The organism is Luteolibacter algae (assembly GCF_042683045.1).
Lineage (GTDB): Bacteria > Verrucomicrobiota > Verrucomicrobiia > Verrucomicrobiales > Akkermansiaceae > Luteolibacter > Luteolibacter algae.
In genome coordinates this window covers 56,309-171,651 of sequence record NZ_JBHUIT010000031.1, presented here as the reverse complement: position 1 = coordinate 171,651, position 115,343 = coordinate 56,309, and the positions used below count along the sequence as shown (strand labels likewise).

Genomic DNA, 115,343 nt, shown 5'->3' with positions numbered 1-115,343 from the left:
CATCTCTCAAGCGACACACGCGACCTCATCCTCGACTTCTTCTCCGGCTCTGCGACTACCGCCCACGCCGTCATGCAGATCAATGCGGAGGATGGCGGCAAGCGCCGCCATATCATGGTGCAGCTTCCGGAAGTTTGTGATGAGAAATCGGAGGCAGCGAAAGCCGGCTACAAGACCATCGCTGAGATTGGCCGGGAGCGTATTCGCCGGGCAGGGGAGAAGGTGAAGGAAGAGCTGCGGGTGAAGCATGCGGAATGGAAAAAGAACCTTGCCCTTGCCGAGAAGAAAGGAGAAGCCGCCCCGGAGGAAAGTAATCCTTACGTGCGCGATCCCGATTCCCTCGACATCGGCTTCAAAGCCTTCCGCATCGAGGACACGAAGATCAACTGGATACGTAAAGATCTGCGCGGGGAGGATATCACCTACGCCGCCATGACCAGTCAGGATGCCCTGGACTTCGTCCCCGGCTACACCGACGAGGACATCGTTTATGAGGTCATGCTGCGCCAGAGCAACATCCCTCTCACGCAGGCGATCACCAAACCCGTCCCCGGAGCCAACGGCAAACGCACCTACCTCTACGGTGAGAGCTACCTCATTTCCCTTGAGGAAACCGTCACCAAGGAACTCATCGAAACCCTCGCCGCCCTGGAGCCGACCCCGCTGAAATACTTCTTTCGCGACAGCGCCTTCGGCAAAGACATCGCCCTGAAAGACGAGACCTTCCGGCGCCTGAACGCCGAGATCGCCAAGAACCACGGAGACCAAGGCACCGCCTACACCGTGGAGTTCATTTAATATGGAGAAGGGGATTGCATCCCCTTTGCACAACCCAAGTCTTCTCCACAACCCAAGCGCACCACCAAACACTTCCCGACCCACCGCAAAGGGATTAAAAACCCCTTCTCCATATTCATCCCATGACCCATCAAACCATCCAGTCCCAGCTTGAGCAACTGCTCGCCCTGCCTGTGGAAACAGAGTGGGTTGAGTTCAAACAGAACAACACGAACCCGGAAGAGATCGGAGGCTATCTGTCCGCACTCTCGAACTCGGCAGTGCTGCACGACAAACAACGTGCCTGGCTAGTCTGGGGAGTGGACGATGCAACCCATAAGGTGGTTGGAACCACCTTCAAGCCAAGGACGGAAAAAAAGGGAAATCAGGAGTTGGAAGGCTGGTTGGCGACTCTGATATCCCCACATGTGGATTTCAAAATCCATGAATTCGAGTATCTACCGGGAGTGCCGGTGGTGATGTTCGAGATCTTTCCCTGCTGGCATACTCCTGTCCGTTTCGCCGGTAACACCTACGTCCGCATCGGCTCGACCAAGCGCGCTTTGAAAGACTACCCGGAGAAAGAAAGGGCGCTGTGGGCGAAGCTACGAAAAACAGCTTTTGAGAAGGCAGTGTGCCTGGAGAACCAGAGCGGGCAGCGTGTGCTAGAGCTTCTGGATTACCCGGCAATTTTCGAACTCCTAAACTTACCACTCCCGGAAGGCCGATCCGCAATCCTTGAGAAGTTGACCCAGGAGAAGTTCCTCGTCCCCACGTCTCCGGATCGCTTCAATATCACCAACCTCGGAGCGATTCTTTTTGCCAAGAAGCTGGGTGATTTTGAAGCGCTTTCCAGAAAGGCACTGCGCGTCATCTTCTACAAGGGGACGAACCGGGTGGAGGCATTGCGGGAACAGGGTGGCACCAAAGGCTACGCCAACGGATTTGATGGCCTTATCGGCTACATCAACGATCAGCTCCCCCAGAATGAGATTCTTGGTCAGGCGTTTCGCAAGGAAGTCCGTCAGTATCCGGAGGTAGCCATCCGCGAGCTTGTCGCGAACGCCATCATCCACCAGGACTTCAGTGTGACCGGAGATGGTCCGAAGATCGAGGTCTTCACGGATCGGGTCGAGATCACCAACCCGGGTGTCCCCCTGATCGATACCCTGCGTTTCGTGGACGAGCCCCCGCAATCGAGAAACGAGACGCTGGCTTCCTTCATGCGCCGTGTGAATATCTGCGAGGAAAGGGGGTCTGGGATCGATAAAACACTTTTCCACATCGAGCTTTACCAGCTCCCGGCACCGGACTTCCGCGTCACCGAGAACCACACGGTGGTGACACTTTTCGCGCCGATGGATCTCGCTAGGATGGACAAGCCGAACCGGATTCGCGCCTGCTACCTCCACGCCTGCCTAAAACAGGTCTCCAATGAGGAAATGACCAATGAGACCCTCAGGAAGAGGCTGAATATCGATGACAGCAACTACACGAAAGCTTCCCGGATCATCAAGGAAACCATGGAGGCGAAGCTCCTCAAGCCCTTCGACCCCACTTCGAAGAGCCGCAAACACGCCCGTTACCTCCCATTCTGGGCATAAAATTCTTATGTTACGCTTATGTGCACTTTTCGGCTTTTTTCAGAAAAAACCGGTTTTTTCCCGGGAAAAACCCTCATATTTCAAAGGTTCGGGACAAGTGCTCTATGTGCCCTTTATGTGCAGAAACGTGTTTTTATACGTTTCTGGTGCTCTTTTGAGCTGTTTCTTTTCCCATTTCCACCAATCCCCCGGTTCCGCACCCGGTCGCGGATAGGAGTCACAATTTCCTCCTGATTTCCCCATGAAAGTAGAATTCCGCTTCGAAGACCACCTCCCGCACCAGGCGAAAGCCATAGAGAGCACTGTCGCGCTCTTTTCCGGCATCCCTAAGCGCCACCAGGGCGTCTATGCCAAGGGCGGCAGCTACATGCTGGAGCCGCGCAATCCGCAGCTCACCATAGGCACCAAGTTCCTTGAGAACGTGCAGAAGACCCAGCTCGGAAACGGGATCTTCGTGGACGATACACTCTACGGTGGCCACTTCGGCATCGAGATGGAAACGGGCACCGGGAAGACCTACGTCTATATCCGCAGCATTCTCACCCTCTACGAGACCTACGGTTTCAAGAAATTCATGATCGTAGTCCCCAGCAAGGCGATCCTGCTGGGTGTGCAGAAAACCCTTGAACAGCTCCAAGGCCACCTGAAGGCGAAGCACAACGTGGACATCTCCAAGCACAGTTTCGTCTATGACTCCAAAGACCTCGGCCGGCTCCGCACTTTTGTGGAGAGCCATGATCTGGACATCTGCGTGATCAACTACCAGGGCTTCAACAGCGCGAAAAACCTGATCCAAAAGGAGCAGGAGCAGGGCGGGGAGATCCTTTGGGAACAGATCAAGGACATCCATCCCATCGTCATCATGGACGAACCGCAAAAGGTGGAGGGCAGCAAAAAGAAGCCGTCCAAGGCACGTCAGCAGCTCACGGAGCTTACCCCGCTCTTCGAGCTGAAATACTCGGCCACACACCGCAAGGAGTTCCCTTTCAACAGCATCTACTCACTGGACTCCTTCGCGGCCTACGAGCAGGAACTGGTGAAGCGGATACGTGTGCGCACGGTTTACGGCCAGGTGCCGAAAGATCAGCCATACCTGCGCTACGTGCAGTTTAACAGAGACCTGAGCGCCACGGTGGAGCTTTTCTGCCAACAGCAAGGTAGGCAGGCGGGCAAAATTTCACCGAAGAAGTTCCGGGTGGAAAACAACGCGGATCTTCACGAGCTATCCGGAAACCTCCCGCAATACAAAGGCTACCGTATCGCAGCCCAGCCACACGCCACGAAGCCGTTGATGGTCACCACCCCTGCGGGTGACATCGAGTTCGAGCAAGGGGAGGCCAAGCCCTCCATCTCCCAGGAAATGGCAAAACGCATCCAGATCCGTATCGCCATCGAGAGCCACTTCCAGAAGCAGTTCGAGCTGCTGGATGCCGGTCTCGACATCAAGACCCTGACTTTGTTTTTCATCGATGATGTATCCAAAGTCCGCGACGATAGCGTGGCGGATAATCGCGGTGAATATCTGCGGATCTTCGATGAGGAGTATGAAGCATTCACCGGGAAAGCGGAGACACAGTTCAAGCTCCAGGAATACTCCTATCTTTTCCCGAAAGGGATCGCCACCGAACAGGTGAGGGAAGGTTATTTCGCCCGGGACTCGAAGAATGGTGTGGCGGAGCTGAAATACAACAAGGCAGGCACCGAAGTGCTTTCCAAATCACAGGAAGATATCGACCGGGGCATCGAGCTGATCCTTAAAAAGAAAGACGAGCTGATCACCTTTAGTGAACCACTTGCCTTCATTTTCTCACACTCCGCCCTCCGCGAAGGCTGGGACAATCCGAACGTCTTCACCCTCTGCACGCTGCGGAAAAGCAACAGCGACATCGCCAAGAAGCAGGAGATAGGTCGCGGCCTGCGCCTACCGGTGGATATCCACGGAAACCGCATCAGCAGCAACGAGCACAATGTCCTCACCGTCATAGCAAACGACCACTACGACCATTTCGCAGACACCCTTCAAAAGGATTTCAACGAGGAGATGGGCTTCAACCGGGAAGAGGTGACACCCACGGTGCTCCAGAACGCTCTCGTTAACGCAGGGGTGCCTCTGGAGAAGATCACTCCGCTACTGGTGAACGCACTCCGCCACGAGCTGACACGGAAAAAGGTGATCTCAGACAAGAACGTGCTCACCAAGGATGCCACGGAGAAAATCGAGGAGATCTTTTTCGCCCATGAGACCCTTGCCGAGCATGCAATCCAGATTAAGAAGCACTTCATCATGCTGATGGACCAGAAGGGCAGCCGCAAAGTGAAGGTGGAGAACGGGGATGTGGAACCCATCCTCAATGCCGAGTGCAAATACGTTTCAGAAGGAGAGTTCAAGACCCTGCTCGACAGGCTCACCACCCACCTGAGCGCCCGCACCCTCTACAAGTTCCAGTTGGACTCCGATGCCTTCATCCAGCAGTGTATCCGGGAGACGAACAAGCACTTCGCAGGGCAGAAGCTCGTTTACACAACCGGCGTGACTTCCGGGGACGTTGGTTTCGATGCATCAGGGAAGCTGGTTGCCGAGCGGGACAACGTGGTTCGGGAGGAAGAGGTGGAATATCGGGCAACGCCGGAGGAATACCGGAAGACGGATCTGCAAATCGTGGATCACATCATGTATCACACACTCATGCCCCGGCAGGCGATTCTGGAGATCGTGCGCGGCTTCCACAACCGGGACTTGCTACACTCCCAGGAGAAGCTGGAGGATTTTACCCGTTTGATTTTCAATGCCCTGAAAACTGCCAAAGCCGAGGGAGTCCATGCCTACGAGGTGGTGAAGGGATACGAACTCGACAGGTCGAAAATCCTCGAAGCAGATGTCATCGACGAGGAAGCATTCGCCGCCCAGATCAAACGGGTTTACCAGACCAGTGCCGCCCGCAAGAAGGCCGTCCACGAATACTACAACATGGACAGCAAGGGGGAATACGACTTCGCCGAGCAGCTCGATGCGGATGACAACGTCGTCCTTTTCACCAAGCTCAAGAAGGGCGGGTTCGTGATCGATACCCCCTACAGCGACTACTCACCGGACTGGGCGATCATCTACCGCACCGAAGGCCACCTGAAGCTCTACTTCATCGTGGAGACCAAGGCGGGGAAAGACTGGGAGGATCTCACCGACGTGGAGAAATCCAAGATCAAGTGCGGAGAACTGCACTTCCAAGCCGTCTCCGACGAGATCAAGTTCGACTGGGTGAACAGCTACAAGGACTTCAGAAACAAGTTCGTGAAATGAGGAGTCGTGGGAAGCTCCGCTATCAATCTTTCACCATAAATCGTCATGAAGCCGTCTCCACCACTTGAAGATTGGAACCTTTCCCTGCCCAAGGTTCATCAGTCGCTCAACGATCCCGGGACTGAAGACCTCTTACCCAAGATCGGTGATTGCGAATCCTTGGACGACTATAAGACCTATTGGGAGAATCTCGAATACCTGCTGAAGATTGTCATCGGTTGGAAAAATATTGGTGCCGGTCTGGCATGGTGGGAATCCAAAGGCAGGGAACCGATGGGTGATCCACGGCTCGAACTTGTCAGGAGGGTCTGGGATGACGAGGGGCAACTGGATTTCTACATGGCTCACCATTGGCGGGAGCAGAATTGCTTTTCCGATCCGGAGGAAATGTCGCCCACCGAGATGTCCCGGAATTGCCGGTGGGGAAGCGAGGACTGGTGGAGGCAGCTAAAACGACAGGGAAGGCGTTACGCGCATGACCCCTTCTACGGAGGTAGTGACCCGCTGCATCTGGCCAGCATCGAGCATTGTTGCCAGATGGGTGGCAAGAAAGACCCGACAAGCTACCGGACAGAGGTCGCAGTTCATCATCCTGAGGCAGTGCTGATAGCCGATGACTTCGGGGCATGGAGAGGTGATCTCTGGAATTTTGCGAATACCCTGCCTCCACACCCATTCAGTTCCTGGCATGTGGAGGTCTTCGAGCGTCGAATTGGCTACCTCGGGCTCTACCGCCAAAGCCGGATTACCGGACACTGGTTTCAAGGAAAACACAGCATCCACATTGCGGGGAATCCACCGACATCCCCATTCTAACTTGAGTTGAGAATTCCCAGAGGTTTAGCTTCTTCCTGACTATGCCTACAGTCAAACAGCTCCTTACGGCCTGCGGGTTGGATACCGAACACGAACAGATCAAGCTCGTCCGCCACAGTGATCACGATGGACGCTCCATCCGGCAGATTGTTGATGATGGGGTGTTCGATATCTATCAGGCGGAGCAGGATCAAAGAAGGGAACCATTCCACAAATGCGATATCATCGTTTCATTCATTGGTATCTCCGGAAACCAAGCTGAATTCCACGGAGTTTATCGCGTCATCGGAAGCCGGGAATTTCAGAAGCAGGATTTCGTGGGGGTTCCGGATTTCATGCTGTTGGCGCATCAGGACAACAGGCCGCGCATCTGGTATGATCTCGTGGAGTTGCCGGAATTTTCAAATCTCCGTGGTCGGTTAATTGTCCAATGGAGGAGCACACGCGGTTGGGTTCAAACCAAGGATCTGGATGTTTATGAGCTGCTACCTCCGGGAAATGTAATTCCGTTTCCTGGTTACCAGGATGCCGTTCTCACCTGGGACGAGCTAAAAGCCGTCATCGCCAATCCGCGAGCACATCGTGACTGGAAGACCGCTCTTTCTGCTTCTTCTGGCATCTACCGGATCGTGGATCATGATAGCGGTAAAATCTACATAGGTTCAGCATACGGCTCGAAGAATCTGTGGGGGCGTTGGAGCGACTATGCGAAGACCGGCCACGGTGGTAATAAGCTGCTGAAGGATCTGGATCCAAACCAGTTCCAGTGGTCGATTATACGAACCTTATCTGGTTCGATGTCATCCAAAGAAGTCATTCACGTTGAAAGGACGGAAATGCGAAAACACGGAAGCGAAGCAATTGGGTTAAATTTTGCAATGAACAAGAGCGCTCGCGGAACCGGATAATCATGCTTGGATGAAGCCGTGGTCAAATCTGACCAATTTGCGTTATAAGGCGGGGTTTTTGGTGATCCGAGTCTCGAGAAGAGAGGTGGTCAGATTTGGCCACTTATTCTGGCCTGAAGCCGCCTGACGGCATTGGACGTAACTAAACGTTAGCACGGCGGTGTTTTTTAGTGGGGAAATCCCCCCCTAACTCCTTGAAAATCAAAGAAAATACGCAGACTGGGACTCGAACCCAGGACCAATTGGTTAAAAGCCAACTGCTCTACCAACTGAGCTATCTGCGCGGGGGCGCTTTGCTATCGGAGTTTTCCTCCGAGGTAAAGACTTCTTAGCTTTTTCTTTGCAAAAATAAATCGATACCGTCGACGAGCGCCAACCAGCTGGCCTCGATGATGTTATCAGAAACGCCGACGGTCCCCCAGGTTTCGCCGCCATGGGCGGAAACGATAAGAACCCGTGTCTTCGCAGCGGTGGCGTCATGTCCGTCGAGGATCCGCACTTTGTAATCCACCAATGCCACCTCGGCAATTTCCGGGTAGAACGGCAGCAGGGCTTTCCTCAAGGCAATATCCAACGCATTAACCACCCCGTTTCCTTCGGCAACGGTCAGCTCGATCTCGTTATTTACCGAGACCTTCACTGTCGCTTCACAGACCGGCTTGTGTCCGTCCCGGTATTGGCGGAAGCTCGTGTGGTATTCTGTGGATTCAAATGGCTTGGTGTAGTTACCCAGCTCCCGGCGAATCAATAATTCCAGAGAGCCACCTGCCGCTTCAAAAGAATAACCCTCGTTCTCAAGCTCTTTGACTTTGGTTAGGATTGCAGCCGCCTCCGGAGCACCTTTTGCAAGTGGCATTCCCATCTGTTCCGCCTTAAGCAGGATATTCGACTGTCCGCTAAGCTCGGAAACCAGAATGGTCTGCTCATTTCCCACACTGGCTGGAACGATATGCTCATAGCTGCGGGCCAGCTTCTGAACCGCATTCACGTGCATCCCACCCTTGTGGGCAAAAGCGGTGCGTCCAATGAACGCTGCCCGGGCAAAATGCGGGTTGTTCGAGATATCATCTACAAAATGGGAGAGAGCTCTTAATTCCTCCATTCGTGGAACCACCTCGATTCCCATTTTCAGTTGTAGAATCGGCATGACGGAAGTGAGGTTGCAATTACCTGTCCGCTCGCCGTATCCGTTGATCGTTCCCTGCACTTGAGTGGCTCCCGCACGCACCGCGGAAATGGCGTTGGCCACTGCCAGCTCGCAATCATTGTGCGTATGGATGCCCATTGGAGTATCCGGCAGGTGCCTTCGCACTGCCGCGCAAATTTCCTCTACCTCAGCCGGTAAGGTGCCGCCGTTGGTATCACACAGCACAAGGCAGGAAGCACCTCCCTCCGCAGCCGCCTTCAATGTTGCCAGCGCATGCCCGGCACCATCTTTATAACCGTCAAAAAAGTGCTCGGCATCATAGACAACCTCCCGACCGTTCTTTACGAGGTGAGCCACTGTCTCCCGGATCATTGCCTGGTTTTCCTCCACGGTGGTGCGGAGAATATCTGTCACATGAAGCTCCCAACTCTTTCCAAAAATCGTTACCACCGGTGTTTCAGCCTCAAGTAATAGCCGGACTTGTGGATCTTCTTCGACTTTTACGTTTGCACGACGCGTGGAGCCGAAGGCAGCCAGCTTGGCATGCTTGAGCTTGAGCTTCTTTGCCTCACGAAAAAACTCGACATCCTTCGGGTTGGATCCCGGCCAGCCACCTTCGATATAATCCACCCCAAACGCGTCCAGACGCTCCGCAATTCGCAGCTTGTCCAGACCGGAAAGTTGAAAGCCCTCACCCTGCGTTCCATCACGTAATGTCGTGTCGTAAATGTATACCGATTTCATATAGCTGCTGTGGAGCGCGAAGGCTAGGGAGCACCACCCAAAGGTGCAAGACGTAAGACACAGCTTGGGATCGGGCGATCGTCGAAGGCCATGAACCCATTTTTCTCCTTGGTTGCTTGGATTGACATAGTCATTTCAGCTACCTAAATTAATTCACCCCTAGCGGTGTCTCCGACATGTCAGATTTCTCCCAAACTCCACAACAGCGCGATTTCCACTGCCCTAGCTGCAATGGCCGTATTGTCATCCCGTTTTCTCTGCCATCGACTACCGGACCATGCCCGCACTGCCAAGCAACGATCACCTCTCCGCCACCGCCGGAAGCTGAACCACATACTCCGGCCGCTGCCGCAGTAGCTCCCGGGATACCGGTTCCGCCGCCCCCTTCGAATGAGTCCACCCCGGATTCTCCGCCGATTGCCTCCGAGCAAATGCCCGCTCCATCCCAGAATGCTCCTGCCATTCCGGAGCGTCGGGATGGCGCAGAGACCCAGATTACCCAGCCTGCTCCAGCTATCCCGAAGAAGAAAAAGGGTTCCAGCGGGATCATCCCCGCCATGCTAGGTCTCTTTGCCCTCATACTTGCTGGTGGTGGTGCGGTTTATTACCTCTCAAACCAAATGGGCAACAAGGTTGATCCGCCGAATCTTAATGGCAGCCCGGAAGACCAGGAGATCAAAGAAGCCAATTACATCCGCATCGGTTGGCAGAAGGATGCTTTCGAAGTGCTCGATAAATATCTCACAGGCACCTCAGTGGATAGCAAACTGCCCTACGTCCGTGATGGCGCGGCGCTCCGCCCGAAAATGGAAAGCTTTTACGGAGGCGTGGAGATCAACGATTCCGATACTCCTGCAGATTCTTTCTCGATACAGGAACTTTCCGAAGAAGACCGGAAGCGTGGGATTTTCATGCTCACCTATGACCAGCCTCCGCAGTTTGCCCTTAAGGAGTTTTTCAGACCGCTCGCTTCACTGGAAGTCCAATACGGTATCGATGAGGCGGATATTCTTCTAAGCACAATGGCCCGCGTCAGTAATTTCGCGATGGAACCGGTGCGTGTGCATGCGTTTTTCAAACGCGTGAATGGAGAGCTGAAACTTGATTGGGAAGTTTTCGCCCAGACCAAATACCGTATCTTCCGCAACTTTGTCGAACTACCGGATATCGGTCAGTCGGAGACATTCCGTGTGCTTATCGTCGAGGATGTGCCGGATAAGGGCCAAGGAGTGGTAGGCGCAAGAACCTACCGCCTTGCCGACCCGGCGAACATTACAGATTCCGCACGGGTGAATGTGAAACTGGACTCCGAGATTGGCCGTGCCCTCTCCATTATCAACTGGCGCGGCACAAAACAGACGACTCCGATCACCCGCACTGCCACCGTGGAGCTGGAATGGACAGGCTCACCCGATAGCCCGACACTCGATATCAAACGTTTTATCTGCTGGGAGTTCCTCGGTCTGGGCGGGAAAGAAATCCCCTCAAATGCCGCAAACTGATCGGCTTTTTCCCATCAACTCAACCTCGCATGGCTCCGGCTCACACTTCAACCATCGCCGCCGTCGCCAGCCCTATGGGTGTGGGAGCGATTTCTCTTATCCGCATTTCCGGTCCCCAGGCGCTGGCTGTAGCCGATCTTGCCTGCGGCGGGATCGCATCCACGAGCATGCCAAGACTCGTGCGGCGCTGCAAGATCAGAGATGAATCCGGTGCGGTAATTGATGACGGACTCATCACTGTTTTCCACGGGCCCAATTCGTTTACCGGTGAAGATACCGTCGAATTCGCCGGGCATGGAGGGATTCTCGTCACCAAGGAAGCCTTATCGCGTTTTCTGGAATGTGGTGCGGTCCATGCCTCGCCCGGCGAGTTTTCCCAAAGGGCTTTTACCAACGGAAAGCTGGATCTCACCCAAGCGGAAGGGATCATGGATCTCATCTCCGCCCAAACCCGCTTGGCCATCCGCGCCGCCCATTCACAGCTGGAGGGAACATTGGGTAAGCGCACAACCGCAGCGCGGGATGAATTATTGGAAATTCTCGCCCATCTGGAAGCCTGGATCGATTTCCCTGATGAGGATATCGACCCACAGACGGCCATTCAGCTACGTGCCCGGATTTTTGGAATTCTGGAAACGATTGATTCATTGCTTTCCACTGCCGATCAGGGACGGGTGCTCCGGGAAGGCGTGAGAACTGTCATCTTCGGGGAACCGAATGTGGGTAAATCCTCCTTGCTCAACCGCTTGCTGGGCTTCGATCGGGCCATCGTTTCCGACATCGCCGGCACCACGCGGGATACCATCGAGGAGGTGATCAATCTCCACGGTATTCCTCTTAGACTGGTGGATACCGCCGGCGTGAGGGAGTCTGACGATACAATCGAAACCCAGGGAATCCAGCGCACTGTCCGGCAGATCGAAGACGCGGATCTCCTCTTGGAAATTGCGGATTGTAGCCTGCCCCGTCCGGAGCGCGCCGTTTATCCTTCGAACCATGCCACCCATTTGTTGATTCTGAATAAATCGGATCTCGGGGAGCATCCTTCGTGGAATGATGTGGAGGCCATTCGCATTTCCTGCATAAGCGAGCAAGGTTTCAACACGCTATCGGACGCCATCAGAGAGGCGCTACATTTTACCGAGGCAGATTTCGGCGAGCATGCGGTAGCCATCAATGCACGTCACAAGGCATCGCTCGCTCTGGCCCGCACAAATCTTCATGCAGCCCTGGAGTTACTGACCGAAGAGAACTCGGATCCGGAGCTTGCGGCAATCGATTTGCGGGAAGCTCTCGATGCGCTCGGAGAAATCCCCGGAAAAGTGGATACCGAAGATCTCTTGGGAGTTATTTTTTCCCAGTTCTGTATCGGAAAGTAAGCCGACCCAGAGGAGTCGGCATTTTGGATCAGGCATTTCTCAAATACCGCAAAGTAGACGGAGCAACTCCAAAATCCATCGGCAGAGCAACCCCGAGAGTGCAGCACATTCCTTTCATCATCGCAAAATGGTGAATCGTATGACTTGTCAGGAACTGTAGCTCGCGACCAACCGACGACACTTGCCAATGCATCCCGGTCTCTCCGCCGCAATCCATTTTCACCCGGATTTCACGTCCCGCATCTATTGATGAAATCTCCCGCTCCAGCTCTTTGGCCAAAGACTCAAGCCTCTGCATTGCTTGATTTACAGAGGTTTCAATAACTCTATCTCTAGAACGGGAGTCATAGTCGATCGTCCCCTCTTTTACGCCGCGGACAAAGCCATCGTAGTGATCAATACAATGCCTGAGATGCCCTCCCAGGCTGGAACCATAAAAATTCATGACTGGCGTGCTATAAATCGCATCATCGATGATCCGGAGAAGATCCATACCTTGATGTAGAAAATATATATTGGAGGAGATCAATGAGGGCATGGCAGGCGTCGCAGAAAAGCTAGGTTTGAGAGCAATGGCGTTGACAGATATTCCAGAAAAAATATTACAAAACGGATATAGCTCCATGATCGGAATGATTCGGCTTAAGCGTGAGACTGGCACGGTAATGGGTAGGCTCCCCGCTCAGGTCTGGCATTTCCTCCCAGTAATCCCAGATCACCGATTTTTCTAAAAACGTGATTTCACTACGACTCCAGGTTTGTGCATCCGGCCGATTCATTCTCACTGTGTAAGCACTGGGAATGATATCAACTCCCGCATGCACTCTTCGGACGTCGCCGTTGGCGAGTGCTGCTTCGCGGAAGCATTTCACCTCGGGGAAAGCAAATGATGATGAGGTGATCGGGCTATGTAAATCCTCACGAACCAAGCGCTTACCATCCCAGGCAAAAATAGAAAAACTATGGTGATCCGATAAAACGATAGTGAATGCAAGGAAGCAGCCGAGGTCCCGGGAGTGAATCCGGACTTCCGCTTCTTCTACACTTTTACAATCGGCAAGACTCAAAACGATCTCACCACGGGATAACTTTCGCCCATGAAGTTTAACCTTCTCATGCCATCGGTTCAGCAGCGCAATCATCACGCCGCGCTCATTTACAGCCATCCAGGTGCCTCCTCCCGCTGGATCGATCGGTGCCAGATAAGCTACCTCGTTAGTGCTCGAAAACTTTTGCGGAGGAATTGCCACCGGACGGCTTTTTAATTCATCCCGATTGAAATAGACACGTCTGCTACCATTGGAATCGGTTTTCCACGAGATCGTGCACATAGGTTCTGAAAATCTAAGTCGGCTTCCGCCTTTAACTCAGAGCTTCTTTGCCACTTCAGCACCGGAATGCGAAGTTTTTTCCGTGGTTGTGTTTATAAAAGTCGTTTCCTGGGCCAGGGATCCTGATGCTCTTTTTGACTGGTAAGTATCGCAGGGCAGCCACTATCTAAGCCAAGTGACGAATAGCTGGCGCATAAGACGATTACTATATGGACGATGGCGCCGCCTCGTGCGTTGGGAATACTGGCCGAGTTTGCCATTATATCTGCCTATTACTCCGGTCTTTCTTTGGAATGCGGCAAGACATCGGTCATTTATGGTAGTTACCCTGGCCAACCCGGGAATGCCTTCCGGCGGCTTCGTCGAAGATTCAAAAAGTGCAATTCTGGAACAACTTCGGAGTTCCGGCCATGTCGCCGATTTCAAATTGATTTCATCGGACCTCTCCGCGGTGGAGAAGCTTCAAGCCTTTGATCAAGCGCATGCCGCACTTGGGGAAAGCTACCCGATCGTTTTAAAACCTGATACCGGAGAAAGAGGCCGCGGAGTTCTGATCGCCCAGTCCAGGCAGGAGGTCATCGCCTACTTGTTGGCATGCAAACTACCGGTGATCGTTCAGAAACATATCCCGGGGATCGAATATGGAGTTTTTTACGAGCGTTCTCCTCTCAATGAAAATGGATCAATCACGGGAATCACGCTAAAAGGAAATACTACCGTCACAGGAGATGGTATCAACAGGCTCGAAAGATTAATCCTCGCCGACTCCAGAGCCGTCTGCATGGCTCCGCTCTTTCTGAAAATGCATGCTGCACATCTGGACAAGATTCTTCCCGAGGGGGAAATCTTCCGGTTGAATAGCTTGGGCACGCATTCCCAGGGCTCGGTCTTTTTCGATCACAGTCATTTGATCACCCCTGAGCTCATACTGGCAATCGACGCGGCGACCAAGCATTTCGCCGGATTCCACATCGGGCGTTATGATATCCGCGTCCCAAGCGAGGAAGATCTGAAAGCAGGGAGAAACTGGCAGATTGTGGAGCTAAACGGCGTAACTTCCGAGCCCACCCACATGTATGATCCCCGTCATGGATTATGGTATGCTTGGCGCTGCCTCGCAGCCCAATGGACCCGGGCTTTCCAATACGGTGCGGAGAACAGAAATTTTGGTCATCGCCCAATTAGTTTTGCCAGGCTCCGCGAACGGCTCAATTCGCACAAAGCGAGAATTTAACGGAAGAAAGTCTCATGCTCCCGCATCCAAAGGAAGCTGGCTTGAGATCCGCCATGAATATCCGAAGCAGAAAAATACTCCCACGATCAATCCCGGCATCATGGTGCGCAGAATTTCCGGAGTGCCGGCAACGGCATGAGCAAGGGCCACCAGTGTGTAAATGAATACGTATCTGACAAAACCGGCACCAAAGATGCGTCGCCCACCTCCGCTTTTCCAGCGCATGACTACCCAACGGATAAATTCAGCCGAAAGTGCGGTCGAAACCATACTCACAACGCCTTGCGTCACCGCTACCTGGATTCTCGCAGCGACTCCATACTCCCAGTTTACCAGCAGCCCCCAGATGATAAAAAACACCATTGCGATCAAGCCCATCGATACGGAATCGCGCCCGCTTCGTGAGAGTCTTTCCTTTGGTGGTCCTTCCATGGCTGTATCCTAACGCGAAAAAGTTCATTGTTTTCCAGCTAATAAGACCATGCCGCTCCGTAACCTCATCGACCTTTCAAAATTCCTGCCAGATGGGACGATACGGAGAGTTTTATTCAAATCGTGCTTCCAGAAGACTGCGGAAAACCTACTCGGGGTGACCAAAGTGAACAAAATCTATCATGACTCAGAAGTAATAGACGCGGCAGGCGAAACGAAAAATCACTTTTCCAGCATACTACAATCCGCCCGGGTCACTTATGAAATCACCCATGGCAGCGTCGAATTCATTCCACGGACTGGTCCGGTTATTGTGGTCGCCAATCATCCTTTCGGCGGCATCGATGGAATCATTCTGGGAGATATTATCTCCCAGCGAAGGGAAGACTCGAAGCTAATGGGAAATTTCCTTCTCAAGCATATTCCGCTCCTTAACGGGGATATCATCGCCGTAAATCCTTTCGGCACAAAAGGCGCCATCAAGGAGAATGGCACAGGATTGAGAGAATCCTTCCGCTGGCTTGCACAAGGTCACTGCCTGGGAGCGTTTCCAGCCGGGACAGTCGCTCATTGGAATATCCGGAGCAGCAAGGTGGACGAAGTCGAATGGCACAGCAGCCTCGCGAGGCTTTCGGTGAAAACCGGCGCGACTGTGGTGCCAGTGCATTTCGAAGGTGTGAATAGCGCGATATTTCACCTTTCAGGTTTGATCCACCCACGGTTGAGAACTGCGATGCTTGTCCGTGAGTTCAACAACAGAGCTGGCACCACGGTTAGGCTTCGCATCGGTAAAGCCATTCGTCCTACAACCAGTGCGGAGCACGATACTCCGGAGAAGCTCATCCGCTTCTACCAAATGCGTAGCGAGATCCTTTCGCATCAAAGAAACAAATTTCAGTCCCCCGGGTCGGCGGAAAAACCTCCCGAAAAAAAGCAGGCGCCAATTTCCGAGCGAAAAGATGTTCCGGCATTTTTGGACGAGTTATCAAACCTTCCCGAGGATTGCCGGCTTATTCAGCGTGGGATTTTTCACGTCTACGTGGCCACGGCCCAACAGATCCCCAACCTCTTGCACGAAATCGGACGGACCCGAGAGCTCACCTTCCGGCTCGTTGGCGAAGGCACCGGAAAAGCGCTCGATCTGGATCAATACGATCAATTTTACGATCATCTCTTTCTATGGAACAATGAGACTTGTGAAATCGTGGGAGCTTACCGCATCGGTAAAGTTGATGAGATCATCGCTTCCCGTGGATTCGCCGGTCTTTATTCGAGCACGATATTCGAATACTCCCATGATGCGTTTGACTCTCTGGGAAAAACCCTTGAGCTGGGCCGCTCCTATATCGTTCCCGGCTATCAACGGAAAGGGACATCATTGTTTCTTCTTTGGAAGGGCATCATGAGCTATGTGCTGCGGAATCCCGGCTACTCAAAACTTTTCGGCGCGGTGAGCATCAGCGATGCCTACCATCCACTTTCAAAAGGGCTGATCCTCCAGTTCCTCAGAAGCCAGAAAATGCTCAAAGGATTCGAAACCAAGATCCGTGCCAGAAAACACCCGAAATTTTCCAAACTCCGCAGTCTGAAAAGCTTCGACTACCCGGAGGCATTACCGAAAATCGACCACGTCTCCAGCCTGGTGGAGGAATTGGAGCCAGATGCCAAAGGGGTCCCGACTCTTATCAAACATTACCTGCAGCTGAACGGAGTGATTCTCGGGTTCGGAGTCGATGAGAGTTTCAACGACGCACTGGACGGCTTCATCTTGGTCGATCTGGAACAGGTCAGCACCAGGATCCTGGCCAAATACACCGATCCGTGTGCAATGGTGAAATCCTAGCCTTACCCAGAAAAAATACCGCATGCTTCTCTGCGAAAAACGCATCTGGAAAGCAGCGCGGAGATTTCTTCAAACAGGCTCTTTGTCCAGACCGAAGGCGTCGTGAACGGCGCGGGCAGCATCCTCAATGTGGATTTCATCCACTGTGACTGCGATCTTGATTTCTGAAGTAGAGATCATGCCGATATTGATTCCCTTGTCGCCAAGTGCCTTGAACATTGTGGCAGCCACCCCGGAATGCGAGCGCATGCCGATTCCAACAGCTGAAAGCTTGGCAATGCCCGCTTCCGTCTCGATCTTCGCATCCTTTGAAAGCTCCGCGAGGACCGGTTTCAATGCAGCCTGTGCTTTACCCAAATCATTGGAATGCATGGTAAAGGAGTGCTTCGAGCGATCTTCGCTGGAAATGTTCGAAACGATCATATCGAGGTTGATTTCAGCTTCCGCAAGACAGCCAAGAATTTTTCCCGACATTCCCGGATGATCCGGAATTCCTGAGATAGTAACGCGCGCCTGGGAGCGCTCGATCGAAATGCCACGGATGACGACGTTTTCCATATTGGGATGTTCTTCTAACACGAGAGTTCCTGGGTTGTCATTGAGTGAGGAGCGAACCTCAAAAATCACGCCGAATTTTTTCGCGAATTCGACAGAACGCGATTGCATAACCTTCGAGCCGGAAGAAGCCATTTCCAACATTTCATCGTAGGAGATTTCCGGGAGCTTGCGCGCGTTTTTTACGATACGGGGATCACAGGTATAGACGCCGTCCACATCCGTAAGAATCTGGCAAACATCCGCCTTGAGTGCGGCAGCGACAGCGATAGCGGTGAGATCGGAGCCTCCACGGCCCAGCGTGTGCACCATTCCGTCCAAGGTCACTCCCTGGAAGCCGGCGACAACGAGTGTTTTGCCCTCGTCCAAAAATTTGCGCATAAGGGTGGGATCCATATTGGAAATCCGCCCCCGTGTGTGTGAACCGGTGGTGTAAATGCCCGCCTGCCTGCCGGTCACAGATGCCGCATCCACCCCCAATGAGTGCAATGCCATTGCCACGAGCGCGATGGATTGCTGCTCGCCTGTTGCAAGGAGGACATCGAGCTCGCGGTCTGCCGGTTCTTCGTTCAGCTCCTTCGCCATCTTAATAAGGCCGTCGGTCACGCCAGACATAGCGGAGACAACAGCCACCACTTGGTTTCCAGCATCGCGGGTGCGCGCCATCCTGCCCGCAACGTTTCGGATGCGGTCTATCGAGCCAACGGAAGTTCCGCCGTATTTTTGAACAATAAGTGCCATGAGGTTCGGAGCGGGCAGAGTCAAAAGGGTTCAGGAGGAAACATCAACCGGAAATAGTGACATATCCGCAGGGAATCCCTATTTTTGCCAACTCACCTCGATGGAGGCAGGCCCGGATACATCCGGACCAAGCACGAACAAGGCTGTGGCCCAGGCATCGGCCGTGGCACAATCCCGGGCAATCACACTTACCGAGCATGCCGGGCGAATGATCGGCTCCCGCGTCCTTGGATCGAGAATATGACTGGAAAGCCCTCCGGGAACCGGCTTGAACTGACGATAATTCCCGCTGGTTGCTAGTGCCTGATTTTTCAAGACCAATGTCCGGGCAATGCTTCGCGCAGCGGTATCCGGTTTTTCGATGCTGACCGTCCATTCTCCACCACGGCTCAGAACTTCCCCCCCCAGCTCAAAGGCGAAATCATTGATGCCAAGTTCCAGCAATACATCTCCGACGCGGTCCACGGCATAACCTTTCCCGATCCCGGATAGGTCGATTCCTCTCCCTCCCGGGCCGAAACCCGCCATCGAGCTTTCCTTCAACAATCTGAAGTCAAAGGCCCCGGCCGTGGCATCACCGATTGATTCCGCCAGTTCTATTACCGTCTGCAGCTCCTCCGTCGCCGGCTCACCGTTATTGTAACGGGAGAGATCGGATTCCGGTCGCCAGTGGCTCAGCACTTGTTCCCATTTTTCAAGAGTTCTGGAAACGGCAGACTCTATTCCGGGTGCGGAATCGCCACGCCATTCGAGCCGCCAGGTTGTCCCCATCGCCCCCCCCTGCAAGGTTCTCACCTCGTTTTTTTTGCTGCAGGAATTTCCAATCACACAGAGAAAGACAGCAACGGCAACGAAGGCGACGAAACGAGAGTTCATAAAAAACGTAGCACCCAGGCGGCACAGATCAGCACCGTAGCGACGCTATCACGGCGTGTCCACGAGGATGGTGAATGCGTTAGGAATTTCAGCATTGCCCCGGTCGGACAGCCGTAATGACAATAGGCTTGGGGAAGAAAGACCGAGGCGACAAGCCCGGTGACCAGGATAAATGCCGGGAGGAAGGAGTAAAAACCGCTGCTCCAGATCTCAAATGGCTCAACCATAGCGAACGCGAATTTCCAGCCAATAAAGGCAATACTCCAGATTGCCACGAGTGTGATCCATGGCAGCTTTTGTAGAAGCTTGTGAGCTCTCGCGGGCAGTGCAAAACGCTTCTTGGTGATCTTGCCCAGTATTGTCTGAGCCGCACCATGTGGACAGATCCTGCTACAGTAGACGTTCTTACCAAAAAATGCAGGAACTAGCATGGCGATCGCAGTCAGAACAATCAAAGGTAATGCGAGATGGGTGGAAAGCCCATGGCTACCCCATCCGATAAGCTGTGCCTGGCTAACCATCCAGCCCAGCCCCAGCCCGGCGATCACTGAGACAACCGCAAAACCGATCCGCCACCTTGCGCTATTTCCCCACTTGCCCAGTCCCAATATGACTCCGAATGACATCCAACCCAAAGCGAGCGCCGTCATCCACGGGAAAGGCGTTTTCGGGGGTGGCATTCGGAAGATTTGTAGCATTTCCTGCACTGTGAGAATGACCGCCTCCGCAGTGATGCTCGCCCCGCTGACGATGAAAGTTTCCGACTCCTTTTGGAGAATGGATGCCACGCTTCTATCTTTGAAATCATTGGCATAAACCAATTCCTCCTGAACATAACGGACATAAGGATCATTATCCCTGCTAGCCAGTAGAATTACGGCGAGAACCGTCCTGGAATCTGAGGAAAGAGCAGCAATCACATCCGAGGTGCTATTGAAGCCACGGACTTTTACCCCCATACGGCTGCTACGCAAAACCGTGCCTACGGACTTACCTTTGGAGCGAACCTCGATGATCCCCTCGCGATCCGTGGCCATCAGTTCATCGGCCTCTGGGTATAGCTTGGAGAGATCGGACAGTTTCACCGGATCCGGAAACCATTCGTCCAGCCCTTTTGCGCCAAATTTTGCGGCGACACCTCGTGCCATCGCTTCGCTGGTCAAGGTCGCTCCACTTACGATATGTGGCTCGGGATTCCCAGCAAGCCAGCTTTCTGACTTCCCTGTCCATTGCTCCCAGAACGAGGCACTCTGTTTGATTTTTTCCACATGCCCGGAGGTATCCGCAGATTTCAGAAATCTCACGGCGAGCACTTTCCTTTCCGCATCGAGAATGATGAAAAGCTCCGAAGGACCCGAGTATCCTTGGATATTCCGTGCCTCGGGGAATGTCGTCCCCGCCCAGCCAACCGTCTCTCCGGATTCATTCAAGATAGCAAAAAAGCCGTCTTCCGCCTCACCTATCGAGGTGGCCGAAGACAGCGTTTCGCTAGCTAAATCCAGGAGCTGATCCGGTGATGTGTTCCCACCATTTCTGCTCCCAAACCAGAGGCACCACATCGCCGCACCAATCAGCGCGACTCTGTAGGCCCCTATTACATAGCGCCGGAGACGGCGCCCGGCATCAGTTTTTGTCTGATGACTTTTTGATAAATCCGCGCAGCTCATCGAGTTTTTCGAAGCGTTTGTCGCCCGGTTGGCGCCAGAGGAGCTTAGCGTCGTCGAGATGTTTTTCATAAACATCACGTGGCAGGCAGTCTTCCAGAACACAGAGTGCGGCGACGCGTCCGACGCCGACACCCATCATTCCGATGGTCTTCATGACGCGGATAGTGCCGAGTGCATCCCGGGTAACGCTGATGTTACGCCCTGCGGTGAACAAGTTCGGCACGTTTCTCGAGTAGAGGCAACGGTAAGGAACCGGGTAGCCGACATTTCTGTCGATCAGGCGGCGGTGGATCGCCTTCGAGATAAACGGATGTTCCGGAAGCGCGTGGATGTATTTTTCTTCCGGCTCGTGGAGATCGATGCTCCATGTGGTGAGAACCAGCGCATCATCATAGATTTTTGCTTTTTCGATATCCTCGAAATTCAGCACCACATCACCGAGGATCTGCTGTGTTTCACGTGTGCCCCCAATGTAGGCCATCCAGCTGAGTTTCGCATTCGCATGGGAATTCGGGTCACGGCCGGCAAAGGCGCTGTAATTCTTGATCGCGTTCCAGGCACTGAAGTTTGCCAGTAGATTGTAGTCACGGGTGGTTTCCAGCTCGTCAATCGGGTGGCTGTCAAAACCGCTCTCCCAGAACCACTGAGCGTGGAATTCACGTGGATACGGGAAATCGTCTTCGCCGAACTTCAGCATCCAGTCCTGCTCCTTGAATGCCTGTGGGGAATCGGTATTTTCCCACATCCACATGTTGCTCATGCCCATGCGGCCGCCTTCTTCCATGACGATATCCGCACCCGCCCACTGGCCGATAAAGCCATGTCCCGTGCAATCGACAAACAATGTTCCAGGCACTTTGCGGAGCTTGCCGGTTTTTACTTCCAGGACATCGACGGAGGCAATTTTGTCCTCGTTCATATTCACGCCATAGGCATGATTTCCAAGAAACAGGGTGATGTTTTTCTCAGCACGAACGACCTGCTCCTTTTTATCGTCTACAAATTCCTCTGCAGGTGCGGGAGATTTGGAAGCTTCGTCTTGAATCTCTTCGATAATATCCGCCAGCTTATATTCGCTGGGAGGGAGGTTACCCATGGCCCAGACCCGGACTTCGGATGAACCGTTGCCGCCGAGAACGTCACGATTCTGAATCAGAGCGACTTTCAAGCCCATACGTGCCGCGGAGATCGATGCGCCAAGGCCACCGTAACCTCCACCGACGACGACGAGGTCAAATTTTTCCGTCTCTTCGATAGGTTGTGAGGATCCTGCAATATCCCATTTCAAACGCTCATGAATACCTGCGTTTTCCGGCGGTGTGAAATCCTTGTCGCTGGAGAAAAGAATGGTATCGACCCGGCCATCGTAGCCGGTGAGGTCATTGAGCGAGAGCTTTGCTTCGCCCTTTTTGAGCTGACTGCTGCCGACAAGCTGCCAATGCCATTCCGGCTTTTCATTTCCGAGGGCTTCTCCCAGCTTTTCACCATTGATGGAAAGGGTAAATGTCCCTGCTGATCCCGGTCTGCCAAGCCTTCTTGTCCAGTCCACGGTGCGGACCCATACTTTGTATTCTCCGTCTTCTGGCACTTGCACTGTCGTGCTGGCGGGCGCAACAGGCTCGCCGAGACCGTGGGCGATGAGATAGGGAGAGCCCATCGATTCGATGAACTCGGTATCAGCATTCCATCCTCCGTAATCAGAGAATTGCTCCGCCTCTACAAGAAAGGATGCGGCGTGAATGTGAGAGGCTGAGAGTAGCCCCAATAATGGGACTGCTGATAATTTCATGAGGGATTTCATAGCGGGTATCTTAAAGGTCGGAGTTAAACGCGGTAAATGTGACGCATATTTCAACTTTCTCCCCAATTTTGCAATTTTTTAATCTTCCGCGCCTCCCGAAAGAACGTTTGTAGCAATTCCAACGATTCTCCACCCAGAACTCCGGAAGTAATGTCGCAGCGATGATTCAAGGGCGGATTGGAGTCCAGAAGGTTGATCCAGCCACCTGCCGCACCCGCTTTGGGATCTCCGCAGCCGAAAACAACACGATCCGGACGGCAATGAACGATGGCACCCGCACACATCGGGCAGGGCTCTTTCGTGACATACAAGGTGCATTTCTCCAAGCGCCAGCCTCCGAGCGCTTGCTGAGCCGCTGTAAGAGCGAGCATTTCCGCATGAGCTGTTGCATCTTTCAGGCTTTCAACCTGGTTCCAGGCCCGGCCGATAATCTTCCCTTCATGAACCACGACTGCTCCAACCGGAACCTCGGATGCAGCATAGGCCTTGCGGGCTTCGCGAAGTGCCTGTTGCATAAAATAAGCGTCGCTTTGGAGATCGATTATCAATTCTTCGTTCATGATGGAGCGGGCATCTGTAACTTGTTTTTACTACTGCGACAACACTTCCCACGAGCGCGCCCCACAACCGCCGGTTTTTCCTTCCCATCCGCCGCTTCCATGCTTCGTTTGTGTTCGTGATTACGAAGACCTATCTTGACCGCGTCATTGCCCCTTCTTTGCTAGCCGCCGATTTTTCAAAAGTCGGTGAAGAAACTTCCCGTGCCATCCACGCAGGAGCCGACTGGCTTCACTTGGATGTGATGGATGGAAACTTTGTGGACAATATTTCCTTCGGTCCTGCCCTGGTCCAGGCCGTGCATGAGTCCAACGATATCTTTTTGGATGTTCATCTGATGATTTCCCGCCCGGATCACTACCTCCCACGCTTTATCGCGGCGGGCGCAGATTGTATCACAGTCCACGTGGAGGCGGATCATGATGTGGCGGATACCCTGAAGAGAATCCGTGAAGCAGGCTGTCTCGCAGGCTTGGCGCTAAATCCTGCGACTCCGTTCGCCGACGTGGTGCCTTATCTCGACCAGATTGATCTCTTGCTTTGCATGACCGTGGTGCCCGGCTTCGGCGGGCAGGCATTTATGCCTGAGGTAATGGAAAAAGTGCAGGCAGCGTCCGATTACCGGAAAGAAAAAGGACTTTCCTACCATATTGAAGTCGATGGCGGCATTAATGTTGAGACTGCGGCAACTTCCGCGAAAGCGGGAGCAAATGTAATGGTTGCCGGTTCAACAACTTTCGGGATGAAAGACATGACTGCTGCCATCACGGCCATCCGTGAAGCATAGCCATGCTGCCCAATCAATATTATGAAACCCATTCTCATCAGTTCCACCATCGCACTTGCCATCGGATTCGCAGGCGGATGGGCCTTCAAGCCATCCGGTGACAAATCGGAACTTCTCGACGCTCTTGCCGCAACTCCAGCACGTCCACTACCGAGAAATTCCCCAAGCGCGCCACCTATCGACAATCCGAATATTCCGGAAACAAGTAGATCGAGAGAGCTGACCGAAGCAAATGACAAGCCGCTCCTAAGCCAGCCGGACATCCCGGATACCACAGACGAGCGTGATCGGGCGAAATGGATGAGGCTCAGCGAAACCCTCAATCTGAGCGCGGATCAAGCTAAAGCCGTCCAGGCATCCATCGATGAAACCCAGCCGGAGCTTTCCTCTGAAAAACCCCACGACCAGGCCCTTTCAGAAAAGGGTGCGGAGCTGGAGGAAAAAATCCTTTCGATTCTCACGTCGGAGCAGCAGAAGGAGTTCAAAAATATGCAGGCTCGAGCAAAGGAAAACTCGATACTTTCCAATGCCCAGCAGTCGGTAGCGGAGAGTTTCCGCGAGCTTGACCTGAACGGCGAGCAGCGTGAGCAGGCTCTAAGCATTTTCCGCCAAACCGCAGAGGAGGATGCCGCGCTTATCAGCGATAGCACCCGCCTTCTTCTGGAAGGGTCCGTCCTACCCATCGGCAAGGAGAAACTAACTGAAGATGGCCTGAAGATGATGAAAAAAATCACCCGGGCAGGCTCGAGCGATCCCACCAGCGTCGAATCCATGGCCACCATCCAGCGGGCGGAAATACAGAAGAAAATGGAAATTTTCCAAGATGTTCTCACTCCCGCCCAGCTTGCGCAATATCGCTTGAAGCTCGAAAAGTCATTGGCGATCTGGGATGAAATGTCACCCCGCTGACGGGATCCGTTATTTCAGTTTGATCAGTTTGGAATATTTTCCTAATTTGCGCCCATGGCAAAAAAGAGTGATCTGGAACGGGTGGTTGTGAAGGTTTTCACCTACGGCATCCAGCCAAAGATATGGAGACAATTTTCCATCTCGACATCAGTGAATTTCCTCCAGCTCAGTGATGCCATTCAGGCTGCGATGGGATGGGAAAACAAGCATCCTCATGAGTTCCGCCATGGGAAAGGCAAACGCCTGGTTGATGTCATCGGTCCCGTCGGACTGGAGGATCAAACGCTCGGTGAATTCCAGGATGAATTGAAACTGACGGTAGCGGACTACCTCGGACGCAAGCGGCTGCCGCTTCGTATGCTTTACCGTTATGATTTCGCCGACGAATGGATTCATGAGATCGTCTTCGAAAAGCGGGTGGAAGGAGAGGGCGGCCCGCAAATGATCGCCGGAGAACGTGCCTGCCCTCCCGAGGATTTCGGCGGAGCCTTCCAGTTTATGCAGGCATTGGCGGGCGAGATTGAATGGGCAAACCCCGGTTACGAACCTGAAAAATTCGATATCTCTAGTGTCGATTTTGAGAAAAAGGTTACCAAGAAGCGGAAATGAATCTCCCGCCTCCATTGTGTATGGAGCACCGGGTAAGAGTCTCGGTTTTGGAGCCGGAGAAGACCTGGAAGATTGCCGGCAAGTCACTGATCATCGGGATTGATGGTTTCAGCGATACAGAAATCCCGCTCTCCGCAATCGGTGAAATCCGTCTGGAATTTGCTCCCAGCCGCGTGCAGACCAACCGCTTTCGTTGCAAAATCACCTGCCCGCCTGGAGGCACGTATTTGATACAAAACGAACACTTCAAAGGGGTGATGTCTTTTGAAGATCGGTCGGAAACCTATAATGATTTCATCCGTGCACTCATATCGCGGACTGACCAACTCAATCCCGCCTGCACCTTTAGAGCGGGTATTTCAGCGATCCGCTGGTGGCTCAACTTACTGTTCACCTGTGTCATCTTTCTCTTTCTGGCACTGACGCTTTTGTTCCTTTACACAGCAATTGGCGCTCTGGTCATCGTGAAACTATTGATCATCGCATTCTTTATTCCCGTTCTCGTTCGATGGTTTATTAGAAATAAGCCGAAAAATTTCTCTCCCGATTGCATTCCGGAAGCATTGCTTCCCAAAACCAATTAAAGGTGACGGAAATTTTCATTTGGCATTTAATTGCAAACTATCTGCAAATTGGACGTATCCCTGTAACTCGCTGGCTGTCTTCTCCCGTTACCGGTTCTTACATGGATGAAGTCCAGCTGAAAGCGAGCTTACCAAACTAACTTTTAGCATGAAAACAACTCTACTTATTCTAGCTTCCACCACCCTTGTTTCCCAGCTGGCCAGTGCGATCCCTCCACTTCCACCAGAGGGGAAGCGCTGGGTCCGCAATGAAAAATTCTCCGATGAATTCAATGGCACCGAGCTGGATTCCAGCAAATGGTTTGATCATCACCCGAACTGGACCGGCCGCCCCCCTGGGATCTTCCTGGCATCCCAGGTTTCTCTGGGAGATGGATTCATGAAGATCCAAAGCAAGAAGCTTGAAGAAAAAATGACAGTCCGTGGTGTGGATTATGATATCGCCGGCGGTGCGGTGGTTTCCAAAACGACAGATGCTCATTTTGGTTACTATGAGTGCCGTTTCAAAGCAGCCGCCACCACCATGTCCACCACTTTCTGGCTATCTACCCGCAAGCAATATCCAGTGCCGGGAAGTGAGGGAGACAAGTTCGGACAAGAGCTTGATATTCAGGAATGCATCGGCAGGGAAGGTGATTTCAAAGGCAAATACTTTGCCAGCGGCATGAACTCAAACGGTCATTTCTGGTATAATCCCAAAGGTGGCGAAACCCAGGATCTTAGAGCCACCGAGGCCAAGGTGAAAACCGAAAAACTTGCTTCGGAAGCCTTCAACACCTACGGCGGTTGGTGGAAAGATGCCCGCACCGCATCCTTCTATCTGAACGATGGGGAACCAAAAGACATGGTCTTCTATGATAAAATTCTGGATGAACCTTTCCCTCATCCCATGGGCCTGAACATGGTGTCCGAGACCTACCCTTTTCCATGGATCGAACTCCCTGGCAAAGAAGAGCTCAACGATCCGGAGCGGAATACCTGCTACTACGATTGGGTCCGTTCCTACATTCTCGTGGATGCCGATGCTCCGACCCCGGAAGGTGTCGAACTCGTTCCACTCTATGAGGAGGAAATCGATTTGAGCGATGCTTTCGACAGTCATGAACCCGTCAAAAACATCATTATTCCATTTTCGTACAAAGCGAACCAGGACAGGAACATCGAGCTTCAGATCCGTGACTCCGAAGGAAAAGTCATCGGTGAAAGTAATTTCAAAGCGCTGACAGGCTACGCAAACACTTCCAAAACGATCGAGCTCAAGGACGCTCCGAAATCCGGTAGCTATACGGTAACGGCCACACTCTCCGCCCTCGATTCCGATGATGCCAAGCCATTGGCTTCCGATGAGATCAAAACGCTGAAGCTCGGCAAATAGTTCTTTTGAGTTGGATGAACCAAGATCCAGAGAGGAGCATTGAATCAACTTGACACTTTGTCAACAATCCACAACATCCTCTAGATTTCGCAAAATCCATTACCAATTATGAAAATAAAATCCGTATTCATGGCGAGCTTGCTCGCTTTTCCCATCACCCAAATCGCGCTGGGAGCTGATCCAGTCCCAACCGACAAGCAAATCGATCACCTGGGAATCACCAACCCGGAAATGCTCAGTGCGGCTTCAAAGCGGGCTTTATTGTGGCCCGATATAGGCAATGAATGGTTTTTTGAAAATCAGGTCTACGATCTAAAAGGTGACCTTGCCTATGAGGAAGGTGTCGTAAGACGGGACCCAAGCGCCCTGATCAAGCATGACGGGAAATACTATGTGTGGTATTCACGGAGCACCGGACCAACCCAAGGCTTCGCTGGCGATATTGAGAAAGACAAGGTCTTTCCATGGGACCGTTGCGATATCTGGTATGCCACCTCGACCGATGGAGTGACATGGAAGGAAGAAGGCCTGGCTGTCCCGCGCGGAGAACCCGGTGCCTACGATGATCGTTCCGTTTTCACTGTGGAAATCATGCAGTGGGAAGGGAAATATTACCTCTGCTATCAGACGGTAAAATCCCCCTACACTGTCCGGGTGAAAAACCAGATCGGCCTCGCGTGGGCGGATTCGCCTGATGGTCCCTGGACAAAAAGCAAAGAGCCGATCCTAAGCCCTGCTGACAATGGCATCTGGAAAGGTGACGATCAAAACAACCGCTTCAGCGTCGTCAAGAAGGGCGATTTCGACAGTCACAAGGTTCACGATCCATGTATCCTTCCTTACAAGGGAAAATTCTATCTCTATTACAAAGGTGAACAGATGGGTGAGCAAATCACCTTTGGCGGGCGTCAGATTCGCCACGGTGTAGCCATCGCGGACAAGCCGGAAGGCCCGTATGTGAAATCCCCCTACAACCCGATCAGCAATAGCGGTCATGAGGTTTGCGTATGGAAATACGATGGCGGCATTGCCTCTCTCATCACTACGGATGGACCGGAGAAAAACACAGTCCAGTGGTCTCCGGATGGGATCAACTTCGAGATCAAAGCGGTGATCAAAGGCGCACCACATGCCATCGGCATCAACCGGGATCTGGACAATGAAAAGGAGCCAACGGAAGCACTTCGCTGGGGCCTGACCCATGAATATAAAACTTCCGATTACCAATATATCCGGGGTTTCCGCACCAATCGCGTTCTACATCACGTCGCCAAAGGCGAGGGCGGAAAAGATGTAAAGGGCAACGACTCCGCTCGGGGAAAAGAAGCAAAGTAAAAACCTCGTCCACCCCAGGCTAACATTAAAAAAGCCGTGACCTTCATCGGGTCACGGCTTTTTTGGATCGTAGAATAGAAAGTGTTCTATTTTTTGGGAGGTCCCTGGCGGCTCTCACGTTGTTTTTTATTGAGACCGTATCGGTAAAAATCCTCGGGCTTTTGATAGAGTGTGGACTGCTTCATTGCAGGATCATCGATATCTTGGCTCAGATCACAGTCGAAGCGGGTCAGGACCGAGTGATTCTCGCTCCAGTCCGTTGCATTTGTGAAATGGGAAAGTCCCCAAGTGATGCCCCGCCCGTCCTTGGTATCGGTAAATGCGTCCGGGATGAATGGACCTCCCGCATCCGGCATCATCTGGGTAATTGCTGCAATGTTGAAATTCACGCCATCCTCCGCATACTGAACGGTGAAATGCTCGTTCCCATCCCGAATCACAAGTGCAGCAATCCCTTGTTTGAAAGGAAACAGGGTCGTCTCATGCCCGGACGCAATCACAGGATTCAGCGGATGCTTGGTAAATGGACCTAGTGGATTATCTGCCGTGGCAAGTCCCTGCATACGCACCAAAGGCTTGCCGCCGCCGAAGTCGGATTTGTAGTAGAGGTAAATCTTCCCCTTGTAGACCAGCGGGTATGGATCGTGGATCGAATATTGATCCCACTCCCCTTCCGCACCGTTCGGAATGACAATCTCATTGTAGGGAGTCCACGGACCATCCGGGGAATCCGCGTAGGAAACTGCAACGGGGCAATCATCCCCGCGTTTGCCGCTGGCTTCCATGAAGCCCTGATAATAAATGTAGTATTTCCCTTTCCACTCCAAAATATCTGCAGTGGAAACCGAACGCCAGCCAACATTCGGTTTGGCCGGGCGCGGCACTGCCACCCCCTGTTCCTGCCAGGTGAACCCATCTTCACTAGTCGCATACCAGATTTCCGACAGATCCCAATCGCTGGAAGGAATGGTATCAGTGGATTTTTCCGCACCTTTCGGAGAGGTCTCAGTCTCTCGATGGGTATACCAGACATAATATTTGCCATTGGCAAAAATCACTTTGGATGGATCGCGCCGGGAAATTGTCCCGTCGTGATTATTATAATCGAAGCCCTTAAGCTCGGTGTATTTGAACTGTGAGTAGAGCTCGTTATCCTGTGGCTGGACACCCATATAGCGGTAGTTGCGCTCGACAGCGGCGCTAAGCGGCATATCCGGCTTTTCCTTTGGCAGGACGAAAGGGAAGGCCTTCTGCTCTGCACGGGCAGCGCCCATCGCAAGTAGAGTGAGAGCGGAAATGCTCAGAAACTGAGTGGGGAAATTCTGGTGATTCATTGGTTTTGTCGTTAGATGATAGGGTATTTTCGTTTATCCGAAAGTTCGCCGGAGAGACTGTCCCACCTATTTTGCGGAACGTTCGGCCTTCTGCTTCGCATTCAGCCCTTTTGAAAAATAGACCTCCGGATCAAGATAGAGATGCGTATTCTTCATCGCCCTGTCATCAACATCGAGGCTCAGATCACAATCGAACCTGGCTAGAATTGAATGCTGTTTCCCTTGTTTCCCCGCATTGGTGAAATGGGAAAGGCCCCATGTTATCCCTCTTCCGTTTCCATTACTGGTAAAAGCATCCGGAACATACGAACCAGCAGCTGTCGGCAACATCGTTGTGACCGAGGCAATATTGAAATTCACACCGTCTGGCGCATATTGAATGGTGTTGGCCTCGTTGCCGTTTGAAATGATCAGCGCCGCAATTCCCTCTTTAAAAGGGAACAAGGCCGTCTCGTGGCCGGAGTTGGTCAACGGATTGAGAGGATGCTTTTTGAAAGAACCCAAAGGATGATCTGCAATGGCCACTCCGTTCCCGACCAGATAATCCGGGCGATCTCCGTAGGCTGCCTTATAGTAGATATAGATCTTTCCTTTGTAGACCAACGGATACGGATCGTGGATTGAGTATTGATCCCAGGAACCCGGCTCGCCATTTGGAATAATGACCTTATTACAAGGAGTCCAGGGTCCATCCGGAGAGTCCGCATAGGAGGCGGCAACCGGACAGTGGTCACCTTTGGTTCCGCTGGCCTCTACAAAACTCTGATAATAGAGATAGTATTTTCCCTCCCATTCCAGAATGTCCGTTGTGGCCACAGAGCGCCAACCGACAAGAGGTTTCTCCGGACGAGGGATCGCCACTCCCTGCTCCGTCCAAGTAAAGCCATCCTCACTGGTCGCATACCAAATATCGCACAAATCCCAATCGGTGGATGGAATTGTGTCCGTGCTTTTCGCAGCGCCTTGCGGCGGCGTGGGTGTATCGCGTTTCGTATACCAGACGTAGTATTTGCCATCCACCTTGATCACTTTCGATGGATCCCTGCGGGAGATTGTCCCGTCGCCACCATTGTAATCGAACCCTTTGAGCTTCGTATAAGCGAATGTGGAGAAAAGCTCATTATCCTCCGGGCGCGGCGTGAGATAATTGTCATATAGACGCTCCATTGCCGCGCTCAAGGGGCGTTCTGGTTTTGATTGCGGGATATCCCACGGATAGGAAGGGGTCGCGCTATTATCGGGACTCTCTGCAGTGGTAATTCCCGACAGCATGCCGAACACTCCCATGCCGAGGGCCACTGCTTTTAGCCAAGCAGCCGAGCTTTTTTGTTGTTTATGATACATCATCGCAGGAGCATACGGTAAACAATTTACAAAAATTACACTACAGAAGTGGAAATCCCGAATTTAAATACGGTGCGGGATTCAAAGGTTTCACCCGGTCTGAGCATACTTCCCGGGGATCCTTCGATGTTGGGACCGTTCGCATACCTGGCGGTCTCACAGCAAAAACCTTTGAACTGCCCATAGACTTCCTGCTCATTGCGTTTCAATGAATCTGAAGTGTAGTAGCCCGTGTAGAAAAGCATACCTGGTTCCGAGCTGGAGACCTCCATGACACGGCCACTGTTTTCTTCCGAAAATTCCGCCACTTTTTCAAAAGTGCCCACCGATTTGCTAAATACATAGTAGTTCTCAAACCCTTTCGGCTCTTCCTCAAAAACATCCCCGATGGGTTTCGCCTTATTGAAATCCCAGACTGTGCTAGCAACATTCTTCTCAGCGCCCACCGGGACATTTGTGTCATCAGGCAGGAGAAATCGATCCGATATGATGCGGGCTTCGTGCCCCAGCACTTTTTCCCGGAATCCCGAAAGGTTGAAATACGTGTGGTTCGTAGGTGCGAACGGAGTCTCCTTATCACAAGTTGCCGAGTAATCGATACTTAGCTCATTGTCATTGGTAAGCGTATAAACCACGGTAACATCGAGGTTTCCCGGATAACCATTGTCTCCATCCGGGCTGGTGATGCTCAACTTCAGGCCCACACTTCCGGCGGATTGAAACTCCTCAGCCTCCCACAAACGTTTGTCCAACGCATTGATACCTCCGTGGAGATGATTGGGACCATCATTGGTATCAACCTGGTAATCTTTGCCGTTTGCGGAGAATTTTCCATTTTTGATCCGGCCTGCGTAACGACCTACCAAGCAACCGAAATAGGGAGAATTCGCCTTATACTCGTCACTGAAGTAACCTTCGAGCGAGTCAAAGCCACAGGCAATATTCTCAGAATTTCCATTCTTGTCGGGGACAGAGATCGCCGTGACGATTCCGCCGTAGTTGGTGATTTTAACGGTCATTCCGCCGTCATTTTCCAGTGTGTATAGATCGGCGGCGGTTCCGTTGAAGGAACCGAAATGGGATTTTGAAAGTTTCATCGTTCGTTGGGTTTGCGTTCTAAAAAGCTGTTATGCGTCGGGCAGAGCCGCTTCCGCGGGAGCCGCCGGTTCAACCTCGCCTTTCTTTGTGGAAAGGTATTGAGAGCCAGCGAGAATAACCACACCGAGAACCATCGCACTGAGACCGGTGTAGAGTGAGTTCCGCGCCTTGCTGGAAGCATTGATCCACTCCTTGGTATAAATCCCGCTGATTACCGCCACCACAACGCAAGTCGTATTGAAGATCGCATAGACAACCACGGGACCCAGCTCAAACAGACCCGCGCCATAACCGTAGCCGACAGATGCGGCGTAATGGAAAACGGCCATGACGAAAATTAGAACGAAATTCAGCCCGAAAGCTGGCGTCTTGAAGCTGCCCCATGCCTTCTTCGAAGTGATTTGCCAGCCGAAATAGCCCGCCATGATCACACCTCCGCTTAGGAAGACGACAAGCATCACCGCGAGGGATACCATCCAAGGAGGATTCCCCGCCGCTGCCACAGCTTCACCCAGCGGCTCCCCGCCCACCGTGAAAGCAACGTTGAAGCCCGTGGCAAGCAGACCACCGATCACAGCGATCGCGATCCCCGCGCCCATTGATTTTTTACCACTCTTCCCGGCGGCATCCTTGTTGCTGATTTTTTCTTCGGCTTCGCGCACCAGACCTGCTCTTCCGTTGAAAAGAATTCCAAGCAGAACGATCGCAATGCCGAGCAGGATGAGAGCCAATACCGGAGCCTCCGGCAATCCTTCCACCCCGGACTTTGCAATACCGATACCGATCGGAAGAACAGAGCCAACCAGAATTACCGTGCCGATGAAAATCGAGAAACCGAGGGATAAACCGATGTGGTGAATCGCCTTACCCCACATCATCACACCAATTCCCCAGAGCACTGCGGAAACGATCATGACGGGTAAAACTTCCTGAACCGCCGGTGTGGAATAGATATCCCCCACTCCTTTCATCAATGTAAGAGTAGCCAATATAGGCACCAGGAACATGGTTTGCATGAAGAACAGTCCCCAGGTATTTTCCTCTTGGAAACCTTTGGTGAACTTGGCGGGAAGGGCATATAGCCCGAGCATGAGGCCGGATATCACGGCCCAGATAATTCCTTCGATAATCATTTAATTATGGGTTTTGGGGGTTTGGAAATTAACGACCCATCCAGCCACCGTCTACGGTGAGAATGGTTCCGTTCATGTAATTTGAAGCCGGGGATGCAAGGAATACGATAGGTCCCTTGAAGTCCTCCGGTTCTCCCCAGCGACCTGCCGGGATACGGGACAGAATGGATTGGCTGCGCTCGGGATCGTTGCGAAGTGCTTCTGTATTATCTGTCGCGATATAGCCTGGTGCGATTGCGTTCACATTCACACCTTTGGAAGCCCACTCATTGGCAAGCGCCATGGTAAGCTGGCCAATACCGCCTTTGCTAGCCGCATAGCCGGGAACATTGATTCCGCCCTGGAATGTCAGCAGTGAGGCGGTGAAAATGATTTTTCCCGAGCCGTTTGCGATCATCTGTTTTCCGATCTCGCGGCTGAGCACGAACTGCGAGTTGAGATTCACCTCCATGACTTTATCCCAATATTCATCGGAATGGTCCGCTGCCGGATTTCTCATGATGGTGCCCGCGTTATTTACCAGGATATCAATCCTGGGATAATCCGAGGTCACTTGCCCGATGAAAGTCCGGAGGGCTCCGCGGTCACTGAAGTCACAGCTGTATGCTTTGAAGCTCCTGCCAAGGGCTGTGATTTCCTTTTCCACGTCACTGCCGCTTGCCTCCAGCGATGCGGAAACTCCGATCACATCCGCGCCGGCCTCTGCCAATGCCACTGCCATTGCTTTTCCGATTCCGCGTTTGCAACCGGTAACGAGTGCTGTTTTTCCCGCGAGCGAGAACTGATTTAAAATACTCATGATAAATTAAAATAATAGGGGAGGATTAATCCGGCTCAGCCACATTTGATCAGAGTCTTGATTCCTGCGGGATTGGCATCGATCGCGGCAAAAGCCTCGCCCACTTCTTCCAGAGGACGGATCTCGGTGATCAACTTGTCGAGCTGTAGCTTCCCGGTAGCCGCCAGAGCAATTGCTTCGTCGAAATCGCATTCCTCATAGAGACGTGCCCCAATGAGCTTGAGCTCGGACCAGAAAAATTTGAAAAGATTCACTGGCCGAGGTTGTGGGTGAATGGCGACCATCACGATCCTGCCACGCACGTTAGGGAGTTCCGTCATGACTTCAACCCCCGGTGCGGAACCGGAAACTTCGAACACGCAGTCAGCCATTTTGCCATTCGTCAACTCGCGGACGGTATCCACCAAGTTCGCTGAGATCGGATTGACCGCCTCGAAGCCAAGACCGCGGATGAGCTCGATGCGGGTATCATTCGGCTCGGAAACGATCACGCGGGCACCCTTTTCGCGGGCGACAAGAGCGATCAGAATACCGATAGGACCACCCCCGATCACGACGCAAATTTCGCCGTCTTTTACTTCGCCTAGGCGCACATCGTGGCAGGCCACGGCAGCTGGCTCGATCATTGCTCCGTGCTCAAGGGAGAGGCCGCCAAGCTTGTGCAGCGTGTAGCTGGGCACAGTCCAAGATGACTGCATACCGCCTGGAAGATCGATCCCGATGAATTTCAGGTTTTTTCCCACATGTGAAAAGCCTTTGTCGAAATCTTCCGGAGCACCAAATTTGAGCGGACGCACCGCGACTGTGTCTCCCACGGAAACGTTTTCCACCCCGGCACCGATCTCAGCTACCGTAGCTGAAACTTCGTGCCCGATGATCTGTGGCTTCGCGACACGGGCATCCATGTTGCCATGGTAGATGTGCATATCGGTTCCACAAACACCGCAGTAGGCGACGTTTAATCTAACCTCACCTGCCGCAGGCGCGATAGCTTCGCTAGGCTCTGCTGCAAGTCCCTTATTCCCTCTGTAGTAAGCTGCTTTCATATAAAATTATTTTCCCTGGTATTCGTAGGGTGCGAGTTTTTGCCAATCAAAGACGACCCCTGTTCCCGGCTCGTCGGAAGCGACGGCACGAGCATTCTCCACCACAAGCGGGCGGGTGGTATAGGCATCGATCGGGAAGCTGTGAACCTCCAGCCAGCCTGCGTTTGACTGGGAAGAAACAAGGCTCACGTGAAGCTCCTGCATTCCATGTGAGCAAACCGGTATTCCGTATTTGCGCGAAAGTTCCGCCGCCTTCAGCCAGCCGGTGATGCCGCAGCAATTTGATGCATCCGGTTGGATAAAGGAGAGGCCCGCTTGCTCGAAAGCGTATCCGAACTCGTGGATCGTATGAAGATTTTCCCCCATCGCCAGAGGCATTCCAGTGGCCTCCGCGATTTTTTTAAAGCCGGCGTAATCATCCGGAAGTGTCGGCTCCTCAAACCAGAAGATATCGTATTCCTTGAAACGATTCGCCGCTTCTATTGCCTTCTCGACGCTCATCGAATAATTGGCATCCACCATGAAGGTGACATCAGGGCCGATAAGCTCCCGCACTGCACGGATCCGCTCAATATCCTCATCGAGATTATCGCGGCCGATCTTGATCTTCACAGCCGTATAGCCGTCAGCAAGGTAACCCCGGATATTGTTGAGTAGCTTTTCTAGCGGAAAAAGAAGGTCAATCCCGCCACAATAAGCCTTGCAGGTATTTCCCGCGCCGCCCGCCATTTTCCATAGCGGCTGCCCAGCTTTTTTGCAGCGGATATCCCAGAGTGCGATATCGATAGCGGACATCGCAAAGGAAGCAATGCCTCCACGCCCGACATAATGGGTATGCCATTCCATGAAATCGTGAATTTTCTCCACGTCGTCCCCGTTCATCCCTATCAGGACGGAAGAGTAGTCGTGTTCCACCATTGCCTTGATGGAATGGCCGCCCTTCCCGCCCGTGTAGGTGTAGCCGGTGCCTTCGGATCCGTCTTCAAGAGTGACAGTCACTGTCACCAACTCGAAATGGGTATGCTCTCCATGCTTGGCATCCGTGAGGACTTCAGGCAATGGCACCTCGAACAAGCGGGTAACCACCGAGCTGATTTTGGATCCTGTGGACACGGGTTTGATCGTCTGTGCTGGCTCAGTCTGAAGCATGGAGTTACTCACTGAAATTGACATACATGGTTTTCTTCTCGAGATAGTTCTCGAGACCGTATTTACCATCTTCTCCGCCGGTTCCGCTGAGTTTGAAACCATTGTGGAAGCCTTGCCGCTGCTCACCCATGGCGCGGTTGACATAAATTTCACCGAATTCCAGCTCCAAGACCGCGCGTTGGATCTTCCGCATATCCTTGGTGAAAAGGAATGCCGCAAGGCCGTAATCGCTATCGTTGGAGAGTTCCAACGCCTCTTCAAAGCTGCTGATCCGCATGATCGGGCTCACCACGCCAAAGACTTCATCCCGCATGACGTCCATGCTGTTATTGCAATCGGTCAAAATCGTTGCCTCATACCAGTGGCCCTTCTCGAACCCGGCTCCCTCCGGGCGCTTGCCGCCACAGACGACCTTCGCTCCCTGGGCCACGGCTTTGTCCACGATTTTCGCCAGTTGCTCAGTTTCGTAGGCGTTGACCTTCGGGCCGATCTGTGTGTCCGGATTGAATGGATCCCCGAGTTTCAATTTCGAGACCTCGGCAGTGTATTTTTCCAGGAACTCATCGTAGACCGCGTCGTGGATGTAAAAACGCTCGGGACAGGTGCATACCTGGCCATTGTTGAGATGCCGGGATACGGTTGCGGCCGCCACCGCTTTATCCACGTCACCATCTTCGAGGAGGATGAAAGGAGCTTTACCGCCCAGTTCCAGGCGGACGGCGGTAAGATTATCCGCACACATTCCATAGATCCGCTGGCCGGTTTTGGTGCTGCCTGTCATTGTCACCAGCTTGGTGAGCTTATTGGTAACCAACTCGGTGCCCATGGTGGATCCATCACCGGTGACAAAGTTCAAAACCCCTTTCGGGAAGCCGGCTTGCTCGGCGAGCTTACCCAAGGCCATCACCGCCGCAGGAGTTTCTGAAGGTGGCTTCACCACCATAACGTTACCCGCCGTCAATGCGGGTCCGATCTTGCGGCAGGCTAGTGCCAGCGGGAAGTTCCATGCGGAAATTCCCACACATACGCCGTAAGGAACCTTGTGAATCCAGATATGCTCCTCGGGATTGTCCGAGGAATAAATATCACCTTCCAGGCGGCGTGCGCTCTGTGCGGGGAAATTGATAAAATCAGCCGCGACATCCACTTCACCCAGTGCGAGTTGATAGATTTTTCCCTGTTCAGTGCTAAGGATACGTGCGAGTTCCTCGCGGTTTTCCTTGATCAGTTCAGCAAAACGAATGAGGTAATTCCCGCGCTCCACCGCCGGCAGGGCAGCCCAGGCGGCAGTCGCTTTCTTAGCAGCTTCCAGAGCTAGCTTGGCATCGTCCGCCCCACCCTTCGGCACGGTGTAGACGACTTGCTCCGTGGAGGGGTTTTCCACTTCGATAACCTCTCCGGTTACAGAACCTTTGTGTTCCCCATTGATGTACATGCTGTAAGCTTCGATGGCTTCTTTCGTTTTTTCTGACATGATATTAATGATTTTTATTAATGAGTTTTTCGGAGCCCCGGGGAACAGCACTCTGGATGCGCTTATTGGATATTGGCCTCCAACGCGGTGATCGCCCGTTCCAGATCCTTATCACGGACGGCTTGAAGGATCGCGATGTGTTCCTCATGGCTCTGGGAAATATCCTTATGCCGCGAGTAATGCATAATCATACGGGTCACGATCGGCACCCACATGGATACGATCTCCTCGTCTCCCGCACATTTCAAAAGCGCCTGATGGAAAGCGATATCCAGCTCCGCAATTTTCGCGATATCGCGGCGCTCACATGCCTCCCCCAGTTTCGCAATCAGGCGTTCCATTTCCGCAATCTGAGCAGGGCCGATCTTGTGGATCGAATTGCGCAGCGCGAAGGTCTCGATCTCCACGCGGACCTTCACGATCAAAGGCTGCACCCATTCGCTCGGCTCACCGCTAACACGGACACCACAGTTCGGAACGGATACGAGCATCCCTTCCTGGGTCAATTGCAATAAAACATCCCGGATAGGCCCCCGGGAAACTCCGAACCGTTCCGCCAAGGGTTGCTCACGCAGCGGATAGCCTTTTGGAAAATTACCGGATAAAATATCTGCACGCAGGTGCCCGGCGATTTGTTCTCTAATCGTTTTGATTGGGGCGATGTTGTTGGACATGGAGCGTATTTACCACGGGCATCTAGCGAACTAGAAACTAATTATTTTCAATGTTTTGGAAATTGTCAACAATTCGCCGGGTTCGTCAATTTTTAAAATCGCTGATCGGCTGTATGCCATGTGTGCAGTCACAAAAAAAACGCACCGGTTAACCGATGCGTTGGAAATTTCCCCGGAGACAATGACCTGGGGGTAGGAAACTTTAAAAGTCTCCTATAATAGATCGTGGTTGAATTATTTGGCGGCCCGGACCTCATCGATCACTTTGCGGGCCGCAGCCGCATTGGCGGTGATCGCTTCCCAATCCTCCGCATTGATCAATTTCGCAGGAGCCAGCCAGGAGCCGCCAATCGCAGCTACCGAAGAATCCGCAATATAGCTTCCCATATTCTCAATATTCAACCCGCCGAGTGGAATGAATTTTACTCCGAGATGAGCATATGGAGCTTTGATGCTGGAAAGATATTTCAAACCTCCGCTTGGCTCTGCCGGGAAAAACTTCATCTCACGGCAGCCGAGTTCCAGAGCAAGTTCCACATCGGAGGGAGTGAGTATCCCCGGGGCGAATGGCAGTCCCTTCTCTTCCGCATACTTCACGACACGTGGATTCAAACCCGGAGCAACTCCGAAAGCCGCTCCTGCGGCCACGACCTCATCGACCTGCTCGGTGGTCAAAATCGTCCCGATTCCCGCCAGCATTTCCGGGACATGCTGGACGACTTCCTTGAGCGCCCCGATCGCGGCCGGAGTGCGCAGAGTGAGTTCCATCACATCCACTCCACCTGCCAGAAGCGCTTTAGCAAGGGGCACGGCATGTTTCGCGTCGTCGATAACGAGCACGGCTACAACTCCGCACTTTTCGATACGGTCACGAACGTTTGCAGGGATTTTGGATTCCATAATGAATATTCTTTGGTGATTCTAATTTTGAAAAAGCTTCAGGGCATTTCCGCTCTGGCATGTGGCGGCACCTTAGGTAGCCGGAGGCTGCCAGCCTAGCAAATTCATGACGTTTTCTCGTATATCAGAAAACGTGTATCCGCACATCAGAAAGATCACCTTTATCTCTCGGATTTTTCGTTGTCCTAATCTAGGATGGGCTCTTCGAAAATTAGTTATGAAACTCAGTCTCATCTGCGGCATCGCCGTATCCACTTTAGTTCCCACGGCCGCCTTCAGTGAGGAAAAGACCCCGAACGTGCTCATGATCGCCATCGACGATCTGAACGATTGGGTCGGTTTTCTAGGCGGGCACCCGCAGGCAAAAACGCCCAATCTGGATCGGCTCGCAGCCCAGGGCATGGTTTTTGAAAATGCCCAATGCTCCGGAACTGCCTGCAATCCGTCCCGCGCGGCTCTCATGAGCGGCATTCCTCCCTACCTTTCAGGCCTCTACAGCAATAGCCAGAATTTGCGCAAAAATCCCATCCTCAAAGATGCGGTGATGATCCCACGCTACTTCAGCAATCACGGCTACACCTCGATGGTCCGGGGAAAAATTTTCCATAATGCCGGAGACGATCCCCAATCCTGGGACATCATGAGCGATCAGAAAAAGGACAAGATCGAGATCCCGCCGGACCAGCTGACAGACATGTCACCCTACAAGGATCTCAACATCGACAACGGACTCGACTTCGTCCAGAAGCCCCGCATCGCTTGGAAATCCACCATGCAACCTAAGGAAACTACCTTGGACTACCAGAACGCACTCTGGGCCGCCCAGTGGCTTACCGACTCTGCCGGACAGGAAACTCCAAAGCCTTTCTTCCTCGCCTGCGGAATCTTCCGCCCCCATCTGCCATGGACTGTGCCTGCAGAATATTACGCCCGTTTTGATCTGGAGACCACGGAGCTGCCGAAAATCAAGGAAGATGATTTTTCCGATATCCCGGGCGGTGGCCCTTCCGAAGAATACGAATACGCTAAAAAGCACAATCTCCTCAAAGAGCTCACATGGGCCTACCTCGCAAACATCGCCTATGCGGACGATTGCGTGGGCGTGATCCTGGACGCTCTTGAAAAGAGCCCCTACAAGGATAACACCATCGTCGTTCTCTGGAGCGATCACGGCTGGCACGTCGGCGAGAAACTCCGGTTCAAGAAAAGCACGCTCTGGGAGGAAACTGCACGGATGCCCTTCATCGTTAAAGCTCCGGGCCTGGCACCGGGTCGCACCGAGCGACCTGTCAACCTCATCGACCTATATCCTACTTTGATCGATCTTGCGGGACTTCCTCCAAAAGATGGGCTTGCGGGACGCAGCTTCGTCCCCGTGCTGAAAAACCCGGAAACCGGATGGAATTATCCGTCGCTAACCAGTGCCTCGCATGGCTGGAGCCTTAGAAACGAGCGCTGGCGCTATATTCAGAACACCAACGGACGTGAGGAGCTCTATGATCACTCAAAAGATCCCCAGGAGTGGACAAATCTAGCGGACAATCCCGAGTATATGAAAATCAAGGAAGAGCTGAAAAAGTTCATCCCGGAAGAGCGGATTTCACCGAAGAAAAGCACCGGCAAAAAGAAACACGACTAGCCCGCAACCGCGGACCGACCATTCGCGAAATTGCCTCGCATCCAGGCGAATCAGTAAGGCTTTGGATTTAGGTCTAATCGTCCAGATGTTGAATAACCATCGCTTGTCGTTTCGTATGCACGAGCGATTGGCAAATTCCGCGAACGAATTTTCCATCAGCTGCCCGGTTGATTTGCAGGACAGGGAGCCTTCAAAGCCTTGCTACCTAGACTCCTAAAAGAAAAATCCTCGGTGATTGGAGTCGAAAATTGAGCTTTGCTGCATGATCCAGTGCCTTTTATGCTCTGATATGACACCAAATCAAACTTGGCTTTTTTATTCGCAAGCGGTTTGGAAAACCGACCAAGCAGCTTATATCGCCAGAACGCTGATTGATAACCCACCTGACCCGAGCTGCTATGCGACAAAAGTCACTTGGTTCGCAGCCTACAATTTTAGTATTGTTTCCTATTGTAGCCCTTTCATGAGGTTCGAAAATACCGACAAAAAGATGGAGAGAGGGCTAAGTAATGAAGTGGTCCCTAATGAATTTCAGGAACTTCATTCGCAGATTTTCCATTATCGTCATAAGATATTAGCTCATACCGACATTAGTCACATGCGCTTATGTGGTTCAGATAAAACGTTTCCTTTGGTATCGATAGAAACTTTTTCTGCTCCACCAATCGCCCAAGCATTTGCTCTATTTTCAAAAGTCTCGGAAATATTAGTTCAAAAGCTGTCCGATATTGAGAATTACACTAAGATACTTCAACCAAAGACGGGTAAAACTCCGATTTGATCCAGACTTCCTCCATATCGCGCTCATTTTTTATATCTGGCTATCCAAGGGCTTAGCAGCTCTAGAGGCGACAGCCTTCTCCTTAGGACCTTCTATTCCGAGAATGAGCGGCACTCATTCAGTGGAGGAAGAGAAATATCGGCCGCCACTGAACAGCGTGAATCCAATTTTAGACCCTCTCGTTAGTTTAGTTGGTGCTTGCGGTGATTCTAATGAACCCCCTCGGGCTGGCGCTGACTGGAACCGTTGAGCGATAGGTGATTCGTTCAAAGCCGTCTCCCAGGTCTTCCGGCATCCCGTGCTCGATCGCTGGAACCGGTGCGGTGCGGAACATATCCGTGGAGGACTCGGCTCCCATTGTCACCCCGGTGAGGTTTTTCCGTCTTACGATGGAGATGGTTTGATAAGACTCCGCGCCTACTGTGACAAACGAGACTGGAGTCGAGATGGTGGAAGATCCAGTGGGGTTACTGCCTGTGATGTATTCGAGCAAATTGGGGACACCATCCTTGTCTGGATCGTCGTTTGCCCCCGCCTCATTTACTGGAATACTATTCTGCAACGCCCAATCCTCGAAGCCATCCCGGACCACGATGTTGGAGCGGGCCCCGCCGCCAAGATCGGTGACGACCGCCGCGCGACTGGTGACCGTGCCGGAAGCATCGGTGACCACCACGGTGTAATTTCCGCCAAGGTTGGCAAACTCGGAGAAGCCCAGGGGCAGGATGGGCCCTGTGGCACCCGCGATGTTCACCCCATTTCTACGCCATTGATAAGTCATCGGGAAGGTCCCTGTCGCGGCGACAGAAAGGGTAACCGGCTGCCCGGCGAGGATGACCTGATCCTGGGGCTGGGATACGATGGTTAACGTAGCTGCGCTACCCACTCCAGTGAGTTCCACCGTATTGGTGCCAAATATTCCCGCGGTGTTATGCGGCTGCAGCGGGATTGGCGTTAGCTCATAATTGATTGGAGAATTATAGGGATATGTCCGGATCACCTTGCTGCCACCTGTCTCACTCAGCTGGTAGGCGCGATAGATATTGTTCCCCGCCGGCTTGGCGATCAAAACCATCCGCCCGTCATCCAATTGTTGGAAATTGATCGAATTGAGATCGTATTGTGTAAGAGGGAGCGATGAAAATGCCCCGCTGCGGGTGAAGCGGTAGAATCCTTTTCCGTAGGAGTTGTTGAAGTAAAACAACTCCCCAACGATGAGTAGATCACCGTTCTTCGCGATCGCCAGGCCATTGAGATTCCAGCTCAAGTTCGCGCCACGGGAGACCTGGAAGAATGCGGTATCAGGAGATCCATCGGCGTAGGCTTTGTGCAGGGCAGGTCTGGTTGGGTTCGGCACGCCAAGCAGAATTCCGCCGTCCGTATCATCCCAGATCCAGGTCGGCACAGCAAGGGATGTATCGGTGAGCGAAAAGGTGGTATCCACCGTTCCATCAGGATTGAGCCGGGCAAGACGGTGAGTGGTATGGCCCGCGATGGTATCAAAATCGCCTGCGATCCAGACATAATTTCTCGTGAAGAGCAGCTTTGGCAAAATATTCTGCGGAGAACCGTTTTTCAACATCGGATAGAATTCAGCCGCCGATCCATCGGGACGCATCACTGAGTAGCCGCTTTCCTGGAGAGGCGAAACATTCGGGAACTTATCGCGCATCAACACGATATTACCGCCCGGCAGTTTGTAGTTATTTCCGCCGAAACCACTGATCGGCGCGACCCAATCGCGATCCCACTGGTTGGTCGTGCTGGAGTAGCGCTTCCAGCCACTATTGTAGCGGATATAGAATCCATTGTTCAGATCGATCCGTGTGGCATCGTCTGCTTTGCGGACCCGGGCGGGCGCCGAAGGGTTCTCTGTAATCACGTTCGCCGGGAATTCCAGGGAGAGATTGAGGGTAGCAGCCCGGCTTATAACCGTTCCTCCCGCCGTGGTCACCGCACAATCGTAACTCGCGACATCGGCGGCAGAAATATTGGTGAGCTGAAGCGTCGCACTACCTGCGCCAGGTATTGCCACCCCGTCCTTGCGCCACTGGTAGGCGGTGATCGGTGCACTGGCAGTTGCCGTCGCCTCGATGGCTAAGGTCTCGGTAAAACCGGGATAGGTATCGATGGTCACCGGCTGCTTGGTGATCTTCGCCAGATCCGGCAGAACGACTTTTGCGGGAACCGTGAAGGCCTCGTTTGCCCCCGAGGTAGCGCGCAACGTGTATTTTCCCGCATCAAATCCGCTTAGACCGGTGATCGTTAGATTGGGAGTATCGGCTCCACTGATGCGTCCGTCATTGCGCAAAGGCACTCCCGTGCGGAACCATTGGTAGGTAAGATTGCTACCTATAAAAGATCCGTTCAGATTCAGCTGTCCGCCTACGGCAACTACGGGATCAGCCGGAGATATCGCTGCAAGCGGCAGGATATTTGAAACAAGCCGGGAGTGAAATATTTCTCCCGCTTGATCGGCCAGGAAGACCACATTCGGCCCGACGCTTGCCACAGCCACGTAGTTCCGCTGGAACCGGTCATTTTCTACTGTCCAATTAATCAGATCCGAAGAGCTCAGCGGCTGCCCCACTCCGCCGATGATCCATTTACCGCCGGCCCGATCAATGAACGTATAAGTCGAGGAAGTGGTGGTCTGCGGCCGGGCAACGGACCAGGTGATCCCATCCATCGATGTCAGCACGGAAGAATTTCTACCAAGCGCAACAAATTGCCCGTCGTAAAATTCTACATCACTGACCCCTTGCGGAGAGGTTTCCTCGGGAGTCCAGGTCCGCCCTCCGTCTGTGGAACGCCGGTGTTTCCCATTCAGCTGGAAAGCCAACCACGTTCCGTTTCCGTAAAGGACTTTCCCATAGTTTGGTTTTCCAGATTCTCTTGGAAAAACCTGCGTCCAGTTCCGCCCATCCGTCGAGCGGACAAGGAAATTCCCATCGCCCACCGCGACGACACCATCATCTCCATAGGCGATATCGTTCAACTGTGAGGAAAACGTCGCGACCTGCTCCCAGTTCAGGCCGTCACCCGATTTCACAATAACGGTTGTGCCGCCCAACGCATAGAATCCATCTCCGCCTGCGGTAAGCGTTTTCAAATTATTGGTCGCGGTGTTGCCCTCCCAGACCAGACCGTCATAGCTGACGACGGAGCCGTTGGGCCCCACGCCGACAAACATACCGTTTGCCGAGACGATATCCTTCAGGTAGCTCGCCGCTGGAAGTGTTTTTGGGGCTTCTCCCGTCCAGTTCACCAAGTCCGTGGATGTCCTGAACGTATCGGCAAAAACCACCCGGCCGTTCCCGTAGGCAGCATCTGTCCCCTTTCCTTTCGAGCCGGGAACTACCGTCCAGGCAAGTCCATCGGTGGAGGTGAAATCCGAGCTATAACCGCTGGCGATAAAGCGTGAGCCATCGGTAGTTACTGAAGATATCGTAGATGGTGTGGACACCTCGACAGCGCCGCTTCCGTCATTGGACGTGAAGCGCATCCCCCCTCCGTTTCCAGCTCCGCCTGCGGCGATGTAGACACCATTCGCATAGCTGAGGTGCAATAGCACTTTGTTCGGAGTCGCCTGCTGAACGGGAGTGAACGTGAGCCCGTCTGTGGATGTCATGAAACGGGCTGCCAGAACACCCAGCCGGTTCCCCATATAGAAAAACCTGCCATTGGCGAAATCCAGGCCGGACCAGCTATTGTAGGCATCCGCGGTCCCTACCACATTCCACGCCACGCCATCCGCCGATTGCAAAGTCAGATTGCTCAGCCCCGCTGCTGCAAACACACCGTTCCCGAACGCTACGCCATGGATATTCGCCGCCGGCGCGAAGGGAGAACGTGGATATGTCGTCAAGACCCACGTCTGCGCATCAGTCGAGTGGAGAATGGTGCCGCCGTCTCCCACCGCAACAAAACGGCCGTCTCCGTAGGCGATATCATTGAGCTTTTGCGTGGTGGGAGTAACAGGAGCCTCCCAGCTCAAGCCGTCCGATGAAACATAGATGACCCCGTTCCGGGCAACCTGGACGAATTTTCCATCTCCAAAAGTGATCGCGTTTGCAGTCTCCGGGGGCAAAGCGGGTAGCGATCTCTTTTCATCGAGAAAGAACTCTCCCACTGGCCCGGAGGGCGCCACTCCTGTGGAAAGTTCCATATCCAGGCGGGTCGTCACCACTGCCCCGGTCGGCTGTGTGACTGTCGAAACCGCCGCAATCTTTCCGCCAGCCACGGTTCCCGTCGTGAAGCTGAAATCGTTCGGGTCAAAAGTGATCGCACCGGAATTATCAACCACTCCGGTGATTTTTCCGCCGAACAAAACAAAGTTCCCCGCGTTATCGATGGCAGCACCAGTCCGCCCCCCGTATTCCGGGGTATTCACCGGACCGGAAATCGATACATACAACCCACCATTATACTGGCCGGTGAACTGCGCCTGGGCATGGCAAACCCCAGCGTAGAGAAGATTAACAATGATCGATAAAACTACGAGTAATGATGATTTCATGACAATGAATGGGGGTTGGATAACAATTCCGGCAATACATCCCGTTCAGAACAAAAGGGATGTAACTACACAAAATGAGCTGCCCGTCATCATAACGGACAGCCCCGGGCTGTCTGTAAATCCACTGTAAAAAACAGCACCGGCCCTACTCAAGCCATGGATCGGAAATCGCCTTAGATTTCTGAAAGTGCGTCCTCGAAAACCGTGAGTGTCTCATCGAGATCCGCTTCGCTGTGGGCAAGCGACAGGAAACCGGTTTCGTAAGGGCTGGGAGCGATGTAAACCCCTTTGTCCAGGCACGCCCAGAAGAACTTCCTGAAGAGTTCCATATCCTGTTTCATCACATCATCCACATTGACGATTTCCCGGTCGGTGAAGAAGAGACAGAACATCGATCCCACGCGATTGATACGGTGTGGGATACCCTTTTTCTCCATCAGTGCACGCAAACCTGTCTCAAAATGCTGGCCGAGAGTTTCCAGTCGATCAAAGCCGTTTGGCCCGGAGGTCGATCCATTCACGCCCTTGGTAAGCTGGCGGAGTTGGGCAAGACCAGCCGCCATTGCGAGGGGATTTCCGCTCAGCGTGCCGGCCTGATATACCGGACCAAGAGGGGCGAGCATGTCCATGACATCCGCCCGTCCGCCAAATGCCCCAACCGGCAATCCCCCGCCGATGACTTTTCCGAAGCAGGAAAGATCCGGAGTTAGATTCTCAAGCCCTTGGACACCCGCTTTCCCGAGGCGGAAACCAGTCATCACCTCATCAAAAATCAGCAAAGCCCCATATTTTTTTGTAATGGAGGAAAGGAGCTCCAGATAGCCGGCCTTCGGAAATACCAGCCCTGCATTTGCGGGATAGGACTCCACGATGATCGCCGCGATGGATTCACCTTTTTCTTCAAAAAGCTTCGTGAGCGTTTCCGGATCATTGTAGGGCAGAACAATGGTTTTTTCCGCGAAAGCCTTCGGCACACCGGCGGAATCCGGCTCGCCATTCGTAAGTGCGCCGGAACCTGCGGCCACCAGGAGGGAATCCGAATGGCCGTGATAGCAACCATCGAACTTGACGATGTAATCCCGCTTGGTGAATCCGCGGGCGAGTCGGATTGCCGACATCGTCGCCTCGGTTCCCGAGGAGGTCATGCGGACCTTTTCCACAGAGGGCACCCACTCACAGATTGTCTTCGCCATATCGACTTCGAAGGGATTGGGGATGCCGAATGAAATCCCGTCTTTCGCGACCTGATGGATCGTATTGGAAATCTCCACCGGAGCGTGGCCGAGGATATTCGGCCCCCAGGAGCCGATGTAGTCGATGTAGGTTTTCCCATCGATATCGGTTATGCGGGAACCTTTGGCACGGCGGACAAAAAACGGCTCTCCATCAACGTTTTTGAAGGCACGGACAGGACTATTCACACCACCCGGGATGTGTTGTTTGGCAACAGCGAAAAGCTTGGAAGAAAGCGTGGTCATGCCGGAAAGCTAGGTTCTACCCCGCAAAGCTCAAGAAAGAGTGAAGTTCTTTCCGCTCTTCATCTTTTCTAAAGGTTGCGGCCTCTAAGGTGGCGGCCATGAACTTCCAACATCCCGCTGCCTGGGTTTTACCGCTCCTGTTTTTCGCAGGGTGCGCCACCTCCCCCACAGATTTTTCCGCGGTAAAATTACCCGCCTCCTGGCAACAGGCGGGTAATTTCCCCACCGCTTCGCCGGACCGTGATCTTTCCCAATGGTGGGCTTCATTCGGCGATGCGGAAATGGGAAGACTGATCCGCAGCGCACTGGAAAACAGCCCGGATATCGCATCGGCGGTGGCGAACGTCCGTCAGGCCCAGGCTCTGAGAAAGGCGGAGACATCATTTCTTTTCCCGGAGCTCAACTATTCCGGCTCCGGATCCACGGCCAATACCTGGCAGAAAAACGGGGCGGACTTTTCTTCGGAAAATTATTCAGGCGGCCTCTCGGCGAGCTGGGAAGTGGACTTTTTCGGAAAAAACCGCCAATCGGTGATCGCTGCCTCTGCGGATGCGGATGCAGCCGAGGCGAATCTTGATTCCGCCCGCTCCTCCCTGGCTGCGGAGACCGCACTGGCCTACCTGCAGCTGAGAGCTTCCGAATCAAGCCTGCAGCTGGTCAATCAAAGCATCGCCTCACAAGAGGAAACCACGCAACTCGCCAAGTGGCGCAATCAAGCCGGTGAGATCGACCAGCTGGAATACGATCAGGCACGGGCCACCTTGGAAAGCGCACGGGCCACGATCAGCACGCTTCAGCAAAACATCGGGCAAACGAGAAACCGTTTGAATCTTCTGGCGGGACGCGTGCCCGGAGAGCTTGCCATCACCGCCAGCTACCATCTTCCCCAGCCGCAATCCCGCCTCGCGATTGGCATTCCGGCAGACACCGTCCGGCAGCGCCCCGATGTCCGCTCGGCAGGTTACGGCTGGCTTGCCGCCATCGCCCGCACACGCTCGGCCGAAGCCGAAAAATTCCCGAGCTTTACCCTTTCGGGAAATCTCGGGACAGACTCACTTTCCTCCTCGAAAGTTTTCAACCCACAGAACGTATCCTCAAATCTCATCGCCGGACTGACGGGTCCGATTTTCAACGCAGGCCGCATCCGGGCACAAATTGAGGGACAGGATGCGGCAGAGGAAAGAGCCTTTCAGAACTACCGGGCCAGTATCCTTACTGCTCTCTCCGAGGTGGAAGATGCCCTGATTGCCTGCCGACGGACTTCGGAAAAGATCGGCACGCTTGAAAAAGCCGCCACAGCAGCAAGGTCTGCAGCAGATCTTGCTGCGAAAAAATACACAGCAGGGGTCATCGATATCACTCCGGTGCTCGATACCCAGCGCAACGATCTCGCCATCCGGCAAAACCTTATCACCGCCCGCCTCGACCGGGCAAACGCCCACATCGAGCTATACCGCGCCCTCGGTGGCGGCTGGTAATTTTTTCTTCAAACACCACCCATTTCCCATGAGCAAAGCAGCAGTAAACAACGATCTTTCCAGCATCATCACCAGGGCAGGAAGACCTCACCCAGTCCGGCGAATTATCATCATCCTCTGCGCGGTAGCGATACTTGTCGCCGCTTGGATGTGGTGGCAAAAGCGGGAGGCACAAACCCAGACCGGCCCGACCTTTGTCACCGCCAAGCTGGAAAAGGGAGATCTCAATCTCACTATCACCACTACCGGAACCATCCAGCCGACCAATGAGGTGACCATCGGCAGTGAGGTTTCCGGCACCGCACGCGAGGTAAATGTCGATAGCAACGATCGGGTGAAAAAGGGGCAGCAACTTGCAAAGCTGGACACCACCACACTGGAGCAAGCACTCGAGCGCAGCCGCGCCTCCCTGCGCTCGGCGAAAGCTTCCGTGAGCCAGGCGGCCGCAACAGTGAAGGAAAGCGAGGCCACACTTACCCGCTTCCGGGAGCTTCAGGAACTCAGTGGAGGAAAAACTCCCTCCCGCGCAGATATGGAGAATGCAATCGCCACTCTGGATCGGTCCAAGGCGGATCTCGAGAGTGCGCAGGCTATGGTTTCCGAAGCGGAGGCGGATCTTAAAACCAAAGAAAGCGACCTCAAGAAGGCGATCATCGTCTCTCCGGTGGACGGTATAGTTCTGACACGTAGCATCGAAGTCGGGCAAACCGTCGCCGCACAGTTCGCAGCTCCCGAACTGTTCATTATCGCGGAAGATCTCAGCAAAATGGATCTGTTGGTAAACATCGCCGAGGCCGACATAGGCGGAGTGAAAGCCGATCAGAACGCGACTTTCACCGTCGATGCATGGCCGCAAAGAACGTATACGGCAGAGGTGAAAAAAGTTTCATTCGGTGCCCTGATCACGGAAAATGTTGTCACTTATGAAACCGAGCTAGCGGTATCGAATGAAGATCTCACCTTGCGGCCGGGAATGACCGCTACTGCGGAAATCGCCATCTCGGAAGCACGTGATGTGCTGGTGGTTCCCAACGCCGCGTTACGCTTCGATCCCGCGGCCGCCGCTCCGAAACAGGCGCCCTCCGAGAAAAAATCCTTCGTCCAGAGCCTCACTCCCGGGCCGCCGAGAAGAAGCCGCTCCGGAGGAAATCCTTCCGGGGAAGAGTCACATCCCAAACGGGGCGACAGCCAGAAAATTTTCATCCTCAAAGACGGCAAACCATTCCCCGTGCCGGTGAAAACAGGAATCACCGATGGGCGCAATACCGAGATCTCCGGACGTGGCCTTGAGGAAGGAGTCGAAGTCATCATCTCTGCCAACTAGATATGAAAACGGTCATTTCACTCAAAGGCATCACCAAAATCTATGGCCACGGCGATGCGGCCTTTGAAGCATTACGCGGGATAGATCTGGAGATCCGACAGGGAGAATTCGTCGCCGTCATGGGACCTAGTGGCTCGGGAAAATCGACCTTGATGAATTTGCTCGGCTGCTTGGATACGCCTAGTTTCGGCAATTATTCTTTCGAGGGAATCGCTGTCGAGTCATTGGATTCCGATCAACGTTCCCTTCTCCGCCGTCATGCGCTCGGCTTTATTTTCCAGGGCTTCAATCTACTTGCCCGCACCTCGGCACTGGAGAACGTGGAGTTACCATTGCTCTACCGTGGATATAGTAGAAAAGAACGGCAACGCCTGGCCCACGAAGCCTTGGCTAGCGTTGGCATCGCCGATAAATGGCGCAACACTCCTGCGGAGCTTTCCGGAGGACAGCAGCAACGCGTCGCCATAGCGCGTGCGCTGGTCACCTCACCGGAAACCCTTTTCGCAGATGAGCCGACAGGGAATCTCGATTCCAGCACTACGGAAGACATCATGGATCTTCTCAAAAATCTCAACGAGCAGCGCCAGATCACGATCCTGATGGTCACCCACGAGGCGGAAGTCGCCAGCGAAGCAAAGCGCATCGTAACCGTCCGCGACGGCCTCATCGAATCCGATATCAACACCCGCTAAAATCATGCTTTGGAATGCCTTCATTATCGCCCTCCGGGAAATTCGCCGGAATCTCACCCGTGCCACACTTACTGTATTGGGAGTCGTTATCGGAGTCGCCGCAGTGGTTACGATGGTCACGCTTGGCCGCGGCGCCACCGCCACCGTGAAAGAGCAGATTTCAGGACTGGGGAGCAATCTCCTCGTGCTGAGACCTGGGCTTGGCTTCGGGTCGCGTTCGGCTTCTGCCGGTGTGCCGAACTTCAGCGAGGACGATGCCATGAGCGTGATCGAGCAAGTCAGTGGGTTGAAAGCGGTGGCACCGGTTTCCGAAACCTCCTCAAGCAGCATTTATCGGCAGGAAGCCCGGACAGCTTCGATCACGGGCAGCACGACCGACTATTTCGTAATCGGAAATTGGAAGCTCTCCTCCGGGAGATTTTTCACCGAAACCGAGTATCGCACTGGAGCAGCGGTCTGCGTGATCGGAGACACCACCCGCAAGGAGCTTTTTGGAAATGAGGACCCGATTGGCGCAAAAATCCGGCTAAAAAACACGGCTGTGCAAGTGGTGGGAGTGCTATCCGCCAAAGGCCAGACAGGATTCGGGCGGGATCAGGACGACACCATCGTCGTGCCACTAACCACTCTTCAGCGCCGCCTTGTCGGGCGGACCTCCACCCATAGCATCAATCAAATCATGATCTCCGCAATGGACGGATGGTCGACGGATAAGATCATGGCCGACATCACCTCTCTCATGCGGGAAAGACGGAACATCCGGAAAAACGAGGACAACAATTTCACAGTCATCGATACCCGCCAGATCGCGGATGCGGTCAGCTCTTCGACCAAGGTGATGACGACACTCCTCGGCGCGGTGGCAGGCATCAGTCTGCTGGTGGGTGGAATCGGTATCATGAACATCATGCTCGTCTCGGTGACTGAGAGGACGCGGGAAATCGGCATCCGGCTCGCGATTGGCGCACGTGCCCGGGAGGTATTGCTGCAGTTTTTGGTAGAGGCTATTACGCTTTCTTCCGTAGGTGGCATGATGGGAGTAGCCATCGCGTTCGGGCTTTGCACGCTGCTTTCGAAGGTGATCGATGTGCCATTCGTTTTCGATGCCCAGATCAATTTTATTGCCTTGATTTTCTCCGCATCAATCGGGGTTTTCTTCGGGTTCACCCCCGCGCGTCGGGCTGCCGCCCTTGACCCTATCGACGCGCTCCGGCATGAATGATTTTTGCGATCCATGAGATTATTAATCATTGAGGATGACTCCTTGCTTCAGCACAGCCTTCGCGAAGGATTGCGCGAGGAGAACTATGCGGTGGATACCGCTGCGGATGGAGCCGAAGGACTGGCAATGGCGATGGAAATCGATTTCGATGCCATTTTGCTCGATGGCATGCTGCCCGGTCTCGATGGCTGGGAGGTGTTGGAGCGCCTGCGCGAAAAGAAAGCCACTCCGGTGCTTATGTTGACAGCGCGGGATGCGATTCCTGATCGGATCCGGGGCTTGAACTCGGGGGCAGATGATTATCTGACAAAGCCCTTCGATTTCGAGGAGCTTCTAGCCCGTATCCGCGCATTGATCCGCCGCAATCGGGGACAAGGCAGCAATCTCATCAAACTGGGCGATCTCACCCTGGACCTTTCACGGAAAATCCTCCACAGCGGGGATGCGCCCATCTCACTGACACCGCGGGAATATGCCCTGATTGAATACCTCGCACTGAAACGCGGTGTGGTGGTTAGCCGGACAGAACTTTACGAGCATCTTTTCGATGAGAACGATGATAGTCTCTCAAATCTTCTGGACGTACATGTTTCCAATGTCCGGAAAAAGCTGGGCCCGGAGTTCATTCAGACGCGGCGGGGACACGGCTATCAAATTGTATGAAATCCCCTTTCCAATCCATTCGCTGGCGTTTGCTTTTCTGGCACTCATTGATCTCGCTCATACTCGTCATCGCCACCTGCCTCCTTGCCTATCGTTTGGTCGCCAAGGAAAGGATGGAGCGGATCGATAGCTCGCTGAGGAGTTTTGATAGAAATTTTTTCCGGCAGGTTCTTGCTCCGGATGCCGACGGACCGGATGGCGCGCTACCCACAATGGCGGAGATTCGCAGTCGTTTGATCGCTTTTGGTGAGGAAAAGTCCGTTCCTGCGGAATTTCGCAGGCTCTTCGATAACGATCCCGCCACAACTTATCTCGCCTATTGGAATGAAGATGGTTCTCCACTGTTTATTTCGAAGAACGCGCCATCAAGCATCAGCAAGCCAGCGTCCGGCGAGAGCGGCTCCAACCGAACGGAGAGCAGAGACATTTTCCGCGAACATCGGCGTGGCAATCCCACCGGGATCGTTTCTCTGGTAGGGAGGGATATTTCCGCAGAGCTGTCCTCGCTGCGCCGCTTTCAGCTCCTCCTGGCGCTTGGAGGCGCATCTATTTTCATCTTTGCTCTAGCGGGCGGCTGGTGGATCGGCGGCCAGACTCTTGCCCCCATCGGAAGAATCTCCCGCACGGCTTCACGGATCGCGGCCGGAAATCTAGATGAGCGTATTAAGCCGAGCGGACGGGACAGCGAGCTTGATCAGCTCGCGCACGTTTTGAACGGCACCTTCGAGAGGCTTGGCTCAGCCCTGGAGCGCCAGAAACGTTTTACCGCGGATGCATCCCACGAGCTGCGCACACCACTGACCATCATTCTGTCGGAAACCCAACGGGGCCTCAAACGCCAGCGGGAACCGGAGCAATATCGCGAAATGCTCGACCACTGCCATACCGCCGCAAACCGGATGAAAGGCTTGGTCGAGTCACTACTGCTCCTCGCCAGACAAGATCTGACCGATGAGACACATCGGAACGATGGCCCTGTGGACATATCTGAAATTGCACGATCGGTGGTCGCCTCCTTGGCCCCATTGGCGGCTGCCCACGAATCTGAAATTTCCGTGGAGCTACAGCCGTCGAAGATCGCAGGAAACGCCGAACTCATTGCTATTCTCATACAGAATCTGATCTCAAATGCTCTGGCCCATACGCCGCAGGGAACTACGGTTCGGCTGGAAAATTTTGAAGAGGACGCTCACTCGATCGTGATTGTCCATGATGACGGACCGGGGATTCCTCCTGAACACCTCGGCCGTATTTTTGACCGATTCTACCGCGTGGATAGCGCCCGCAGTGGAGCCGATGGGCACAGCGGCCTGGGACTGGCCATCGCCCGATCGATTGCGCTCAATCACGGAGGTGACATAAGTGTTGAAAGCGATCCCCGGCAAGGCACTACCTTCAAAGTGAAGCTACCCGTGATCCAAGGGTGAACGGGAAAATTATGATTTTCCGGGGGAGGCGAAGTGATTTTTCGTGGCGTTTTTGCCGAATGCAGCTAGTGTTCGAAAGAACAAATGAAAATCGAGAAGAAACTTGAGATCCTGGCAGATGCGGCAAAATATGATGCGTCATGCGCTAGCTCGGGCGCCAACAAAAGTGATTCTCTTGGCGGGAAAGGAGTCGGCTCGACAGGCGGCTCCGGGATTTGCCACAGTTATGCTCCGGATGGTCGATGCATTTCCCTCCTGAAGCTTCTGCTGACGAACTCTTGTATCTACGATTGTCATTATTGCATCAACCGCCGCTCGAGCAACGTCCGCCGGGCGGTTTTTTCTCCGGAAGAAGTCATTAATCTCACTCTCGATTTCTATAAGCGGAACTACATCGAAGGATTATTTTTAAGCTCCGGCATCATCCGCAATGCGGACTATACCATGGAGCTGGTGATCGCTGTCGCACGGACTTTACGTGAGGTGCATGATTTCCGGGGTTACATCCATCTGAAAACCATTCCGGAAGCATCACCGGAGCTGATCGAAATTGCGGCGCGCTATGCGGACCGGATCAGCATCAATATCGAACTTCCCACCCAAAAAAGCCTCGATTTACTTGCTCCGGAAAAAAACATGGCTCGAACCAAAGTGGCAATGGGACGCATCCGACATAAGCTGGAGGATGCGGCGGATAGAAGGAAGGGAGGCGATAAAAAGCTGCGTCACGCCACAGGACAGAGCACTCAGATCATTGTTGGCGCGGACGAATCAACGGACGCGGAATTTCTTGATCGGTCCGATGAACTTTATCGTTCCTACAAAATGCGCCGTGTTTACTATTCCGCATTCAGTCCGATCCCCGAGCCATCCGCGATTTTGCCACTGAAATCACCTCCGTTGGTGCGGGAGCACAGGCTTTATCAAGCCGATTGGTTGATGCGTTTCTACGGGTTTAAAACCAACGAGATCATCACGCCCGAGAGGCCGAATCTTGATCTGGAGCTCGACCCAAAGCTCGCTTGGGCACTGCGCAATCGGCAGGATTTTCCTGTGGATATACAAACCGCCTCCCGGGGGACTCTTCTCCGTGTTCCCGGACTCGGCGTAAGAAATGTGAATCGTATCATCACGATCAGACGTCATACAAGGCTCCGCCTGGCCGATCTAGCCCGTCTTCGGGTGTCATTATCGAAGGTGCAGCCATTTATCATCACTGCGGATCATAATCCTTCGAAATACCTGCTGGACTCGGATCTTCTGAGGGCAAAATTTGCACCGCGCCCCGTCCAGCTGGAGCTTTTCTAACTTTAGAAAATGAGAAGCATCGATCCCGGAAACAATTTCGATAGCTGGCGGGATGCTACAAAAAAGCTGCTGCTCGCAGGCGTCCCTCCCGAACAAATTATCTTCGAAAAGGAACAAAACCTTTTCGCCGAATCAAAGCTAAATGAGGATCCGGTGCCGTTCGGAGAGAAAACCTTGGTAAAGGTTCCAGCCGCGTTTCTGGCGCTGGCAAGAAATGTTTCCTGTCATGCCGATCCTGGACGATGGGACTTACTCTACCGGATCCTATGGCGAATCACGAAGCTCGGGGAGCGTTCACTCTGCGAAATTGCCAGCGATCCAGACATTTCACGGGCACTTGTTTTTCAGAAGAATGTGAGGCGCGAGATTCATAAAATGCATGCTTTTGTGCGCTTCAAACTGATCGAAACGGATGTCGAGAGCGGGCGGGAAAGATATGCCGCCTGGTTTGAGCCAGAGCACTGGGTGGTCGAGGCCGCATCGCCTTTCTTCCGCAAACGATTTGCCAATATGGACTGGAGCATTCTCACGCCGAAGGGCTGTGCGAGCTGGAATGGGGAAGAGCTGGTTTTCACCGAAGGCATTGCTAGAAATCCATTGGAGAACAAGGATTCCATCGAGGAATTCTGGAAGACGTATTATCGGAGCATCTTCAATCCGGCCCGCTTGAAGGTCAAAATGATGACCACCGAAATGCCGCGTAAGTATTGGAAGAATTTACCGGAAGCCGAGCTGATCCACGAATTGATCGACAATAGCAAAAATCGGGTTCGCCAAATGCACAGCGAAGAGCTGCGGCCTGCCAAACCAGCGCCCAAAAACCTTTACTTGGGGAGTCTCCGGGAAATGTCCGCGCAGAAAGCATGTCACGGCCCCGTGCAGGGCCAGAATCTGGCTGACCTGGCACAATCCGCAGCAAACTGCCAGGGGTGCCCGCTATGGAAACACGCAACCGGGACAGTGTTTGGCGAAGGCCCTCCGGATGCCCGTATCATGATCGTAGGCGAGCAGCCCGGTGATAAGGAGGATATCGCCGGCAGGGTCTTCGTCGGCCCGGCGGGTAATTTGCTCGATCAGGCTTTGCGGGACGCTGGTCTGGTCCGCTCCGAGATCTATCTGACCAATGCGGTCAAACATTTCAAATGGACCCCGAAAGACACCCCACGCGGAAAGATCCGGCTTCATCAAACACCGGGCAATAATGAAATTTCCGCCTGCCGTCCTTGGGTTCTTGCGGAATTAAACCGGATCTCGCCGGATATTTTGATCCTTCTCGGCTCCACGGCAGCAAAATCCCTCCTGGGAAGAAAGCTCCCCATTCTTGAAAATCGAGGCCTGATCGATGCAAGCCATCTGGCGCCAAAGGTAATCCTAACCGTTCATCCATCCTATCTTCTTCGCTCAAGTAGGAAGATCGATGATGCAGCTTATCAAAGTTTTGTGACGGATTTATCCATGGCCAGCGATGCTTCCCGCTGATTTTTCCGGAGCGTTCCGCAACTGTGCGCGCCAGTGTGGTTTAGGCTTTCATCTTATAGATCCCGGGTATTGGATCACGCGGAATTTTTATTATGGAAAATCACGAAAGCAACCAGCAGGCAAAACCAAAGCCAGCCCAAGAGCACCCATTGGCCAACATTCTGATCAATGTGCTCATCCCCGTGCTGGCACTTAGCTACCTTAGCAAGGATCCGGAAGTTCAGCAGCTCCTCGGAAAAGCTGTCAAACCCTGGCACATCGGTCCGCTAAAGGCATTGATCGTCGCCCTTATTTTTCCGATCTCCTACGGGCTATGGTTCTTTGCGAAAACGAAGAAAATGAATTTCTTCTCCGGTCTCGGGCTATTCTCTGTCCTCTTGACTGGCGGGCTGACGCTCTTCTTGTGGAACAAAGACGGGACGATCAAGGAAAACGCCGCCGTTCTATTCGGGCTCAAAGAAGCCTCGATCCCTTTCGTTCTCGGTATTGCAATCGTGGCTTCCCACTGGTCCAAAACTCCCCTTCTACGCACCTTTCTTTACAGCGATTCACTTTTCGACATCAATAAAATCGAAAGTAAGGTCGATCTATTGGGAAAGCAGGCAGACTATCAACGCGTCCTGTTCAGCGCGACTTTGCTCTTCTCCGCTTCTTTCTTCATCAGCACGCTCCTAAACTTCGGCCTATCCATGTATTTCTTGGGCGATCTGGATCACTTGGCCACAAACGCACGCGAGGTATACAATGCGAAAGTCGCCAAAATCACCGGCTGGGGATTTGCCGTGATCGGCGTGCCCATTATGGCATTTCTATTTTTCACACTTAGAAAACTGCTCAAGGGTCTTCGTGAGATTACCGGTCTGGCGGACGAAGAGCTTATGATGCCCCGCTGAAGCCTTCACTGCCCAGCGAAGATCAGACGCAAAAAAAAGCCCGGCGCAATCAGCTGCCGGGCAATTTTTTTTATATCTGTGACAGGATTTGTCTCCTGTCACGAAATCAATCGATTTTAGTCGACGAGATTGTCCACGCGCTGCGCGAGTTCAATATCAAGATCTGTGACGCCACCGACATCATGCGTGGTGAGCTTCAAGGTCACCTTTGTGTGTTTGATCGTAATATCGGGATGATGCTGAGCTTCTTCGGCGATTTCGCCCACGTTGTTCACGAAGTCAATTCCGTCCATGAATTCTTCAAACTCAAACGAGCGAGTGATGTATTTTTTCTCAATTTCCCACTCAGGGCATTTTTTGAGTGCGGAGATCAATTCTTCTTCTTCGAGCAGGTCGGACATGTATTCAGGGAGTTCGTTTAATGCGTTCGGGCAAAGATTGGCCGCATGGTTTCCGGCTTGGCAAGCCCGTCTTTGAATTTTCTCGAAAATTCCTGAATTTTCCGAAGAATCGCCCTATTTTTAGCTTCGGTCATATCTTGCAAAATCCGCAAGTGGTGACACCGTTTGTGAATCATGAAGTCTCTGTTATCTCTCTCTACCGTATTGGCTGGGGCCGCGGCCTTGCTGATGTCATCCTGCGCTCCATCCACGCCGGAATCACGGATTTATCAGAATCCACACCTCTACGGTAGATTGAGCAAAAAGGATCAGGATCTTGTTAGCCGCGGGGAAATCGCCAATGGGATGAGCAAGGATGCAGTCATCCTCGCCTGGGGAAATCCAGCGGATAAGGTGGATGGATTCCGCGATGGCCGCCGTATGGAACGCTGGGATTACACCGGCACGAAGCCTGTGGTGACCAACAATGTCTTCGGCGGATATCGCAGCGGTTACTATGGCCCCTATCGTTATTCCGGCTTCGGCGGCGGCTTTGGTCCAGAAATCACATACGTCCCGTATCGGAAAAGTTCCGTCTGGTTTGTAAACGATAAGGTGAACGAGTGGGAGCGCCAGCGCTAGGATCGAGCGGTAAGTCGCGAGCTTGCATTTAGTGATTAAGCAGCCATTCTTGCCACGATTCTGAAATCGAAAATATCCAAACTATGAAATACCAGACATTCTTGATGGCGGCCGTGGGTCTTGCCGCTGCGATGGGCTTTTCCTCCTGCTCGATGAACACCGCTGGCGGCGGTATGAGCGCCTATCAATCCTACGACAGACCGGCCAAATTGCCGAAGAACCCTTCCGCGGTTAAGGTAAAGGTTTCCCTTTCCAAACAGCGTGTCTACGTGATGGAAGGTAATGACATGCTTCTTGCCATGCCGGTATCTGTCGGCACAGCCAGCACTCCCACCCCAACGGGCAACTTCCGTATCTTTAACAAGGAGCACAAGCACCGGGCGAACTCCCACGGCTATGCCTATAGTGGAGACCAAGTGAAACAAACCTATCTAAGGAGCAAGCCTTCCGGATGGTCCTTCAAAGGCACGCCGATGCCTTACTGGTGCGAATTCAAGCCGAATTACGGCTTCCACACCGGCTGGGTGAAACATACTCCCTGCACCCACGGCTGCGTCCGGATGCACCAAAACCTGGCACCAAAATTCTATCGTTTGGTTTCCAACGGCACTCCCGTCAATATCTCCTACTCCCAGTCGGAAGATGCTCAGTATGCGGATATGCCATTGCCACCGGATGCGGGTCCACTTCCGGACTATCCTGGCTCCTTCTACATCAAGGACGATGCCTTCGATCTCCACAAAAAGCCATCCTACGAGTAAAACGACCATCGTCTGAATTTTTCACGACACGTCACCCGGCTTCCGGGCGGCGTGTTTTTTTGCCCACATAGTCGATATTTTTGGAATCCTCTTGCATCGTGGGGGGATAGGTTGCCATGTCTCAGATATGAGCAAATATTCTGAAATCCTAACTCATCCCGGCAGTTCGCATAAGGATGAGTTTTTGGCCTGCTGTCTACTGATCGCAGTAAACGAAGCCCCGGTCTTCCGCCGCGAGCCTACGCAGGAGGATTTGGATAATCCGAATATGGCAGTCGTGGATGTCGGTGGGGAGCACGATGCTTCGCGGGGAAACTTTGATCACCACCAATTTCCCAAGGACCATCCGCCGACGTGTTCCCTGAGCCTCGTGCTGATGGACCTGGAACTTTACGACGACGCGAGGAAATACTGTGACTGGCTGGAAGTTGCCGAATGGTTTGACACTCGAGGGCCGGTCGAGACCGCTGCGTGGCTGGGAGTCGAGCGGGAACTTTTGGCAAAACTGAACTCGACGGTGGATCTCACGTTACTCCGCCGCTTCGCCGGCATGTCCGAAATACGCCCCGGAGAGCCGATGTGGGAAGTGATGCGCTGGGTAGGCAGCGATCTGATCGGTTACCTGAAATCTCTCAGAGAGCGCTTAAATGAAATCGCCCGCTCCAGCGAAATCTGGGAAATCGATCACCCGACCGGTAGGTTCCGCGTGCTCTTCCTCCCTCGCTCCGAAAACATTTCAGAAGATGCATCATCGGGGTTGGCACGCTATGCCAGCAGCCTTCCAGAAGACCAGCAGGTGGTTGCCATGGTCTACCCGGACCGACGCGGCTCGGGATTTGCCCTCTCACGCTTCAATGATCATCTGGGCATGGACTTTACCCGTATTGAGACGGAAGAGGACGTGCATTTCGCCCATGTTCGCGGCTTTGTTGCGAAATCCTCTGCAGTGGATCTCGGCCGGGTTCGGGAGCTTCTTGCCAAGAGCTGGAAGCCAATCGATTGAAGGAGAACAGCAGCTCCAATTATATGAGGCGTTTACGTCGTATGAAACCGGTAGCAAAACGCTACCCGCATAGGTCCGTATTAATCGTAAGTGAGCTGTGCGCTGGCGGTGCAGAAAGCGGAGGCAACCACGCGTAACCAATAGGCGCTGTAACCATCAGGGAATATGTGCTCAACCGATTCTCCACTGGCAACGGAGATGGTGTCGTAAGTCACCCAGTCGCCCATGCCGGTGAGATCTACTTCGATGCGAAAATCGACCGAGGTGCCGGAATCATGCTCGAGTGAAATCTTTTTCCTGTCGTAGCCGGCTAAAAGATAGGGATCGGATGCTTTGTCTTTTTCCACTTTCGTATCCAGCCACGGGCCTCCCTTTCCACGTGGCTTCCCCAAGCTCCAGAGATCGTCGATTGAGCCAACCCAGACGGCTGCTTTGCCATCGCCCGAGCGGATGATGTGGGGATTTTCCGTGGCGTCGGGGGAGATGCCGGACAGAACCATGAGTCCCCGGTAGGAGGCGAATTCGGTGACGCCTGTCGTGGGTGCTGATCGGGCGCAGTCCGGAAAACCCGCCGGCATTGGTCGCCGGGAGTTCATAGAATGTTCCGTCCACGCTGAGCAGGTTGCGCTCTGTGACGACTTTGCGGGCGACCCGCAAGGGCACTGCTCCTTTTCGGAGAACGCGGATTGCATAGGCAGCCTCCAACGGCGTGCTTTATCATCGACCATGATGACGCTGGCAGCATCCCGTTGGACAACTCCCCCGGTGATAGGCGCTTTTTTCTTCACGCGGCTGAGGCTCTTCTTGTCATCGTTTTTCCTGAGCACCATATCCGCATCAAGTTCATAGTAGCCTGGGCGATACCTGCGGAGCTGTGCGGGGAGAAATCTTTCGGGAAACGCCAGAACATGCCGTGCATCGTCATTAAAAGATCCTCTTCGCCAATTTCTCGGATCCGGGGCCACTCAATATTCCATCCATGGGCACCATCGTAGCTGTGGCTGGATTTCGGCAAGCGGAAGGAATGCCACTCGCCATTTTCCAGAACCATGAGGATGAGCGAGCGGGTATCCCAGCCGATCGCCCAGACAGGATCGGTTTCGGGATTTTCATTCCCTTAAATTCCTCCGGGACCAGTGACATCGGCAAACTGTGCGCGGCGCACGACCGTCCATTTTTCCGCTTTTCCGTCCCATTCAGCTAGGCAGCCGGAAGGGATTGTGGGATCTTTCAGCGCTTCGGATCCGTGTTCACCATCATTGGTATAGATCAGTCTGCCCTGGCCGCTGTAGAGCCCTTTTCCGTGATAACCGGAAAGGTCCGAGTGGATGCCTTCTTTGTCGGCCTCGTCGGCCCGGAGCTTGGTGACCTCCAGCGACTTCACATCCAAACAGAAGTAAAAAGCACCCGAAACATCGATACAGATATCGAAAGCAGGAAAGCAGTGAAACTGCAGCTTGGTAAAAACCTCGCGGGAAGGCCGGGAGTGAAATCGGACAAGCTATTTTTCCGGGGTTGGATCGACGAAGTGTTCGTGGCGGATGAGGCCCTGAGCCTGGAACAGATACGGGAGCTAATGCAGAGCAGCCGGCTCAAACATTGATAGAAAACTTGTGTCATCACGGTGTCTGGATGCTCGATATATGCGTGACAGCAAGGGCAGGCGTGACAACTTCAACCGATGAATTTTCCGATGATTTCTAGTCTCAAGAAACAGGCTGGCGATCCGGTATTTCACAGGAGACAGGAAGAGGACTTTGTCCAGATCACCAGGCTCCGGGACCTCGGCATTCTTTCGAGTCGCTACAAGTTTTGCTTGGTGGTTTATGCGATACTGAGCATTTTGCTACCACTCCAACCAGCTTTTGCGGAACAACCCACGATCAGCCCACTAACATCCTTGGAGGAAATCAGAACCTTGGATTTCGAGAAGATATCCTCCCCTCTCCCGGTGGATGTGGAAGTCCAGATCACTCATTTCCATCCAAATATCAACGGAGCGTTCGTCACAGATGGTGAGAAAGGAATTTTCGCACAATTTTCCGTCAAAGCCGGAACGATCGAGCATCTGACTCCCGGTGCGCGTTTCCGGCTGCAGGGCACCACACATTCCGGCAATTTCATCCCTAGAATTGTAATTAGCGATTACGCCTACCTCGGCTGGATCTTCCCACCTTTGGAGTCAATTCCATCCAGCTTGAGAAAAGCCGGGCGGGAATCTGGTGTAGGAGCCACGACCATCTTTTCGAGGTGAGATCACCTCCCGGAGTGACCCTGCCAGCAAGTGTGAAACCGGGAGCCACATTGCGTTTCACAGGCATCTGCCACCTCAATCGCAGTCAACACAGAATCGCCAAACGCTTCGATCAATCCTTCTGGCTTCAGGTAAAAGGAATGCAGGACATTCGCGTCTTGGAAGCCGCACCATGGTGGACGCCCACGGTCATGCTCTGGACAATAGCCGTAGGAACATTACTCATCGTAGCCTTCCAGGTTTGGATCACATTGCTACGCCAGCGGGTGACGGCTCAAACAAGAATCATCTCCGATCAGATCAAACGAGAATCCATTTTGAAAGAGCGCCAAAGGATTGCCCGCGAGTTGCACGATACGCTCGAGCAAGCCCTGGGAGGCCTGACCATGTTGCTGGATAACTGCAGGCTGCAGATCAAGTCCCAACCGGAAAAGGGACTACGCTCCCTGGAGCTGGCAAAGGGAATGCTCCGCCACTGCCGCAAAGAATTCCGTGCTTCGATAAGCGAACTCCGTGGCGGGCTGCTTGAAAAAACAAGCCTCTATCATGCTGTCGTCCAGACGATCCAGCCTCTTGCCGAGTCATGCGATGCGAAATTCGAAGCGCACTGTTCCGGCCAGGAGAGAAAACTCCGCCTGCAGATCGAGCGACACATTTTAAGGATTGCATCGGAAGCTACCTCCAATGCGGTCCGCCATGGCAAGCCGCGAAAAATCCGCTTCGATCTGTCTTACACAGAAGAATCCCTGACCCTTTCCATACAGAACGACGGGCTGGAATTTTCTCCAAATGACGTGGCCGAAACCGAGCACTTCGGCATACTCGGAATGCATGAGCGCGCCAACCAAATCGGCGGAACCTTGGAGATAAATAGCGATTCCGCCGGCACATCCGTCATACTGAAAGTGCCCCGGACCAATGGATGGAACCCAGAAGAGATATGAATCCCAAACGTCAGGTAATTATCTGCAGTGAAGGCTCCTGTCGCTGTGTAGGTCTGGGTAAAAATCGGAGTATTTCCCAGGGCTGCTGTATTGGTATCACTGGGGTTCCCATTGTCCTTCATCAAGGCGATCACGATATCCGGGCGGTTGGCGTTCGCGCTTACCGAACTGTCGCTGAGTTTGAGGGTCAATGACTGGACGGTCGTCGCATCGACGGTCGGGAACGTGAAACCGAAAGTTCTTGCTGTAGCATTATTGGCCGTCTCTTTGTCGTCGCTCAGCCGGGTCACCCGGAAGGAAGATCCGTTGCTTGTAGAACTGGAGAGGTAAACATTGGAAGTCGGCGCAGTCTCCAGGCTTGTGATATTCAAGGCTCCCAGGGCCGGGGACGAAGCGGAAACGGCGCTTAGTATTAGCAGTGGTTTACACACGGATTTAATTAATGATTTTTTCATCGCGGTAATTTAGCTCCAGCGGCGGACTTTCCGTCTACTATCCAATAGTATGCCCATTGGTCCTCGGGACCAACCCCCGCACCGGAGGAAATGCTCCCCCTGCCGATTCCAAAACCGGTGCCATTTTTCGTGACAGAAAAAGTGCGGATGCCAGCCTCACTCCATGAGTGTGATATCGATTTCGAGCCTTAAGGACCAGGCTGGCGAGGTGCCGTTGATAGCAGTTGTCGCAGCACAGCTCCAATCCCGCGCTACCAAAACAACCAAAGGCGGCAAGCCGTATCTTGATCTGATGTTCGCGGATTCCACGGGCTTTCTGAATCTCAAAATCTGGTCGGAAACGCCGCTCTACCCGGAGGCAGAAGAGCTCCCTCTTCAGGCGATTGTGCGGCTTGAAGGCGAATGGACGCAGAATCAATATGGCATCAATGGGAACAACGTCAGCTGGCACAGACTGGACGATAGCGCGATCGCGGATTTTCTGGCGGGTGATCCGGTGGTGCGGAAAAAGCAGGAAAAGGATTTTGCCGATATCACAAGGCTTTGTGATTCCATCATTGATCCACGTCTGAAATTACTTTGCTCGCACTTTTTCGTGACCATGGGCGAGCGTTTTCGGCGGACGGCGGCCGCGAGGAAAAATCATCATGCGCGCCGTGGAGGCTTGGTGGAACATGTCGCTCAAATGATGCGCGCGGCTGATTTGATCTGCGGCATCTATCCAGAGCTGAACCGCGATTTGATGATCGCCGGAGTGCTTTTCCATGATTGCGGGAAACTCTGGGAAAATACCTATCCAGAAGATGGGTTTGGACAGATCCACTCAATGCATGGGGAAATGCTCGGCCATATCCCGCTGGGAATCGAGCTGGTCAATAAATTGTGGCGGGATTTGATCGAGAGCTCGGTTTTCAACGACTTCTCCGCTTCCAAACCCGCCACCGAGGATGTCCGGATGCACTTGCTCCACCTTATTGGAAGCCATCATGGATCATTGGAGTTCGGCTCTCCGGTTTTACCAAAAACTCCCGAGGCACACGCGCTCCACCATATCGATAATCTCGATGCCAAGATGGAGATGCTTCGCGATGCCTACGCACAGGCGACTGAAGTGGCGCCCGGGATTTATGACCGGGTTTTCCCGCTCCCGGCCAATCTCGTCCGCCCACTCAGAGAGTTTGAGAACGATACACCCGCATTATAAAAACAGCATCCCGAATATGGTGATCAAAACGATGAACAATAGATTCAGCGCGAATCCTACGCGAATCATCGCCCTTTGCTCGATCCTTCCGGTGCCGTAGACAATCGCATTGGGGGGAGTGCCGACGGGCATCATAAATGCACATGAAGCAGCCAACGCGAGCGGCAGAACCAATTTCCCCGGCGGCAGGTCCGCGGCGATGGCAAGCGAGTAAAAAATGGGCACGAATAGTGCCGCGCTCGCCGTATTGCTGGAAAGCTCCGTGAGAAAAATCACAAAACCTACCACAGCGGCTACGATCCCCCATAGCGGCCACCCATCAAGAAGCGCCTCCAAAGTTCTCGCAAGATAGAGACTGACACCGGAAGCCCCGAGGATACCGCTGAAAGCCAGGCCTCCACCGAAGAGCAACAACACCCCCCAATCCGTTCCCTCACCAATCTCTTTCCAGCTGACAACCTTCATCATCGAAATTGCAACCACTGCCAGCAGTGCGATCCATGTATCAGTATCCTCAATTCCCAGATAAGAGCCAATTTTTCCACTGAAGATCCAGGCTACGGCAGTCAGAAAGAAAATTCCCAACGTCAGCCGTCTGGGACGGGTAAACTCAAATGTTTCGCAGCCGGCGGAAACCTCCCCGTCCCGAATCGATAGCCTGGCCGGCTTCAACAGCACATATAATACCGCGATCATCACGGGCAACAACACGACCACTGCGGGAATGCCGAATTTCATCCAACCGGCAAAACTTATCCCCAGCGCTTTGGCCGCAATTCCATTCGGTGGGCTGCCAACAATTGTGCCCAATCCTCCGATACTTGCTGAATAGGCCAGTCCCAGAAGCAGAAAATGCGTATTCCCCACCGGGAGGACTTCCCCAGGCTGAATCTTGCGGAACTGATTCAAAACACCCACTGCGAGCGGAATCATCATCGCTGCCGTCGCAGTGTTACTCATCCACATCGAGAGCACTGCGGTCCCCAAAAAAAGGCAAACCGCTACGGAGATAAAATTTCCCCTGCCCAGTTTTCCTAGCTTTCCGGCAAGCCAGAGATCCAAGCCTTGCGCCGACAATGCGGATGCCAGGGCGAACCCTCCGAAAAACAAATAGATGGCAGGTGCCGAAAAAGCCGCCAGAGCTTCCTTCAAACCCGTCAATCCCGCCGCAGCCCCCAAAACCGGGACCAGCAATGCGGTAATGGGAAGAGGCAAGGCCTCGGAAAGCCAAAGCCATGCGATGCAGAAAAACACCGCCAACCCGATTCTCACGCTATCCGCATCAAGACCAGCCATCGCCGGTCCTTCGCTGGAAAACGGCACCAACCACGCCATAACCACGAATAAAAAGACGGCACCGAGAATCTTCATGAGACCGATTCAAACCTCCTATCCTTCGGTAGAACACAAAATTTGACGGTTCGGTAATTTTTCGACACTCTCATCGGACGATGAAAGGAAACCGCGTCTTCATAACTGCCTGTTGCGCACTGGCAGTGATGGCATTTTCTCAGCTTTTAATCTCCGGCATTGCTCTTGCCGTTAGATTCGAGGAAGGCAAGAAGGTGCGGATCGTCGAAAAGGAAGTCGAAAAACTCGTGCCCATCCGCATCAAAGTGCCTGTCGCCAGCGAACCGCGGAAGGCCATCGTGGAACGGCCCAAACCAGAGCTCCCCCCCGTGCCGGAGCCGGAGGAAATTGTCGAGCCAAGCATCGCGGATCCACGCTCCGAGCGACTCGTCACCGAGGCCCGCCAGGCACGCATAGCCGGAGATATGGGAATGGCCATCGTGAAGCTTGAAGAGGCACAGAAGGAGTCCCCGGATGATCCCACGGTTATTTTTGAACTGGGAGTCGTCCATGAGCTTATGGGCGTAAATGACAAGGCGGCTCAATACTACGAGCAGGTCTTCCAGATGGGTATTCAAGGTGCCGGAGAGCTTTACAAACAAGCGGCCCAGAAGCTCCGCGACGGCTTCGAGCAACCGACCGACATGCTGGGCAAAGTAGCTCTGGGGCGTGTCAGGATTTTCAAGGATCCAAAGGCCCCCGGCGGTGAACGGGTGGTTCTAACCGTGCCGGTGCAGAAAGCGCCCGGCCAGGAGATCGACGCGCAGGACATCGAGGTCGCGGTAACCTTTTTCAATAAAACAAACAAAGGACAGATCGTTCAGCTCGAGGATACCTCCTGGGCGGAGGCAGATTGGGTTTCACTACCCTTCGATTGGCAGGGTGGAGAGGAGACCCTGAGGATGAACTATAAGATTCCGGCCAGGGATACACAGACGGCACATCTATTTGGAGACCTGAGCTACTACGGGCAAGTCGTCACCCTGACATACAAGGGCGAGGTCCTCGATCTGCAGGCGTGGCCGCGCGATCTCGCCGCACGCATCGGCCAGACCGCCCCCGCCGGAAACCCGGGCAGCGATTTCCCGGAATTTTTGGATCAGGACATCCTCCCTCCAAATTTCGATCCCGATATCCCGCTTCTCAATCCACTCCCTTCAGAGTGAAATATTCCTCTCACCGCCCGGGTATGCCTGACGTGACCAATGAACACACATACGGAGATTACATTCCTCGCGAATGTATCTCGGAAACAGAGAAAACCAGAACATGGCTGGCGGAACAGGAATCCGTGGGCCGGATGGTATTGATCGAGGAGCTCAAGGAAGAAGCCATGGAGGACTGCGATTCCTTTCTAGCGGATGTGCGGGCGAAGGCTGCGGTGGAGCATCCCCTCGTCGGCTCCATCTACGAGGCTTCCAGAGAAAACGGCCGTTGTTTTTTTGCTCAAGAGTTACTCCCGGGAGAGACTCTTGAGCAAAGACTCAAGGCAGGAGAAAAAATTCAGCCAGTGCGCTTTGTCCATATTCTACGGCGCGTGGCAGAAGCCAATATCTACCACGAAACACATGATAACGCGACTTCCCCCATGGGACTGGAAGATGTCCATGTGGACTCGCATGATGTGATACGCATTAAAAATCTCGCCATCTGCGGGAGCTCTCTTCCGGGGCAATCATCCCGGGATGTGACCCGCTTCGGCACCAGCTACCAGGCACTGCTCGATACAGAAAAACCCGGAGCGACCCGCTGTCTCACCCTGCTGGCATGGATGCGCGGAGAACAAATCGAGGCACCTTTGCAATGGGCGCAAGTCCGCGGTTACTGCGAGCAGATCGAGCAGCAGCTTACCGACCCGACGGAGATGCCCGCTCCGGCGACCTCCGCTCTCCTACCGGGGAAAAAAAGCGGATTTGTCGGAGTCATCGCAATCATTCTGGGAATCCTTGCTCTGTGTATCTTTCTGATCCCGGGAAAGAAAAAGCCGACCCGGGCCTCCGAGGTGAAAAAGCCGGATCTCATCATGATCCCGGCTGGCCGCCATATCACACCGGATGGGATGAGACTCCGCACCGATAGCTTCCGCATATCGGCCTATGAGGTGACGATCGGGGAGTATGCGGAATTTTTGGAAAGACTCTCTCTGCTTTCGGAATCTGGGAAAGAAACAACCTTCGATCATCCGGAACAGCCGGAGAAAAAAACCGACCATATTCCGGATAACTGGGACTCGCTACTTGCAGCAGCGACAGAATCGGCCGAATGGGGCGGACACGAGATTAGCATTCATACCCCGGTGGTCGGAGTCGACTGGTGGGATGCCTATGCTTACGCAAAGTGGAAGCGTGGCTTTCTGCCAACTCAGGAGCAGTGGTTCAGTGCCCTGATGACAGGCGCGAAAGTCCCATCCGCCATCCCCATCAGCGACTGGCTTCCGGTGGACGAGCAAATCCAGGACCGCACTTCCAATGGACTGCTAGCAATGGCTGGCTCCGTGGCGGAGTGGACCAGCGAACCCCGCCCCACTCCATCCAACCCGCTCGGCACTCCTCTCTGGGTCCTTGCAGGGGGCTCTTACCTCAAGCCCAGCAAAGGCGCCGCCTCCCGCGAATGGGTGGAGGACCGCTCACTGCGCCGCGCCGATCTCGGCTTCCGGATCTGTATGGACATCGAGTAGGAAATCCACGGAAACCAGAAAACTCTCGGAATCAATTTCCATTCCCGGCGGCAGGCTGAGCCCTCCGGGATAGAGCTTTCCATCCTCTAGATACCAGCCGGGGAGCAATTTGCCACGTGAGCCAGCCTTGTATCCTGCTTGAAATGGGCTCCGCTCCGACGGTTTTGGCGGGTGAGGCAGCGACATACTAACGATTTTTCCCGCAACCGACAGGCAGGGCAGGTGGACCAGCCCCTCCAATCTGACGGGGATCAGTGCACTGGATCCAAAATCGAAAAATCGGACCGTCTTGCGGCTGAAATCAGCGGATGCCAATCGCTTTCTCAACGCTTCCCCGCCTACCCAGATCGCGCCATCCTCCGCGCTGAACGCGCTTTCGCTGATGAATTTTCCGCCGGTTTGGGACGCGAACGAAATCAGAACCGCATCAATTCCCAACTGCTGCCTGTCTTCTTCCAGCATCCGGATGACACAGCCTCTCGGCAATGCCTCAAGCTGGGTAAGCTGATAGCCGTTAAAGGTTTCCGCGGTTCCTTTTCCGGAAAATCGATTCGCAATCGCCTCGCCGGAAGTTTTCATCATGGCCTGCTGCACCAGCTCACAGGTTAACTTACGATTGTGGATTTCCTCTCCCACTGCGATCGACAGACCGTAGGGGATGCGATACGGGGTTTTTCTAAAGAAACGTCCTCTTTCGTAAGAGAAGATCGAGCCCCATGATCCATCCACCCAGAGCGGAAAAACAGGGACTTTTGCCTTTCGTGCGATCAGCTCAAAGCCTCTCTCAAGCTCGCAAAGCCCGCCCGTCCGCGTTAACTGCCCTTCCGGAAAAAGGACAACCAAATGACCCGCTTCCAAAGCTTCAATCGTCTTTCTGATTGCCTCCAGGGGTTGATCGCGCCGGATCGATAAGGTGCCGAAAAGTCTTGCCGAAAGACGTATCAGACGGCTCGCCATAAAGGTCTCATCCATCACGAAGCGAACCTGCCGCTCGGATACCGCAGAGATGAAAAACGCATCCGCGTAGGAAACATGATTGGGGAGAATCAACGCCCCGCCGTGCGCGGGAAGACGCTCCGTGCCACTGAATTTGATCCTATACAGCGTTTTCACGATCGCGAGGCACACCAGCCGGATCATGTCCGCAGGCAGTAACCGAACGATGAACCATGTCATCAAGCCGCAGGACAACGCTACGGCAAGCATTTGTCCGCGATAGCCTTCCAGCTCTGTGAGTCCCACAGCGGCTGCCACCCGGATCATGATCTCAATGGCGATCACCGCACTGATCCCCGCAAAACAATCCTGCAAGTTCACAGCGGCCTGCAGCTCACCGCGCTTGTTCGCGGGGTATCGATCCTGCATCCACGCATTGAGCGGCGAAAGGAACAATGCTGAAAAAAATGCCAACATCCCGAGGCAGACCAAAAACGGCCAGCCCCCCGGCGTGAGAAATGCCAGGACAAGGGCCGTCACTGTCATCGCGAGACCTGCCAGGGGAACCCAGCCAAGCTCGATCTTTTTCCGGAGCAACCAGGAAGCATAGCCGAAGCCCAGAGCCATCCCCAGCGAAGCGGATGCCATAAACATCGATGAAAGCGTCCCAAAGCCTTCGCCACCATCGGTAAGAGACTTCGCCACCTTAACGGACCATAGATTGATAAACGACGCAAAGCCCCAGAAATAAGCGACGCCCAGGGAAGCTTGTCTGAGCCCTCTATCAACCCAGAGCTCGCGAACATCTTTGAAATGGCTGACAAGCAGCTTTGCGCTGAGTTTCGCGCCTCCATGGGCAGATACCCTCGGGATCGCAAGCGCCATGAACACGGCGGGAACCGAGCAGCATGCCAGAATCAGCAAGGGCAAGAATGCAGCCTGCCAGGCAATTTCCGAGACCGAACCCAGAGCCCTATAGCGGTAATCATACCACCAGCCGGCCACCACCTGGCCCGCCAGGATCGCAAGCATTGCGGTCATCTGCTGAACACCAGCGGCAAAACCAAGATGTTTCGAGCCGACCAATTCCTTGTTGATACCTATCTTGGCCGGACTGAAAAAGGCAGACTGCACCGCTAGCAGAAAGAATCCGACCAGCCCGAGAGGCAGGTTTTTCAAAAAGACCGCCAAACAAATCAGAGCGAGTATACCGACCTGTGCGACCGCCGCTCCAAGGATTACATTTTTCTTGGAATATCGATCGCTCATCCACCCCGCCAAAGGGGCAAAAAGCACAAACGGTAAGGCAATCATCAGCCCGGCCCAGGATTCTACGCTGAAGCCCACCGCTCCACCCAGTGGGATCAGAATGAATTGGGCGGCCTTGTCATTGAAGGCGTTCTGGGTCTGCTGGACGATCATGCTCCAGTAACCCATCCATTGCCGTTTGGTCGGCTCACCTTCGGGTTCGTCCGGAATTATCATCTCAGTAGAAAATTAAATGTGTGCGCCGCGGCAATCGAGCTTCTGATTCATTTCCAGAGCCGGATTGAGCTCACGGGCCTCCCCTACGACCACTGCCGGCACACCGGCCACCGTCGTATGCGGCGGCACATCATTGAGCACCACACTCCCCGCACCCACTTTCGCCTGTGTGCCGATTTCGACACGGCCAAGGATCTTCGAGCCGGCTCCGATCAATACCCCGGACCGGATGACGGGATGTCTGTCGCCGGTTTCCTTTCCTGTTCCTCCCAGCGTCACCTCATGGAGAATCGATACGTCATCCTCAATGATCGCCGTTTCTCCGACGACAAAGGACGTCGCATGATCCAGCAGGATCCCGCAACCGATTCTCGCGGCAGGATGAATATCCGTGGCAAAAACTTCCGATGAAACGCTCTGGAAATAGAGCGCCAGCCAGCGCCGCCCGTCCTGCCAGAGCTGATGGCTCACGCGGTAGGTGCACAGTGCCATAAAACCCTTGAAAAACAATAAAGGCTCCAGCGGAGAAAAGCAGGCGGGATCCCGCTCGAACATTGCCAATAGATCACGGCTGCACGATCTTGCAATGTGATCATGCTGTGTGAAAATCTCCTCGATCAAAGGCTCCATGATTTCCCTCGGCATGTCCTCCCTGGCCAGTCGACGGCTGAGCCGTGCGGAAAGACTTTTCGCGAAGCTATCCCGGGAAAGCACCACATCATCCACCAGAGCCCGCAGCCCCTCCTCTTCATTCCATAACCGTCCCGCTTCCGATCTCAGCCGCATCCACAGGTTTTCCAAATTCGCTGCTTCCCCCTGGCACAACTTCATTCCACTCTTTCCCACCGCCGTTTGCTCTCTATCGCTCATGAAAATTTCCCAAAAATTAGAATATGCCTGTAGGGCGCTTGTACAACTCGCGAAGGCCTATGACGGAAAGACTCTTACCCGTCTTGACGAACTCGCGCAACGCGAAGCTGTTTCCGCAAACTTCCTCGTGCAAATCTTAAATGATCTTCGCAGGGGCGGATTGATCGAATCCCGCCGCGGTGCCTCCGGAGGATATTCACTCTCACGTTCTGCCGACAGCATCACCCTGCGACAGATTGTCGATGCCGTGGAGCCCTCCCAGCTACAAAATACCGCACTTGCCCAAGGAGAGTCCGGCGGCGCCGTAAAACGGGCATGGGAAGATATTTCGGAGCAACTGGCCCAAAATCTCGAAAAAGTTACCCTGGAGTCGCTGTCGGCCCAAGCGAGTGATCCGATGTTCTACATCTAATCCCGAGGTATTTGTAAAATAAGAGATTTTTTCCCCGTATTCCCCCTCCAATGATCCGCTGGTTCGCCCGAAACGATATCGCCGCTAATTTCCTGCTCTTCGGCATTCTTGCGTGGGGTATCTGGTCCGCTGTGGAAAAAGTGGCCATGGAAGTGCAGCCATCCTTTCAGCCCGATCAAATCGTCATCAATGTGCCGTATCGCGGGGGCAGCCCGGCGGATGTGGAGAAGGCTGTAGTCTTACCGATCGAAGCAGCGCTGGAAGGAGTATCCGGCATTGATTCCATCGAGTCCCGCGCCGGCAGCGGCAATGCCCGGGTCATCGTTTTTTCCGAGTCCAAGAGGAATCTCAAGGGCCTTCTCGAAGAAGTGAAAACCCGCGTCGATCGAATCAATAGCTTCCCCCCCGAGACCGAGCCACCTAATGTTTCCATCCCCGATAGCAGCCAGTGGTTCGATGTCATCAAAATCGCTGTCCAGGGTGAGATGAGTCAGGACGATCTGCTGCGTGCCGCGCGATCCGTCCGCGATGATCTCATCGCCATGCAAGGCATCTCCCAAGCAGGTGTTCTGGGCAACGCCCCCCTTGAAATCGCCATCGAGGCGGATCCGTTGCGATTGCGCGATTACGGCCTCACTCTCGCGGACCTTTCCACCGCCATCCAAAAATCCTCCATCGACCTACCCGCCGGCAGAATCCAGACAGATGAAGGCTCCCTCACCATCCGCTCCCGTGGCCAAGCCTATACGCGCAGTGACTTTGAAAACATCGTCATCAGCAACCAAAAAGGCTCTGAAGTCACTCTTGGCACGGTCGCCAAGGTTTCCGATGGCTTCGAGGACGGCAGCAAGATCATGTATTTCAATGGCAAGCCGTGTCTCCTGGTGGAAGTGCTACGCCTGGGAGATGAAAACGCGCTGGAGATTGCCGCAAAGGTCAAAAAATACGTCGCAACCGCCCACGAGCGTTTCCCCGAGGGCATTTCGCTTTCCGTCTGGGATGACTCTTCCGAAGAGTTGGAAGGGCGGCTTGGCACTCTGCTTACCTCCATGCTTCAAGGTGGATTATTGGTTCTTATTGTTCTCGGGCTGTTTCTCCGTCCGATGCTCGCCTTCTGGGTGGTAATCGGTATCCCGGTCGCATTTGCCGGCGGATTTATCGTTATGCCATTCGTGGGCCTGACCGCGAACGTGATGTCCATCTTCGGCTTTATTATCGTTCTCGGCCTGGTCGTCGATGATGCCATCGTCACTGCGGAGAACGTCTACATCAAGCTGCAGGAGGGGAAAGATCCGCTGGATGCTGCCACAGAAGGGACATTGGAAGTCGCCACACCCGTTACCTTCGGGGTAATCACCACGATTGTTGCTTTCATTCCACTGATGTTCTTCGATGGATTCTACGGGGCATTCACCAAACAGATACCACCGATCGTGGCCGCCGTTCTAGTTTTTTCACTCATCGAGTCAAAACTAGCCCTGCCCTGCCACCTGAAGCACGTCAAAGTCCGGCGCAAAAAGTTCAACAAGCTGGAGCGTATCCAAAAGCGCATTGCCAACAGCCTGGAAGATTTTGTGACAAAGTTTTACGAGCCGAGCCTCAGATTCAGCACCAGGCATCGCTACATCACCCTTGCGCTATTCCTGGCGGTCGGTCTGGCATCGGTGGGATATTTTACCTCCGGCAAGATGGGATTTGTCAATATGCCTTCCATTGACAGGAACCGTATTGTTGCCGCGCTTCGCATGCCTTCCGATACGAAAGTCGAGATCACGGAAGAACGCGTCCAGCAGATCACTTCCGCCGTCGATCAGCTGAAAAAGGAGTTTATCGATCCCGGCACGGGGAAATCCGTGATCAATGATGTCCTGACAACATCCGGCGGCTGGTCCGGCAATAATAACGCGGAGCCCGAGATGGGATTTGTGGTCATCGGGATCACAGACCCGGGAAAACGGGTCGAGCCCGGACCGAAGAATAGCGAAATTGCCGCGCGCTGGACGGAGCTGGTGGGCGAGATCCCTGATGCGCAAAGTTTCTATATCATCGGAGACAGAGGGGGCGGCATGGGCGGCGATAATGAAGTGGAGCCGCTGAAAATCGAGCTCAGAGGTCCGGACACCGATGAAAAGGACGATGTCAGCCGTGAGATTGTGGATCTCTTGGAGTCCTACGATGAAATCAAAAGTGCGTTCAGTAACTCCAGTGGCACAAACGATGAGCTTCTGATCACCATCCGCCCCGAAGGTGAGGCTCTTGGTCTCACCCAGCGCGAGCTTTCCCGGCAGGTCCGCAGTGCATTTTTCGGGGAGCAGGCGCAGCGGGTCCAGCGCGAGCGTGATGACATCCGGGTGATGATCCGCTTACCGAAGGAGCAGCGCGAGTCACTCTCGACTCTCGACCACCTCCGTATCCGCACACCTTCCGGCGGTGAGGCGCCTTTCTATACCGTTGCCAGCGCGACTTATGCCAAAGCCCGCTCGAACATCCAGCGGATCGATGGTTCGCAGGTCATCACCATCAAGGCAAAGCCTGTCGATGAAACGGTGGATGTTGTCGCGATCTCTCATACCCTTGCCCCGGAAATCGATAAAATCGTCAATAACTACCATGATTTATCCTGGCGCTACACGGGCTACGTGGCGGATCACGAAGAGACGAGAAAACGCTCTATTTACGGCAGTATCGCTCTGTTCACGGTGCTCTACGCACTGCTTGCCATCCCGTTTCGTTCTCTCTACCAGCCGTTGTTCGTGATGCTTGCCGTGCCGTTCGGCGCAATCGGCGCGTTGTTCGGCCATATTCTCATGGACATCACTCCTTCCTATCTGTCGATCTTCGGAATCCTCGCGCTGGCGGGAGTGGTGGTGAATGACTCGCTGGTGATGGTGGATTTCATCAATCAGAAAACGCGGGCTGGCGAAGATCTCGTGGAATCTGTCATCCATTCCGGCACACGACGCTTCCGCCCGATTTTCCTGACTTCCGCCACAACGTTCGCCGGGTTGATCCCTCTGCTTTTCGATCGGTCATTACAGGCCCAACTGCTAATTCCGATGGCGACTTCGCTTGCCTTCGGAATTCTGTTTGCAACGGCCATTACCCTGTATCTGATCCCATCGTCCTACTTGGTCGCCGAGGAAATTCGGATGATTCTGGGTAAAGCGTGGAACTGGTGGCGCTACCCGAACGGGAAACCTGCTCCGGAAAGTGAGCTGGATACGGGACAAACCGCCGAATCTTAAAAGATCGGCGGGCTCTGCCTCGGTTATCAAGCAAGCCAACCGTTTTTCAGGCACTCCACATCCTTGAGAATTGCGTCCACATCGTTGCCCAATAGAGTCGCATGACCCATCTTACGCATCCCAGTGGCGCGGCGTTTTCCGTAGAGGTGTAACACCGAACCATCGGTTTTCATCAGATTTGTCCAATCCGGCGGCTGCGTCTCCGCTGGCCAGAAATCGCCTAGTAGATTCAGCATCACGCAAGGAGAAACCAGCTTTGTGGAACCAAGCGGCAGGCCCAGGGCAACGCGTAACTGCTGCTCGAACTGCGAGGTCGCACAGGCATCCAGTGTATGGTGCCCGGAGTTGTGCGGCCTTGGAGCCATCTCATTGACCACCAGCGAGCCATCGTGATTTACGAAAAACTCCACACCAAGAATGCCCCGGTAATCCAGAGCCACGGCTACTTGTTGGGCAAGTTCCCGGGCTTTCGCCGAGGTTTCAGGAGAAATTCTAGCGGGCACGATTGAGACATCGAGAATATGCTTCCGGTGGCGGTTTTCCGCAGGGTCATAGGTTTTCACCTCTCCATCAGCAGCGCGCACCACCATCACAGAAATTTCTTTTTCAAAGGGAACCCAGCCCTCGAGCACCGCCCGCTGCTTCCCGAACTCTTCCCAAGCACTGGCTGGATCTTCATTTCCTTCAAGCTTGAGCTGGCCTTTTCCATCGTATCCGAATGCGGCGGTCTTCAGCACTCCCGGGCCATTTAGCTCTGCCATCGCGGAGCGGAGATCGTCCAATGTCTCGATCACCCGGAACCAAGTGCATGGGATCCCGTGTTCGCGCAGAAAGTTTTTTTCGCGTTCGCGGTTCTGGCAGATCCCGACGGCAGATGGAGAAGGAAACAAGCCGATGCATTTTTCCACTCCCTGCAGAGTAGCCAAAGGGATGTTTTCAAATTCTACGGTGGCGACTGTGGCCAACGAACAAAATTGCTCGAGCGCCTCCGGACTATCGAAAGGTAGATCAATGACATCATCCGCTACCTCGACAGCAGGAGCCTCGAGCCCACCTGTCCAGACGACCGAACGGACACCCATGCGACGGGCCGCGAGAGCAAGCATACGACCCAATTGGCCGCCGCCGATCACACCGACTGCCTGTTGCTTATCCAGAGGAAAAAATACCGAAGCTGACATATTCAGAAAATTTCAATCGAGCTCGGGAAGGACCGCCTCGGAGACCTTGGCGGTCTGGGCCTTGCGGAAGTTTGCAAGCTTCTCTGCCAATTCGGCGTCGTTTACCGCCAGCATTGCCACTGCAAACAGGCCGGCATTGGTGGAGCCGGCTTTACCAATCGCAAAAGTAGCTGTCGGGATGCCCGCCGGCATCTGCACGATCGAAAGCAAGGAGTCCACGCCTTTCAGAACCTTGGACTCGACCGGCACGCCAAGAACGGGCAGTTCTGTCATCGCTGCCACCATCCCGGGAAGATGGGCAGCCCCGCCAGCACCGGCGATGATGCATTTCAGGCCGTTTTCCTTGGCACCTTTCGCATATTCAACCAGTCGCTCCGGTGTGCGGTGGGCGCTGACGACCTCAGCATGATACGGAACTCCGAAATCCTTCAGCACCCGTGCAGCGTGCTCCATCGTCGGCCAGTCCGACGTGCTTCCCATAATAATACCAACACTCATGAGCCGACAGACTGCTATGCCGATGGGCGAACGTCAATATCTTGCCAATCACATCAACGCGGCGAACTGCAATGGCTCCAGCGTCAGCTTTTGCGTCGCTACAATACTCTTTCCAGCCACGATATCGGTAAACGTCTTGCGCATCCCCACTTGACGGAGCCGGGTTGCGGAAAGGTCCTGCTCATGTTCCGAAAAATTCGCCAGACACAGCACGCTCTGTCCACCATAACTGCGGAAGTAGGCGAAGACATGGGGATTGCCCGTATCGACAAATTCCGTGTGGCATTCCTGGAAAGCCTGGTTGTTTTTCCGGATCTGGGAAAACTTGAGGAACCCGGTAAAAATCCGCCCTTCGATCGAATCGGGGTCTTTACGCCGTTCAGCTTTCTCCCAGTCAAATTGAGGGCGGTGCATCCAGCGATCATCGCCATCCTTGCCCGGATCCTGGATGTAATCGTAGTCATTGGTGAGGCCGATTTCATCACCAAGGTAGATCAACGGGATTCCTCCCATCGTGAAAATGATTCCATGGAGCAGAAGGATTCGCCTGATCGCCATCTCGATCTGGTAATCATCTTTTTCATAGATCCCTTTCTCCAGGCCGCATAGCGAAGCAGTGGTCCCGCAGATACGTGCGTCGCCTGTCTGCGGGTTATGCTGGAACATTTTTCCCCGCGCGAAGCTATCGCCCTCTCCGGAGAAAAAGCGGTTCAAGAACCAGCGGTGATCGTGAGGATTTACCTGGATTTCCCACAGATCCCTATCTTCAAAGCCCCAGCCGATATCATCATGGCAGCGGACGTAATTGACCCATGAGCACCCTTTCGGCAGCTCGAAACGCTTGGGCAAGCAATGCGAAAGAATGCGTGAGTCCCGCGTAGCGATCGAGTTCCAGAGCTGGACCATCAATGGTGGATTATAGGAAAGATGACATTCCTCCTCCGAAACATATTTCTTGATCTCGTCCGGGGCGACGATTGCCTCCGATTTGAAAATCAGGGCCGGCGCCGCGATACGGGCCAGACAATTGAATGCCTGGATGAGCTGATGGGCCTTCTCAAGGTTCTCGCAGGAAGTTCCTTTTTCCTTCCAGAGAAACGGCACGGCATCCATACGCAGCATTTCCACCCCGGCATTGGCGAGGTAAAGCATCTCCCCCGCCATCGCATTGAAGACATCTGGATTGGAGTAGTTCAGATCCCACTGGAAGTTATTGAAGGTTGTCCAAATCCACTTTCCAACACTGGTCCGATAAGTGAAGGATCCCGGATGAGCATCCGGGAAAATAGGACGGAGGGTTTTCTCATACTGATCCGGCTCCTCCCGATTTGGATACATCCGGTAATAGCTGGCAAACTCTTCGTCGCCCTTGAGCGCCTTTTTCGCCCACTCATGCTCGTCCGAAGTATGATTGAAGACGAAATCCAGCACCAGAGACATCCCCTGCTGGCGAAGCTCCGCCGCCAGCTCCCTCAGATCTTCCATCGTGCCTATCGCCGGATCCAAATCACGGTAGCTGCTGATCGCATAACCACCATCGTCATCACCTTCGGGGCTTTTGAAAATCGGCATCAAATGCAAATAGGTCACGCCCAGTTCCTTCAGATAGGAGATATGCTCCCGCAGACCTGCCAGATCTTTCGAGAAGAGATCCACATAAGCCATCGCTCCTACGACGCGATTTGACTGATACCAGTGCGGATGTCCCTCACGGATCGCGTCCAGACTTTTGAGATCCCCATCGCGCTCCAGCCAGGAATGTGCCGCCGTGGAAAGGATCGCCTCCACATGATAAAAGAAATCATATCCGGGGCCGTAAATGCGCCAGAGCAAATCAAAAAGAGTCGGGAAATGATCATCCAATCTCGACTCAAATGCCTGCCACTCGGCGGTGCCGACTTCTTCTGGAAAAGCCTTGTGTAGGCGGGGAAGCAAGCGGGCAAGCGTCAGCCGGCTTTCGCGGGCGGTGGGAGTGGTATCTGTATAGGTAATCATGTATTAGACAGGCAGTAAGAGGATGGAGCGACCTGATTCACCCCGCAGAGACTATGCCAGCTATCTGTGATTTGGCAACGAATTGGCAAAAATCCGCGGCATCCTTCCGGCTTCCATTGTGGCCATTTCAACACCGTCGCTGTATTTTCTCCTCAACTCTTTTGAAAACCTACCCCGTGGCCAGAATATTGCGGCAGGTGCGCCGGTTTTGAGGAATAATAGGCAGCATGTCCGCTAACGGCCCACATAAAAAGACTCTCGATGAAAGTGATTTCATGCGGCTTCTCATGCAGCACGAGCCCGCACTCCGGGCATTTGCGAGATCACTTTTGCCGAACTGGACACTTGTCGATGAGGCGATCCAGGAGGCTAGCCTGACAATCTGGAAAAAGATCGACCATCTTGAAGACGAAGCCGGATTTTTACCTTGGGCGAAGGTGATTGTGCGCTTCAAATGCCTTTCGGAGCTAGGAAAGCTGGGGCGGGACAAACATATTTTCACACCCGGCGTGCTGGAGCTCCTGGCCGAGGAAGCCGATAACTTCGATGCCGAGGAACATGCTTCTGCCATGCGCGCGCTACGCAGCTGCCTCAAAAAATTTTCCAAACCGCACCGCGAGCTACTCCTGGCCCCTTATTACGGAGACGGACGGGTCGTGGTTCTTGCCGAAGAAAGCGGAAAATCCGCGAACTCGCTCTACAAATTGCTCGGTCGGCTCCGGGAAAAGCTCTCTCTCTGCGTCCACCGCTCCGTCGATCAACAAGCCAATTAATGAAACCGAAAGAACTCATCTACCGCTACCTCTCCGGCCAGGCGAACGTGGAAGAAACCGCCGAGCTGAACTCATTGCTGGAGCAGGATAAAGAGCTCCGGCGCACCTTGATTCGTGAAGCGGGAATCGATGCCGGACTGCGCGAAATCGCCTTGGAAGAACTTTCCGCTGCCGAAGGCGATGGGAACGGTAATATTGTCCAGCTCTCGCTCCCCAAGCTGCTATGGAGCGTGGGCATTGCCGCGGCAGTTACCATACTCGCCGGGATAAGCTTCATGCATTTCTCGAAGCCCCGCATTATCGCCCGGCTGGTTTCCGTGGAAAATGCTTCTTGGGAAAGCTCACTCCCCACTCTCCCCGGCTCGGACCTCACCGCAGGCCGTTTGAAACTCACGACGGGTATCGCTACCATCCGCTTCCACTCGGGCGCGGAGCTCACCATGGAAGCCCCGGCGGATTTGATTCTGGAAACTCCGATGCGCGGCAAGCTGCTGGCCGGCTCCGCCGTGGTTGATGTCCCGAAGCCAGCCATAGGATTCATCATCGATACCCCCAACGGTTATGCCGTCGATCACGGAACCAAATTTGCGGTAACAGTTTCTCAATCCTCCAAAAAATCCAATTTCGAGGTCCTTAAGGGTGAGATTTCCGTCCACATCCCTTCATCGGGAAAGGAAGTGTATTTGAAGACCGAGCAATCGGCATCCGCTTCCGCTGGCGAACTTACCTCATATCTCGAACAGCTTCCGGAGAAGGAAATCAACAAGGGTCCGGAGACGATACGGATCAATACAAAAGGCAGAACCACATCTGTTGTTCGAAACAATTACCGGGCAAAACAGCTTCATCCGGATTTCCTGATGGTCCGCCATATTGCCACGGAAAAACCACAGGAACGCCGCGCCTTGATGTCCTTTAAAATCGACAAGGTGGATTTCACCAAGGTGAAAAAGGCCAAATTATGGTTGAACCAAGTTCCCTGCGGCATCGGTTTCGCGACAAGGCTCCCTGTGACAAACCGGTTTTCAATTTATGGCGTCACCGAGGAAAGCCAGGAGCTCTTTGATAAAAAGCTGAAATGGGAAGAAGCTCCCCAGCCGGAAGACTGCGTGTTATTGGGAACTTTTGAGATCCCCCGCAGCCGCCAGACAGGACAATATGGAATCGAAGGAGATGCATTGCTGAACTTCTTGAAGGCAGATGGCAATGGATTCGTGACCATGCTTCTGATCCGGGAAAGTGCGGAAATCAGCGGCAAGGGAACTGGTTTGGTCCATGCGTTTGCTACGGATTCGCATCCTGAAGCTTCCGGCCCATTTCTCAAGCTGGTGATGAAAGAGACTCCGTAAAAGCCCGTAAGCAACACCCGCCCCATGAAATCACTTCTCAGCCTATTCTTTCTCCTTTTGCTTCCGCTCCGTGCCGCAGAGCTCTCCGACACATCTTCCCGCCCGAACCTTCTTTTCGTTTGCGCGGACGACATGTCACACGCCAGTGCCTACGGTTACAAGTTTGTCAAAACGCCGAATTTCGACTCGATCGCGGAAAAAGGCCTGCTTTTCGACCGAATGTATACCCCCAGCAGCAAATGCGCACCTTCCCGGGCGGTCATGCTCACCGGCCGCAACCCGTGGCAGCTGGAAGGCGCAGCGAATCACAAACCGGTCTGGCCCGAAAAATTCCTGAGCTATGTGGAGGCATTGACAAACAACGGCTATTTCTCCGGCTACACAGGTAAGGGTTGGAACCCGGGCATCCACCCCAAGGGGCGGGATCTCACCGGCCGGGAATACAATCGAATCCTGGTGGAAGATCCTCCTTTGAAAGGACTCGCAGCCTATGACTACGCCGCGAACTTCGAGGAGTTTCTAGCGGCCAAGCCTTCGGATCAACCGTTCTTCTTCTGGTATGGCTCAAAGGAGCCGCATCGCGGCTACGAGTTCCGGAGCGGCCACAGGGCGGGCAAAAGCCTCGACGATCTCGATTTCCTCCCGTCCTTCTGGGGAAATTCCGAAAGTGTGAAACACGACATTCTGGATTACGCACTGGAGGTCGAGTATTTCGATGAACATCTTGGAAAAATTCTCCGCTCGCTGGAGGCAGCGGGCGAGCTGGACAACACCCTTATCATCGCCACCTCGGACAATGCCATGCCATTTCCGCGCTACAAAGGCCATCCCCACGAGTTCGCCACCCGCATCCCTTTTGCTGTCTGCTGGCCGGGCAAAATCGTAAATCCTGGTCGGCGCTGTGAGCAGTTCGCCAGTTTCATCGATATCGCACCCACCTTTCTTGAGGCCGCGGGGATTGACCCGGCGAAATCCGGCATGCAGCCGATCGAAGGCCTCAGCCTCTTTGACTTTTTCGAGGATCGGGTCTCCGGCAGAGACGATGTCCTGACGGGACGTGAGCGCAATGATATCGCCCGCCCGAACGGTTGGGGCTATCCCGTCCGCAGCTACCACCAAGGTGCTTTTGTCTACATGCACAATTTCGAGCCGGACCGCTGGCCGGCGGGCACTCCGGAAGCGAACTTCCCGGATACCGATGGCAGCCCCACAAAATCCGCAGTGGCAAGTCACAAAAACTCCAGGGAATATGAATTGTGCTACGGAAAACGCCCACAGCAGGAGCTGTATAACGTAGCGGAGGATCCCGAATGCCTTGTCAACCTGGCGGATCATCCAGAATACGCCTCAAAAATGAAGGAGATGAAAACAGCTTTGTTCGAGCGGCTGCATCAACAGGGCGATCCGCGTGTGACAGGTGTAGGAAAGATCTTTGATGAGTATCGTCCGGAGCGCTTTGAAGAATATCAGTCACATTTGAAAAAGAAATAGTCGCCACCCGCAGAGAGCTTTTCAAGGGCCGATGTTTCCTTCACTGAAAAATCATGCACTCTGGGCCAGTAGTTCTTTTCATCTCCAGGTGGTGCGGGACAAATGCCTCCGGTGCGAATGTGCCGGTTGTTCACCCGCACCCTCTCCCGAAAGACGCCCGCCCCATCCCACAAAGCCCATTTTTTTGCCTATCCCATGAATCGAATCCTCCCCAACATCGGCCTGCTCTGCATGATCGCAGGTGGCCATGCCCACGCAGCCCCGCCGCGTAATCCCGATGCTTACGTAGCACAACAAGAGCTCCCGGATCTTTCGGACAAAGCTCCCAAGAAAGTGGCCGTGGCGGATTTCACCTTTCCTGATGATCTGGAGGTGACTGTATGGGCGACGACTCCTATGTTCTTCAACCCCACGAACATGGATACAGACGCCGCCGGTCGGATTTACGTCGCCGAGGGGGTGAACTATCGTCACCACGAAAACCGCAGGCCTGGTGGGGACCGTATCATGGTTCTGGAAGATACCGATGGCGATGGGACTGCTGATAAATCCATCTGTTTTGTCCAGGAGCCAGCACTGGTAGCTCCTCTGGGAGTCAGCGTTTTTGATAATAAAATCGTCGTCGCCCAACCACCCAGCATCATCGTATATACCGATGTGGATCGGGACCTGAAGTTCGATCCTGCGATCGATACCCGCGAAGAGATTCTCACTGGAGCCAATGCCCGGAATCACGATCACAGCCTCCATGCCACAACCGCGGGTCCGGATGGCAAATGGTATTTCAACCAAGGGAATTGCGGCGCCTTGCTCAGCAACAGGGACGGATTCACCCTCCGTCTGGGAGGAAGCTATTACAACTCCGGAGCAGGCAATCCCCAGTGGTTCAATGATCCCACCGAATACGCGGGCAAACCAAGCGATGACGGAAAAATCTGGCTCTCGGGTGCGGTTGGCAGGATGAACCCCGATGGCTCATCCATCGAGATCATGGCCCACGGCATGCGCAATAGCTATGAGCATTGCCATTCATCCTTTGGTGATCTCTTTCAGAACGACAATGACGACCGCGTCTCCTGCCGGAATACCTGGCTCATGGAAGGAGGTTTTCTCGGCTATTTTTCCAAAGACGGCAAACGTAGCTGGAGTTCCGATAAGCGCCCGGACCAGGATATACCCACCGCTCATTGGCGGCAGGAGGATCCCGGCACAATTCCTTCCGGTGATGTCTACGGGAGCGGCTCTCCCACTGGCATCGCTTTCTATGAAAATGGAGCTCTTCCGGAGAAATACGCAGGATCGCTCTTCAGCTGCGAGGCCCGCCAGCGGGTGATTTTTTCCTATCAACCTACTCTCGGAAAAGGCGCGGCAATGGATCTGGGAGAGCACAGCGAGCTGCTATCCAGCAAAGATAATGTGCTTTTCCGCCCATCGGATGTCATGGTTGGCGCGGATGGGGCAATCTATGTCTCAGACTGGTTCGATAGCGGAGTGGGTGGCCACAAGGACGTGGATGAAAGCATGTCCGGAACCATCTATCGGATCGCTCCCCGCGGGTTCAAACCGGTCATCCCGGAGCTCGGGGACGACCCTCTGGAAAATGGCGCAAAAATGCTCACAAGCCCTGCAACTCATGTGAGAAACACAGGATTCGAGCTACTCAAGGCGGCAGGCAAGGACGCGTTGCCAATCCTTGAAGAGCTTCTCAAAAATGAGGACCGGTGGATTCGTGCCCGCGCGGTGTGGCTGCTACCGCTCATCGGCTCGGAAGGCACCGAAATCTGCCGTGGTCGCCTGACCCATAGCGATCCCGAGCAGCGTCTGCTCGCATTCCGTGCCCTCCGAAACGCGGGCGCGGACGTGCTGGAGATTGCCCGGGTTCTGGTCACGGATCCCAGCCCGGCGGTCCGTCGTGAGATTGCGGTATCACTCCGTTCCTTCCCGGCGAAAAGCAAACAGGAGCTAGTCGTGAAGCTTTTCTCACAGCTCGATAATGCGGACGATCGCACCTACCTGGAGGCTTGCGGACTGGCTGCGGAAGGAATGGAACCGGAGGTATGGAAATCACTCGTGCAAAGCGCTGCCCAGGAGCCGCTGGAATGGTCGGAGGAATTCGCACGCATCACCTGGCGATTGCAACCGGAAGCAGCGGTTCCCGCTCTCATAGATAGAGTTCACTCCCGCAAGCTTTCTGCTTCCGCGCGCCGCTTGGCTTTTGACACCCTTGCATTCATCGCCACCAAAGATGCCGTCATGACCATCGCGGATTTTGCAAACGGCAGCAATAAGAGCCTGGCAAAACAAGCGAGGTGGTGGCTTTTCAATCGTGGTCTGGACGAATGGGAGAGCTACGGAATCCGCCAGCTTCTGAAGCAACGCGGCATTTACGATCCCGATAAAATCACCCTCCGGGGCATCGTGACTCCGGAGCAGCCAAAGACTTCCAATCTACCTCCGGCAACGGAAATAGCAGCCATGGAAGGCGATCCCGCACGCGGGAAAATCCAGTCCGCCCGCTGCATGATGTGCCATCGGTTCGAAGGGAACGGAGTTCCATTCGGTCCCGATCTCACAGGCTGGGTCAAGGATCAGGGAGCCGAAGAATTCATCAATGCGTTAGTGGTTCCCTCACAGAGTATTGCCCACGGATATGAAGCCACCCGGCTTCACCTCAACAATGGGCTGCAGATTGATGGAATCGTCCGCAGCATTGGGGATCCTATCATGATCGAGTCCATGAGCGGCCTGACTCAGCTTGTCCCGAAAAACAGGATCAAACGCACTGAAAAGCGTATTTTCAAATCTCTCATGTTATCCGCCGAGCAGCTCGGACTTACCCCGCAGGATATTGCGGATCTCGCAGCTTACCTCCGGACCCTCTGAACTTTCTTCACCTAACCTCTCTCCGCCCTATTTTTATTTTCTATGATTCCACGCATTCTATTTTTCACCATCTCCCTTCTGCTCCCCGCCCTTCGTCCGGATTTGAGCGCCGCTGATGAAAAACGCCCCAATCTGGTTTTTATCCTCATCGATGATCTCGGACACTTGGGAATCTCCGCCTACGGCTCCAACAAAATGGGCTTTGTGGGCGGTGCCTTGGACGATGTGGAATTAAGCACGCCAAATATTGATAAACTCGCCTCCCGCGGCCTGCGCTGTGATCGTGCGTTTACCGCTCCATTATGCGAGCCGACACGCATCGCCCTAATGAGCGGTAAATACAATCACCGCAATCTTGTTCATAAAAAATCCCAACATGCCTCCGACATCACATTCGGCGATGTGTTCAAACGCGCCGGCTACGTCACAGGCATCACCGGCAAGTGGAAACAGTCCCGCGGCACAAAGGAAATTCCGGCGAAAGACTATCTCTACGAATTCGGCTGGGAGGAGTTCTGCTGCTTTGATCTGGTCAAGCAAGGCAATCGATTTTTCAACCCGGATCTTGTCATCAACGGGGAGATCAGGAAATTCGATGACGGAATTGATCCGGAAACTGGTCGCCGTTGGTTCGGTCCGGACATTTGTAACCGCTTCGCTTTGAACTTCATCGAAAAACATAAAGACGAGCCATTCTTTCTGTATTACCCCCTCGCATTGGTCCACAAGGAGGACGAGGGCAATTATCACGTTCCGACACCGGATACCTATCCGCTCGATGAGTTCGATAAATTCGACGATGACTTCCAAAGCCCCAAAGGAAATGACAAGGCGACCCTGAAAAACTTTCCGGAGATGATCCGATACACCGACAAAATGGTCGGCAATGTCATCGATAAAATCGATTCCCTCGGCCTTACCGAGAATACCTTGATCGTGCTCATGGGCGACAATGGAACCCAGAAACCTTTCATCCACGTCATGCCAGATGGCACACGTTATCAGGGGCGGAAGGGCTCCGCGACAGACCATGGCATGCACGTCCCGTTGATTTTCTCCCAGCCCGGCACCGTTCCAACCGGCAAAGACGATCAAATCCGCAGCTATGACGGCATGGTCAATCTGATCGATATCTATCCCACACTCTGTGCGGCGGCAGATATCAATCCGCCAAACGCGGATGAGATCGATGGCATCAATTTCTGGCCACAGATCCTTGGAAAAGCCGGGGAGCACCGCCGCGAAAACTTTTTCTACTACGAAGAGCCCTATTTCAGCGAGAAAGATCAGAAAGTGGTTCTCCGGTTTGCCTTCGATAAGAAATACAAACGTTACGCCCCGCATCCCGGTTTCCCAAAAGGGAGGTTTTTCGATATTGAGTCAGACTCGATCGAGGAATCCGGCAATCGAGAAGTTCCTGCCCCTCATTTCAATATCATCTACCACAGTGGCTTGGAGCTTGATAAATTAACACCCGAGCAGCAGGCAGCCTTCGAAAGGCTCGGTAAAGTCATCGAGTCAAACCGCTTCATCCCGGCCACCGATGTCTCGATAAAAAGCGGCGATCTCGCTCTCGCAGTCGGAAAATCCACCCGCATCTCGGCTGAGGTCCTCCCTGCTGATGCGACGATCAACAATACCATCTGGGAAAGCAGCAATCCCGGGATTGTCACCATCGATAAATTCGGAGTCGTCACCGCCCACAAAGCCGGGGACACCACGATCACCCTTTACTCATGGCAGGATGCGAAGCCAATGGCCAATAACCTTCCTGTCACCTATGCGAAGGACGGGATGTCGGATAGCATCTCTGTCAAAGTCCGTTAGTCCCGCTCCCAAATAACCAAAACCCAAAATGACCGTTAACAAATTCATCGGCGCCTGCCTGCTGGCAGCCGCTCTCAATCCCCTTAATGCCGCAAGCGAGAAAAAGAATATTCTCTTTCTCTGCGTGGATGATCTCCGGCCAGAGCTCCATAGCTTCGGAGTGGATTACATCAAATCCCCGAACATCGATAAACTTGTAGCTGCCGGTCGTGCTTTTGACCGCCATTTTGTAAACTCACCCAGCTGCGGCCCTTCGCGCTTTACCATGCTCACCGGCCGCTACGGCACTGCTGGCAACGATGCCATCTTCAAACGGGCGGAGAGATTAAGGGAAAATCCGGAATCCGTTCCACCGACCATGCCGGAGTGGTTCAGAAAGGAAGGCTACACCACCGTCGCCATTGGAAAAATCTCCCATCATCCCGGAGGCCTGGGAGGCTCTGATTGGAACGACCCTGATCAAGTCGAAATCCCTGACGCCTGGGATAAAAACCTTATGCCCACAGGCGCATGGAAACACCCACGTGGGAGCATGCACGGCCTCGCGAATGGCGAGATCCGGAGTAAGAACAGGGGAACCATGGATGTTTTCCAGACCGTCGAAGGTCCCGATAGCATTTATCCTGACGGTTTAATTACCGATGAAGCTCTCACACAGCTGGGCCAGCTAGCGCAGCAAAAGGAAAAACCGTTCTTCCTCGCGGTCGGCTTGATCAAGCCGCATCTCCCGTTTGGCGCTCCAAAGCAATATATGGATCTTTATACCGGGGTGGACTTACCCCCGATTCCACACCCCGGAAAGCCCGCCGGCAAAACAACCTGGCACGGCTCCGGCGAATTCATGGGGCAATACAATCGTTGGGGCAAAGACCCTCGGACCGATAGCGATTTCGCCACAGAAGTGCGGAGACATTATGCGGCCTGTGCGACTTATGCAGACGCACAGATCGGGCGCATCATCGATAAACTCAAAGAAACTGGAGCCGATCAGAATACGGTCATCGTCTTGTGGGGGGATCACGGCTGGCACCTTGGCGAGCACTCGATCTGGGGAAAACACGCACTTTTCGAGGAATCTCTGCGTTCCCCGCTGATCATTGTCGATCCTGCGGTCATCGCCCCGGGAACCATGTCCCACTCGGTGGTGGCGAGCATTGATATCTTCCCCACCCTCTGCGATCTCACTGAAATCCCGAAACCGGATTTCCTCCAGGGCACTTCCCTTTTACCTCAGTTGAAAGATCCTACGGCTGCCGGTCACGCAGCGGTTGCCTACCGCGGGGAGGCGAAAACCATTCGCAACGCCACCCACCGCCTGACCCGTCATAAAAGTGGCGAAGTCGAGCTCTATGATCATACCAGCTCCGCCGCTGAGACGAAAAACATCGCAACCGATCAGCCGGAAATCGTGGAAGCAATGAGCAAGGAGCTCTCAAAAATCCTGAAATAGAGAATGCCGGGGGAAAGCTTCGGCCTGATTCCCGTAAAACCCGAATTTTTCCTCACTAGTGGAGCTTGCAGGAGAGGCTTCAGAGGTGCAGGGTTTCCCCCCTATGTTCACGGCAGCTTGGAAAAAGAACGCTAAAATTCTGGCAAAGGGTGCGAAGAAATTCGTTGATTACAAACGTGATCTGCTCACCCCCGAGCGAGTGGCGGAAATCGAATCCCGTAGAAAGGACCTTCTTTCCGCCATCCGTGAGCGCAGCCGGGAAAAGGTCGAAGAGGCTTCCAAACAGCTCCGCGCGACGTGCGAGAACGCATTGCCCCGCGAAAAACCCCAATCCTGGTTTGAAGAGAATGTGGAAGTCATGTTCGTAGCGATCGTGATCGCCCTGGGCCTGCGAGCCTATTACATGCAGCCATTCCGTATTCCCACCGGTTCCATGCAGCCTACTCTGAATGGCATTGTGGGCACACCTCTCCCTTCGGAACAATGGCCCAGCCTGCCTCAGCGCCTGATAGAATTTGCCTTACGGGGCAGAAGCTACGTCAAGGTAGTCAATGATCAGGACCGCCAGATCGCTCCAACCAGCAGCGGAGCCCCGGATGTGCGCGATATCCAATGGTTCCACTTCTTTAGCAAGGCGCAGATTTATTTCACAAATTCAAAACCGCTTCGCCTTCCCGCTCCCACCAATCCATGCATGCAGATTGGCCTGGGGGATGCGATCCGATCCGCCGCGCAAAACGGTGGGATTCTGAAAGCCGGCACCACGGTCTGTGAAGGAATTATCGATTCCGGCGATCTTGTTCTGGTCGATAAATTCACCTATCATTTCCGCCGACCAAAACGTGGTGAGGTATTTGTTTTCGATACCCTGGGAATCCGCGGGATTCAGGAACACAGCGGCCCCCAGGGCGGCGGCTCCCACTATATCAAAAGACTGGTGGGAGTGCCGGGAGATACCCTGTCCATCAAAACTCCCGATCTTTTGGTCGATGGCAAGGTCGCGCAGGAGCCGGGCATCCGCCGGGTCGCCGAAGGAGCCAGCCCTTTCAAGGAAAACCACAAGGGCTATGTTCTGGCCCAGCCCAGCAACAAGCTGCACCGCTACCTCGTGAACGAGGATGATGTCCTTTCACTGAAAGGCAAAGAGGCAGCTCCGGGAATGCGGGAATATGCGGCCATGGGCGATAACACCGGAAATTCCCTGGATTCCCGCTACTGGGGCTCGGTAAAGGAATACAACCTGGTCGGTCCTGCTGCATTCAGCCTCTGGCCAATCACTTCCGGGCATTGGGGTTTCATCAGATAAAGATCATTCCAAAAAGTGTCAGCCGCATCTGAGATCACCCGGAAGGCTGAATCAAATTTAGCCTTCGCGCTAAAAATCCTGCCGAAGGAAAAGCGGGAGGACATGGTGGTTTTCTACGCATTCTGCCGGACGATCGATGACCTGGCCGATGACAAGGGCTTATCCACCGCGGAGAGAAGCCAGGGCCTGGATGCTTGGGCGGATGGCATACGTCATGGTTTTCCCAGTGGAGACGGATTCGGAAACGAGGTCCGGGCCATGATGCTGCGACGCGGGATTTGTGAACAATGGCTTCTGGAAATCATTGACGGCTGCCGCATGGATCTAGCCGTTCAACGGTTTGGGAGCTGGGAAGAGCTTTCCCGGTATAACTGGAAAGTCGCGGGCGTGGTGGGACTCGTCAGCACACGGCTTTTCGGCTGTGTCCACGAGGATTCCGATAAATATGCGGAAACACTTGGTAATGCTCTGCAGCTGACCAATATTTTGCGGGATGTCGGCGAAGATCTGGCAAATGCAGGCAGAATTTACCTCCCGATAAACGATATGATCCGTTTCCAGTATTCGGAGCGGGATCTGATTGGAAAAGTTTATGATGGACGCTTCCTCGCCATGATGGCCTATCAGACAGAACGCGCCGAATATCTTTTTGCGGAAGCAGAAAAACTCATCCCGGAGATCGACCGGAAAGCCCTCATTCCTGCCAGAATTATGGCGGAAACCTACCAATGCCTTCTGAAAAAGCTCAAAGCCGACAAATTCCGGGTGTTTGATCGGCGATATTCTGTTTCAAAAGCAAGAAAACTGGCTATTCTTTCCAAATATATGATCGCTGCCAGGCGATGATACGAATAAATCCAAGCAACTTTACGTCAGAAACATCATGACCAGATTGAAACTTACAGCAGCGGCAATTGCCGGAGGCGTGCTTGTCTCCTGCACACCATATCAACAACAGGGCGCCGCGGTGGGAGCATTGGGCGGCGGAGCTATCGGAGCTATCGCCGGAGACGGCAGCCGTGACGCGGTCCGCGGAGCTGCTCTGGGAGCTGCATTGGGCACGGGTGTCGCCGCCTTGCAGGAAAACCAGCAGCGGGAGAACCGGAATCGATATGACAATGGCTTCGATCAACAAGGCCCTTACCCAAGCGAACGTCCCGCCCCCTCCAGAGACCAATACCCTACAGCGGAACGCACCGACAACCGTGACCAGGTCCTTAGCCCCTACCCACCTTATAATGTGATCGATGTCCAGGGCTTCCGCTCCGGCCAGCTGGCAAAGGATCCTTCCAACGGGAAAATTTTCCGCGTGCCTTAGCCGAGGGCTCTCCCTGACTGAATTTTTGTGATGATCATAGGTATCGATCTCGGCACGACGCATTCCGCGGTAGGAGTTGTGGATTCCGGCTTCCCCATTCTCCTGGCGGATGAGGATGGGAAACGTATCATTCCCAGCGCCGTCTGGTATGGCGCGGGCGGAGAAATCGAAGTCGGCCGCAAAGCACTGAGGCGTCGCGCCGCAGAACCCTCCCGGGTGGTCACATCGGTCAAACGGTGGATGGGTGCGGATCGTGTGGCGGATGACGTTTTACAAAAGCTCGGTAAATCGCCGGAACAGGTCAGCGCGGATATCCTGGGCGAGCTGAAACGGATCGCGGAATGGCGGCTGGAACAACCGGTGACGAGGGCGGTCATCACCGTTCCCGCGTATTTCAACGACAACCAGCGTGCCGCTACCAAGCGTGCTGGTGAACTCGCGGGCCTGGAAGTGGTAAGAATCCTCAATGAGCCAACAGCCGCCGCTCTCGCATATGGACTCGATAAGCTGAAAGACCGTTCGCGGGTGGCAGTTTACGATCTCGGAGGAGGCACCTTCGATCTATCCGTCCTGGAAATGGAAGACGGTGTTTTCCAGGTGCTCGCCACTCATGGGGATACCCGTCTCGGCGGGGATGATGTCGATGGGATGATCTTCGAATGGCTTTCCAAAGATATCAAAGAGCTGAGCCCGGCAGCTCGCGTGAAATTTCTTGAAGAAGCGGAAAGTGCAAAACGCGCTTTGTCGGAAGAAGATATCTACACGATCCGGATTCCTTTTTACGATGGTTCCAGTAGTTTGGAAAAGACTCTCAGCAAGCGAGATCTCGATGAAATGACCAAAGCCTGGATCGGGAAAACCCTGCGCTGCTGCCGCCAGGCAATGTTGGATAGTGGCCTGAATATTGATCAGCTTGATGCGGCGGTATTGGTGGGGGGAAGCACTAGAATGCCAGCCGTCCGCGATGCCGTGGCGGATTTTTTCAGAAGACCTGTGGATGTCACCCAGCACCCGGATGAGGCCATAGCACTTGGCGCGGCCATCCAAGCAGGAGTGATGAGCGGCGCGATGACCAAAATGGTGCTTTTGGACGTAACACCACTCAGCTTGGGCATCGAAACTTTCGGAGGATTGATGAACGTCTTGATCCCACGCAACACAACGATCCCATGCAAGGCCGGAGAAATGTTCACCAATGCCGCCGACGGGCAGGAAAGAATGCGTGTCCGGGTTCTCCAGGGAGAGCGTGAAATGTCACGGGATAACTGGGAGCTGGGCAGCTTCGAGATAGAAATGGAAAAGCTCCCAAAGGGACAGGCCCGTGTCGGCGTACAGTTCAAAATTGATGCGGATGGCATTCTTGAAGTCCTGGCACGAGAAATTTCTACGGGAAAAGACGTAGTCGTTAAAATAGAAAGCTCCGCGGTAAACGTAGACGATGCGGCAGTAGAGGAAATGGTTAGTGCTTCCGTCGAGTATGCCTTCGACGATATGTCTGAACGGATTTTCACCGAGGCAAAAATGAAGGCAGACGAGCTCCTTCCAGCTGTCGCGATGATCATTGATCAAGGCCTTGTGAGAGATGAAGAGCTTGAGGCAATCCGATCCGCGGTTACAGCCGTGAACGAAGCATTGAGCACCGGTGCTGCGAATCCCTTGAAGGCCGCCGTGTCCCGGCTGGATGCCGCCACCGAGGCCGCTGCTGCACGCTTGGTGGAGAAGGCCATGGAGGAAGCTCTGGAAAAAGAACTTCGCCTATGAACGATTCTCCTTCGCGCCAGCGGATACTAGTCACCGGCGGAGCTGGTTTTATCGGAGTAAATCTTATCCGGAAGCTTTTGCAGAACGGCCACCGGGTGCTGAACTTTGATGCACTAACCTACGCTGGAAACCTCTCCTCTCTCGGTGAGTGCGAAAGTCATGAAAATTACGAATTTGTTCATGGCGATATCACAGACCACGATCTTCTGAAATCGACGATTTCCCGTTTCCGCCCGGAACGTATTTTCCATTTGGCTGCGGAAAGCCATGTGGATCGCTCAATTAAAGACCCGTTGCGTTTTGTGAAGACGAACATGCTCGGGACAGCCACATTGCTGGAGGCCACATTGGATTTCTGGCAGGACATGGGAAAACAAGAGAAGGGACATTTCAAGTTCATCCATATATCCACAGATGAGGTTTTTGGATCACTTGGTGAAAGCGGGGCATTCGATGAATCCAGTAAATACTTTCCCAGGTCTCCTTATTCCGCCAGCAAAGCCGGAAGTGATCACCTCGTGGCGGCTTGGCGGGAAACCTATGGTTTACCGACCATTATCACCAACAGCTCCAACAACTACGGGCCCTATCAATATCCGGAAAAACTGATCCCCAAGGTGATCTCAAACTCGATACGCCAGCTACCGATTCCCATCTACGGAACAGGAAGTAATATCCGGGATTGGATTCACGTGGAGGATCACTGCGATGCGTTGCTGCTCATTTCTGAACATGGTGAAATAGGAGCATCGTATGCCATCGGTGGCAGCGATGAATGGAGTAATCTCAAGCTCGTGAGGGAGCTTTGCAAAATTCTCGCCGGCTTGTCAGATGAGTTCCCGGAATACCCCGCTTTGAAGAACGCTGTATCCGGAATCCGCTTCGTCGAAGATCGCCTGGGACATGATTTCCGGTATGCGATTGATTCCTCAAAAATCAAGCGCGAGCTTGGCTGGCTGCCCCGGTGGGACTCTGAAAAAGGCTTTGAAAGCACCGTCAGATGGTATCTGCAAAACAAGGATTGGTGGGAAGCTCTCGCGGAGTGTAATGATTCAGACCGGCGGCGGAACAAATGAAGATTTTACAAACATTGCCGGAACTGAATTCCGGAGGAGTCGAGCGGGGAACATTGGAACTTGCGGATTTCCTGGTAAAAAATGGCCACGAAGCGATCGTGGTCTCGAATGGTGGCAGACAGGTCGAAGCTCTGGAACGAAGCGGAGCGCGTCATATTTCTATGCCAGTGCATCGAAAAAGCCTGGTCTCACTGCTCCAAGTCCGGGCTTTTCGTCGGCTTCTGGATCGGGAAAAGCCCGATATTTTGCATATTCGTTCACGCGTTCCAGGTTGGATCGCATGGCTGGCATGGAGGAAAATGGATCCTGCGACACGCCCTCGCCTCGTCAGCACAGTTCACGGCTTCTACTCGGTCAACCGCTACTCCGCAGTCATGACGAAAGGCGAAAAGATCATCGCTGTGTCCGAGAGTATCCGGGAATACATCCTAAAAAATTATCCTGAAACTCCGTCGGAAAACATCAAAGTAATCCATCGGGGCGTGTCCCCGGAAATATTCTGCCGTGGATACAAACCACCGGAAGAATGGTCGCAAGCATGGCGATCAAAGTTTCCCCAATTCGAAACAAAAAAAATTCTTCTCCTGCCGGGACGGATTACCCGCTGGAAAGGTCAAGAGGACTTCATCCGTCTGATCGCAAGCTTGCGTGGAGAAGGTGTGGACGCACACGGCTTGATTGTCGGAGAGACGCATCCCCGGAAGCAAAGCTTTGCCGATGAGCTTGCAATGCTGTGCCGCACGCTGGAAGTGTCCGAACATATAAGCTTTTTAGGACAACGCAGTGATATCCGCGATATCATGGCTGTATCTGACGTTGTTTTTTCCCTTTCACGTGATCCGGAGGCATTTGGCAGAGTTTCACTCGAAGCGGCTGCTATAGGGAAGCCTGTGATAGCTTATGATCACGGCGGAGTAAGAGAACAGCTGAGCGATTTTTTCCCTGAGGGGCTAGTGGACTTGGGCCAGCCCGGGGAGCTCTTTAAAAAAACCATGGAGATTCTCGCAACCCCAATGGTTCCCGGCTTGATCACTAATTTCACACTGAATAGAATGCTGGAATCCACCGTGGCGGTTTATACAGCGATTGCTAAAAAAGACGATGAACGAGACTAAAGACCAAGAACAGATATTGGTGATCAAACTTGGTGCTCTGGGAGATATCATTCTGGCCATGGAAGGATTCCACGCAATCCGTGCGAAGCATCCCGGTGCGCAGATCACTCTGCTCACCCGCCCCCCGTTTGTGAAATTGACCTCCCGGATGCCCTGGTTTGATCACATCCTGGAGGACTCGTCACCCAGGCTCTATCAACCTTTGAAAATCCTCCGGTTCCGCAAAGAACTCAGAAAAGTAAGATATGATCGGGTTTACGACCTACAGGGAAACGATAGGACAGGGCTTTATTTCAGGTTGATCGGGCCCAATCCACCGGAGTGGTGCGGGACGGCCAAGGGTTGCTCCCATCAGCGCCACGATCATCGGAAAGATCCGGTTCCAGCCACCGAGCGAATCATGAGATTTCTGGAGTCCGTAGATGTTCGCAGGGCAGGACCTCCCGAACTGGACTGGCTGACCGGCAATGTAGAGGATTTGAATCTTCCGGAGAAATTTGTAATGTTCATCCCCGGTTGCGCCCCACAACATCCCCATAAGCGCTGGCCGGCACGTCATTTTGCGGAACTAGCCGAGCGCCTGTCTTCGCGCTCTTTACAGGTTGTCGCCGTCGGGACCAATGCCGATCAAGAAGCTATTGCCGAGATCCAGAAATTGGCACCGAACGTCATCAACCTTGCTGGGAAAACTGATATCGGGCAGCTGGCGGAGGTCGGTCGTCGTGCACAGGGAGCCGTTGGCAATGATACCGGCCCTGTTCATATCGCTGCGATCGTGGGAACTCCGACGATCTCGCTGATGTCCGCGAAGTCTGACCCATTACGGATGATTCCAAGAGGTCCGGATGTGGGATGGCTGCAATCCGAAGATCTTGAAGATCTGCTGCCGGAAACTGTTTTCAACTCTCTAAGATTACGAAGTAATGACGCCTAAGGCATTGATATTGGATCGTGACGGGACACTGATCGAACATGTTCCCTATCTTTCAAATCCAAAGGACATTAGACTTCTTCCCGGAGTAGAAGAAGGCTTGCGCCTGGCATTGGACAGCGGAGCCAAGCTATTTTTGCATACGAATCAATCCGGAGTCGGTAGAGGCTATTTCGATATCGAGGCCGTAGATCGCTGCAATAATAGGCTTTTCGAAATACTCGGAGAAAATGTGCCGTTTCAAGCCGTCTGTAGTGCGCCGGAAGCCCCCGGAATGCCTTCGAAGTATCGCAAACCCTCCCCACGGTTTGCCCGGGAAGTAATGAACGAGTATTCGTTCCGACCGGACGAAGTATGTTATGTCGGCGACCGTGGCAGTGATATCGCTACTGCGGAAGCAGCGGGAACACGTGCCGTGGGCGTCGCCACCGGACTGGACGATCTCCGTTCTGAAATCGGCGCCCTGAAGTTGCTTCAGAAATACCCGGTCTTCACCGATTTTCTGAGCGCGATGAAATTCCTATTTCCAAAGTTATGAGAAGTATAAATCCGGAAGAACGAATCGTCACCTTGGACAAAGCCGCCGAGTTACGTGAGCAAGCTTTACACGATGGCAAACGCTTTATCCTGACCAACGGATGCTTCGATTTGCTACATCGTGGCCATCTGACGTATCTACGGGAATCCGCGGAAACCGGAGATTTTCTCTGTGTCGCGGTCAATAGCGATGCCTCGGTCCGCGAGTTGAAGGGAGACGACCGCCCCCTGAACCCGGAATACGATCGTGCATATGCTCTCGCAAGCTTGAGATGTGTGGATGCCGTATTTGTGTTTCCGGGGCCACGATTGGCAAATGAGATCACATTACTAAAGCCGGATATCTACACCAAAGCTGGAGACTATAGTATCGATTCCCTGGAGCCCACAGAGAAAGCCGCACTTCTTGACAGCGGCGTGGACATCAGGTTTCTCTCATTCGTCTCTGGAAAATCCACAACATCCTTGATCGAGCGTATGCGCTCCGACGGCTAACCCATTACGAATGCAAGCTTCAGACAAAATTCTTATTACCGGCGCGGCTGGTATGATCGGCAGCGCACTTGTGTGGGAGCTGAACCGCAGGGGCTTCTCAAACATTATTATCACCGATGTGCTCGGGACCGATGAAAAATGGAAGAACCTGGTCCCTCTGCAGTATGAAGATTACCTGGGTGCCGCACAACTGCTCGAACAGCTGGGAAGCGACAAGTTATCCGATGTGAAATGGGTTTTCCACCTCGGCGCATGTTCCGCTACGACCGAGAAAAACGCGGACTATTTGATCGAAAACAACTATCAATACACCCAGCGTCTGGCGGAGTGGGCGCTCGAAGGAAACAGACGATTTGTCTACGCCTCTTCCGCAGCGACCTATGGTGATGGCGAAATGGGAATGGACGACTCCCACGAAGATCTGGAGAAATACCGCCCTCTCAACATGTATGGCTACTCGAAGCATCTCTTCGATCTTCATGCGAAACGACGCGGGTGGCTCGATAAGATCGTCGGATTGAAATATTTCAATATTTTCGGCCCCAATGAGGATCATAAAGGTGACATGCGCAGCGTAGTCCACAAGGCCAGCAGCCAGATCCGGGATACCGGTAAAGTGCAGCTTTTCAAAAGCTATCACCCGGACTATCCGGATGGCGGCCAGAAGCGGGATTTCGTATATGTCAAAGATGCAGTGACAATGACACTCCATCTCGCTGCGAATCCGGATGCTGCGGGCCTTTTCAACATAGGCACGGGCAAGGCATCAACCTGGATCGAGTTGGTCACGCCCATCTTCCAGACTCTGGGCAAACCGGTGGAGATCGAGTTCATCGACATGCCGGATGTCCTCAAAGGGAAATACCAGTATTATACCTGCGCGGATACAGCGCACCTCATGGCAACCGGTTGGCAGGGCCCTATGCATTCCCTGGAAGAGGCCGTCGGCGACTATGTGAAAAATTATCTCGTTCCCGGCACCCGTTTGGGAGAAAAAAACGGACACTGATGACACCGACTTTCAAAGACTCCGCGCAGGAACTTGCCAAGGTGCTCGAAGCATCTCTGGCCATTGGTCCCGCCGTGGAACATGCTGGGGAAGCAATTGTGCAAGCCATTCTCGCAGGGAAAAAACTCCTTACTTGCGGGAATGGAGGTAGTGCGGCAGACGCCCTCCACCTCGCCGAAGAACTTGTCGGCCGTTATTCGGTGGAACGCAGAGCCCTGCCCGCGCTCTGTTTGAATGCCGATGCCACCGCAATCACCTGTATTTGCAATGATTACGGATATGAACACGTTTTTTCCCGCGGAGTTGAAGCCTTGGGCAAACCGGGGGACGTCTTGGTTGGCTTTACCACAAGTGGCAACAGCGCGAACGTAATCGCGGCTTTCAAGGCTGCCGAACAACGAGGGATGATCACGATATTACTTGCGGGAAAAGACGGCGGCGCGGCGCGTGGCACCTGCGATCATGAGATCATCGTGCCAAGCGGAAACACCGCACGCATTCAGGAAGTGCACACTCTGGTGCTGCACCAGTGGTTGGAAGCAATCGATATAACCCCCTGGCCGGAGACACTGCCATGACCAGCAGGGAGTTATTGGAGAAGTTTCCCTCGCTTAGGATCCTTGTAGTGGGTGATCTCATGCTGGATCACTATATTTGGGGAGACGTGCATCGCATATCACCCGAGGCTCCTGTGCCGGTAGTGCAGGCAATACGTGAGACACATACGGCTGGCGGAGCAGCGAATGTTGCCCTGAATCTCGCCTCGCTCGGGGTCGGTGTCTCAATCTGTGGTTCTTTCGGCGAGGATGAGGCAGGCGGAAAACTCCGCCGCCTACTTGAAGAAAAAGGTGTTGATGCAGGGGGATGTCTCAAGCTCAAGGAGCTATCCACCATGGTGAAGACCCGGGTGGTAGTGCGCACACAACAACTTTGCAGAATTGATCGAGAGGCGCCAAGATCCGCGTATGCGATTGACGGGGCGACTGGCTTTTCCGAATTGATCGGGAAACTTATCGTTGGCTGTGATGCGATAATCCTTTCCGACTACGCTAAGGGCGTCGTCACCCAGGAACTGATCGACAAATGTTTCACCTTGGCGGCGGAACATGGCAAGCTTCTGGCAGTCGATCCCAAACCCGCGCGGATGTTAAAATTCAGAGGTGCCGGTCTGATGACTCCGAACCGTCACGAGGCGTTGGAGCTCGCAGGACTTCCGGAACCATCGATAGGAGAAAAATATCCTTTGGAGGAGGTTTGCCGGAATATTCATGCGGAATACAGCCCGCGGTTGCTGGTGGTGACGCTTGGAGCCGATGGTATGGTGGTCTCAAAGAACGGGAGTGTCATAGAAGTTTTACCCACGAGCGCCCGGGAAGTATACGATGTTTCCGGTGCCGGAGACACGGTGATCGCCACGCTCACCGCCTCACTCGCCGCCGGTGCCAGTGCGGTAGATTCGGCAAAGTTTGCAAACCTTGCCGCAGGTGTGGTTGTTTCCAAAGTCGGCACGGCAACCGTCAGCCCCACGGAGATCCATGAGTTCACTTAGCCAAGACATACCCCCTTCACGAGAACCGCTTCATATCCTGTCCTGCGCAATCGGTTACAGCCCGGACAGAATCCAGGAGTTTCTGAAATCTTTCATCCGGCATACAGAGCATGCCGAAATGACGCTTTTCATTCACAAAAAACACGCGGATGACTATGAATCGATTAATCATCCCCGAATCACCTTTCGGGCGGTGGATCATCGGATACCGAAGAAGCAGCACATCGAAGAAATCATTCCCGATTTTTTCCTGACTCTTCTCGGACTGAGAAATAAGACAGATGCACGATTCTATCCAGTGATGTGCGGGCGGCATTTCTATTATGCGGAGTATTTGAAGAAGGAAGTTTTCCAGGAAGGCAAGTGCCCTACGGTGATGCTCACCGATTCCAGAGACGTGGTTTTCCAGCGCGATCCCGAGCCGCTCGCCGAGGGTGTGGACGTGGAGTTTGCTCTGGAAGACAGCCTGATCCGTGATGAAAAGAAGAACCGCAAATGGATCGCCGGGCTTTTCGGAGATGAGGTGGCCTCGGAACTGGAGCAATACCCGGTATCATGCGCTGGCACGACTTTGGCGCGCGGCCCGGTCATGCTAGATTATCTAGCCAAGATGACGGGAACGCTTCTAAGGAATCGACCACTTGTCTGCCGTAGAACGTGCTATGATCAAGGTTCCCACAACCAGATCGTCCGCAAAGGCAATCTCCCGAACCCAACCTACAACGACCCTTTCAGCGAAAGGATTGCAACTCTTGCTGTAACAGAGGACCTCAAGGTAAACTTTGAAGGAGACAAAATCCTAATCAACGGTAAAGCGCCGGCGGTGATCCACCAATGGGATCGCCACCCGGAACTAGCGGAATTCGTCACTCGCACCTACGCTTAGAAAGCGATTCACCACCCACTTCGCACTTCGCTACTGCCTATAGCGAAGAGAGTTTCTGAATCAAGAGTCATTCCGAAAGCCCCTGTGAGCTAAGCGGTTGCAAAGCTGGACTGCGCTCTTTTCCAAGAGCTGTGAAGCTGCACCCAAGGGATGCTTTTTTCTCCAAAGACGGCGGCTTTGAATGACTGTCCCGGGCTTGAGACGCGCATTTGCATCGTGACGCTCCTCAATAAGTGAAGAAAGTTGCGGGAAAGTGCCGTATTCCTCGAGAATCAGGCGGCGTGCTTCCCGGATGGCCGGGAGACGCCTGTTATATTCATTGTCACGGATAGTCCTACGTATCGTTTCCAGCGTTTCTCCGTAGCGGGTGATATCCACGGGGACGAAGCTTTCTTCCGGAAAATAGTCGGCCGCATTCGGGCATCCACAGTAGAAAGGCAGACAGTAAGCGAGGAATGGATCGGAGAGTTTTTCGGTCCAATGGTGGCGGGAAATGTGGTTCTCGATGGAGAGGTGGTAACGAAAATTGTCAAGTGCATCAGCCTTGTCTTCAATTGGCCGCACGCCATGGCCGAAAATTTCGAGTTCCGGCAGGTCGGCTTTCAGCTGTTGGGTAAAATCGTAGCGATTCTGGTGCAGTGTGTGGCGCATCTGCTTGCTGGAGCAGACTGTGGAAATATCTTCTCCCTTTTCCCAGGGGGAGGTGGAGTCGAGACTGTCCCACGTGCCTCGTTCGCTCTGCATGCCGTAATACCAGATATGCCCGATTTGCCGGTAAATCGCACCGGGATGCCGGATCGCCCATGGCTCTTGGCTGGTGAGAATGTAGCCGAACTGATGGAGAAAACCCTGCCCGTAGATCTTAATCGAAGAAGGTTCGGCAGTGAGCAACATCGTCTGACTCGGGGAGCATCCCAACGGCTCTTCCCAGAGTAACTTACTGCTACCGGGGCGGCGTGGAAAATCATCGTAGACCACAAGCCAATCATACTCGGAGCATTCCTGCTCAAAGATAAAATCGCATCGACCCCACGAAGGCTTTCGCGTTGGAAACCTCCTCAGCCAGTTATCGTAGTTTCCATTTGAAGGTTGATTTCTCGTCAGAAATTTCACCCGGATTCGTGTCTGATTATCGCTCTCGAACATGATCAAAAACCCCTCAGACGTTTATTCAAACTGCGGAATCGATTCCCTAGGTCCGCGGCGGCGAAGCGAATCCGCTGGACGATGCAACGTAGGGCGAAGCCCGTTCTACCGCGGACTTCGATGGATTTCTGGACATGCTCGTCACTTGCCTCGGTATGTATATTTGCGGCTGCGCGTTGTCCGATGTCCGAAAAGGTAGAAAAGTGGCCAATGAGACTGGGAAAAACGCACCGCACATTGAAGGTCGGGCGGAGGTTCCGGGCGAACCAGCGGTCGATGGCACGGTGACGTGAAATCCATTTCCAGACATCTTCTTGCTCCGGTAAACGTTCAAGTATCCAATCATAGGCTTCGTCTTTGACGATGTAGGCGAAGGCACCGATACATCCCTGGGTCTCATAGAGTGCTCGTGCCCCTTCCAATTCCCCGAGCAAATGGCATGGCCCGATCACTTCCGACGAACCGAGGTAGAGAATTTGCCAATCGTCTCCTTGCGAGTGCATCGCATTGAAAACCCGTTTTTCCAAGGTCTCAGGATCATTTCCGAGATTCACATCGTCTTCGAAAACGAGCACACTTTTCCAGCCGTTTTTCTTAGCGGTGCGTATTGCATTGCGATGCGATAGAGTGCAGCCCGCGCGGCCGCCCCAGGCCTTGTCGCGTTTCCGGCCACGGAACCACGGGAGCTTGCCGTAGCTGGAGAGCAGTGAGCCATCGACGGCGGGGATGCGCTCCCAGCCGCTGAAAGAAGGAATCTCCGCCGCTTGACTCGCGAAACGCTCCAAACGTTCCGGCCGGTGGACAAGGTTGATTACGACCACACCATCTACCAATTTGGCGGGCGCGGAGTCTACTGTTGAGTCGGTCATTTCAATGCGGAAAGCATGCCTACCGAGTGCTTGGGCAGCCAGTCAGAAATGATAGTCACAGCGCGGTGGGCAAAAGTGTGCTCGTTCATTACCCGTCTATGGCCGGCCTCTGAGATGGCCTGCGCTTTTTCTGGATCAGCGATCATTTCCTCCACAAGGCTCTTAAGTTCTTCGAGGGAATGGTAGACAAGGATTTCTTCCCCCGGGATAAAACACTCTGCGAGTTGAGGCACATCCGGGTAAGTTCCCAGCCCACCAGCACAAGGAATCTCGAACGCACGAAGATTTAGCCCATGCACCGTATTTCCTTCCTGAAGTACATTGAGACTCACCAAATATTTCTTATAAATGCGGCTCAATGCATCGGAAGAAAGCCTCCTGTTTCTCCACGGCCTCAACCACGAGGTGCTGTGGGGACCGAAGGTTTCCAGCCCCCCACCGATCTTCCGGTATCTCTCGAAAATCTCATTGCGCGAGGGTGTGCAGTTTCCCGCGAAAGCCAATGCCGCGATCCGTGATCTCGCATGTATCGGAGCGTATCTGTACTTATCAGGATTCGCGGCAAGCGGAAGAATCCTCAGTTTGCACGAGGTCCCTTGATAAATATCCATAAGCAAATCCGATGCAGCAGTATCAAAATTATAGACCCCGTCAAAAAGAGGTCGCAAAGCAGGGGGAAACCTGTCGAAACGATCACAAAGCCAACCAACGATGGGTGTTCTCCCGTCCGTGGCCTCCCGGAACATGGAATGAGCCTGTTCCGGAAGCCCTGGAAAATTGAGAACCAGAATCAGATCCGGACCAAATTCGCGGAGGCTCGCCGCAATGCGCCGACAAACGGCATCATTCTCCAACAGACGGGTTTTGGTCCGCACCTGCGAAATTCTTTCGATAAGGTGATTTGAACGAAGTGATGAGGCTTTCACCTCGCATCCGAGCTGCCTGAAACCTGATTGGATGTCTTCGTGCCACGAATTAATACCGCGTCCCTTATAGATCAGAAAGATCCTCGGGCTAGGCATTGCGCTGGCGGACTTTGGAGACATGGACGGATTATTCGAAGATAACGATCTGGAGGCGAGCCAAGATTGGTTGAATAGGCCTAATTAGTTCGTCGTTTATCCATCCGTCTCCCGACATCATCAGAATGTGTAACCGCCTGTTGCAGGATTATTCTCTGACTTCCGGTTTACGAAATATATCGGGCAATGACTGCCATTCGTTATACTGCCAGATGGGCAAATTTTCCACCACCTCGTGTTCTCTCCTAAATGGCGCTTATTCCGGGAAGATTTTGTTGCGCTCTGAAGATGCACTCTCAGCATCGGATGATTTCAGGAATCTGAAGAGATCCGAGTTTGTCGAAAGGACCAGGGTCGATTGTTTTCCTACCGTTTCGCGATAGGTTTCCATGGTTTTGATAAATTCGTAGAGTTCTGCCGCCTTCGGATTTTGTCCGTAGGCACGCGCATAGATCTGCGATGCTTTGGCATCCGCGCGACCTTTGATGGTATGCACTTCCTTGTAGGCCTTGGAGGAGATTTCGTTCAGATCCCGTTCCTTATCGCCCAAGATTCTTGCAGCCTCCCCTTCCCCTTCGGAGCGGAATTTTGAAGCAATTTGCTGACGTTCTGAAATCATCCGCTCGTAAATTTTTTCGACCACCGTCGGGTTGTAGTTGATCCTTTTGAAGCGCACGTCAAGGAGCTGGATGCCGAAGGGAGCGAGCTTTGCTTTGGCTGCCTTCATGATCTCCGACTCGATGGCCGAGCGCCCTTTCCGGATTTTCGGAAGAACACCGATGTTTCCGGATTGTCCGTCGGTTAGTTCCTCCATCGTTTCATCGATGGTTGGCGTCCGATCCTTATCCGTGCGGACAATTTCGATAAGATCGTGTTTCGCGATGGCATTTCGCGTCTCCGAGCCAAGTATATCCTCCAGGCGTGAGATCGCAGAGCGTTCATTGCGTAGCCTACGGAAGTATTCCAAAGGATCGGTTATTTTCCAGCGGCCGAACGTATCTACCGAGATGTAGAGTTTGTCCTTCGTGGGCATCTCGTTGCGCATCCCGTCCCATGGCAGGATGTTTTTCGGGATGCGGTTGATTTCAGTGATAAAGGGCGTTTTGAAATGAAGGCCGGGCTCGATGACCGGATCCCCCTTGGGATCTCCGAACTGAGTGAGTATCACCTGCTCTGTGGGTGAAATGGTGTAGGAACAAAGTTTGAAAACGAGGATTAAGGCACCGAAGCCTAAGAGGATGAGCAATGTGAGGGGGCGTTTCATGATGATAAATTCAGATGATAAGAAAAATGCTACCAGATCAGTTGCCGCCAAGGTTCAGGAGAGGAAGCAACCCTTTGGTTTCTTCATCAATGATGACAGTTTTCCCCAATTTCGGGAGGATCTCAGACATCGTTTCCAGGTAAAGGCGTTTGCGGGTGATTTCCGGTGCGGCTGTATATTCGGTTAGTAGTGCCTCGAAGGAAGCGACATCGCCTTCCGCCTCATTGACACGTTTCGTCGCGTAACCTTCGGCCGCGGAGATCATGCGATCGGCTTCACCGCGTGCTCGCGGAACTTCCTTATTGTATTCACCATTCGCTCGGTTGATGGCGCTTTCGCGTTCCTGCTGGGCTTGGTTGACTTCATTGAACGATGACTGAACACGACGTGGAGGATCGACGTTTTTTAACTGCACCTGATCGATTCTCAGACCCATCGCATACGAGATTGTCGCAGCCTGGAGCTTGTCTGATGCGGTATTTTCGATTTCCTGACGTCCTACGGTGATCACTTCATCGACCGTCCGGTCTCCGACGATTTCCCGCATAATGCTCTCCGTGAGATAACGCAAGGTGGCATCCGGGTTGCGGACCTCGAAAAGATACTGTTGGGGATCGTCGATCCGGTATTGCACCACCCACTCGACGAGAGCAGCGTTCAAGTCTCCCGTGACCATCGATTTTTCCAGCTCCTGCTCGCCTGGGTCCGAGTATTGCCAGGGATTGTCACCGCCGGCTGTGCCGAATCCGAATTCTTGTTTGAGCTGACGCTTGACCTCTACAATGCGGACCTCATCGATGCCGTAGGGAAGCTTGAAATGGAGGCCCGGATTTGTGGTATTGATCGGTTTTCCAAAGCGTAAGACTACTGCCTGCGCATCTGCGGAAACCGTGTAGAAACTGGAAGATACCCCGACGATTACGACAATTGCCAGGACGGCGAGACGGATGACTGCAAAATTGATATTCTTGGTTTGAGACATGGGAGGAGGACGTTGCGGGGAGGTATAGCCGGGTGCGATGCACCATACCAGAAAACTCGGTCAGAGTTTCCACGTCAGTTTCCTCATCCTCAGTCCAAAGGGAGAATTTTGTCTAAAATCCGCTGGATGCCTTCCTCAGCTTGTTGGGATTGCGGATGAATGGAACGGGCTTTGAGATACCATGTTAGCGCGGAGCCGGTCTGCTCCTGCGAGCGATTTTCAAATTGTTTCGCCTTGTCCAAAGCGAGGGTAAAATCAGCGACCTTCGGGGCAAGCAACTCCAGCTCCCGACCTAGTTTCGGATCATCGGGAAACTGCTCGCGGATTTCCGCCAGCTGCTCCCACGCGCTATAGTTCTGCCCAATCCTGGAAAACTCCCCTGCCTTTCCAAGCGCCGCCTCGATCGTGCGGAGGTTTTCAATGATTTGTTTGAATGCGTCCTCGCGTGAGGCATCGCCCTGTATCGCGGGAGCAAACTCATACTGGCGCTTTGCAATTTCGCGATAATTCCCCTCTGAAAGCAATCGGTCGAAATCGTTCCTAGCGCTGACGACACCGCCGGAATTCGCCACCAGATTCCGAAACTCGGTGAGCTTGGGATTGGTCGGCCAGATCCCGGTAGCGTCTTTGATTTTCCCGGCCGCCTTCTCGGACTCCCGGGATAGGAGGTAGGATTTGGCTTCTTCTATCGCGAGGTCCGATGCCAGCGTGGATGCGGCGATCATCGAGTCCACCTTGGAAGCGGGGAAATCTTTTGCCGCATTTTTCAGGTTTTGGGCGAGCTCCTTTGCCCGGCTATAATCGCGTGCTTGAAGCGTCCCGTAGAGCTCATGAAGATCCCTGACATAGAGTGCGATCTTGCGTTTCTTCTCAAGTGGCAGAGTGGATACAGGCTCGAGGTATTCTCCAAGTGCATAGGCTTCCATCAAGCGCTGCGAGGCAGAATGCAATTCCTCGTGCGAGAGCAATAGATCGAAGGCTTCCATGTATTTGGTGACTTCTCGGATCACTTCATTGGAAAGCGAATCCAACGAGGAAACCGTCGGCGAGACTCCGAGCGACTCACTGAAAAGTTTGGAAACATCCGAGTTTTTATCGATGTGCAAAGTGGCATCCCCGTCTTGCCATATCTGGTTATAGAAACGCGATGCCATCACCACGTGCTCATATCTGCGCTGGATGAACCATTGGACCATGGTTACCTGATATTGGGCCTTTGTCCGGAGCGTTTGTGCCTCTGTGCGGACAACGTTCTGTTTTCTCAGCAGCTCGATTTCCGCAATTCTGCGGAGCGTTTCCGCATATTTCAAAGAGCTCACACCGGAGCCCGGCGTGGGGCTCGTCTGATCCGGAGGGGAAGGCGCACCTTCACCTTCGCCAATCGGACGACTCTTGCCCAGCGGAGCCGAGCGATCCGTGCGGGCATCCCAATCCGCCTCGCGAATAATCGCTTGTTTTTCGTCTTCGATTGATTTGTTCAGCTGCTTCAGCGAGCGGACATCCCGTTTTGAGAGCATCGAAAGATAGATCGATTCCGCGAGGGAGCTACACAGATTGGCATCGGCCGGATAAGAAGATGCCCGGGGCAGCAGTTTGAATGCGGCATAAAGATCAGGCCCACCGTCATGATATGGCGAGATGGTTTTCAGTATATCCGCGATCGTATCGCGGTATTCTTCCGCTTCCGCACCGTCTTCGGGAGGCTGGTTCAAATACTTTTCAAACCGCGCTTTGAGTAGGCGGTTATCCCCCAAAGGAATGGTCACACCGCCCACAGTAATTGTCTCAGCAGCCGGATCCAGCATGGGAATCTCCTCGCCGAACAAAGAAGAGCCTTTGGCTTTTTCCGGGGGAGGGCCGCTATCCTGAGGCGGCTGTTGCACCTCGGCATCCTGTGCAGGAGGCGTGTAGACCTGGGCCCCGGCAGAGGCGGTCAGGAGAATCGCAAAGAATGTGGATTTCATTGATCTGGAGCCCGCAGGCTTCGGGGTTTTCTGACTATAAAAAAAGGGGTTAGAGGCGGCTGACATCCGTAGCAACGGGAATCCCGCCTTTTTCGAATTCGATTTTGAACGCGTAACGTTGCTCTCTTTCAATATTGAGCTTGTTGAATTTTTCTGGAATTTTGACAGGGATCACCTCGTCACCTGCGGAAGATTTCACGCGGAGGCTGATGACCTGCCCGTCGGTCGGCGTCCACCGGAGCTTTTCATCAATCTTCCCTTCGATCATATACTCGTTCCCACTGAGGCTATTGCCGTTTTCCAAAAGCTCTTCGACGGAAAGCGGAGTGACGTCTGCAAAGGCTTCGGATTTTTTTGTGAGAAGGAGTTTTCCTCCAAAAACAATTGCGATCACGGCAACTGCAATGCCGACGATAAGAGCTGGGTGGATGCTGGAGCTAGCGCGTCTGGCCATAATAGGTTTTTACGAGATGTATCCTCACACCATGGCGGAAATCCTCTCAGATTAAAGGATTTTTCAAAAATCTTGAGATCCTCCCTGAATGCTCACTCCCATTGCGGCCGACTGGTGCCCACCCATGCCAGCACGAGCGCAACGACGATATGGACATACAGTGTGAAAAGGCAGGACTCCTGGGCGGACAGGGAGGTATCAATCACTGACTTTACCGCACCATGAACCTGGGATTGAAGAGCCTCCACGGACCCGGACCATGCCCAATAAGCGGATATGAACGGACGAGTAAAAGCCTCGATATGTTCCGGCAAAGCAAGGACCGCACCGGATAATGGCAGCTGGAAGCCCACCAAATATATCGAAAGCAGCGAGGCCTGCTCCGCAGTGCGCATCAGCGAGGAAATTGCCAGGCAGATCGCCGTCATGGACGCATTGATAAGCAGAAGAAAGCTCGCATGCTCGACAAACTCCCCACGGAAAGTGCCGAAAAAATTCACGAATAATGCCATCCAAAGTGATTGGGCGATCACCAGGCACGCGAGGAAAGCGACTTTGGATGACAAATAGGCAAGAGGCCGGAGCCCCGCGAATTTTTCTTTCTCATAGATCGGGCGTTCTCCGGCGATCTCCCGTGCCGAGTTGTTTGATCCCATCAGCGCCAACAACACCACCTGAAACATGATGATCCCGGAAATCGCGGATCCCACCTTTGCCTGATCCGCCCGCACAGACTGCTGTTCCTGGATTTCCTCATAAACGCTGTCCTGCATCCTATCCGAATATCTGCGGATATTGCCGGAAGCTTTATCACTGAAAAGCGTCACCAAAACCGGGAAACACAGCAGAATTGCCAGTTGTAGAAATACCTGTCCGCGGTCGCGAAAGAATATCCGCCAGCGTCTGGAGAGCAATGTGGCAAACTGCGAGAAAAAGCCTGGCAGATCTGTCGCCCGGTCCGGAACATCAGTCCCGGCGGGGTATGATTTTACGGAAAGCTCACCACGTTCGATCCGTGACCGCCGCTCTTCGACAAGCATTGCGTAATAGGAATCCTTGTGCTTCAGCCATGAGGCCTGCCAGCGCTCCGGTGCCTGATTTGCCAATCTGGGATAAATTTCCTCGCTATCTTTTACAGAGAAATAGTGGGTGAGCTTCTCCGGCGGCCCGTGATATGCCACCCGGCCTTCATGCAGCACTAAAATGGAATCATAGAGTTCCAGATGGGCGAGCGAGTGGGTGACAGACATCACGATCCGCCCTTCCTTCCGGGAGATATCATGAAGCAGATGGACGATTTCCCGCTCGGAGCGGGGATCCAACCCAGAGGTAACTTCATCGCAGAGTAGAATTTTCGGATTGGAGACCAACTCCATGGCCAAGCCCAGTCTCCGCTTCTGTCCGCCAGAAAGAACCTTCACCGGGCGATCGCTGATGGCGGCCAAACCTGTTTCCTCCAGAACTTTGTCGATGCGATCGTCCAGCTCTTCGGTGCTATCATATTTTACCCGCAATCGAGTCGCAGCCTCCACTGACTCATCCACGGTAAGTGGATCATAGGCGATGGAAAACTGCGGCACATATCCCATTTCCGACGGTGAAAAATCCCCCTCCTGCGAGAGGTTCCGGCCTTCCCACAGCAATGCGCCGGCAGATTCCGGATTCAGCCCGGCAATCGTCTTCAAGAGGGTGGTTTTTCCACAACCGGAGGGCCCGACGATTGCCATAAAGTGCCCTTTGGGAATATCCAGCGAGACATGATCCACGAGATTTATACTCTCGCCGCTCTTCTTGATGGTGAAACAAACGTCTTGTAGCTCTAGCACAGGAAAAATTCGGGTTAAGTATTTGGCAACGGTTCGTGGATGTTCCGTCTTTCGCTATTCCGGAAAAGACCCGGAGATACGACCCTTAAGGTTCAAGCGGGACGATACGAATAGCGGATGGTTTGCTATTGTTGATTTCGCCTAGCAACGTGCCCGCGCCGGACTTGTTTTGATTCTCCTCGATCCCCTCTGGATCCAGCGCGTTACGTAAAGCACCTTCAACCAGCTGGCCGCAATGAATTTTCATAGGTGGCAAGGTCCCAAGATCACCCGCAAGATCCTGGGCACTGAGACTTCTCGCCTCTTCCGCAGTCTTCCCTTTCAAAAGCTGCGTTGCGATCGATGCCACCGCGATAGCCGTCTGGCATCCGAAGGCCTGGAATGAAGCTCGGTCGATGACCTTCTTGCCGTCTTTTTCCGAGAACTTCAGCCACATTCTCATCATATCTCCGCAATCCGGAGAGCCTACGGTGCCCACGCTGTCAGCATCCGGCATTTCGCCCTGGTTCTGTGGAGCCGCTAGTGCCTCTTCGATCTTCTGTTCAAAATTGCTCATGCGCCAAGCTTGCCTCGCAATGGCCGGATTTCGAGGTGAAAGATCGGGGGAAGGCCAAATCTTTGCGGGCAGAGAAAGGTTGATGCCATTTACCCCGTTTGATTAGGCTATTCCTATGAAAACCCTTGGAGCATTTTCCCTCATCCTTTCATCGGCAGCCTACGCCTGGCAGCCGTCTCAAGAGCCGCCCACCCTCCCATTGAAGTCTTTCACGCTTCCCGAAGGGCTGGAAGTTACCGCCTGGGCGAAGAGTCCGATGCTCTACAACCCCACAAATATGGATGTCGATCAGTATGGTCGCATCTGGGTCACCGAAGGAGTGAATTACCGGAAAGTTGCGGAGCGGCGGCCGGATGGCGACCGGATTGTCATCCTTGAGGATACGGATGGAGATGGCACAGCCGATAAAAGCTCCGTTTTTTGGCAGGATCCCGAGCTTGTCTCTCCTTTGGGTATCGCGGTTTTTGACAATGTCGTGATGGTCTCCCAACCGCCCAATCTTCTTAAGCTCACGGATAAAAACCGTGACGGAAAATTCAACGAGGCGGATGGAGATATCCGCGAGGTTTTTCTCACAGGCTTCAATGGCCTCAATCACGATCATTCGCTCCATTCCGTCACTGCGGGTCCGGATGGTAAGTGGGTTTTCAATCAAGGTAACACCGGAGCCATGTTCACCGACAAATCGGGTGGAACCTTCAAGCTGGGTGGCAGCTATGTTGACGAGCGCATATCCAAGTATTTCGCGGATGTCCGCGCCATCGCCGGGCAGAAGTCTTCCGACGGCTTTGCTTACAATTCCGGCGCCGCCTTCCGGCTCAATCCGGATGGGACAGGCACCGAAGTCATCGGCCATGGCTTTCGAAATTCCTATGAGCAGATCACGAATTCGTTCGGATTTGTTTTTCAAAACGACAATGACGATCCTCCGGCATGCCGCGTAACCCACATGATCGAGCACGGCAACGCAGGCTTTTTCTCCCGCGATGGAAAACGCATGTGGCGGGCGGATATGCGGCCGGGTCAGGACGTGCCAACCGCGGAATGGCGGCAGGAGGATCCGGGAACGATGCCCTCAGGGGATGTCTACGGCGGAGGCTCGCCAACCGGTGTCGCTTTTTATGAAAACGGGGCACTGGGTGATGATTTCATTGGAACACTATTGTCCTGCGAACCAGGTAGAAATGTCGTTTTTTCCTACCAGCCGGAACTTTCCGGTGCTGGCTTCAAACTGGAGCGTCACGATTTCGTAACGACAAATCCCCAGAAGGATTTCGATGGATCAGACTTCGTGGGAGGAACAAAGAAAGATCCTGCGACACTGGTGAATGGAGAAGATATTTACCAATTCCGGCCGTCCGATATCGCCGTGGGCACGGATGGAGCGATTTATATGGCAGACTGGACCGATCACCGTGTCGGCGGGCACGCCACCCTGGACGAAGCGGCCTCCGGCGTGATTTATCGGATCGCCCCGAAAGGGTTTAGCCCTGTCACACCGGTAATGGATGTCAATACCATCGAAGGAGCACTCACGGCATTAAAATCACCAGCGCACAATGTCCGGTGGCTTGGATTTGAAAAACTCAAAAAAGCGGAGGATGGAGCCTTCACGGCGGTGCTGGAGCTTTTGAAAAATGAGAATCCCTATATTGCAGCCAGAGCCATCTGGCTTCTGCCATACTTCGGGGGAAAAGGTCGCGCGGAACTTGATGCGTTATTCACCAAAGACGATGAGAATATCCGTCTCGCGGCTTTTCGCGCGCTCCGGCGCTGCGATGGGAAAATAGATCCCCTTTCCTACGCCAAAGAGCTTGCAACAGATGCCTCTGCAGCGATTCGGGCGGAAGCAGCACTGGAGATGAGATACCGCAACTTCGACGAAGCCAAGGAAGTCCTGATCGCTGTGGCAGAAAGCTATGATGGCAAAGATCGCTCCTACTTGGAATCGCTAGGTCTTGGAGCTGGTCTGAACAGCGAACAACTATGGCAAGCGCTTCATTCTAAGATGAAGCCGGGTGAGCCTACCGAATGGTCAGATCCATTCTCGCGTCTCACCTGGCGCTTATTGCCACAAGCGGCAGTATCTGCTCTAGCTGAACGCGCAGGCAGTGAAAAGTTATCCGAAGAGCAGCGTAATCTGGCTGTCGACAGCCTTGCTTTCATCAATTGCCATGCTGCGGCGGAAGCTCTTATCGCGTTAGCAAAGCAGGACTCGCCCGTGCATGAAAAAGCCGTTTGGTGGTTGAACAACCGTGTGAGCGGGGAATGGGCGTTCATGGATCTGCGCCGAGTCCTCCAGGAACGGGGAATTTTGAGAGAAAATGCAGGAATCCAGCCTATTGCGGTGCCTGAAAAGCCAGCCTCCTTGAAGTTCACCGTGGACGATGTCCTCGCGCTCGAAGGCGATGCCGATAGAGGCGCAGAGCTCTCCGCCCGCTGTCTGATGTGCCATCTGGTAGATGACAAAGGCACTGATTACGGCCCCTCTTTGAAAGGCTTTGGCCAGCGTCAACCCGCCGATGTATTGGCACGCTCGATCATCG

95 protein-coding genes and 1 tRNA gene (2 of these 96 running past the window's edge) are annotated in these 115,343 nt (G+C 53.5%); 56 read left to right on the top strand and 40 right to left on the bottom strand.

Features of this window, described 5'->3' with window-relative positions:
* The 5 genes from ACFSSA_RS13040 to ACFSSA_RS13020 all read left to right on the top strand — a co-directional run.
* Nucleotides 1-798, top strand: partial view of a site-specific DNA-methyltransferase gene (locus ACFSSA_RS13040; RefSeq protein ID WP_386820930.1) — the 3' end only. 1,191 nt of this gene lie to the left of the window's left edge; the window shows 798 of its 1,989 coding nt (coding positions 1,192-1,989); the start codon falls outside the window, past its left edge; it ends in the stop codon at nucleotides 796-798.
* 122 nt (nucleotides 799-920) lie between these two features.
* On the top strand, nucleotides 921-2,381 hold the full coding sequence (locus ACFSSA_RS13035) for an ATP-binding protein (protein WP_386820928.1): 1,461 nt from the start codon (nucleotides 921-923) through the stop codon (nucleotides 2,379-2,381).
* A 241-nt stretch (nucleotides 2,382-2,622) separates the two neighbouring features.
* A complete protein-coding gene (locus ACFSSA_RS13030) occupies nucleotides 2,623-5,679 on the top strand; it encodes a restriction endonuclease (RefSeq protein WP_386820927.1) in 3,057 nt (1,018 codons plus the stop codon).
* Between the two features lie 45 nt (nucleotides 5,680-5,724).
* Nucleotides 5,725-6,495, top strand: coding sequence for a hypothetical protein (locus ACFSSA_RS13025; protein ID WP_386820926.1), 771 nt, complete (start codon nucleotides 5,725-5,727; stop codon nucleotides 6,493-6,495).
* Nucleotides 6,496-6,536: 41 nt separating this feature from the next.
* Nucleotides 6,537-7,403, top strand: a complete 867-nt coding sequence (locus ACFSSA_RS13020) for a GIY-YIG nuclease family protein (RefSeq protein ID WP_386820924.1) — start codon at nucleotides 6,537-6,539, stop codon at nucleotides 7,401-7,403.
* Nucleotides 7,404-7,614: 211 nt separating this feature from the next.
* Here ACFSSA_RS13020 and ACFSSA_RS13015 read toward each other — a convergent pair.
* Both ACFSSA_RS13015 and cimA read right to left on the bottom strand, forming a co-directional pair.
* Nucleotides 7,615-7,687, bottom strand: a tRNA-Lys gene (locus tag ACFSSA_RS13015).
* 44 nt (nucleotides 7,688-7,731) lie between these two features.
* Complete coding sequence (gene cimA, locus ACFSSA_RS13010) at nucleotides 7,732-9,294, bottom strand: citramalate synthase (RefSeq protein ID WP_386820923.1); 1,563 nt, start codon at nucleotides 9,292-9,294, stop codon at nucleotides 7,732-7,734.
* 176 nt (nucleotides 9,295-9,470) lie between these two features.
* Between cimA and ACFSSA_RS13005 the strand changes: the two genes are divergently transcribed.
* Both ACFSSA_RS13005 and mnmE read left to right on the top strand, forming a co-directional pair.
* Complete coding sequence (locus ACFSSA_RS13005) at nucleotides 9,471-10,796, top strand: hypothetical protein (protein WP_386820922.1); 1,326 nt, start codon at nucleotides 9,471-9,473, stop codon at nucleotides 10,794-10,796.
* 29 nt (nucleotides 10,797-10,825) lie between these two features.
* The gene (mnmE, locus tag ACFSSA_RS13000) at nucleotides 10,826-12,175 is read left to right on the top strand and encodes a tRNA uridine-5-carboxymethylaminomethyl(34) synthesis GTPase MnmE (protein ID WP_386820920.1); all 1,350 of its coding nucleotides are present in this window, start codon (nucleotides 10,826-10,828) and stop codon (nucleotides 12,173-12,175) included.
* 28 nt (nucleotides 12,176-12,203) lie between these two features.
* Here the strand turns inward: mnmE and ACFSSA_RS12995 are convergent, their stop codons facing one another.
* Both ACFSSA_RS12995 and ACFSSA_RS12990 read right to left on the bottom strand, forming a co-directional pair.
* Entirely contained in the window at nucleotides 12,204-12,668 is a 465-nt protein-coding gene (locus ACFSSA_RS12995; RefSeq protein ID WP_386820919.1) for a DinB family protein, read from the bottom strand.
* Nucleotides 12,669-12,777: 109 nt separating this feature from the next.
* Nucleotides 12,778-13,506: an NRDE family protein gene (locus ACFSSA_RS12990; protein WP_386820917.1), complete on the bottom strand. Its 729-nt coding sequence runs from the start codon at nucleotides 13,504-13,506 to the stop codon at nucleotides 12,778-12,780.
* A gap of 316 nt (nucleotides 13,507-13,822) precedes the next feature.
* Here ACFSSA_RS12990 and ACFSSA_RS12985 point away from each other — a divergent pair, with 316 nt between their 5' ends.
* Nucleotides 13,823-14,740, top strand: coding sequence for a carboxylate--amine ligase (locus tag ACFSSA_RS12985; RefSeq protein ID WP_386820916.1), 918 nt, complete (start codon nucleotides 13,823-13,825; stop codon nucleotides 14,738-14,740).
* A 12-nt stretch (nucleotides 14,741-14,752) separates the two neighbouring features.
* Here the strand turns inward: ACFSSA_RS12985 and ACFSSA_RS12980 are convergent, their stop codons facing one another.
* Nucleotides 14,753-15,172 carry a hypothetical protein gene (locus ACFSSA_RS12980; RefSeq protein WP_386820915.1) on the bottom strand — a complete coding sequence of 140 codons (420 nt, stop codon included), beginning with the start codon at nucleotides 15,170-15,172 and terminating at the stop codon, nucleotides 14,753-14,755.
* A 49-nt stretch (nucleotides 15,173-15,221) separates the two neighbouring features.
* Here ACFSSA_RS12980 and ACFSSA_RS12975 point away from each other — a divergent pair, with 49 nt between their 5' ends.
* A complete protein-coding gene (locus ACFSSA_RS12975; protein ID WP_386820914.1) occupies nucleotides 15,222-17,015 on the top strand; it encodes a lysophospholipid acyltransferase family protein in 1,794 nt (597 codons plus the stop codon).
* A gap of 69 nt (nucleotides 17,016-17,084) precedes the next feature.
* Here the strand turns inward: ACFSSA_RS12975 and ACFSSA_RS12970 are convergent, their stop codons facing one another.
* The 5 genes from ACFSSA_RS12970 to tadA all read right to left on the bottom strand — a co-directional run bounded on the left by ACFSSA_RS12970 (nucleotide 17,085) and on the right by tadA (nucleotide 23,215).
* The gene (locus ACFSSA_RS12970; RefSeq protein WP_386820913.1) at nucleotides 17,085-18,311 is read right to left on the bottom strand and encodes an aspartate kinase; all 1,227 of its coding nucleotides are present in this window, start codon (nucleotides 18,309-18,311) and stop codon (nucleotides 17,085-17,087) included.
* 78 nt (nucleotides 18,312-18,389) lie between these two features.
* The gene (locus ACFSSA_RS12965) at nucleotides 18,390-19,187 is read right to left on the bottom strand and encodes an FAD:protein FMN transferase (protein WP_386820912.1); all 798 of its coding nucleotides are present in this window, start codon (nucleotides 19,185-19,187) and stop codon (nucleotides 18,390-18,392) included.
* The gene (locus ACFSSA_RS12960; protein WP_386820911.1) at nucleotides 19,184-20,854 is read right to left on the bottom strand and encodes an FMN-binding protein; all 1,671 of its coding nucleotides are present in this window, start codon (nucleotides 20,852-20,854) and stop codon (nucleotides 19,184-19,186) included. Before ACFSSA_RS12960 ends, ACFSSA_RS12965 begins: the two co-directional genes overlap by 4 nt.
* Nucleotides 20,811-22,643, bottom strand: coding sequence for an FAD-dependent oxidoreductase (locus ACFSSA_RS12955; RefSeq protein WP_386820910.1), 1,833 nt, complete (start codon nucleotides 22,641-22,643; stop codon nucleotides 20,811-20,813). The genes ACFSSA_RS12960 and ACFSSA_RS12955 overlap by 44 nt, the downstream gene beginning before the upstream one ends.
* A gap of 62 nt (nucleotides 22,644-22,705) precedes the next feature.
* Complete coding sequence (gene tadA, locus ACFSSA_RS12950) at nucleotides 22,706-23,215, bottom strand: tRNA adenosine(34) deaminase TadA (RefSeq protein WP_386820909.1); 510 nt, start codon at nucleotides 23,213-23,215, stop codon at nucleotides 22,706-22,708.
* 116 nt (nucleotides 23,216-23,331) lie between these two features.
* Between tadA and rpe the strand changes: the two genes are divergently transcribed.
* The 6 genes from rpe to ACFSSA_RS12920 all read left to right on the top strand — a co-directional run bounded on the left by rpe (nucleotide 23,332) and on the right by ACFSSA_RS12920 (nucleotide 28,812).
* Nucleotides 23,332-24,000 carry a ribulose-phosphate 3-epimerase gene (gene rpe, locus ACFSSA_RS12945; protein ID WP_386820908.1) on the top strand — a complete coding sequence of 223 codons (669 nt, stop codon included), beginning with the start codon at nucleotides 23,332-23,334 and terminating at the stop codon, nucleotides 23,998-24,000.
* A gap of 21 nt (nucleotides 24,001-24,021) precedes the next feature.
* On the top strand, nucleotides 24,022-24,909 hold the full coding sequence (locus ACFSSA_RS12940) for a hypothetical protein (protein WP_386820907.1): 888 nt from the start codon (nucleotides 24,022-24,024) through the stop codon (nucleotides 24,907-24,909).
* A gap of 54 nt (nucleotides 24,910-24,963) precedes the next feature.
* Complete coding sequence (locus ACFSSA_RS12935) at nucleotides 24,964-25,518, top strand: plasmid pRiA4b ORF-3 family protein (RefSeq protein WP_386820906.1); 555 nt, start codon at nucleotides 24,964-24,966, stop codon at nucleotides 25,516-25,518.
* Complete coding sequence (locus ACFSSA_RS12930; RefSeq protein WP_386820905.1) at nucleotides 25,515-26,102, top strand: hypothetical protein; 588 nt, start codon at nucleotides 25,515-25,517, stop codon at nucleotides 26,100-26,102. The genes ACFSSA_RS12935 and ACFSSA_RS12930 overlap by 4 nt, the downstream gene beginning before the upstream one ends.
* 148 nt (nucleotides 26,103-26,250) lie before the next feature.
* Nucleotides 26,251-27,477 carry a beta-porphyranase D gene (locus ACFSSA_RS12925; protein ID WP_386820904.1) on the top strand — a complete coding sequence of 409 codons (1,227 nt, stop codon included), beginning with the start codon at nucleotides 26,251-26,253 and terminating at the stop codon, nucleotides 27,475-27,477.
* Nucleotides 27,478-27,606: 129 nt separating this feature from the next.
* Nucleotides 27,607-28,812, top strand: coding sequence for a glycoside hydrolase family 117 protein (locus ACFSSA_RS12920; RefSeq protein ID WP_386821255.1), 1,206 nt, complete (start codon nucleotides 27,607-27,609; stop codon nucleotides 28,810-28,812).
* Nucleotides 28,813-28,898: 86 nt separating this feature from the next.
* On the opposite strand, the gene ACFSSA_RS12915 is transcribed toward ACFSSA_RS12920, so the two are convergent.
* The 10 genes from ACFSSA_RS12915 to eda form a co-directional block, all read right to left on the bottom strand.
* Nucleotides 28,899-30,086: a glycoside hydrolase family 117 protein gene (locus ACFSSA_RS12915; protein ID WP_386821253.1), complete on the bottom strand. Its 1,188-nt coding sequence runs from the start codon at nucleotides 30,084-30,086 to the stop codon at nucleotides 28,899-28,901.
* Between the two features lie 126 nt (nucleotides 30,087-30,212).
* Nucleotides 30,213-31,418 carry a glycoside hydrolase family 117 protein gene (locus ACFSSA_RS12910; protein ID WP_386821252.1) on the bottom strand — a complete coding sequence of 402 codons (1,206 nt, stop codon included), beginning with the start codon at nucleotides 31,416-31,418 and terminating at the stop codon, nucleotides 30,213-30,215.
* A 107-nt stretch (nucleotides 31,419-31,525) separates the two neighbouring features.
* Nucleotides 31,526-32,587, bottom strand: coding sequence for an aldose epimerase family protein (locus ACFSSA_RS12905; RefSeq protein ID WP_386820903.1), 1,062 nt, complete (start codon nucleotides 32,585-32,587; stop codon nucleotides 31,526-31,528).
* 30 nt (nucleotides 32,588-32,617) lie between these two features.
* Complete coding sequence (locus ACFSSA_RS12900) at nucleotides 32,618-33,721, bottom strand: L-rhamnose/proton symporter RhaT (RefSeq protein ID WP_386820902.1); 1,104 nt, start codon at nucleotides 33,719-33,721, stop codon at nucleotides 32,618-32,620.
* Between the two features lie 28 nt (nucleotides 33,722-33,749).
* The gene (gene kduD / locus ACFSSA_RS12895; protein ID WP_386821250.1) at nucleotides 33,750-34,514 is read right to left on the bottom strand and encodes a 2-dehydro-3-deoxy-D-gluconate 5-dehydrogenase KduD; all 765 of its coding nucleotides are present in this window, start codon (nucleotides 34,512-34,514) and stop codon (nucleotides 33,750-33,752) included.
* A 41-nt stretch (nucleotides 34,515-34,555) separates the two neighbouring features.
* Nucleotides 34,556-35,566: a zinc-dependent alcohol dehydrogenase gene (locus ACFSSA_RS12890; RefSeq protein WP_386820901.1), complete on the bottom strand. Its 1,011-nt coding sequence runs from the start codon at nucleotides 35,564-35,566 to the stop codon at nucleotides 34,556-34,558.
* A gap of 6 nt (nucleotides 35,567-35,572) precedes the next feature.
* Nucleotides 35,573-36,715, bottom strand: a complete 1,143-nt coding sequence (locus ACFSSA_RS12885) for a mandelate racemase/muconate lactonizing enzyme family protein (protein WP_386821249.1) — start codon at nucleotides 36,713-36,715, stop codon at nucleotides 35,573-35,575.
* Between the two features lie 4 nt (nucleotides 36,716-36,719).
* On the bottom strand, nucleotides 36,720-38,189 hold the full coding sequence (aldA, locus tag ACFSSA_RS12880; protein WP_386820899.1) for an aldehyde dehydrogenase: 1,470 nt from the start codon (nucleotides 38,187-38,189) through the stop codon (nucleotides 36,720-36,722).
* 62 nt (nucleotides 38,190-38,251) lie between these two features.
* The gene (locus ACFSSA_RS12875) at nucleotides 38,252-38,863 is read right to left on the bottom strand and encodes a GntR family transcriptional regulator (protein ID WP_386820898.1); all 612 of its coding nucleotides are present in this window, start codon (nucleotides 38,861-38,863) and stop codon (nucleotides 38,252-38,254) included.
* Nucleotides 38,864-39,097: 234 nt separating this feature from the next.
* Complete coding sequence (gene eda, locus ACFSSA_RS12870) at nucleotides 39,098-39,763, bottom strand: bifunctional 4-hydroxy-2-oxoglutarate aldolase/2-dehydro-3-deoxy-phosphogluconate aldolase (RefSeq protein ID WP_386820897.1); 666 nt, start codon at nucleotides 39,761-39,763, stop codon at nucleotides 39,098-39,100.
* A 217-nt stretch (nucleotides 39,764-39,980) separates the two neighbouring features.
* Here eda and ACFSSA_RS12865 point away from each other — a divergent pair, with 217 nt between their 5' ends.
* Together ACFSSA_RS12865 and ACFSSA_RS12860 are read left to right on the top strand one after the other, a co-directional pair.
* A complete protein-coding gene (locus ACFSSA_RS12865) occupies nucleotides 39,981-41,402 on the top strand; it encodes a sulfatase (protein WP_386820895.1) in 1,422 nt (473 codons plus the stop codon).
* Between the two features lie 262 nt (nucleotides 41,403-41,664).
* Nucleotides 41,665-42,183 carry a hypothetical protein gene (locus ACFSSA_RS12860; protein WP_386820894.1) on the top strand — a complete coding sequence of 173 codons (519 nt, stop codon included), beginning with the start codon at nucleotides 41,665-41,667 and terminating at the stop codon, nucleotides 42,181-42,183.
* 187 nt (nucleotides 42,184-42,370) lie between these two features.
* Here ACFSSA_RS12860 and ACFSSA_RS12855 read toward each other — a convergent pair whose 3' ends face one another.
* Nucleotides 42,371-46,702, bottom strand: coding sequence for a hypothetical protein (locus ACFSSA_RS12855; protein ID WP_386820893.1), 4,332 nt, complete (start codon nucleotides 46,700-46,702; stop codon nucleotides 42,371-42,373).
* 173 nt (nucleotides 46,703-46,875) lie between these two features.
* Nucleotides 46,876-48,180 (bottom strand): glutamate-1-semialdehyde 2,1-aminomutase, encoded by a 1,305-nt coding sequence (hemL, locus tag ACFSSA_RS12850; protein ID WP_386820892.1) that lies wholly within the window; start codon nucleotides 48,178-48,180, stop codon nucleotides 46,876-46,878.
* Nucleotides 48,181-48,278: 98 nt separating this feature from the next.
* Between hemL and ACFSSA_RS12845 the strand changes: the two genes are divergently transcribed.
* The 9 genes from ACFSSA_RS12845 (at nucleotide 48,279) to ACFSSA_RS12805 (ending at nucleotide 58,666) form a co-directional block, all read left to right on the top strand.
* A complete protein-coding gene (locus tag ACFSSA_RS12845; protein WP_386820891.1) occupies nucleotides 48,279-49,658 on the top strand; it encodes an efflux transporter outer membrane subunit in 1,380 nt (459 codons plus the stop codon).
* 28 nt (nucleotides 49,659-49,686) lie between these two features.
* Entirely contained in the window at nucleotides 49,687-50,982 is a 1,296-nt protein-coding gene (locus ACFSSA_RS12840; protein ID WP_386820890.1) for an efflux RND transporter periplasmic adaptor subunit, read from the top strand.
* Nucleotides 50,983-50,984: 2 nt separating this feature from the next.
* The gene (locus tag ACFSSA_RS12835; RefSeq protein ID WP_386820889.1) at nucleotides 50,985-51,674 is read left to right on the top strand and encodes an ABC transporter ATP-binding protein; all 690 of its coding nucleotides are present in this window, start codon (nucleotides 50,985-50,987) and stop codon (nucleotides 51,672-51,674) included.
* Nucleotides 51,675-51,678: 4 nt separating this feature from the next.
* Nucleotides 51,679-52,896, top strand: a complete 1,218-nt coding sequence (locus tag ACFSSA_RS12830) for an ABC transporter permease (RefSeq protein ID WP_386820888.1) — start codon at nucleotides 51,679-51,681, stop codon at nucleotides 52,894-52,896.
* A gap of 12 nt (nucleotides 52,897-52,908) precedes the next feature.
* Nucleotides 52,909-53,559, top strand: coding sequence for a response regulator transcription factor (locus ACFSSA_RS12825; protein ID WP_386820886.1), 651 nt, complete (start codon nucleotides 52,909-52,911; stop codon nucleotides 53,557-53,559).
* A complete protein-coding gene (locus tag ACFSSA_RS12820) occupies nucleotides 53,556-54,986 on the top strand; it encodes an ATP-binding protein (protein ID WP_386820885.1) in 1,431 nt (476 codons plus the stop codon). The genes ACFSSA_RS12825 and ACFSSA_RS12820 overlap by 4 nt, the downstream gene beginning before the upstream one ends.
* A gap of 84 nt (nucleotides 54,987-55,070) precedes the next feature.
* The gene (locus ACFSSA_RS12815; protein WP_386820884.1) at nucleotides 55,071-56,294 is read left to right on the top strand and encodes a putative DNA modification/repair radical SAM protein; all 1,224 of its coding nucleotides are present in this window, start codon (nucleotides 55,071-55,073) and stop codon (nucleotides 56,292-56,294) included.
* 9 nt (nucleotides 56,295-56,303) lie between these two features.
* Nucleotides 56,304-57,773: a UdgX family uracil-DNA binding protein gene (locus ACFSSA_RS12810; protein ID WP_386820883.1), complete on the top strand. Its 1,470-nt coding sequence runs from the start codon at nucleotides 56,304-56,306 to the stop codon at nucleotides 57,771-57,773.
* 92 nt (nucleotides 57,774-57,865) lie between these two features.
* Nucleotides 57,866-58,666: a VC0807 family protein gene (locus ACFSSA_RS12805; RefSeq protein WP_386820882.1), complete on the top strand. Its 801-nt coding sequence runs from the start codon at nucleotides 57,866-57,868 to the stop codon at nucleotides 58,664-58,666.
* Nucleotides 58,667-58,782: 116 nt separating this feature from the next.
* Here ACFSSA_RS12805 and ACFSSA_RS12800 read toward each other — a convergent pair whose 3' ends face one another.
* Complete coding sequence (locus ACFSSA_RS12800) at nucleotides 58,783-59,067, bottom strand: 4a-hydroxytetrahydrobiopterin dehydratase (protein ID WP_386820881.1); 285 nt, start codon at nucleotides 59,065-59,067, stop codon at nucleotides 58,783-58,785.
* Between the two features lie 174 nt (nucleotides 59,068-59,241).
* Here ACFSSA_RS12800 and ACFSSA_RS12795 point away from each other — a divergent pair, with 174 nt between their 5' ends.
* The 3 genes from ACFSSA_RS12795 to ACFSSA_RS12785 all read left to right on the top strand — a co-directional run bounded on the left by ACFSSA_RS12795 (nucleotide 59,242) and on the right by ACFSSA_RS12785 (nucleotide 61,452).
* Nucleotides 59,242-59,688 (top strand): hypothetical protein, encoded by a 447-nt coding sequence (locus ACFSSA_RS12795; protein ID WP_386820880.1) that lies wholly within the window; start codon nucleotides 59,242-59,244, stop codon nucleotides 59,686-59,688.
* A gap of 83 nt (nucleotides 59,689-59,771) precedes the next feature.
* Nucleotides 59,772-60,449 carry a L,D-transpeptidase gene (locus ACFSSA_RS12790; protein WP_386820878.1) on the top strand — a complete coding sequence of 226 codons (678 nt, stop codon included), beginning with the start codon at nucleotides 59,772-59,774 and terminating at the stop codon, nucleotides 60,447-60,449.
* A 127-nt stretch (nucleotides 60,450-60,576) separates the two neighbouring features.
* Nucleotides 60,577-61,452, top strand: coding sequence for an MYG1 family protein (locus ACFSSA_RS12785; protein WP_386820877.1), 876 nt, complete (start codon nucleotides 60,577-60,579; stop codon nucleotides 61,450-61,452).
* A gap of 80 nt (nucleotides 61,453-61,532) precedes the next feature.
* Here the strand turns inward: ACFSSA_RS12785 and ACFSSA_RS12780 are convergent, their stop codons facing one another.
* The gene (locus ACFSSA_RS12780) at nucleotides 61,533-62,048 is read right to left on the bottom strand and encodes a hypothetical protein (RefSeq protein WP_386820875.1); all 516 of its coding nucleotides are present in this window, start codon (nucleotides 62,046-62,048) and stop codon (nucleotides 61,533-61,535) included.
* 521 nt (nucleotides 62,049-62,569) lie between these two features.
* Nucleotides 62,570-62,836: a hypothetical protein gene (locus tag ACFSSA_RS12775; RefSeq protein WP_386820874.1), complete on the bottom strand. Its 267-nt coding sequence runs from the start codon at nucleotides 62,834-62,836 to the stop codon at nucleotides 62,570-62,572.
* A gap of 309 nt (nucleotides 62,837-63,145) precedes the next feature.
* Between ACFSSA_RS12775 and ACFSSA_RS12770 the strand changes: the two genes are divergently transcribed.
* The 3 genes from ACFSSA_RS12770 (at nucleotide 63,146) to ACFSSA_RS12760 (ending at nucleotide 66,309) form a co-directional block, all read left to right on the top strand.
* Entirely contained in the window at nucleotides 63,146-63,706 is a 561-nt protein-coding gene (locus ACFSSA_RS12770; protein ID WP_386820873.1) for a hypothetical protein, read from the top strand.
* A complete protein-coding gene (locus ACFSSA_RS12765; protein WP_386820872.1) occupies nucleotides 63,703-64,650 on the top strand; it encodes a sensor histidine kinase in 948 nt (315 codons plus the stop codon). The genes ACFSSA_RS12770 and ACFSSA_RS12765 overlap by 4 nt, the downstream gene beginning before the upstream one ends.
* Nucleotides 64,651-65,268: 618 nt before the next feature.
* Nucleotides 65,269-66,309, top strand: coding sequence for a 3'-5' exoribonuclease YhaM family protein (locus ACFSSA_RS12760; RefSeq protein ID WP_386820871.1), 1,041 nt, complete (start codon nucleotides 65,269-65,271; stop codon nucleotides 66,307-66,309).
* Here ACFSSA_RS12760 and ACFSSA_RS12755 read toward each other — a convergent pair.
* Entirely contained in the window at nucleotides 66,304-67,680 is a 1,377-nt protein-coding gene (locus ACFSSA_RS12755) for an SLC13 family permease (protein WP_386820870.1), read from the bottom strand. The two genes, ACFSSA_RS12760 and ACFSSA_RS12755, sit on opposite strands and share 6 nt — an antisense overlap.
* A gap of 80 nt (nucleotides 67,681-67,760) precedes the next feature.
* Here ACFSSA_RS12755 and ACFSSA_RS12750 point away from each other — a divergent pair, with 80 nt between their 5' ends.
* On the top strand, nucleotides 67,761-68,825 hold the full coding sequence (locus ACFSSA_RS12750) for a tetratricopeptide repeat protein (RefSeq protein ID WP_386820868.1): 1,065 nt from the start codon (nucleotides 67,761-67,763) through the stop codon (nucleotides 68,823-68,825).
* Nucleotides 68,822-70,336: an SUMF1/EgtB/PvdO family nonheme iron enzyme gene (locus tag ACFSSA_RS12745; protein ID WP_386820867.1), complete on the top strand. Its 1,515-nt coding sequence runs from the start codon at nucleotides 68,822-68,824 to the stop codon at nucleotides 70,334-70,336. Before ACFSSA_RS12750 ends, ACFSSA_RS12745 begins: the two co-directional genes overlap by 4 nt.
* Here the strand turns inward: ACFSSA_RS12745 and ACFSSA_RS12740 are convergent.
* Together ACFSSA_RS12740 and cysE are read right to left on the bottom strand one after the other, a co-directional pair.
* Nucleotides 70,286-72,757 carry an MFS transporter gene (locus tag ACFSSA_RS12740; RefSeq protein ID WP_386820866.1) on the bottom strand — a complete coding sequence of 824 codons (2,472 nt, stop codon included), beginning with the start codon at nucleotides 72,755-72,757 and terminating at the stop codon, nucleotides 70,286-70,288. The two genes, ACFSSA_RS12745 and ACFSSA_RS12740, sit on opposite strands and share 51 nt — an antisense overlap.
* A 12-nt stretch (nucleotides 72,758-72,769) precedes the next feature.
* Entirely contained in the window at nucleotides 72,770-73,627 is an 858-nt protein-coding gene (gene cysE / locus ACFSSA_RS12735; RefSeq protein ID WP_386820865.1) for a serine O-acetyltransferase, read from the bottom strand.
* Here cysE and ACFSSA_RS12730 point away from each other — a divergent pair.
* The gene (locus ACFSSA_RS12730; protein ID WP_386820864.1) at nucleotides 73,626-74,039 is read left to right on the top strand and encodes an RrF2 family transcriptional regulator; all 414 of its coding nucleotides are present in this window, start codon (nucleotides 73,626-73,628) and stop codon (nucleotides 74,037-74,039) included. The genes cysE and ACFSSA_RS12730 overlap by 2 nt on opposite strands.
* Before the next feature lie 50 nt (nucleotides 74,040-74,089).
* Entirely contained in the window at nucleotides 74,090-77,284 is a 3,195-nt protein-coding gene (locus ACFSSA_RS12725) for an efflux RND transporter permease subunit (protein WP_386820863.1), read from the top strand.
* Nucleotides 77,285-77,310: 26 nt separating this feature from the next.
* Here ACFSSA_RS12725 and ACFSSA_RS12720 read toward each other — a convergent pair whose 3' ends face one another.
* Genes ACFSSA_RS12720 through ACFSSA_RS12710 form a run of 3 tightly spaced genes read right to left on the bottom strand, consistent with a single transcriptional unit; the run spans nucleotide 77,311 to nucleotide 80,958 of the window.
* Complete coding sequence (locus ACFSSA_RS12720) at nucleotides 77,311-78,465, bottom strand: 5-(carboxyamino)imidazole ribonucleotide synthase (protein WP_386820862.1); 1,155 nt, start codon at nucleotides 78,463-78,465, stop codon at nucleotides 77,311-77,313.
* A 12-nt stretch (nucleotides 78,466-78,477) separates the two neighbouring features.
* Complete coding sequence (gene purE / locus ACFSSA_RS12715; protein WP_386820861.1) at nucleotides 78,478-78,963, bottom strand: 5-(carboxyamino)imidazole ribonucleotide mutase; 486 nt, start codon at nucleotides 78,961-78,963, stop codon at nucleotides 78,478-78,480.
* A 48-nt stretch (nucleotides 78,964-79,011) separates the two neighbouring features.
* On the bottom strand, nucleotides 79,012-80,958 hold the full coding sequence (locus ACFSSA_RS12710) for an alpha-amylase family glycosyl hydrolase (RefSeq protein WP_386820860.1): 1,947 nt from the start codon (nucleotides 80,956-80,958) through the stop codon (nucleotides 79,012-79,014).
* Nucleotides 80,959-81,185: 227 nt separating this feature from the next.
* Between ACFSSA_RS12710 and ACFSSA_RS12705 the strand changes: the two genes are divergently transcribed.
* From ACFSSA_RS12705 to ACFSSA_RS12615, 19 genes are all read left to right on the top strand, one after another.
* Nucleotides 81,186-81,731 carry a sigma-70 family RNA polymerase sigma factor gene (locus ACFSSA_RS12705; RefSeq protein ID WP_386820858.1) on the top strand — a complete coding sequence of 182 codons (546 nt, stop codon included), beginning with the start codon at nucleotides 81,186-81,188 and terminating at the stop codon, nucleotides 81,729-81,731.
* The gene (locus tag ACFSSA_RS12700; protein WP_386820857.1) at nucleotides 81,731-83,080 is read left to right on the top strand and encodes a FecR domain-containing protein; all 1,350 of its coding nucleotides are present in this window, start codon (nucleotides 81,731-81,733) and stop codon (nucleotides 83,078-83,080) included. Before ACFSSA_RS12705 ends, ACFSSA_RS12700 begins: the two co-directional genes overlap by 1 nt.
* A 24-nt stretch (nucleotides 83,081-83,104) precedes the next feature.
* Nucleotides 83,105-84,571, top strand: a complete 1,467-nt coding sequence (locus ACFSSA_RS12695; RefSeq protein ID WP_386820856.1) for a sulfatase family protein — start codon at nucleotides 83,105-83,107, stop codon at nucleotides 84,569-84,571.
* 195 nt (nucleotides 84,572-84,766) lie between these two features.
* On the top strand, nucleotides 84,767-87,454 hold the full coding sequence (locus tag ACFSSA_RS12690) for a PVC-type heme-binding CxxCH protein (protein ID WP_386820854.1): 2,688 nt from the start codon (nucleotides 84,767-84,769) through the stop codon (nucleotides 87,452-87,454).
* A 42-nt stretch (nucleotides 87,455-87,496) separates the two neighbouring features.
* The gene (locus ACFSSA_RS12685; RefSeq protein WP_386820853.1) at nucleotides 87,497-89,281 is read left to right on the top strand and encodes a sulfatase-like hydrolase/transferase; all 1,785 of its coding nucleotides are present in this window, start codon (nucleotides 87,497-87,499) and stop codon (nucleotides 89,279-89,281) included.
* A gap of 28 nt (nucleotides 89,282-89,309) precedes the next feature.
* Nucleotides 89,310-90,731: a sulfatase gene (locus ACFSSA_RS12680; RefSeq protein WP_386820852.1), complete on the top strand. Its 1,422-nt coding sequence runs from the start codon at nucleotides 89,310-89,312 to the stop codon at nucleotides 90,729-90,731.
* Between the two features lie 103 nt (nucleotides 90,732-90,834).
* Nucleotides 90,835-92,037: a signal peptidase I gene (gene lepB, locus ACFSSA_RS12675; RefSeq protein WP_386820850.1), complete on the top strand. Its 1,203-nt coding sequence runs from the start codon at nucleotides 90,835-90,837 to the stop codon at nucleotides 92,035-92,037.
* A gap of 15 nt (nucleotides 92,038-92,052) precedes the next feature.
* Nucleotides 92,053-92,883 (top strand): phytoene/squalene synthase family protein, encoded by an 831-nt coding sequence (locus tag ACFSSA_RS12670; RefSeq protein ID WP_386820848.1) that lies wholly within the window; start codon nucleotides 92,053-92,055, stop codon nucleotides 92,881-92,883.
* Nucleotides 92,884-92,920: 37 nt separating this feature from the next.
* Nucleotides 92,921-93,355 (top strand): hypothetical protein, encoded by a 435-nt coding sequence (locus ACFSSA_RS12665; protein WP_386820847.1) that lies wholly within the window; start codon nucleotides 92,921-92,923, stop codon nucleotides 93,353-93,355.
* 30 nt (nucleotides 93,356-93,385) lie between these two features.
* Complete coding sequence (locus ACFSSA_RS12660) at nucleotides 93,386-95,116, top strand: Hsp70 family protein (RefSeq protein WP_386820846.1); 1,731 nt, start codon at nucleotides 93,386-93,388, stop codon at nucleotides 95,114-95,116.
* A complete protein-coding gene (gene rfbB / locus ACFSSA_RS12655; protein ID WP_386820845.1) occupies nucleotides 95,113-96,192 on the top strand; it encodes a dTDP-glucose 4,6-dehydratase in 1,080 nt (359 codons plus the stop codon). The genes ACFSSA_RS12660 and rfbB overlap by 4 nt, the downstream gene beginning before the upstream one ends.
* Nucleotides 96,189-97,307 carry a glycosyltransferase family 4 protein gene (locus tag ACFSSA_RS12650; protein WP_386820844.1) on the top strand — a complete coding sequence of 373 codons (1,119 nt, stop codon included), beginning with the start codon at nucleotides 96,189-96,191 and terminating at the stop codon, nucleotides 97,305-97,307. Before rfbB ends, ACFSSA_RS12650 begins: the two co-directional genes overlap by 4 nt.
* Nucleotides 97,294-98,241, top strand: coding sequence for a glycosyltransferase family 9 protein (locus ACFSSA_RS12645; RefSeq protein WP_386820843.1), 948 nt, complete (start codon nucleotides 97,294-97,296; stop codon nucleotides 98,239-98,241). Before ACFSSA_RS12650 ends, ACFSSA_RS12645 begins: the two co-directional genes overlap by 14 nt.
* Entirely contained in the window at nucleotides 98,231-98,776 is a 546-nt protein-coding gene (locus tag ACFSSA_RS12640) for a D-glycero-alpha-D-manno-heptose-1,7-bisphosphate 7-phosphatase (RefSeq protein ID WP_386820842.1), read from the top strand. The genes ACFSSA_RS12645 and ACFSSA_RS12640 overlap by 11 nt, the downstream gene beginning before the upstream one ends.
* Nucleotides 98,773-99,270: an adenylyltransferase/cytidyltransferase family protein gene (locus tag ACFSSA_RS12635; protein WP_386820841.1), complete on the top strand. Its 498-nt coding sequence runs from the start codon at nucleotides 98,773-98,775 to the stop codon at nucleotides 99,268-99,270. The genes ACFSSA_RS12640 and ACFSSA_RS12635 overlap by 4 nt, the downstream gene beginning before the upstream one ends.
* A 10-nt stretch (nucleotides 99,271-99,280) precedes the next feature.
* The gene (rfaD, locus tag ACFSSA_RS12630) at nucleotides 99,281-100,279 is read left to right on the top strand and encodes an ADP-glyceromanno-heptose 6-epimerase (protein WP_386820840.1); all 999 of its coding nucleotides are present in this window, start codon (nucleotides 99,281-99,283) and stop codon (nucleotides 100,277-100,279) included.
* Nucleotides 100,279-100,857, top strand: a complete 579-nt coding sequence (locus ACFSSA_RS12625; protein WP_386820839.1) for a D-sedoheptulose-7-phosphate isomerase — start codon at nucleotides 100,279-100,281, stop codon at nucleotides 100,855-100,857. Before rfaD ends, ACFSSA_RS12625 begins: the two co-directional genes overlap by 1 nt.
* Nucleotides 100,854-101,828 carry a bifunctional heptose 7-phosphate kinase/heptose 1-phosphate adenyltransferase gene (locus tag ACFSSA_RS12620; RefSeq protein ID WP_386820838.1) on the top strand — a complete coding sequence of 325 codons (975 nt, stop codon included), beginning with the start codon at nucleotides 100,854-100,856 and terminating at the stop codon, nucleotides 101,826-101,828. Before ACFSSA_RS12625 ends, ACFSSA_RS12620 begins: the two co-directional genes overlap by 4 nt.
* The gene (locus ACFSSA_RS12615) at nucleotides 101,815-102,714 is read left to right on the top strand and encodes a hypothetical protein (protein ID WP_386820836.1); all 900 of its coding nucleotides are present in this window, start codon (nucleotides 101,815-101,817) and stop codon (nucleotides 102,712-102,714) included. The genes ACFSSA_RS12620 and ACFSSA_RS12615 overlap by 14 nt, the downstream gene beginning before the upstream one ends.
* Nucleotides 102,715-102,774: 60 nt before the next feature.
* Here ACFSSA_RS12615 and ACFSSA_RS12610 read toward each other — a convergent pair whose 3' ends face one another.
* The 9 genes from ACFSSA_RS12610 to ACFSSA_RS12570 all read right to left on the bottom strand — a co-directional run bounded on the left by ACFSSA_RS12610 (nucleotide 102,775) and on the right by ACFSSA_RS12570 (nucleotide 112,797).
* Nucleotides 102,775-103,860: a glycosyltransferase family 10 domain-containing protein gene (locus ACFSSA_RS12610; protein ID WP_386820834.1), complete on the bottom strand. Its 1,086-nt coding sequence runs from the start codon at nucleotides 103,858-103,860 to the stop codon at nucleotides 102,775-102,777.
* 2 nt (nucleotides 103,861-103,862) lie between these two features.
* Nucleotides 103,863-104,729 carry a glycosyltransferase family 25 protein gene (locus ACFSSA_RS12605; protein ID WP_386820833.1) on the bottom strand — a complete coding sequence of 289 codons (867 nt, stop codon included), beginning with the start codon at nucleotides 104,727-104,729 and terminating at the stop codon, nucleotides 103,863-103,865.
* Nucleotides 104,726-105,775 (bottom strand): CgeB family protein, encoded by a 1,050-nt coding sequence (locus tag ACFSSA_RS12600; protein WP_386820831.1) that lies wholly within the window; start codon nucleotides 105,773-105,775, stop codon nucleotides 104,726-104,728. Before ACFSSA_RS12600 ends, ACFSSA_RS12605 begins: the two co-directional genes overlap by 4 nt.
* A 232-nt stretch (nucleotides 105,776-106,007) precedes the next feature.
* On the bottom strand, nucleotides 106,008-107,015 hold the full coding sequence (gene hflC, locus ACFSSA_RS12595; RefSeq protein WP_386820829.1) for a protease modulator HflC: 1,008 nt from the start codon (nucleotides 107,013-107,015) through the stop codon (nucleotides 106,008-106,010).
* Between the two features lie 37 nt (nucleotides 107,016-107,052).
* On the bottom strand, nucleotides 107,053-107,997 hold the full coding sequence (gene hflK / locus ACFSSA_RS12590; protein ID WP_386820828.1) for an FtsH protease activity modulator HflK: 945 nt from the start codon (nucleotides 107,995-107,997) through the stop codon (nucleotides 107,053-107,055).
* Between the two features lie 89 nt (nucleotides 107,998-108,086).
* The gene (locus tag ACFSSA_RS12585; RefSeq protein ID WP_386820826.1) at nucleotides 108,087-109,961 is read right to left on the bottom strand and encodes a hypothetical protein; all 1,875 of its coding nucleotides are present in this window, start codon (nucleotides 109,959-109,961) and stop codon (nucleotides 108,087-108,089) included.
* Nucleotides 109,962-110,010: 49 nt separating this feature from the next.
* Nucleotides 110,011-110,415 carry a hypothetical protein gene (locus tag ACFSSA_RS12580; RefSeq protein WP_386820825.1) on the bottom strand — a complete coding sequence of 135 codons (405 nt, stop codon included), beginning with the start codon at nucleotides 110,413-110,415 and terminating at the stop codon, nucleotides 110,011-110,013.
* 92 nt (nucleotides 110,416-110,507) lie between these two features.
* Nucleotides 110,508-112,241, bottom strand: a complete 1,734-nt coding sequence (locus ACFSSA_RS12575; RefSeq protein ID WP_386820824.1) for an ATP-binding cassette domain-containing protein — start codon at nucleotides 112,239-112,241, stop codon at nucleotides 110,508-110,510.
* An 85-nt stretch (nucleotides 112,242-112,326) separates the two neighbouring features.
* Nucleotides 112,327-112,797, bottom strand: a complete 471-nt coding sequence (locus ACFSSA_RS12570) for an iron-sulfur cluster assembly scaffold protein (RefSeq protein WP_386820823.1) — start codon at nucleotides 112,795-112,797, stop codon at nucleotides 112,327-112,329.
* A 115-nt stretch (nucleotides 112,798-112,912) separates the two neighbouring features.
* On the opposite strand from ACFSSA_RS12570, the gene ACFSSA_RS12565 reads away from it, so the two are divergent.
* A protein-coding gene (locus tag ACFSSA_RS12565; RefSeq protein WP_386820822.1) for a PVC-type heme-binding CxxCH protein crosses the window boundary here: on the top strand, nucleotides 112,913-115,343 show its 5' portion. The gene runs 257 nt beyond the window's last position; 2,431 of the gene's 2,688 nt are visible here — the first part of the coding sequence; it begins with the start codon at nucleotides 112,913-112,915; the stop codon falls past the right edge of the window.

Coding starts and splice junctions, on each gene's coding strand:
- cimA (WP_386820923.1), bottom strand. CDS start 9,294: ATGAAATCGGTATACATTTACGACACGACATTACGTGATGGAACGCAG.
- ACFSSA_RS12730 (WP_386820864.1), top strand. CDS start 73,626: ATGAAAATTTCCCAAAAATTAGAATATGCCTGTAGGGCGCTTGTACAA.
- ACFSSA_RS12795 (WP_386820880.1), top strand. CDS start 59,242: ATGAAGTCTCTGTTATCTCTCTCTACCGTATTGGCTGGGGCCGCGGCC.
- ACFSSA_RS12625 (WP_386820839.1), top strand. CDS start 100,279: ATGACACCGACTTTCAAAGACTCCGCGCAGGAACTTGCCAAGGTGCTC.
- ACFSSA_RS12960 (WP_386820911.1), bottom strand. CDS start 20,854: ATGAGCTGCGCGGATTTATCAAAAAGTCATCAGACAAAAACTGATGCC.
- ACFSSA_RS12980 (WP_386820915.1), bottom strand. CDS start 15,172: ATGGAAGGACCACCAAAGGAAAGACTCTCACGAAGCGGGCGCGATTCC.
- ACFSSA_RS12955 (WP_386820910.1), bottom strand. CDS start 22,643: ATGAAATTATCAGCAGTCCCATTATTGGGGCTACTCTCAGCCTCTCAC.
- ACFSSA_RS12580 (WP_386820825.1), bottom strand. CDS start 110,415: ATGGCCAGACGCGCTAGCTCCAGCATCCACCCAGCTCTTATCGTCGGC.
- ACFSSA_RS12700 (WP_386820857.1), top strand. CDS start 81,731: ATGAAACCGAAAGAACTCATCTACCGCTACCTCTCCGGCCAGGCGAAC.
- ACFSSA_RS12940 (WP_386820907.1), top strand. CDS start 24,022: ATGAAACCCATTCTCATCAGTTCCACCATCGCACTTGCCATCGGATTC.
- ACFSSA_RS13020 (WP_386820924.1), top strand. CDS start 6,537: ATGCCTACAGTCAAACAGCTCCTTACGGCCTGCGGGTTGGATACCGAA.
- hflK (WP_386820828.1), bottom strand. CDS start 107,997: ATGTCTCAAACCAAGAATATCAATTTTGCAGTCATCCGTCTCGCCGTC.
- ACFSSA_RS12985 (WP_386820916.1), top strand. CDS start 13,823: ATGGTAGTTACCCTGGCCAACCCGGGAATGCCTTCCGGCGGCTTCGTC.
- ACFSSA_RS12815 (WP_386820884.1), top strand. CDS start 55,071: ATGAAAATCGAGAAGAAACTTGAGATCCTGGCAGATGCGGCAAAATAT.
- purE (WP_386820861.1), bottom strand. CDS start 78,963: ATGAGTGTTGGTATTATTATGGGAAGCACGTCGGACTGGCCGACGATG.
- ACFSSA_RS12685 (WP_386820853.1), top strand. CDS start 87,497: ATGATTCCACGCATTCTATTTTTCACCATCTCCCTTCTGCTCCCCGCC.
- cysE (WP_386820865.1), bottom strand. CDS start 73,627: ATGAGCGATAGAGAGCAAACGGCGGTGGGAAAGAGTGGAATGAAGTTG.
- ACFSSA_RS12705 (WP_386820858.1), top strand. CDS start 81,186: ATGTCCGCTAACGGCCCACATAAAAAGACTCTCGATGAAAGTGATTTC.
- ACFSSA_RS12790 (WP_386820878.1), top strand. CDS start 59,772: ATGAAATACCAGACATTCTTGATGGCGGCCGTGGGTCTTGCCGCTGCG.
- ACFSSA_RS12825 (WP_386820886.1), top strand. CDS start 52,909: ATGAGATTATTAATCATTGAGGATGACTCCTTGCTTCAGCACAGCCTT.
- ACFSSA_RS12995 (WP_386820919.1), bottom strand. CDS start 12,668: ATGGATCTTCTCCGGATCATCGATGATGCGATTTATAGCACGCCAGTC.
- ACFSSA_RS12720 (WP_386820862.1), bottom strand. CDS start 78,465: ATGTCAGCTTCGGTATTTTTTCCTCTGGATAAGCAACAGGCAGTCGGT.
- mnmE (WP_386820920.1), top strand. CDS start 10,826: ATGGCTCCGGCTCACACTTCAACCATCGCCGCCGTCGCCAGCCCTATG.
- ACFSSA_RS12800 (WP_386820881.1), bottom strand. CDS start 59,067: ATGTCCGACCTGCTCGAAGAAGAAGAATTGATCTCCGCACTCAAAAAA.
- ACFSSA_RS12770 (WP_386820873.1), top strand. CDS start 63,146: ATGATTTCTAGTCTCAAGAAACAGGCTGGCGATCCGGTATTTCACAGG.
- ACFSSA_RS12650 (WP_386820844.1), top strand. CDS start 96,189: ATGAAGATTTTACAAACATTGCCGGAACTGAATTCCGGAGGAGTCGAG.
- ACFSSA_RS12785 (WP_386820877.1), top strand. CDS start 60,577: ATGAGCAAATATTCTGAAATCCTAACTCATCCCGGCAGTTCGCATAAG.
- eda (WP_386820897.1), bottom strand. CDS start 39,763: ATGGAATCCAAAATCCCTGCAAACGTTCGTGACCGTATCGAAAAGTGC.
- ACFSSA_RS12970 (WP_386820913.1), bottom strand. CDS start 18,311: ATGGCACTTATTGTTCAAAAATACGGCGGAACTTCCGTTGGCTCGATA.
- hflC (WP_386820829.1), bottom strand. CDS start 107,015: ATGAAACGCCCCCTCACATTGCTCATCCTCTTAGGCTTCGGTGCCTTA.
- ACFSSA_RS12810 (WP_386820883.1), top strand. CDS start 56,304: ATGAGAAGCATCGATCCCGGAAACAATTTCGATAGCTGGCGGGATGCT.
- hemL (WP_386820892.1), bottom strand. CDS start 48,180: ATGACCACGCTTTCTTCCAAGCTTTTCGCTGTTGCCAAACAACACATC.
- ACFSSA_RS12605 (WP_386820833.1), bottom strand. CDS start 104,729: ATGACCGACTCAACAGTAGACTCCGCGCCCGCCAAATTGGTAGATGGT.
- ACFSSA_RS12635 (WP_386820841.1), top strand. CDS start 98,773: ATGAGAAGTATAAATCCGGAAGAACGAATCGTCACCTTGGACAAAGCC.
- ACFSSA_RS12710 (WP_386820860.1), bottom strand. CDS start 80,958: ATGATTACCTATACAGATACCACTCCCACCGCCCGCGAAAGCCGGCTG.
- rfbB (WP_386820845.1), top strand. CDS start 95,113: ATGAACGATTCTCCTTCGCGCCAGCGGATACTAGTCACCGGCGGAGCT.
- ACFSSA_RS12875 (WP_386820898.1), bottom strand. CDS start 38,863: ATGTCCAACAACATCGCCCCAATCAAAACGATTAGAGAACAAATCGCC.
- ACFSSA_RS12615 (WP_386820836.1), top strand. CDS start 101,815: ATGAGTTCACTTAGCCAAGACATACCCCCTTCACGAGAACCGCTTCAT.
- ACFSSA_RS12885 (WP_386821249.1), bottom strand. CDS start 36,715: ATGCTTCAGACTGAGCCAGCACAGACGATCAAACCCGTGTCCACAGGA.
- ACFSSA_RS12965 (WP_386820912.1), bottom strand. CDS start 19,187: ATGAACTCTCGTTTCGTCGCCTTCGTTGCCGTTGCTGTCTTTCTCTGT.
- ACFSSA_RS12910 (WP_386821252.1), bottom strand. CDS start 31,418: ATGCTGTCGGGAATTACCACTGCAGAGAGTCCCGATAATAGCGCGACC.
- tadA (WP_386820909.1), bottom strand. CDS start 23,215: ATGAACGAAGAATTGATAATCGATCTCCAAAGCGACGCTTATTTTATG.
- ACFSSA_RS12760 (WP_386820871.1), top strand. CDS start 65,269: ATGAGTGTGATATCGATTTCGAGCCTTAAGGACCAGGCTGGCGAGGTG.
- ACFSSA_RS12755 (WP_386820870.1), bottom strand. CDS start 67,680: ATGAAGATTCTCGGTGCCGTCTTTTTATTCGTGGTTATGGCGTGGTTG.
- ACFSSA_RS12845 (WP_386820891.1), top strand. CDS start 48,279: ATGAACTTCCAACATCCCGCTGCCTGGGTTTTACCGCTCCTGTTTTTC.
- ACFSSA_RS12865 (WP_386820895.1), top strand. CDS start 39,981: ATGAAACTCAGTCTCATCTGCGGCATCGCCGTATCCACTTTAGTTCCC.
- ACFSSA_RS12680 (WP_386820852.1), top strand. CDS start 89,310: ATGACCGTTAACAAATTCATCGGCGCCTGCCTGCTGGCAGCCGCTCTC.
- ACFSSA_RS12780 (WP_386820875.1), bottom strand. CDS start 62,048: ATGAACTCCCGGCGACCAATGCCGGCGGGTTTTCCGGACTGCGCCCGA.
- ACFSSA_RS12620 (WP_386820838.1), top strand. CDS start 100,854: ATGACCAGCAGGGAGTTATTGGAGAAGTTTCCCTCGCTTAGGATCCTT.
- ACFSSA_RS12820 (WP_386820885.1), top strand. CDS start 53,556: ATGAAATCCCCTTTCCAATCCATTCGCTGGCGTTTGCTTTTCTGGCAC.
- ACFSSA_RS12600 (WP_386820831.1), bottom strand. CDS start 105,775: ATGTCTCCAAAGTCCGCCAGCGCAATGCCTAGCCCGAGGATCTTTCTG.
- ACFSSA_RS12920 (WP_386821255.1), top strand. CDS start 27,607: ATGGCGAGCTTGCTCGCTTTTCCCATCACCCAAATCGCGCTGGGAGCT.
- aldA (WP_386820899.1), bottom strand. CDS start 38,189: ATGTCAGAAAAAACGAAAGAAGCCATCGAAGCTTACAGCATGTACATC.
- rfaD (WP_386820840.1), top strand. CDS start 99,281: ATGCAAGCTTCAGACAAAATTCTTATTACCGGCGCGGCTGGTATGATC.
- ACFSSA_RS12975 (WP_386820914.1), top strand. CDS start 15,222: ATGCCGCTCCGTAACCTCATCGACCTTTCAAAATTCCTGCCAGATGGG.
- ACFSSA_RS12925 (WP_386820904.1), top strand. CDS start 26,251: ATGAAAACAACTCTACTTATTCTAGCTTCCACCACCCTTGTTTCCCAG.
- ACFSSA_RS12750 (WP_386820868.1), top strand. CDS start 67,761: ATGAAAGGAAACCGCGTCTTCATAACTGCCTGTTGCGCACTGGCAGTG.
- ACFSSA_RS12690 (WP_386820854.1), top strand. CDS start 84,767: ATGAATCGAATCCTCCCCAACATCGGCCTGCTCTGCATGATCGCAGGT.
- ACFSSA_RS13025 (WP_386820926.1), top strand. CDS start 5,725: ATGAAGCCGTCTCCACCACTTGAAGATTGGAACCTTTCCCTGCCCAAG.
- ACFSSA_RS13030 (WP_386820927.1), top strand. CDS start 2,623: ATGAAAGTAGAATTCCGCTTCGAAGACCACCTCCCGCACCAGGCGAAA.
- ACFSSA_RS12830 (WP_386820888.1), top strand. CDS start 51,679: ATGCTTTGGAATGCCTTCATTATCGCCCTCCGGGAAATTCGCCGGAAT.
- ACFSSA_RS12935 (WP_386820906.1), top strand. CDS start 24,964: ATGGCAAAAAAGAGTGATCTGGAACGGGTGGTTGTGAAGGTTTTCACC.
- ACFSSA_RS12610 (WP_386820834.1), bottom strand. CDS start 103,860: ATGTTCGAGAGCGATAATCAGACACGAATCCGGGTGAAATTTCTGACG.
- ACFSSA_RS12805 (WP_386820882.1), top strand. CDS start 57,866: ATGGAAAATCACGAAAGCAACCAGCAGGCAAAACCAAAGCCAGCCCAA.
- ACFSSA_RS12930 (WP_386820905.1), top strand. CDS start 25,515: ATGAATCTCCCGCCTCCATTGTGTATGGAGCACCGGGTAAGAGTCTCG.
- ACFSSA_RS12990 (WP_386820917.1), bottom strand. CDS start 13,506: ATGTGCACGATCTCGTGGAAAACCGATTCCAATGGTAGCAGACGTGTC.
- ACFSSA_RS12915 (WP_386821253.1), bottom strand. CDS start 30,086: ATGGGCGCTGCCCGTGCAGAGCAGAAGGCCTTCCCTTTCGTCCTGCCA.
- ACFSSA_RS12570 (WP_386820823.1), bottom strand. CDS start 112,797: ATGAGCAATTTTGAACAGAAGATCGAAGAGGCACTAGCGGCTCCACAG.
- lepB (WP_386820850.1), top strand. CDS start 90,835: ATGTTCACGGCAGCTTGGAAAAAGAACGCTAAAATTCTGGCAAAGGGT.
- ACFSSA_RS12835 (WP_386820889.1), top strand. CDS start 50,985: ATGAAAACGGTCATTTCACTCAAAGGCATCACCAAAATCTATGGCCAC.
- ACFSSA_RS13035 (WP_386820928.1), top strand. CDS start 921: ATGACCCATCAAACCATCCAGTCCCAGCTTGAGCAACTGCTCGCCCTG.
- ACFSSA_RS12725 (WP_386820863.1), top strand. CDS start 74,090: ATGATCCGCTGGTTCGCCCGAAACGATATCGCCGCTAATTTCCTGCTC.
- ACFSSA_RS12585 (WP_386820826.1), bottom strand. CDS start 109,961: ATGAAATCCACATTCTTTGCGATTCTCCTGACCGCCTCTGCCGGGGCC.
- ACFSSA_RS12840 (WP_386820890.1), top strand. CDS start 49,687: ATGAGCAAAGCAGCAGTAAACAACGATCTTTCCAGCATCATCACCAGG.
- ACFSSA_RS12640 (WP_386820842.1), top strand. CDS start 98,231: ATGACGCCTAAGGCATTGATATTGGATCGTGACGGGACACTGATCGAA.
- ACFSSA_RS12890 (WP_386820901.1), bottom strand. CDS start 35,566: ATGAAAGCAGCTTACTACAGAGGGAATAAGGGACTTGCAGCAGAGCCT.
- ACFSSA_RS12740 (WP_386820866.1), bottom strand. CDS start 72,757: ATGATAATTCCGGACGAACCCGAAGGTGAGCCGACCAAACGGCAATGG.
- ACFSSA_RS12855 (WP_386820893.1), bottom strand. CDS start 46,702: ATGAAATCATCATTACTCGTAGTTTTATCGATCATTGTTAATCTTCTC.
- ACFSSA_RS12665 (WP_386820847.1), top strand. CDS start 92,921: ATGACCAGATTGAAACTTACAGCAGCGGCAATTGCCGGAGGCGTGCTT.
- ACFSSA_RS12860 (WP_386820894.1), top strand. CDS start 41,665: ATGATCCAGTGCCTTTTATGCTCTGATATGACACCAAATCAAACTTGG.
- ACFSSA_RS12645 (WP_386820843.1), top strand. CDS start 97,294: ATGAACGAGACTAAAGACCAAGAACAGATATTGGTGATCAAACTTGGT.
- ACFSSA_RS12905 (WP_386820903.1), bottom strand. CDS start 32,587: ATGAAACTTTCAAAATCCCATTTCGGTTCCTTCAACGGAACCGCCGCC.
- ACFSSA_RS12660 (WP_386820846.1), top strand. CDS start 93,386: ATGATCATAGGTATCGATCTCGGCACGACGCATTCCGCGGTAGGAGTT.
- ACFSSA_RS12900 (WP_386820902.1), bottom strand. CDS start 33,721: ATGATTATCGAAGGAATTATCTGGGCCGTGATATCCGGCCTCATGCTC.
- ACFSSA_RS13005 (WP_386820922.1), top strand. CDS start 9,471: ATGTCAGATTTCTCCCAAACTCCACAACAGCGCGATTTCCACTGCCCT.
- ACFSSA_RS12695 (WP_386820856.1), top strand. CDS start 83,105: ATGAAATCACTTCTCAGCCTATTCTTTCTCCTTTTGCTTCCGCTCCGT.